Origin of the sequence: Parerythrobacter aestuarii (assembly GCF_030140925.1) — a bacterium.
Taxonomy (GTDB): Bacteria; Pseudomonadota; Alphaproteobacteria; order Sphingomonadales; family Sphingomonadaceae; genus Parerythrobacter; species Parerythrobacter aestuarii.
On the sequence record NZ_JARBWD010000001.1, the window covers coordinates 2,487,785 to 2,603,127 of the forward strand.

85 protein-coding genes (1 of these 85 cut by a window edge) are annotated in these 115,343 nt (G+C 61.7%); 20 read left to right on the plus strand and 65 right to left on the minus strand.

The annotated features are described in order from the left end of the window. From QPW08_RS12230 to QPW08_RS12255, 6 genes are all read left to right on the plus strand, one after another. Positions 1-81, plus strand: partial view of a helix-hairpin-helix domain-containing protein gene (locus tag QPW08_RS12230; RefSeq protein WP_284126090.1) — the end only. It extends 432 nt beyond the left edge of the window; only the last 81 of its 513 coding nucleotides appear in the window; its start codon lies beyond the left edge, outside the window; it ends in the stop codon at positions 79-81. Between the two features lie 79 nt (positions 82-160). Continuing rightward, entirely contained in the window at positions 161-520 is a 360-nt protein-coding gene (locus QPW08_RS12235; RefSeq protein WP_284126091.1) for a response regulator, read from the plus strand. Positions 521-605: 85 nt separating this feature from the next. After that, positions 606-1,781, plus strand: a complete 1,176-nt coding sequence (locus tag QPW08_RS12240; protein ID WP_407674568.1) for an acyl-CoA dehydrogenase — start codon at positions 606-608, stop codon at positions 1,779-1,781. A gap of 277 nt (positions 1,782-2,058) precedes the next feature. Beyond that, on the plus strand, positions 2,059-2,703 hold the full coding sequence (maiA, locus tag QPW08_RS12245) for a maleylacetoacetate isomerase (protein WP_284126093.1): 645 nt from the start codon (positions 2,059-2,061) through the stop codon (positions 2,701-2,703). Further along, complete coding sequence (locus QPW08_RS12250) at positions 2,700-3,710, plus strand: fumarylacetoacetate hydrolase family protein (RefSeq protein ID WP_284126094.1); 1,011 nt, start codon at positions 2,700-2,702, stop codon at positions 3,708-3,710. The genes maiA and QPW08_RS12250 overlap by 4 nt, the downstream gene beginning before the upstream one ends. Before the next feature lie 49 nt (positions 3,711-3,759). Further along, the gene (locus tag QPW08_RS12255) at positions 3,760-4,278 is read left to right on the plus strand and encodes a flavin reductase family protein (RefSeq protein ID WP_284126095.1); all 519 of its coding nucleotides are present in this window, start codon (positions 3,760-3,762) and stop codon (positions 4,276-4,278) included. Between the two features lie 62 nt (positions 4,279-4,340). Here the strand turns inward: QPW08_RS12255 and QPW08_RS12260 are convergent, their stop codons facing one another. From QPW08_RS12260 to QPW08_RS12355, 20 genes are all read right to left on the minus strand, one after another. After that, positions 4,341-5,768 carry an aldehyde dehydrogenase family protein gene (locus tag QPW08_RS12260; protein ID WP_284126096.1) on the minus strand — a complete coding sequence of 476 codons (1,428 nt, stop codon included), beginning with the start codon at positions 5,766-5,768 and terminating at the stop codon, positions 4,341-4,343. Between the two features lie 102 nt (positions 5,769-5,870). Beyond that, positions 5,871-6,389, minus strand: a complete 519-nt coding sequence (gene mobA, locus QPW08_RS12265; RefSeq protein WP_284126097.1) for a molybdenum cofactor guanylyltransferase — start codon at positions 6,387-6,389, stop codon at positions 5,871-5,873. Between the two features lie 3 nt (positions 6,390-6,392). Then, entirely contained in the window at positions 6,393-7,469 is a 1,077-nt protein-coding gene (locus tag QPW08_RS12270; RefSeq protein WP_284126098.1) for an acyl-CoA dehydrogenase family protein, read from the minus strand. 4 nt (positions 7,470-7,473) lie between these two features. Then, complete coding sequence (locus tag QPW08_RS12275) at positions 7,474-8,679, minus strand: acyl-CoA dehydrogenase family protein (protein ID WP_284126099.1); 1,206 nt, start codon at positions 8,677-8,679, stop codon at positions 7,474-7,476. Between the two features lie 22 nt (positions 8,680-8,701). Then, positions 8,702-9,673, minus strand: a complete 972-nt coding sequence (locus QPW08_RS12280) for a DUF2891 domain-containing protein (protein WP_284126100.1) — start codon at positions 9,671-9,673, stop codon at positions 8,702-8,704. Further along, complete coding sequence (locus QPW08_RS12285) at positions 9,664-10,614, minus strand: DUF979 domain-containing protein (protein ID WP_284126101.1); 951 nt, start codon at positions 10,612-10,614, stop codon at positions 9,664-9,666. Before QPW08_RS12285 ends, QPW08_RS12280 begins: the two co-directional genes overlap by 10 nt. Then, positions 10,611-11,282, minus strand: coding sequence for a DUF969 domain-containing protein (locus QPW08_RS12290; protein WP_284126102.1), 672 nt, complete (start codon positions 11,280-11,282; stop codon positions 10,611-10,613). Before QPW08_RS12290 ends, QPW08_RS12285 begins: the two co-directional genes overlap by 4 nt. Then, positions 11,279-14,827 (minus strand): hydantoinase B/oxoprolinase family protein, encoded by a 3,549-nt coding sequence (locus QPW08_RS12295; RefSeq protein WP_284126103.1) that lies wholly within the window; start codon positions 14,825-14,827, stop codon positions 11,279-11,281. Before QPW08_RS12295 ends, QPW08_RS12290 begins: the two co-directional genes overlap by 4 nt. A gap of 24 nt (positions 14,828-14,851) precedes the next feature. Further along, positions 14,852-14,974 carry a DUF2474 domain-containing protein gene (locus QPW08_RS12300; RefSeq protein ID WP_284126104.1) on the minus strand — a complete coding sequence of 41 codons (123 nt, stop codon included), beginning with the start codon at positions 14,972-14,974 and terminating at the stop codon, positions 14,852-14,854. Then, entirely contained in the window at positions 14,974-15,972 is a 999-nt protein-coding gene (gene cydB, locus QPW08_RS12305) for a cytochrome d ubiquinol oxidase subunit II (protein ID WP_284126105.1), read from the minus strand. Before cydB ends, QPW08_RS12300 begins: the two co-directional genes overlap by 1 nt. Further along, positions 15,969-17,393: a cytochrome ubiquinol oxidase subunit I gene (locus tag QPW08_RS12310; protein ID WP_284126106.1), complete on the minus strand. Its 1,425-nt coding sequence runs from the start codon at positions 17,391-17,393 to the stop codon at positions 15,969-15,971. The genes cydB and QPW08_RS12310 overlap by 4 nt, the downstream gene beginning before the upstream one ends. 82 nt (positions 17,394-17,475) lie before the next feature. Further along, positions 17,476-18,432 carry a dimethyl sulfoxide reductase anchor subunit family protein gene (locus QPW08_RS12315; RefSeq protein WP_284126107.1) on the minus strand — a complete coding sequence of 319 codons (957 nt, stop codon included), beginning with the start codon at positions 18,430-18,432 and terminating at the stop codon, positions 17,476-17,478. A gap of 11 nt (positions 18,433-18,443) precedes the next feature. Continuing rightward, positions 18,444-19,190: a 4Fe-4S dicluster domain-containing protein gene (locus QPW08_RS12320; protein ID WP_284126108.1), complete on the minus strand. Its 747-nt coding sequence runs from the start codon at positions 19,188-19,190 to the stop codon at positions 18,444-18,446. Then, positions 19,187-22,021: a molybdopterin oxidoreductase family protein gene (locus QPW08_RS12325; RefSeq protein WP_284126109.1), complete on the minus strand. Its 2,835-nt coding sequence runs from the start codon at positions 22,019-22,021 to the stop codon at positions 19,187-19,189. Before QPW08_RS12325 ends, QPW08_RS12320 begins: the two co-directional genes overlap by 4 nt. 99 nt (positions 22,022-22,120) lie before the next feature. Next, a complete protein-coding gene (locus QPW08_RS12330; protein ID WP_284126110.1) occupies positions 22,121-22,561 on the minus strand; it encodes a DoxX family protein in 441 nt (146 codons plus the stop codon). Further along, positions 22,558-24,330, minus strand: a complete 1,773-nt coding sequence (locus tag QPW08_RS12335; RefSeq protein WP_284126111.1) for a SulP family inorganic anion transporter — start codon at positions 24,328-24,330, stop codon at positions 22,558-22,560. Before QPW08_RS12335 ends, QPW08_RS12330 begins: the two co-directional genes overlap by 4 nt. A 21-nt stretch (positions 24,331-24,351) precedes the next feature. After that, positions 24,352-25,581 carry an NAD(P)/FAD-dependent oxidoreductase gene (locus QPW08_RS12340; RefSeq protein ID WP_284126112.1) on the minus strand — a complete coding sequence of 410 codons (1,230 nt, stop codon included), beginning with the start codon at positions 25,579-25,581 and terminating at the stop codon, positions 24,352-24,354. Positions 25,582-25,609: 28 nt separating this feature from the next. After that, positions 25,610-26,020, minus strand: coding sequence for a DUF6691 family protein (locus QPW08_RS12345; RefSeq protein WP_284126113.1), 411 nt, complete (start codon positions 26,018-26,020; stop codon positions 25,610-25,612). Continuing rightward, positions 26,017-26,463, minus strand: a complete 447-nt coding sequence (locus tag QPW08_RS12350; protein WP_284126114.1) for a YeeE/YedE family protein — start codon at positions 26,461-26,463, stop codon at positions 26,017-26,019. The genes QPW08_RS12345 and QPW08_RS12350 overlap by 4 nt, the downstream gene beginning before the upstream one ends. Next, positions 26,460-27,407: an MBL fold metallo-hydrolase gene (locus QPW08_RS12355; protein ID WP_407674559.1), complete on the minus strand. Its 948-nt coding sequence runs from the start codon at positions 27,405-27,407 to the stop codon at positions 26,460-26,462. The genes QPW08_RS12350 and QPW08_RS12355 overlap by 4 nt, the downstream gene beginning before the upstream one ends. A gap of 61 nt (positions 27,408-27,468) precedes the next feature. Here QPW08_RS12355 and QPW08_RS12360 point away from each other — a divergent pair, with 61 nt between their 5' ends. Continuing rightward, positions 27,469-28,110 (plus strand): peroxiredoxin, encoded by a 642-nt coding sequence (locus tag QPW08_RS12360; protein ID WP_284126116.1) that lies wholly within the window; start codon positions 27,469-27,471, stop codon positions 28,108-28,110. Beyond that, positions 28,107-28,463 carry an ArsR/SmtB family transcription factor gene (locus tag QPW08_RS12365; RefSeq protein WP_284126117.1) on the plus strand — a complete coding sequence of 119 codons (357 nt, stop codon included), beginning with the start codon at positions 28,107-28,109 and terminating at the stop codon, positions 28,461-28,463. The genes QPW08_RS12360 and QPW08_RS12365 overlap by 4 nt, the downstream gene beginning before the upstream one ends. A 9-nt stretch (positions 28,464-28,472) precedes the next feature. On the opposite strand, the gene QPW08_RS12370 is transcribed toward QPW08_RS12365, so the two are convergent. The 3 genes from QPW08_RS12370 to QPW08_RS12380 form a co-directional block, all read right to left on the minus strand. Then, positions 28,473-29,093: a hypothetical protein gene (locus tag QPW08_RS12370; RefSeq protein ID WP_284126118.1), complete on the minus strand. Its 621-nt coding sequence runs from the start codon at positions 29,091-29,093 to the stop codon at positions 28,473-28,475. 72 nt (positions 29,094-29,165) lie between these two features. Continuing rightward, positions 29,166-31,130 carry a sensor histidine kinase gene (locus tag QPW08_RS12375; RefSeq protein ID WP_284126119.1) on the minus strand — a complete coding sequence of 655 codons (1,965 nt, stop codon included), beginning with the start codon at positions 31,128-31,130 and terminating at the stop codon, positions 29,166-29,168. Between the two features lie 71 nt (positions 31,131-31,201). Next, positions 31,202-31,831, minus strand: coding sequence for a response regulator transcription factor (locus QPW08_RS12380; protein WP_284126120.1), 630 nt, complete (start codon positions 31,829-31,831; stop codon positions 31,202-31,204). A gap of 131 nt (positions 31,832-31,962) precedes the next feature. Between QPW08_RS12380 and QPW08_RS12385 the strand changes: the two genes are divergently transcribed. Then, positions 31,963-32,784, plus strand: coding sequence for a hypothetical protein (locus tag QPW08_RS12385; protein ID WP_284126121.1), 822 nt, complete (start codon positions 31,963-31,965; stop codon positions 32,782-32,784). Here QPW08_RS12385 and QPW08_RS12390 read toward each other — a convergent pair. The 14 genes from QPW08_RS12390 to QPW08_RS12455 form a co-directional block, all read right to left on the minus strand. After that, a complete protein-coding gene (locus QPW08_RS12390; protein ID WP_284126122.1) occupies positions 32,781-33,932 on the minus strand; it encodes an HlyD family efflux transporter periplasmic adaptor subunit in 1,152 nt (383 codons plus the stop codon). The two genes, QPW08_RS12385 and QPW08_RS12390, sit on opposite strands and share 4 nt — an antisense overlap. Next, complete coding sequence (locus QPW08_RS12395) at positions 33,929-36,070, minus strand: ATP-binding cassette domain-containing protein (protein WP_284126123.1); 2,142 nt, start codon at positions 36,068-36,070, stop codon at positions 33,929-33,931. The genes QPW08_RS12390 and QPW08_RS12395 overlap by 4 nt, the downstream gene beginning before the upstream one ends. After that, positions 36,067-37,428 (minus strand): TolC family protein, encoded by a 1,362-nt coding sequence (locus QPW08_RS12400; protein WP_284126124.1) that lies wholly within the window; start codon positions 37,426-37,428, stop codon positions 36,067-36,069. Before QPW08_RS12400 ends, QPW08_RS12395 begins: the two co-directional genes overlap by 4 nt. Positions 37,429-37,647: 219 nt before the next feature. Further along, a complete protein-coding gene (locus QPW08_RS12405; RefSeq protein ID WP_284126125.1) occupies positions 37,648-40,419 on the minus strand; it encodes a M10 family metallopeptidase C-terminal domain-containing protein in 2,772 nt (923 codons plus the stop codon). A 54-nt stretch (positions 40,420-40,473) separates the two neighbouring features. Then, complete coding sequence (locus QPW08_RS12410; protein WP_284126126.1) at positions 40,474-40,794, minus strand: hypothetical protein; 321 nt, start codon at positions 40,792-40,794, stop codon at positions 40,474-40,476. A gap of 163 nt (positions 40,795-40,957) precedes the next feature. Then, the gene (locus tag QPW08_RS12415; protein ID WP_284126127.1) at positions 40,958-43,615 is read right to left on the minus strand and encodes a hypothetical protein; all 2,658 of its coding nucleotides are present in this window, start codon (positions 43,613-43,615) and stop codon (positions 40,958-40,960) included. 195 nt (positions 43,616-43,810) lie between these two features. After that, positions 43,811-44,983: a polysaccharide biosynthesis/export family protein gene (locus tag QPW08_RS12420; RefSeq protein WP_284126128.1), complete on the minus strand. Its 1,173-nt coding sequence runs from the start codon at positions 44,981-44,983 to the stop codon at positions 43,811-43,813. Beyond that, the gene (locus QPW08_RS12425) at positions 44,983-46,320 is read right to left on the minus strand and encodes a glycosyltransferase family 4 protein (protein WP_284126129.1); all 1,338 of its coding nucleotides are present in this window, start codon (positions 46,318-46,320) and stop codon (positions 44,983-44,985) included. The genes QPW08_RS12420 and QPW08_RS12425 overlap by 1 nt, the downstream gene beginning before the upstream one ends. Before the next feature lie 2 nt (positions 46,321-46,322). Continuing rightward, a complete protein-coding gene (locus tag QPW08_RS14735; RefSeq protein WP_326521308.1) occupies positions 46,323-47,705 on the minus strand; it encodes an ATP-binding cassette domain-containing protein in 1,383 nt (460 codons plus the stop codon). Next, positions 47,702-48,505: an ABC transporter permease gene (locus QPW08_RS12435; protein WP_284126130.1), complete on the minus strand. Its 804-nt coding sequence runs from the start codon at positions 48,503-48,505 to the stop codon at positions 47,702-47,704. The genes QPW08_RS14735 and QPW08_RS12435 overlap by 4 nt, the downstream gene beginning before the upstream one ends. Beyond that, positions 48,505-49,620, minus strand: coding sequence for a hypothetical protein (locus tag QPW08_RS12440; RefSeq protein ID WP_284126131.1), 1,116 nt, complete (start codon positions 49,618-49,620; stop codon positions 48,505-48,507). The genes QPW08_RS12435 and QPW08_RS12440 overlap by 1 nt, the downstream gene beginning before the upstream one ends. Then, positions 49,617-50,840 (minus strand): glycosyltransferase, encoded by a 1,224-nt coding sequence (locus QPW08_RS12445; protein ID WP_284126132.1) that lies wholly within the window; start codon positions 50,838-50,840, stop codon positions 49,617-49,619. The genes QPW08_RS12440 and QPW08_RS12445 overlap by 4 nt, the downstream gene beginning before the upstream one ends. Then, positions 50,837-51,589 carry a phosphocholine cytidylyltransferase family protein gene (locus QPW08_RS12450; RefSeq protein ID WP_284126133.1) on the minus strand — a complete coding sequence of 251 codons (753 nt, stop codon included), beginning with the start codon at positions 51,587-51,589 and terminating at the stop codon, positions 50,837-50,839. The genes QPW08_RS12445 and QPW08_RS12450 overlap by 4 nt, the downstream gene beginning before the upstream one ends. A gap of 17 nt (positions 51,590-51,606) precedes the next feature. Beyond that, a complete protein-coding gene (locus QPW08_RS12455; RefSeq protein ID WP_284126134.1) occupies positions 51,607-52,707 on the minus strand; it encodes an inositol-3-phosphate synthase in 1,101 nt (366 codons plus the stop codon). A 372-nt stretch (positions 52,708-53,079) separates the two neighbouring features. Between QPW08_RS12455 and QPW08_RS12460 the strand changes: the two genes are divergently transcribed. Beyond that, positions 53,080-54,204, plus strand: coding sequence for a glycosyltransferase family 4 protein (locus QPW08_RS12460; RefSeq protein WP_284126135.1), 1,125 nt, complete (start codon positions 53,080-53,082; stop codon positions 54,202-54,204). Here the strand turns inward: QPW08_RS12460 and QPW08_RS12465 are convergent. Further along, on the minus strand, positions 54,201-55,037 hold the full coding sequence (locus tag QPW08_RS12465; protein ID WP_284126136.1) for a CDP-alcohol phosphatidyltransferase family protein: 837 nt from the start codon (positions 55,035-55,037) through the stop codon (positions 54,201-54,203). The genes QPW08_RS12460 and QPW08_RS12465 overlap by 4 nt on opposite strands. Before the next feature lie 122 nt (positions 55,038-55,159). On the opposite strand from QPW08_RS12465, the gene QPW08_RS12470 reads away from it, so the two are divergent. Together QPW08_RS12470 and QPW08_RS12475 are read left to right on the plus strand one after the other, a co-directional pair. Continuing rightward, positions 55,160-56,209 carry a CDP-alcohol phosphatidyltransferase family protein gene (locus QPW08_RS12470; protein ID WP_284126137.1) on the plus strand — a complete coding sequence of 350 codons (1,050 nt, stop codon included), beginning with the start codon at positions 55,160-55,162 and terminating at the stop codon, positions 56,207-56,209. Between the two features lie 94 nt (positions 56,210-56,303). Beyond that, positions 56,304-58,169, plus strand: a complete 1,866-nt coding sequence (locus QPW08_RS12475) for a calcium-binding protein (RefSeq protein WP_284126138.1) — start codon at positions 56,304-56,306, stop codon at positions 58,167-58,169. 423 nt (positions 58,170-58,592) lie between these two features. Here the strand turns inward: QPW08_RS12475 and QPW08_RS12480 are convergent, their stop codons facing one another. From QPW08_RS12480 to QPW08_RS12510, 7 genes are all read right to left on the minus strand, one after another. Next, entirely contained in the window at positions 58,593-62,402 is a 3,810-nt protein-coding gene (locus QPW08_RS12480; RefSeq protein ID WP_284126139.1) for an alpha/beta fold hydrolase, read from the minus strand. Then, positions 62,399-63,835, minus strand: coding sequence for a metallophosphoesterase (locus QPW08_RS12485; RefSeq protein ID WP_284126140.1), 1,437 nt, complete (start codon positions 63,833-63,835; stop codon positions 62,399-62,401). Before QPW08_RS12485 ends, QPW08_RS12480 begins: the two co-directional genes overlap by 4 nt. Next, the gene (locus QPW08_RS12490; RefSeq protein WP_284126141.1) at positions 63,832-65,082 is read right to left on the minus strand and encodes a serine hydrolase domain-containing protein; all 1,251 of its coding nucleotides are present in this window, start codon (positions 65,080-65,082) and stop codon (positions 63,832-63,834) included. Before QPW08_RS12490 ends, QPW08_RS12485 begins: the two co-directional genes overlap by 4 nt. Before the next feature lie 249 nt (positions 65,083-65,331). After that, complete coding sequence (locus QPW08_RS12495) at positions 65,332-66,894, minus strand: patatin-like phospholipase domain-containing protein (RefSeq protein WP_284126142.1); 1,563 nt, start codon at positions 66,892-66,894, stop codon at positions 65,332-65,334. A gap of 17 nt (positions 66,895-66,911) precedes the next feature. After that, positions 66,912-69,473, minus strand: coding sequence for a hypothetical protein (locus tag QPW08_RS12500; protein WP_284126143.1), 2,562 nt, complete (start codon positions 69,471-69,473; stop codon positions 66,912-66,914). A 225-nt stretch (positions 69,474-69,698) separates the two neighbouring features. Next, the gene (locus QPW08_RS12505) at positions 69,699-71,408 is read right to left on the minus strand and encodes a CHASE2 domain-containing protein (RefSeq protein WP_284126144.1); all 1,710 of its coding nucleotides are present in this window, start codon (positions 71,406-71,408) and stop codon (positions 69,699-69,701) included. 60 nt (positions 71,409-71,468) lie between these two features. Further along, a complete protein-coding gene (locus QPW08_RS12510) occupies positions 71,469-74,870 on the minus strand; it encodes a FecR domain-containing protein (protein ID WP_284126145.1) in 3,402 nt (1,133 codons plus the stop codon). 546 nt (positions 74,871-75,416) lie between these two features. On the opposite strand from QPW08_RS12510, the gene QPW08_RS12515 reads away from it, so the two are divergent. Both QPW08_RS12515 and QPW08_RS12520 read left to right on the plus strand, forming a co-directional pair. After that, a complete protein-coding gene (locus QPW08_RS12515; protein ID WP_284126146.1) occupies positions 75,417-75,755 on the plus strand; it encodes a hypothetical protein in 339 nt (112 codons plus the stop codon). A gap of 548 nt (positions 75,756-76,303) precedes the next feature. Then, positions 76,304-78,685 carry a TonB-dependent receptor gene (locus QPW08_RS12520; RefSeq protein WP_284126147.1) on the plus strand — a complete coding sequence of 794 codons (2,382 nt, stop codon included), beginning with the start codon at positions 76,304-76,306 and terminating at the stop codon, positions 78,683-78,685. A gap of 72 nt (positions 78,686-78,757) precedes the next feature. On the opposite strand, the gene QPW08_RS12525 is transcribed toward QPW08_RS12520, so the two are convergent. Next, positions 78,758-79,495 carry a helix-turn-helix domain-containing protein gene (locus tag QPW08_RS12525; protein WP_284126148.1) on the minus strand — a complete coding sequence of 246 codons (738 nt, stop codon included), beginning with the start codon at positions 79,493-79,495 and terminating at the stop codon, positions 78,758-78,760. A gap of 261 nt (positions 79,496-79,756) precedes the next feature. On the opposite strand from QPW08_RS12525, the gene pobA reads away from it, so the two are divergent. The 3 genes from pobA (at position 79,757) to QPW08_RS12540 (ending at position 83,740) form a co-directional block, all read left to right on the plus strand. Next, positions 79,757-80,929 carry a 4-hydroxybenzoate 3-monooxygenase gene (gene pobA / locus QPW08_RS12530; protein WP_284126149.1) on the plus strand — a complete coding sequence of 391 codons (1,173 nt, stop codon included), beginning with the start codon at positions 79,757-79,759 and terminating at the stop codon, positions 80,927-80,929. A 49-nt stretch (positions 80,930-80,978) separates the two neighbouring features. Next, a complete protein-coding gene (locus QPW08_RS12535) occupies positions 80,979-82,280 on the plus strand; it encodes an MFS transporter (protein WP_284126150.1) in 1,302 nt (433 codons plus the stop codon). 74 nt (positions 82,281-82,354) lie between these two features. Further along, positions 82,355-83,740: a methyl-accepting chemotaxis protein gene (locus QPW08_RS12540; RefSeq protein WP_284126151.1), complete on the plus strand. Its 1,386-nt coding sequence runs from the start codon at positions 82,355-82,357 to the stop codon at positions 83,738-83,740. A 159-nt stretch (positions 83,741-83,899) separates the two neighbouring features. Here the strand turns inward: QPW08_RS12540 and QPW08_RS12545 are convergent, their stop codons facing one another. The 10 genes from QPW08_RS12545 to QPW08_RS12590 form a co-directional block, all read right to left on the minus strand. Continuing rightward, positions 83,900-85,210, minus strand: coding sequence for a radical SAM protein (locus QPW08_RS12545; protein WP_284126152.1), 1,311 nt, complete (start codon positions 85,208-85,210; stop codon positions 83,900-83,902). Positions 85,211-85,316: 106 nt separating this feature from the next. Beyond that, positions 85,317-85,469, minus strand: a complete 153-nt coding sequence (ccoS, locus tag QPW08_RS12550; RefSeq protein WP_284126153.1) for a cbb3-type cytochrome oxidase assembly protein CcoS — start codon at positions 85,467-85,469, stop codon at positions 85,317-85,319. Beyond that, on the minus strand, positions 85,466-87,586 hold the full coding sequence (locus QPW08_RS12555) for a heavy metal translocating P-type ATPase (RefSeq protein WP_284126154.1): 2,121 nt from the start codon (positions 87,584-87,586) through the stop codon (positions 85,466-85,468). The genes ccoS and QPW08_RS12555 overlap by 4 nt, the downstream gene beginning before the upstream one ends. Then, a complete protein-coding gene (locus tag QPW08_RS12560) occupies positions 87,583-88,029 on the minus strand; it encodes a FixH family protein (RefSeq protein ID WP_284126155.1) in 447 nt (148 codons plus the stop codon). The genes QPW08_RS12555 and QPW08_RS12560 overlap by 4 nt, the downstream gene beginning before the upstream one ends. Position 88,030: 1 nt before the next feature. Then, positions 88,031-89,470, minus strand: a complete 1,440-nt coding sequence (gene ccoG / locus QPW08_RS12565) for a cytochrome c oxidase accessory protein CcoG (protein ID WP_284126156.1) — start codon at positions 89,468-89,470, stop codon at positions 88,031-88,033. Beyond that, positions 89,457-90,386 carry a cytochrome-c oxidase, cbb3-type subunit III gene (ccoP, locus tag QPW08_RS12570; protein WP_284126157.1) on the minus strand — a complete coding sequence of 310 codons (930 nt, stop codon included), beginning with the start codon at positions 90,384-90,386 and terminating at the stop codon, positions 89,457-89,459. Before ccoP ends, ccoG begins: the two co-directional genes overlap by 14 nt. Then, positions 90,376-90,540, minus strand: coding sequence for a cbb3-type cytochrome c oxidase subunit 3 (locus QPW08_RS12575; RefSeq protein ID WP_284126158.1), 165 nt, complete (start codon positions 90,538-90,540; stop codon positions 90,376-90,378). The genes ccoP and QPW08_RS12575 overlap by 11 nt, the downstream gene beginning before the upstream one ends. Next, the gene (gene ccoO, locus QPW08_RS12580; RefSeq protein WP_284126159.1) at positions 90,537-91,301 is read right to left on the minus strand and encodes a cytochrome-c oxidase, cbb3-type subunit II; all 765 of its coding nucleotides are present in this window, start codon (positions 91,299-91,301) and stop codon (positions 90,537-90,539) included. Before ccoO ends, QPW08_RS12575 begins: the two co-directional genes overlap by 4 nt. An 8-nt stretch (positions 91,302-91,309) precedes the next feature. Continuing rightward, a complete protein-coding gene (gene ccoN, locus QPW08_RS12585; RefSeq protein WP_284126160.1) occupies positions 91,310-92,974 on the minus strand; it encodes a cytochrome-c oxidase, cbb3-type subunit I in 1,665 nt (554 codons plus the stop codon). A 95-nt stretch (positions 92,975-93,069) separates the two neighbouring features. Then, entirely contained in the window at positions 93,070-93,783 is a 714-nt protein-coding gene (locus QPW08_RS12590; protein WP_284126161.1) for a Crp/Fnr family transcriptional regulator, read from the minus strand. A 131-nt stretch (positions 93,784-93,914) separates the two neighbouring features. Here QPW08_RS12590 and QPW08_RS12595 point away from each other — a divergent pair, with 131 nt between their 5' ends. Both QPW08_RS12595 and QPW08_RS12600 read left to right on the plus strand, forming a co-directional pair. Further along, positions 93,915-94,583: an OmpW/AlkL family protein gene (locus QPW08_RS12595; protein WP_284126162.1), complete on the plus strand. Its 669-nt coding sequence runs from the start codon at positions 93,915-93,917 to the stop codon at positions 94,581-94,583. Between the two features lie 222 nt (positions 94,584-94,805). After that, on the plus strand, positions 94,806-95,408 hold the full coding sequence (locus QPW08_RS12600) for a DUF2189 domain-containing protein (protein WP_284126163.1): 603 nt from the start codon (positions 94,806-94,808) through the stop codon (positions 95,406-95,408). Positions 95,409-95,423: 15 nt separating this feature from the next. Here the strand turns inward: QPW08_RS12600 and QPW08_RS12605 are convergent, their stop codons facing one another. From QPW08_RS12605 to QPW08_RS12645, 9 genes are all read right to left on the minus strand, one after another. Further along, on the minus strand, positions 95,424-97,394 hold the full coding sequence (locus QPW08_RS12605; protein ID WP_284126164.1) for a tetratricopeptide repeat-containing sulfotransferase family protein: 1,971 nt from the start codon (positions 97,392-97,394) through the stop codon (positions 95,424-95,426). 88 nt (positions 97,395-97,482) lie between these two features. After that, positions 97,483-100,137, minus strand: a complete 2,655-nt coding sequence (locus QPW08_RS12610; protein ID WP_284126165.1) for a TonB-dependent receptor — start codon at positions 100,135-100,137, stop codon at positions 97,483-97,485. A gap of 413 nt (positions 100,138-100,550) precedes the next feature. Continuing rightward, complete coding sequence (locus QPW08_RS12615; protein ID WP_284126166.1) at positions 100,551-102,260, minus strand: BCCT family transporter; 1,710 nt, start codon at positions 102,258-102,260, stop codon at positions 100,551-100,553. Between the two features lie 359 nt (positions 102,261-102,619). Continuing rightward, complete coding sequence (locus tag QPW08_RS12620; protein WP_284126167.1) at positions 102,620-104,107, minus strand: tryptophan halogenase family protein; 1,488 nt, start codon at positions 104,105-104,107, stop codon at positions 102,620-102,622. 48 nt (positions 104,108-104,155) lie between these two features. Then, entirely contained in the window at positions 104,156-106,189 is a 2,034-nt protein-coding gene (locus QPW08_RS12625) for a glycoside hydrolase family 97 protein (RefSeq protein WP_284126168.1), read from the minus strand. A 3-nt stretch (positions 106,190-106,192) separates the two neighbouring features. Next, positions 106,193-107,806, minus strand: a complete 1,614-nt coding sequence (locus tag QPW08_RS12630; RefSeq protein ID WP_407674560.1) for an alpha-amylase family glycosyl hydrolase — start codon at positions 107,804-107,806, stop codon at positions 106,193-106,195. 5 nt (positions 107,807-107,811) lie between these two features. After that, positions 107,812-109,641 carry an alpha-amylase family glycosyl hydrolase gene (locus tag QPW08_RS12635; RefSeq protein ID WP_284126169.1) on the minus strand — a complete coding sequence of 610 codons (1,830 nt, stop codon included), beginning with the start codon at positions 109,639-109,641 and terminating at the stop codon, positions 107,812-107,814. Next, positions 109,638-111,152 (minus strand): tryptophan halogenase family protein, encoded by a 1,515-nt coding sequence (locus QPW08_RS12640; RefSeq protein ID WP_284126351.1) that lies wholly within the window; start codon positions 111,150-111,152, stop codon positions 109,638-109,640. The genes QPW08_RS12635 and QPW08_RS12640 overlap by 4 nt, the downstream gene beginning before the upstream one ends. A 112-nt stretch (positions 111,153-111,264) precedes the next feature. After that, positions 111,265-113,976 carry a TonB-dependent receptor gene (locus QPW08_RS12645; protein ID WP_407674569.1) on the minus strand — a complete coding sequence of 904 codons (2,712 nt, stop codon included), beginning with the start codon at positions 113,974-113,976 and terminating at the stop codon, positions 111,265-111,267. Positions 113,977-114,296: 320 nt separating this feature from the next. Between QPW08_RS12645 and QPW08_RS12650 the strand changes: the two genes are divergently transcribed. Beyond that, complete coding sequence (locus QPW08_RS12650; protein ID WP_284126171.1) at positions 114,297-115,331, plus strand: LacI family DNA-binding transcriptional regulator; 1,035 nt, start codon at positions 114,297-114,299, stop codon at positions 115,329-115,331. Positions 115,332-115,343 lie beyond the last annotated feature (12 nt).

The following is a 115,343-nucleotide window of genomic DNA, read 5'->3' on the forward strand; positions in this document are numbered from 1 at the left end:
CGCGACGACTGGGTGACGCAGGCAAAGCTGCTAGCGGCCGACGATACGCAAGGCTACGAAGCTCAGTTCGGCAAGCTGTAAAGCGCCGCCGCGCAGGGGGAACCAATCCCCAATAGTGCCGTTGATTTCCCGCAGGGCCGTGATCTTGGGGGAGATAGCGATGGACATGCCGTTTGTTATGATCGCCGAAGACGAAGCCGTTATCGGTTTCGACTTGTGCGAAACCGTGGCCGAGGCCGGTTGCGAAGTCGAAGGTCCTCTCCCCGACATTTCTTCCGCCATGCTTTCATACCAGAAACGCAAGCCGGATATCGCCATCCTCGACATCAGCCTGGGATCCGAAAACGTCTTTCCACTGGCTGAGAAGCTGATGTCGGAGGATGTGAAGGTGATTTTCCACTCCGGTCACTATGAACAGGCGGATGTCGATACCCGTTTCCCAGGCGCAGTGCTGCTATCGAAGCCCTGCCCTCCGCAAACCTTGCTGGAGACAGTGCAGCGTTCGCTCACCAATCCATGATTGACGAGGCTTGATGCCCGGGCTCACTCCTGCGAAAGCCGCGAGCAAAGCGAACTAGCCTGATTCAGGAGCACACATGGCAGGTATGGCCCCCTTCAGCTGGGACGATCCGTTCCGGCTCGACGAGCAACTCACCGAAGAAGAGCGGATGATCCGCGATGCCGCGCATGGCTTCGCGCAAAACGAGCTCCAGCCGCGCGTAATCAAGGCCTTCGCCGACGAAATCGACGCCCCTGAACTGTTTCCGTTGATGGGCCAGGCCGGGCTGCTGGGCGCGACTGTGCCGGAGGAATATGGCGGCGCGGGCGCAAGCTACGTCGCCTATGGCCTGATCGCGCGCGAGATCGAACGGGTGGATTCGGGCTATCGGTCGATGGCCTCGGTGCAGTCGAGCCTCGTGATGTACCCGATCCATGCCTTCGGGTCGGAAGAACAGCGCCGCAAGTACCTGCCTGGCCTCGCTTCGGGCGAGCTGATCGGTTGCTTCGGTCTGACCGAACCCGATGCCGGTTCCGACCCTGCGGGCATGAAGACTGTCGCGAAGAAGAACGGTGACGGATACGTGATCTCAGGTTCCAAGACCTGGATTTCCAACGCGCCCTTTGCCGATGTCTTCGTGGTCTGGGCCAAGAGCGAAGCGCATGGCGGCGGCATTCGCGGCTTCATCCTGGAAAAGGGTATGGAGGGGCTTTCCGCGCCTAAGATCGAAGGCAAGATTTCGCTGCGCGCCAGCACCACCGGCATGATCGTGATGGACGAGGTAAAGGTCGGTGCCGATGCATTGCTGCCCGATGTGCAGGGGCTCAAAGGTCCGTTCTCGTGCCTCAACCGCGCCCGCTATGGCATCAGCTGGGGCGCGATGGGGGCGGCCGAGTTCTGCCTCCACGCGGCCCGCCAGTATGGCTTGGACCGGCACCAGTTCGGCGTACCGCTCGCATCCAAGCAGATCTTCCAGTTGAAACTCGCCAATGCGATGAGCGAGATCGCACTGGGCCTGCAAAGCAGCTTGCGCGTCGGCCGGATGATGGACGAAGGCACATTTGCGCCGGAGATGATCTCCATCGTCAAGCGCAACAATGTCGGCAAGGCGCTGGAGATCGCCCGCCACGCCCGCGACATGCACGGTGGCAACGGTATCAGCGAGGAATACCAGGTCATCCGCCACATGGTGAACCTCGAAACCGTCAACACCTACGAAGGCACGCATGATGTTCATGCGCTGATCCTGGGCCGGGCCATAACGGGGATCGCGGCGTTCTGATCGCGTTGCCAACGTCTGCGCTGTCCTACACGGCCCAGTCGTGGCACAAGCGGCTGATGGCTTCGTTTCGCGCGCTTCTCCAGGGTAACACTTCGATTTTGGCCCCGCCCTGTTTTTGTGCGCCAGGACAGTGGTCCATGCGGTCCATGTCTCTGGTCATGTCTCTGGCCATGTCTCCGGCCATGGCGCACAGGGTCGAGGCTGGGCTGGTCGGAACATCTGTTGCATCGATCCATTATTGGTTACAGATGAAACCAGTTGGAGGATTCGCCTACTCATGAAGCTGTTCGCCTATTTCCGCAGCTCGACGAGCTATCGCCTGCGCATTGCGCTGAACCTCAAGGGGTTGGAGTACGACATCGTCCCGGTGAATCTCGTGCAAGCAGAACAGAAGGGCGAGGCCTACACCGGGCGTAATCCGTTCGGATCGGTACCGCTGCTGGAAGCGGATGGGCGCGACCGTGCGCAGTCCATGGCCCAGCTCGAGTGGCTCGACGAAGCCTATCCCGAGCCGGGGCTGCTGCCGAAGGATATCGAAGACCGCTTCACTGCGCGCGAGCTGGCCTATTCCATCGCGACCGAAACCCATGCGGTGAACAACCTGCCGGTGCTCAAGTATCTCGCCGACCCGCTGGGCCATTCAAAGGACGAAATCGACACCTGGTATCGCCATTGGCTGAAGCGGACCTTCGATCCGGTTGAACAACGCCTGGCCCAGCTCGGTACCGGGGATTTCCTGTTCGACGCGCCCGGCCTGTTCGAAGTCGTACTGCTGCCGCAGGTCTATAACGCGCGCCGCTTCGACTATGACTTTGCGGCCTACCCCCACATCAGGCGGATCGAAGCGGCGTGCCTAGCACTGCCCGCATTCGACCGCGCCTACCCAGACAACCAGATAGACAGCCCGGAGTACAAGGGATGAAACTCGCCACCCTCAATGACGGAACCCGCGACGGCAAACTGGTCGTCGTTTCCAAGGACATCACTCGCTATTGCGCGGCCGACAATATCGCACCGACGATGCAGTACGCGCTCGACAACTGGGAGCAGGTCGCGCCGAAACTGCAGGCTCTCTATACCGATGTCGAACATCAGACCGTGCCGTGCGAGCGCTTCCACGAGCGCGAGGCGTACAGCCCGCTGCCGCGCGCCTATCAGTGGGCCGATGGCTCGGCCTATATCAACCACGTCGAACTGGTGCGGAAGGCGCGCGGCGCGGAAGTGCCGGAGAGCTTCTATCACGACCCGCTGATGTACCAGGGCGGCAGCGACGACTTCCTGCCGCCGCGGGCTTCGATCCCGCTCAAGGACACAGCCTGGGGCTGCGACATGGAAGGCGAAATTGCCTGCATCACAGATGATGTTCCGATGGGAACGACGCCGGAAGAGGCCGTCGATCACATCAAGCTGCTGATGCTGGTCAACGATGTCTCGCTGCGCGGGCTGATCCCCGGCGAGCTGGCCAAGGGCTTCGGCTTCTTCCAGTCCAAGCCCGCCACGGCCTTTTCCCCTGTCGCAGTCACACCTGACGAACTGGGCGACGCCTGGCAGGACAGCGTGATCCACTTGCCTTTGAATGTCGACTACAATGGCGCTCCTTTCGGCCGCGCCAACGTCGGCGTCGATGCAACGTTCAGCCTCGCCGACCTCGTCAGCCATGCAGCCAAGACCCGCAACCTTGGTGCCGGGGCGATCATCGGCTCAGGCACCATTTCAAATCGCGACGCCGATGGTGGTCCCGGCAAACCCTGCAGCGAAGGCGGCCTGGGTTACAGTTGCATTGCCGAGATCCGCATGATCGAAACCATCGCCGATGGCGAGCCCAGGACCCGCTTCATGGCCCCCGGCGACACGGTCAGGATCTGGATGGACGATGGGCACGGGCATTCGATCTTCGGTGCCATCGAACAGGAGGTGGTGCAGGCCTGATCGCTACTGCACTCTTCCCTTGTCCGCAGGCCATGCTAACCCTCGCGCTGTGAGCACGTCAGGCGACCCCGAAGTTTTCCGCGATGGTGGCGACACGCGCGGCCTGCGCGATGCCTTCGGCTGCTTTTCCACCGGGGTAACGATCGTTACCACTACAGCGGCAGATGGCGCTCCGGTGGGACTGACGGTCAACAGCTTCTCGTCGGTGAGTCTCGATCCACCCTTGTTGTTGGTGTGCCCGGCGCTCGAAGCCGGAAGTACGTCAGTGCTTGAAAAGGTCGAGCGTTTCGCCGTGAACGTTCTGGAAAGCAAAGACAAATCACTCTCGACGCGCTTTGCCCGCAAGGGAGCGGATCGTTTTGCCGAAGGCGATTGGGAGAGCTCCGAACATGGCCTGCCGGTGCTCAAGCGAGCCTTGGCTGTTTTCGAGTGCACCCGGGAAGCAGTCCACCCAGGCGGCGATCACCTCATCCTCATCGGCCGGATACTGAAGGCCACGTACCACTTGCACGATGACCCGCTGCTATACTTCCACGGGCGCTATCGCGGCATTCACATCGAGGACTGAGGACAACGAAAAAGGGCGGGAGCCCCAGCCCCCGCCCTCTTCTCAATCATTGCTTCCCAAAATCAGGCGACTTCGGCGTCCTTCTTGACCGTAATCACCTGCGAATAGGTGAACTCCTTGAGACCTTCGATGCCGTATTCAGCGCCGAAACCCGACTGTTTGTGGCCACCGAAAGGAGCCAGCGGCGACAAGTGCAGGAACTCGTTGATCCACACAGTGCCGGTTTCCAGCTGTTCGGCGATCTCGACACCCTTGTCGGGGTCGCCGGTCCACACTGCCCCGGCAAGGCCGTAGTCAGAAGCATTGGCGCGCTCGATGACTTCCTCGGTGGTCGAGAACTTCATCAGCGGCATGACCGGGCCGAACTGTTCCTCGGCCACGATCCGCGCATCTTCCGGCGGATTATCGAGGATGGTTATCGGAACGTAGTAGCCCGAACCCGACGGATCGACTTCGCCGCCGACGAGGAACTTGTAGCCATTGTCCTTGGCGTCCTCGATCAGTTCACACACGCGGTCGAACTGTTTCTTGTTCTGGATCGGACCGACCCCCGTGCCCTGCTCGGACCCGTCGCCGACAACCACACCCTTGGCATATTCGGCCAGGGCCGCGCTCAGCTCGTCATAGATATCCTCGTGGATATAGATGCGCTTGGCGGCAACGCAGATCTGGCCGGCGTTGGTGAAGCTCGACCAGAACAGCTGCTCGGCAACCTTCTTGGGATCGGCATCGGGCAGCACGATCGAGGCGTCATTGCCGCCCAGCTCGAGCGTGATGCGCTTGAGGTCGGCGCTGGCGCCTTCCATGATCTTCTTGCCCGTCGCGGTCGAGCCGGTGAAGGTGATCTTGTCGATGTCCGGATGCTGCGTGATCATCGGGCCGAGGCTGTCTTCACCGGTGATGATGTTGACGGTGCCGGCGGGCGCGATGTCCTTCCACAGCTCGGCGATGCGCAGTGTGGTCAGCGGAGTGAAGGGCGATGGCTTGAGCACGATGGTGCATCCCGAGAGCAGCGCCGGAGCAATCTTCTGCACTGCCATAAGCACCGGGAAGTTCCACGGTACGATACCGCCGACCACGCCGACCGGCACCCGTCGGGTGCGGCTGAGGCGGGTGTCGCTGTCTTCGTTGATGGTCTCTTCCAGCTCGAGCGTGGCCTGCGCCTTCATGATCGCCGGCGCGCCATGCATTTCGCCCTGCGCCTGCGCATGCGGCTTGCCCTGTTCTGCGGTGAGCAGGCGAAAGAGCTCGTCATGGTTAGCGGCAATGGCGTCGGCCATGGCGTTGATGACCTTGCGACGTTCCTCGACCGGGGTCTTGGACCATGTCTTAAACGCGCGACGGGCAGCGGCGACGGCGCGATCGAGCTCGTCTTTCCCGCAGGCCGGAACGCGGCCAATGACCTGCTCGTTGGCGGGATTGACGACGTCCATCCATTCGCCATTGGTGATCATCTCACCATCGATCAGGTTGCTGTATTCGGTTGCCATGAGTGTCTCCTCTCTTTGAGTCGTTTGTTAGCAGCACATACTATGTCTTGTCGCGCAAAAGTTTCTTTCCGCGACCGAATATTGGGCCTCGCAAGGCACGCTTCAACCCGCCCGGGGGAGGTCCTGAGGCGTGTTGATGTTGGCCAGCGGCGGAGCGACCGCTACCGCTCTTGCGCCTGCCAGGTCGGCAAATCCGAACAGTGCGCGACCTCCACCACACAAGTAACTGCCGAGCAGCGGTTGCAGCGAAGCCGGCCACAGGCCGACAACAGGCTGGTCTGCCGCATAAGCCGCTCCTTCACCGTCCAGCTGTGCGGCAAGGTCCGGTGGTAGATTGGGGATGTCGCAGCCAGAACTCAAAACCTGGTCGAACCCGTTGGCCTGTGCATGCAAGAGGGCCGCGTTGAGCCCCGCCAGTGGGCCGTGCCCACCCTCGGGCTGGTCGGGAATTGACGCAAGACCTGGTTCATCCCTCCCGCAAAAGACCACTGCTTCGCATTGCTTCGCCAGAGCATCGGCAACATGGTCGATCAGGCGCTTGCCATCCAGCAGCGCATGCGCCTTGTCGCTGCCGAAGCGGCGCGATTGCCCGCCGGCGAGGATCGCCCCGAGCAAGCGCACGGATCAGCCCGTCCCGACTTTGCGCAGGTGGTAAGCGTGCCCGCCGAACTGAGCGTCGAGCGCGAGCAGTCGCTTGTGATAGTGGCTGACGCTGAGCTCATCCGTCATGCCCACGCCGCCGTGGATCTGGATGGCGGACTCGCCGATCGACTGCCCAAGCTTGCCGGTCTGACCCTTGAGAATGGCGATATCACGCGCGGTCACCGCACCGGTTTCTGCCAATGCAGTCGTGTAAAGCAGCGTCGCCCGCGCCTTGGTGTGGGCGATCTTCATATCCGCAAGTCGATGAGCGATGGCCTGGAAAGATCCGATCGACACGCCGAACTGCTTGCGGGTCGCAGCATACTCTCCTGTGATCGCCAGCAATGCGCCCATCGCACCGACGGCCTCGGCGCATTGCACGTTCATGGCATGGGCGAGTATCCGCTCGAGCGTTTGCGCGTCATCGGAGAGCAATGTTGCTGGCACCCCGTCGAGGGTGATGTTTGCGGCGCTCCGCCCGTCAACAGTGGTGTAGCTGCGTGCCGAAAGGCCGTCCGCGCCTTGCTCAACCAAGAAGAGCGCAGGGATACCGCTATCACCCTTGGCGACCACGACGAGCACGTCGGCCTCGGCACCCGCCGTGACGAGACGCTTCTCTCCGGCCAGTGTGCCGTTTGTCGCAGCCATTGTGACGTGCTCGACTGAAGGTGTCCCGTGGCCTTCCTCATAGGCGAACGCGGCTATGGCTTCGCCTGACTGGACCTTCTCGAGCCATTCCTGTGCTTCCGGAGCATCGCTCGCCGCCAGTGCCGCAGCGCCGAGCAGGATCGAGGCGACATAGGGTTCGACCACGAGATGTCGCCCGAACAGTTCGGCCACCGCAACGCAATCGCTGATCGATCCACCAAGGCCGCCTTGTTCCTCGCTGAAGGGCAGTATCAGGAGGCCAAACTCGGCGAACTGCTGCCACGCTTCGGGCGACCACGGCGCATCCGAGCTCACCAGCTTTTGCCGCGTGTCGAAGTCGTAGCTTTTCTCGAGGAACTTGCCGACGCCATTGCGGAGCATTTCCTGCTCTTCAGTGTAGCTGAAATCCATCGCCTCAGCTCCCTACCGTACGCGCAATCAGGTCGCGCTGCACTTCATTGGAGCCAGCGTAGATCGTGGTCGCCCGGCTGTTGAGATAGAGTGGCATGGAGATCAGATCGAACTCGCTGCCAAGCGGCTCGACATTCGAGCCGACGCGCAAAGCTTCCAACTGCCGCGCCATGCCGTCGACGCCGGAGACCTGCATCATCATGGTGGAAGCGCGCTGGACGAGCTCCGAATTCATCGTCTTGTTCATCGACGGGAATGCCGGATCGCGGGCGATTTCATGGCCACTGATAGCGAGCTTTTCGAAATGGCTCATTGAGGCGATATCGGCTTCCAGGTCGCCGATCTCCTGCTGGAAGACCGGATCGTCCGCCAGCATACCACCCCATGGTGACGGTGTTTGCGCCGCCGCTTCGCGTGCCCGCTGGCAATAGCGCATCAATGTAGGGCTGGCCGCATTGCCGCCACCGCGTTCATGCTTGAGCAAGTGCTTGGCGACGCTCCAACCATCGTTTTCTTCACCGACCCGGCCGGACTGCGGGACGCGGCAATCCTCGAAGAAAACTTCGCATTGTTCGGGGAAGCCATCGAGGCCGATGATCGGGCGGATTTCCATGCCGGGATAGTCGACACGGTCGAGCAGCAGGAAGGTGATGCCCTGCTGCTTCTTGCCTTCATTGCTGGTGCGCACCAGCATGAACATGCGGTTGGCGTGGTGGGCGTAGGTGGTCCAGATCTTGGAGCCGTTGATGATGTAGTCATCACCATCTGCGTCCGCACGGCAGCTGAGCGAAGCGAGGTCGGAGCCGGAATTGGGCTCCGAATAGCCCTGCGCCCAGAAATCCTCGCCCTTGAGGATCGGCTCGAGATACTTGGCCTTCTGCTCCTCGGTGCCGAGGTCGATCAGCAGCGGCCCGACCATGCCGAGGCTCTGCGGCAGTAGCGGCGGCAGGTCGGCCTTGCGGTATTCCTCGGCAAAGATGAAGCGCTGCTCCACGCTCCACCCGGTCCCGCCATATTCCTTCGGCCAATGCGGCGCGGCCCAACCCTTGTCATAGAGGATCCTGTGCCACTGCATGCACTGCTCGAACGGCGCGAAGACGCTGGTGGTCTTGCGCCCGGCTTCGCGGATGGCGGGCGTCGGAGCAGTGGCGAAGAACTCCGCCACTTCAGCGCGAAACGCCTCCAGCTCGGGCGCGAAATCGATCTTCATTGCTATCCTCTCCCTTGCCCCTCTACCTGTCACTCGGTGGCGCTGCGAGCAAGGCGAGAAGTGCGAAACTCGCAAGCCAATGTTCGCCCATGTAGTCGCCGGTGACATGGGGCAGCGCGGCGTCGAGATGGCACAAAGCTGGCTCTTGGAAACCAAGTTCGCGCCATGCCCACGCACGACTCAAACATAGACCATCGAGATGCGCAATTTTGCCGTCGCTCCGGTCACTGACTCTTGCCGGCGTGAACAAGGTAGCTGGCTCAGCCCATTCGAGCCTTGGAAAGAAGGCAGAGAACCAGGGCCGAAAATCCTCTGGCGTCATCACTCGTTTCATCAATAGGGCTTCGCTCAACGAAGGCGAAAGGAACTCATCTCCTCCAGGTTCCCATGCCTGACAGCCCCAGTCCCCTTTGAACCAACGCTTGGACGTCGAGCGGATCAAATTCCCAAGATCATCATCGTAGGCGCTCGCCCATTCCAGCGAGAGAGTTAAAGCGAAGGCTGAATTAAAATGCGTGCCGGTACGGATCGGATAGGTCAGTACGCTCAGATAACTCTTGAACATCGTCGCAAAGTGCCGCGCCAGTGGCTCAATTCGGTCGGCCCAAGGCGCTTCATGTCTTGCCGCTTCAAGATGGAGGTAAAGCAGCCAAGCCCAGCCGTAGGGACGTTCAAAACCCTTGGATTCTGGGCGTCGGGCGTAGGCCAGTTCCACCAAGAGCTTTTCCTCGGTGAAAGTGGCGTCCGCAAGTTCAGCAATCGCCGCAGCCTCCGGCATATCCGGATAGAGTCGTCGCAGCGTCAGCAAAGTCCACCAGCCGTGGACGCAACTGTGCCAGTCATAGCTGCCGAAAAAACACGGATGCAGCTGGCGCGGGGTCTGCGCATCACCGTCGCCCGCCATCACATGGTCGAGCTTGTTGGGATATTCGCGCGCGACATGGCCCAGCGCGGCCTGCGCAAAGCGGCGAGCGATCTCCAGCGTCATTTCCATAGCAGGAACGCCCCGATGTAGATGATCGCGACATTGCAGACCCACAGCGGGATCGCAGTGCCGATCTGCTGCTTGATCACGCCGTTCTGGTCCTTCAGTTCGAGCAAGGCCGCTGGCACGATGTTGAAGTTGGCCGCCATCGGCGTCATCAGCGTACCGCAAAAGCCCGCCAGCATCCCGACCGCGCCGATCACCGCCGGATTGCCGCCATAGCCTTCGACCAGCAGCGGAATGCCGATCGCTGCCGCCATCACCGGGAAAGCGGCAAAGGCATTGCCCATGATGATCGTGAACAGCGCCATGCCCAGCGCAAACACCACCACGGTCAGGAATATGCTGCCCTCGGGGATCACCTGCTGCGCTGCGCCGCCGATGATGTCCCCTACCCCAGCCAGCGCGAACACGGCACCGAGCGCTGCCAGCATCTGCGGCAGGATCGCTGCCCACCCGATCGAGTCGAGCAGCCGCCGCCCCTCCTGCATCGGGGCAAGTGCGGGCGGCTTGAGCCATGCCATCGCATAGGTCAGCGCCAGCAGCACCCCGATGGCGAACAGCAGCAAGGTCTCGCGGCGTTCCTCGAACAGCCCGGTCTCCTTGAGCGGGGTGTAGTTGTAGAGCAGCGTCCCGGCGACCGCCGTGACCGGCACGATCAGCGCGGGTACGAACAGCTTGTTGCCCAGCAAGCTGGAGAAGTTGGAACGCTCCTCCGCGGTGGTCGTCTCAGGATCGCTACGCTTGAGTCCGCCGAAACCGGCAATGCCGACCAGCGCCAGCACCATCAGCCCGTTGGCGAAATCGCTGACATGGCTGCCGAGGAAGAAACTCGCCGACAGCACACCCCAGAAGGCGGCATTGCCCCACCGCCCGTCACGCAGGCTGAGCAACGACCAGACAGCGAAGAAAATCCCGGTCAGGACGTAGAGCCATTCGTATGTGATCATGGCCGTACCCTCCCCAGTCGCCGGTCGAGCGCGGTGATACGCCAGCCGTGGATCAGGAAAGCACAGATCGCGGTCGGGATAGCCCAGACCGAAAGCTGCAGCGGTGTGAGCGGATAGCCAGCGCTTTCGAATACGCCCTGGATCAGCAGGATCGAGGCGATGGCAAAGAAGATATCCTCGCCGAAGAACAGGCCGACATTGTCGGTCGCAGCGGACATGGCGAGCACCTTCTGCCGGTCATCCTCCGCCAGCTCGCCGTGCGACTTGGTGGCGGCGGCCTCGGCCATCGGAGCCACCAGCGGCCGCACGGCCTGCGGGTGTCCGCCGATATCCTTCATCCCCAACGCGGCGGTGATCTGGCGAAACAACAAGTAGATCACCAGCAGCTTGCCCATGGTCGCGCCGCGCACGCTTTCGATCACCGCCCGCGCGCGTTGCTGCAGGCCGTATCGTTCGAGCAGGCCGATAACCGGCAGGATGATCCATGTGACAGAGATATAGCGGTTGTCGTTGAACGCCTTGCCCAGCGCCTCCACCACGGCGACGAAATCCAGCCCGGCCAGCAGCCCGGTCGCCACGGCAGCACTGACCACCACCAGAAGCGGATTGAACCGCAAGGCAAAGCCGATAACGACGATGGCGATGCCCAGCAATGGCCAGTAGTTCATGCGGCACTCCCCCCAAATCCACCACCACCCGGGGTTAGGATCACAAATGTGTCGCCCGGCTGCATCTGCGCCGAGGCGGTTGCGGTCAATTCCTCTTTCGAACCATCGACCCGCTCCACCCAGTTGCAGCCGGGGAGAGCATCGCCGCCTCCGGCAATCCCGCTAGGCGCGATTGTGCGACGATTGGCAAGCATGTTGGCGCGCATCGGGTCGAGGAAAGTGATCCGGCGCTCGACGCCGTCTCCGCCCCGATGGATGCCCTCACCGCCTGATCCTAGCCGGATAGCGAAGCGATCGAGCCGCACCGGCAGGCGGGTTTCCAAGATCTCGGGATCGGTCAGGCGGCTGTTGGTCATATGCGTCTGCACCGCGCTGGTGCCGTCATGATCGGGCCCCGCACCCGAGCCGCCGGCGATGGTCTCGTAATACTGGTGACGCTCATTGCCAAAGGTGAAGTTGTTCATCGTCCCCTGGCTCGGCGCGAGCTTGCCGGTGGCGGCGAACAGCGCATCGGTGATGACCTGGCTGGTCTCGACATTGCCCGCCACGACGGCAGCGGGCGGTGCAGGGTTGAGCATCGAGCCTTCGGGCACCACCAGCGTGACCGGACGTAGGCAGCCGTCGTTCATCGGGATCGCATCGTCGATCAGCGTGCGCAGGACATAGAGCGATGCAGCCCGAGCAATCGAGCGCGGAGCGTTGAAATTGTTGGGCTGCTGGGCGCTGGTGCCGGTGAAATCGAACACTGCCGAGCGGCTGTCGCGGTCGATGCGGATGGCCACGGTGACCTGTGCGCCATTGTCCATTGTGCAAGTGGATTGCCCGTCGTCCAGCCGATCTAACAGGCGGCGCACGCTCTCCTCGGCATTGGCGAGGACATGGCGCATATAGGCAGCGATCACATCGGCTCCGTTGTCGCTGGCGGCCTGGGTCAGCAATTCCGCGCCTCTTGTGCACGCGGCAACCTGCGCGCGCAGGTCGGAGAGATTGCGATCCGGATTGCGTGCAGGCCACTCGCCGGAAGCCAGCGCGGCGCGGATATCAGCCTCGCGGAACATGCCTTCATCGACCAGCAGCAGGTTGTCGAGCAGCACGCCTTCCTCGTCGATGGTGGCGCTTTCGGGCGGCATCGAGCCAGGGGCGATCCCGCCAATATCGGCATGGTGCCCGCGCGCTGCGACGAAAGCATCGGGAGCCTCGTTTGCGTCAGAATAGAAAACCGGCACGATTACGGTGATATCGGGCAAGTGCGTCCCGCCGCGATAGGGATCGTTGAGCACATAAGCATCGCCGCGCCTGATCCCGCGCCCGTCGGCGGCATCTCCGCGTGCTTCGAGAATGCGGCGGATACTGTCGGCCATGCTGCCGAGATGCACCGGGATATGCGGCGCATTGGCGATCAGCGCGCCGCCGGCATCGAACAGCGCACACGAGAAATCGAGCCGCTCCTTGATGTTCACCGAGGTCGCCGTCGATTGCAGCACCACCCCCATTTCCTCGGCAATCGCCATGAAGAGGTTGTTGAAGATCTCGAGCCGAACGGGATCGACTGCAGTCCCCTCGGCATAGGCGCGCTCAAGCTCTTTGGTGCGGGTCAGGACCAGTGTGGCGTCATCTGCCAGCGTGGCTGACCAGCCCGGTTCGATCACCGTGGTCGAGCCGGGATCGGTGACAAGCGCAGGCCCCGAAACGGAGCCACTTATCTGCCCGCGATTGAACACTGGCCAGTCACCTGAGCCGTCAACCGCGGTATCATCCAGCACCAAGGCTTCAGCATCGAACCCGCCCGGCAAGCCGCTTGCCTCGACGCTCAGCGCTTCGACTATGATCTGCCCCTCGACATCGGAATAGCCGAAGCGGCGGCGGTGTTCGGACTGGAACTGCTCGGCAAGCGCCCTGTCGTCTGCGAGGTCGAGCGTCATAGTGCTGTCGCTCCCTGCGAAGCGTAGCCGGACACGGCGGGCGAGATCGACCTGTGACGCATCGAGACCATGCCCCTCCATCGCCTCCAGCACCTGCTCTTCAAGAGCCTCGAGAGCTTGAGAAAAGTCCTCGCCCAGGGGTTGCAGCACGCTCTGCTCGCGGATCGCCTTCACCGGCGCGATACCGATGCCATAGGCGCTCAGCATCCCCGCCAGCGGGTGCACCAGCACCGTCGTCATTCCCAGCGCATCGGCCACGCGGCAGGCATGCTGTCCGCCCGCGCCGCCAAAGCAGGCCAGCGCATATTGGGTGACATCGTGCCCGCGCGCGACGCTGATCTTGCGGATCGCATTGGCCATGTTGTCGACCGCGATGGCGAGGAAGCCTTCGGCAATCTCCTCAAGAGTCATGGAGTTGGGTAGCGAGTCTGCCACCTGTTCGAGCCGCGCCTTCGACGCCGCTGCGTCAAGACGCTGGTCTCCATCAGGCCCGAACACCGCCGGGAACAATGCCGGATCGATGCGGCCGAGGAACAGGTTGCAGTCGGTCACCGTCAGCGGCCCGCCCTTGCGATAGCAGGCCGGCCCCGGATCGGCCCCGGCGCTCTCCGGCCCGACGCGGAAGCGCGTCCCGTCAAAGCGGCAGATCGAACCGCCCCCCGCCGCGACGGTGTGGATCTGCATCATCGGCGCGGCGACGCGCACACCCGCAACGACGCTGTCGCCGGTCAGCTCGTACTCTCCGGCGTAATGCGCGACATCGGTGCTGGTCCCGCCCATGTCGAAACCGATCAGCTTGTGATGGCCGAGCGGTTCGCTGGCAGCGACCATGCCGACCACGCCGCCCGCCGGGCCTGACAGGATCGCATCTTTGCCGCGAAACGATCCGGCATGGGCGAGCCCGCCATTGGACTGCATGAAGAAAAGCCGGTCGTGGCTCGGCAGGTTCGCTTCAAGACCCGCGACGTAGCGCCCCAGCACCGGCGATAGATAGCCATCGACCACTGTCGTATCTCCACGCGGCACCAGCCGGATCAGCGGCGCGACCTCGTGGCTGACGCTGACCTGCGCAAAGCCGAGTTCGCGCGCCATTTTCGCCAGGCGCTCCTCGTGCGCGGTGTGGTGCCAGCCGTGCATCAGCACGATGGCGATGGCGTCGAAACCCTCGCTCCGCAGCGCCGCGAATTGCGTCCGTGCGGTGTTTTCGTCGAGCGGGGTAAGCACCTCGCCATCGACTGCCACCCGCTCGGCAATTTCCACCACCTTTTCAGGCAGCTGTTCGGGCAGGATGATATGCCGTGCGAAGATCTCCGGCCGCGCCTGCGTGCCGATCCGCAGCGCATCGCCGAACCCTCGCGTGATCGCCAGTGCCAGCCGCTCGCCCTTGCGCTCCAGTAGCGCATTGGTGGCGACAGTGGTCCCGATCCGCAGCTCGGCAATCGGGCCTTCGCCATGTTCGGCCATCAGGCGGCGAACCGCCTCGCTGGCAGCGTCAGCATATTGACCGGGATTTTCCGACAGCAGCTTGTCGGTGACAAGCGCGCCGCCGGGCGTCACTGCGACAATGTCGGTAAAGGTCCCCCCGCGATCGATCGCGAACCGCCAGTGCCCCAAGCTCTCCATGCCGGTTGCCTAGAGCCTGTCAGCTCAGGGGGCTAGCCACAACCGCAGGATATATCCGACCGCGCCCAGCGTGGTGACGCTCATCGCCCAGATTGCGGCCATCCACGCGAGGCGCTTCCAGAGGGGTGCGGAGGATTGTTCGACCATCAATGGTAGCCCTCGGCCCCGACCTTGCCACGGAACACCCAGTAACTCCACGTGGTGTAGCCGAGGATCAGCGGCAAGGTCAGCCCGACGCCCACTAGCATGAAGATCTGGCTGCGATGCGGCGCGGCGGCATCCCAGATGGTGACGCTATCCGGCACGACGTGCGGCCACATGCTGACCCCAAGCCCCGCCATGCCGAGCAGGAAGATCGCCAGGCTCATCAGGAACGGCATGACGTCCTGCTGCTTTACGAGGCCCCGGAAAAGGAAAGTGCTGGCGATGGCAGTCAGCAGCGGGACCTGGCTGGCGAACAGTATGTTCGGCATGGCGAACCAACGCTCGTAATAGGCCGTATCAAGCATTGGCGTGTAAAGGCTCACCGCACCGAGCAAGGCGAGCGTGGCGATGGCGGCGCGGATGGCCAGCTTGCGCGCGTGCGCCTGCCCTTCGCCGTCGAGCTTCCACACCAGCCAGGTGCTGCCCAAAAGCGCGTAGCCTGCGACCGTACCAAGGCCCGTCAGCAGCGTGTAGGGCGTCAGCCAGTCCCACCAGCTGCCGGCATAGGCGCGATCGACGACTTCAATGCCCTGCAGCAGCGCGCCCAGCGTCATCCCCTGCGCCATCGCGGCAATGAAGGACCCGGCGGTGAAGGCGAAGTCCCAGAACTTGCGATGCGCCGGGTCGCGCCAGCGGAACTCGAACGCCACGCCGCGGAACACCAGCCCCAGCAGCATGGCGATGATCAGCGGATAGGTCGCAGGCAGGATGATGGCATAGGCCAGCGGGAAGGCAGCGAAGAGACCACCCCCGCCCAGCACCAGCCAGGTCTCGTTGCCGTCCCACACCGGCGCTATCGAGTTCATCGCCTTGTCGCGCTCGGGCCCTACATCGAAGGTCGGGAACAGGATCCCGATGCCGAGGTCAAACCCGTCCATCACCACATAGGCGAAGACCGCAAAGGCGATGATGAAGGCCCAGATGACAGTGAGGTCGATCATTGTGCGTCTCCCTCGCTGAGCTGCTCCTTGGCGAGGCCGGCGGTGATCCCGGCGGTGCGCACCGGGCCGCTCTCGGTCCGCGCGACGCCTTTCTCTCCAGCCTCGGGAGCCTTCTTCATCAGCCGCAGGATGTACCAGGTGCCGACCCCGAAGACCGCGAAGTAGACCACCACGAAGGCCAGCAACGAGGCACCCACCGCCGGCGCATCGAGCGGGCTTGCAGCATCGGCGGTGCGCAGCAAGCCGTAGATCACCCACGGCTGGCGTCCTACCTCAGTGGTGATCCAGCCGGCGATGACTGCGACGAAGCCCGATGGCCCCATGGCAATCGCTGCGCGGTGGAGCCAGCTCCAGTCGTAGAGCTTGCCCCGGAACCGTGCGAGCAGGCTCCACAGACCGATACCGAGCATGGCGAAGCCGATGCCGACCATAACGCGGAAGGCCCAGAACACGATGCCGACCGGCGGCTCTTCATCGTCGGGAATGGTGTCCAGACCCGCCAGCGGGGCGTTCGGATCATGCTTGAGGATCAGCGAGGAAGCCTTTGGAATCTCGACGGCATATCTAACGGTCTTTTCCTCGCTGTCGGGGATGCCGAACAGGATCAGCGGCGCGCCATCGGGGTGGCTCTGGTAGTGACCCTCCATCGCCATGACCTTCGCCGGCTGGTGCTCCAGCGTGTTGAGCCCATGCATGTCCCCGGCGAAAATCTGGATCGGGGCGACCAGCGCGGCCATCCACATCGCCATGGAGAACATCTTGCGCGCATGCAGGTTGGCGCGGTCCTTCAGCAAGTGCCACGCGCCGACGGCACCAACCACAAAAGCGGTGGTGAGGTAAGCGGCAGTGACAGTGTGCACCAGCCGATACGGGAAGCTCGGGTTGAAGACGATATCCCACCAGCTCTCGCCCGGCAGGAACTGGCCGTTCGCGCCTATCTCGAACCCGGTCGGGGTCTGCATCCAGCTGTTGACCGAGAGGATCCAGAAGGCGCTGACGAAGGTCCCGCCAGCGACCATCAGCGTGGCCATGAAGTGCAGCCTCGGCCCGACCTTGTTCATCCCGAACAGCATCACGCCAAGGAACCCCGCCTCCAGGAAGAAGGCGGTCAGCACCTCATAGGCCATCAGCGGCCCGATCACCGGCCCCGCCTTGTCGGAGAACACCGACCAGTTGGTGCCGAACTGGTAGGACATGACGATGCCCGAGACTACGCCCATGGCAAAGGCGATGGCGAAGATCTTCAGCCAGTATTTGAACAGGTCGAGATAGAGCTGCTTGCCGGTACGCAACCACAGCCCCTCCAGCACCGCGAGATAGCTCGCCAGCCCGATCGAGAAGGCCGGGAAGATGAAATGGAAGCTCACCGTAAAGGCGAACTGGATCCGGGCGAGCACGAGCGCGTCGGCTTGGTCGAACATGGTCAGTCCTTAGGCTCTTCCAGGGAAAACGTTGATCGCGAATAAGGTCACATGTCTTCGACGCGGTGCACTTGCCGACCGGTCAGACCGCCTGCTCGCCATAATAGAGCGTCACCACGTGTTTCGCCTCGGCGAAGAACAGCCAGCGCTCGACGGTGATGCCCGCTTGGCAGGATAGCCAGCAGCCAATCAGCAGTATGAAATTGACGGTCGGATTGATATTGATGAAGGTCCAGGCAAGCCCCGCGACGGGCAACAGGAAGGCCAGCGCCAGCGCGATCAGGCGCAGCTTCTCGGCGTGCTTGCGGGCGATGCGGAAGCCCATCTCGCGAAGCAGGTAGTTGTCGATGTCGTGCGGGCTCGCGGTCATTTCGACCGTTCCTAGATGGCCGAGGCCGGTGGCGGAACCGGCTGTGCTTGTGGCTGGCGTGGACTGGATATGCCGCCAGTACATGAGCTTGATCACGACGGCAGCGGCAAGGAAAGCAAGCGCCGCGTCTCGCATGAACTGCGTCGCCGCTTCGAGACTGAAAGCGAACACCAGCAGCAACGCGATGAGCGCTCCGTTCATTGGCCCGAGGACGACATAACCCATAACCGTGTAGCCGTTGCTCCATGCCGGGATAGTCTTGAGCGAAGCGTAGATCATCGAGGTGGTGAAGATGGTCAGCAGGCTCATTGCGGCCCCAACCAGACCGATTGCTGCAGCAGGGCCTGAGTTCTGCCCCAGAACGACCCACGATAGCGCGAACAGCCCGAGAGGGACGAAGGTCAGGATCGCCGCCACCCCTTCGCGCGACAGCCAGCTCGATCGCCATTGCGACAGCGCGCGCCAAGCTCTCTCAGGGCGACCCAAATGGAAGGTGGAGGACAGCAGACCGCTAATGATCAGTACAAGGCCGAGGCCCAGTCCGATCGAACCCAGCACGGGTTCTGCCGGAACCAGTCCAAGCGCGGCCAGCACCGCCAGCCAGATCATCAAGCCATAGCCCGCGCCGCTGGCAGTGGTGAAGAAGATGACGGATTTGGCAGGGTGCATCGCTCAGCGCCTCACGACAGGATCTTGTCGACCCAGCGCGCGATCAGGCCGGCGCTGTCGGTGGCTTGGTCGGAATCGGTGAGCATTCGCGGCGCCTTTTCGTCGTCACCCCTTTGTCGCGGCCTCGGCGGCAGGTATTTGTTGGTTGGCATGGTCCCCTGCTCGGGCATCAGGCCATAGCCTCCCCGTTCGGCCACAAGTTTCGACACATCGCTTTCGGGATCCGCAAAATCGCCGAAGTGCCGCGCGCCCGCCGGACAGGTCGAGACGCAAGCCGGGACGCGGCTCTTTTCCGGCAAGTTCTCGTTGTAGATCTTGTCGACGCACAACGTGCATTTCTTCATCACGCCTTCGGCTTCGTCATATTCGCGCGCGCCATAGGGGCAGGCCCAGCTGCACAGCTTGCAGCCGATGCAGATATCCTCGTTGACGAGCACGATGCCGTCTTCCGTTCGCTTGTAGCTCGCGCCGGTGGGGCAGACAGTGACGCAGGGCGCATCCTCGCAATGCAGGCAACTGCGCGGGAAGTGCACGGTCTGGCCATTGCCCGCTGCGTCGCTGGTCTCGAAGGTATGGATGCGGTTGAACCACACGCCGTCCGGCTTCTTGCCGTAGGGATCGTAGTCGGTCAGCGGCGCGCTCTTGCCCTGGTCGTTCCATTCCTTGCAGTTGACCGCGCAGGCGTGGCAGCCGACGCAGATGTCGAGATCGACGACGAGGCCAAGCTTCTTTTCGGTGCTGTCGGGCAGGCTGGTCATGCGGTCACCCTGTAGTCTGCGCCCGCACCAAGCGGCTCGAACATGGGCTCGGTCTCGCCGGCCTCATGCGGAGCGCATTTCTGCAGGCGCACCCGCAAGTCGTACCATGCTGCCTGACCGGTGACGGGATCGGAGTTGGAGTACACCTTATCTCCCTTCTGCGGCAGCAGCGTCTCAGTGATGATGTGATTGAGCAGGAAGCCCTTCGTGGTCTCCGGGCTGTCCGGGTGGAGCCCCCAGGCCCCCTTGCGCTTGCCGATAGCGTTCCAGGTCCACACAACGTTCTCATTGACGCCGGTGACGAGCTTGACCTGCGCCTTCACCCGCCCGCGCGGGTTCTCGATCCACACCCAGTCATCGTCTTCCAGCCCATGCTTCGTTGCCAGCTTGCGGTGCAGGTGCAGCTTGTTGGCACTGGTGATCTGCCGCAGCCAGGCGTTCTGGCTGCCCCAGCTGTGATACATGTGCATGGGCCGCTGGCTGAGCGCGTGGACGGGAAACTCCTCTCCGCCCTCCTGCTCTTCGAGGAAAGGCTGGTACCAGATCGGCAGCGGGTCGAAATAGGTCTCGATCCGCTCGCGGTGCTGCTCGGGCGGCTGGATCGCGCCATGGCCCTGCGCGGCCAGCCGGAACTTCTGCAGGTCCTCGTTGTAGAGCTGGAACACGATCGGGTCGGCATGGCCGATCCAGGCCATTTTCTCGGCGTATTCGAGATATTTGCGGTTGGCGAACTTGAAGTACTCGGCTCCTTCGGGAAGATCTTCGTACCAGAAGCAGCCGTTTTCAATGTACCGTTCGAGCTGGTTCGGGTTGACCTCGCCCACGCCCGATTTCTCGCCATCTTTGCCGCGCCAGCCCGACAGCGGGCCGACACCCGGCGCACGCTCGTGGTTGACGATGTAGTCTTCATAGCCGCCCGGAAACTTGGGCGAACCGTCTTCATTGGTCATGCCCGGCAGGCCCAGCCGCGCGCCAAGGTCGAGCAGCACAGTCTGGAACGGGCGCACATCACGGTCGAGCGCGACCACCGGCTGGCGAATGCTGTCCCCGCCGCCATGGGCCGAGCTGATCGGGCGATCGAGCATGGAGATGCAGTCGAAGCGCTCGAGATAGGTTGTGTCGGGCAGGATCAGGTCACAGTAAGGCACCGTCTCCGACCAGAAGGCATCGGAATAGATGATCTTCGGGATCACATATTCGCCATCTTCGCGCTTCTTGGTGAAATACCCCAACGTCTCGGGGATGTTCATTGAGCTGTTCCAGGCCATGTTGGCCATGAACATGAACAGCACGTCGATGCCGTAGGGGTCTTCGGTGGCCGCATTGTGCAGCACCATGTGCATCAGCCCGTGGAGCGCGAGCGGATGCTCCCAGCTGTAGGCCTTGTCGATCCGCAGCGGTTCGCCATGGTGGTCGACGATCAGGTCGGCGGGCGACTTGGGGAAGCCCAGCGGCGGGCCTGACAGCGGAGTCGCAGCCTCGGGTTTGGGCCAGGCCGGCTTGATGCCGGGCGGGATCGGCTTGGGAAACGGCGCCTTGTAGCGCCAGCCACCGGGGCAATCGACACTGCCCAGCAGCGCCTGCAGGATATGGATCGCCCGGCAGGTGTGGAAGCCGTTGGAATGCGCCGAGATGCCGCGCATGGCGTGGAAGCTGACCGGGCGGCCGATCATCTTGTCGTGCATGCGGCCCCAGCTGTCGGTCCACGGCTGGTCGATGGTAATCTCTTCCTCGAACGCCACCTGCGCGAGCTCGGCAGCGATCCGCTGCATGGTTGCAGCCGGGACACCCGTGGTCTCCGCCACTGCCTCGGGCGCATATTGCGGGTCGAGATAGCGCTCAGCAAGGATCTGGAAGCTCGGCACAACCTTGCGGCCATTGACCACGCGCTCGCCGGCAAAGGCGGGGGTACGGTGGACAGCATTGGCGCGGCGGGCGCGCTTTTCCTCTAGGCACCAGACCAGCGGCTGGCCATCCTCGTGGCGCAGGAACAGGCCGTCATCCTCCGCGCCCGGCTCGCGGATCACCAGCCATGGCGCGTTGGAATAACGCGCGAGATAGGGGAAATCGATCTTCTCCGCCCGCAGCAGCTCGTGGATGATCGCGAACAGGAACAGCCCGTCGGTGCCGGGGCGGATGCCGATCCATTCATCGGCAATCGCGCTGTAGCCGGTGCGGACCGGGTTGACGGAGACGAACTTGGTCCCCTCGCGGGTCTTGAGCTTGCCCAACCCCATCTTGATCGGGTTGGAGTCGTGATCGTCGGCCACGCCCAACATGACGTGGTATTTGGTCAGCTCCCAGTCGGGCTCGCCGAATTCCCAGAACGCCCCGCCCAGCGTGTAGAGCCCGGCGGCGGCCATGTTGACCGAGCAGAAGCCGCCATGGGCAGCGAAATTGTGGGTGCCGAACTGCGTCGCCCACCAGCCGGTCAGCGATTGCGACTGGTCGCGCCCGGTGAAGAAGGCGAGCTTGCCGGGATCGCGCGCGCGCACCTCGCCGAGCCATTTGGTGGCCAGGCTGAGCGCCTCGTCCCACTCGATTTCCCTGAACTCGCCCGAACCTCGCTCGCCGGTGCGCAACAAAGGCTTGGTGAGCTTGGCTGGTGAGGACTGGTGCTTGATCCCCGCAGAACCCTTGGCGCATAGCACGCCCTTGTTGACCGGATGGTCGGGATTGCCCTCGATATAGCGGATCGAGCCGTCCTTCAGATGCACTCTGATTCCGCAACGGCAAGCACACATGTAGCAGGTCGAGGTCTTAACCTCATCGGAAATCTCCGGCGAGAGATCGATCTCTTCCCGGACAGTTTCGAATGGATTCAGGCCCATAGTCTCCCCCACCGGTTGCCAGACCAGCTTTGCGACACAGGTGCAAGCCTGCTGCGAACTTCAAAGTGGAGAATGCCGCAATTCATCCTCACAGATCGCTTACTGTCCCCACCTGTTGTCGAGCGAATAGGCCCCGCCCCCGCGTGCGATGAGCAACAGCAACGCGCCCATTATGGCGATGTTCTTGAAAAGCGGACCAACGTGGCCGGGGGCGATGTGGACGGAAATGGTGATCGGTATCAGCGTCACCAGGATGAGCAGGGCCGAGAGCCGGGTCATCCAGCCCAGTGCCAGGGCAATACCAAAGACCACGAAGACAATGCCGCTGAGCCACAGCAGCAATGAGGGATCGCCAATCGCAACCACCAGATCATGCCATGGAGAATCGGCAATACGATCGAGCATCATCCGATGCTCGCCAAAGTGCCCAAGGCCGCCGATGATGAAGATCAGGCTGGTCAGGATACGAAACACGGCATCGGCCAGCGCTGACATCTTTGGCCCGGGTGTGAGACGCCGATCTATGGATTGCAGGATCATCTACCAGTTTCCCTACTTTCAGGAGTGATGTCAGGCTTCGACAGATAGCCATTGACGCCCGCTTCGGGCGCAAGCGCTTCGAAGGCGTCATTTTGCGAGAGGAATATCTCGCCAGTTAGCTCCTTGAGCAAATGCGTGCGCCGCAGGCGGTCCATCACCGGGCCCTTCACTTCGGACAGGTGCATGGTGACGCCAGCATCGGCCAACCGGCGATTGAGTGTCTCGAGTACTTCGAGCCCTGATGCATCAACCCCGTTGACGGCCGAGAACATCAGCACCAGGTGCTCAACCTCGGGATTGCTGGCGATATCGCCCAGCACAGTCTTCTCCAGCCAGCGCGAGTTGAGATAAGTCAGCGCTTCATCGACACGGATGGTCATCACGTTGGGCGCGCAGATCACCGCATGGCGACGGACATTGCGGAAATGCTCGGTGCCGGGAACCTGCCCGACGATCGCGGCATGCGGACGCGATGCGTGGAAGACGAACAATGCAAGGCTGAGCGAAACGCCCGTCAGCACGCCGGTTTCAATGCCGTCGACCAAGGTGAGGATGATCGTCGCCATGATGGCGATGAAATCACGCTTTGAGTATTGCCACAATTCGACCGGCTTCTTCAGGTCCACCAGCGTCAATACCGCCACGATGATGGTCGCCGACAGCGTCGCCAGCGGCAGGTAGTAGAGAAGCGGGGTCAGGAACAGCGAGGCCAGCGCGATCCCCACCGCTGTGAAGGCCCCGGCGGCAGGCGTCGCGGCACCGGCATCGAAATTGACCACCGAGCGCGAGAAACCGCCGGTCACCGGGAACCCGCCGGAAAAGGACGAAGCAAGATTTGATGCTCCGAGCGCAACCAGTTCCTGGTCCGGATCTATCCCTTGCCGCCGCTTGGCCGCCAGCGTCTGCGCGACAGAGACCGATTCCACGAAACCGATCACGGAAATGAACAGCGCGCCAACCAGCAGTTCTCGCCACAGCCCCAGATCAAAATCGGGCAGTGCGAAGGGCGGCAGGCCGACGGGAATTTCTCCAACCGTGCGGACACCCTGCTTGTCCCAGCCCAGCCCGGCAACGATGGCGGTGGTCGCGACGATCGCCAGCACCGGTCCGGCCTTGGTGGCGAAGTCGGCTGCGGTGGGGCCAAGCCCGATGCGGCGCAGCAGGGGTTTGAGCCCGTTGCGCACCCAAACGAGAAAACCCAGAGCCCCCAGCCCGATGGCGAGCGTATTGGGATTGGTCTCCGAGACATTCGCGGCCAGCGCCTCGACAATCTCAACCAGCGATTCCCCGCTCGCGCTGATACCGAGCAGATGCTTGAGCTGGCTGGCAGCGATAATGATCCCGCTGGCGGTAATGAATCCGCTGACGACCGGGTGCGACAACAGGTTGGCGAGGAAACCGAGCCGGAATATCCCCATGGTCACCAGCATCAGGCCGGAGATCGCCGCCAGCGCAATCGCTGCGGCAAGATACTCGGGCGTCCCGCTCTCAGCGATATTGGCAGCTGCGGCGGCCGTCATCAACGAGACGACCGCGACCGGACCGACCGAGAGCGTACGACTGGTCCCAAACAGGGCATAGGCCATCAATGGCAGGATCGAGGCATAAAGCCCGACTACCGGTGGCAGGCCAGCAAGCAAGGCATAGGCGAGGCTTTGCGGGATCAGCATGATAGTGACGATCACCGCCGCCATCATGTCGTTGGAGAGCGCCGCCCCATCATAGCTGCGGCCCCAGTCGAGGATCGGAAGATAACGGGACAGCTTCACCAGACGTTCTTTCCGCCTGCCTTAATGTGAGACCAGATTGGCAGGGCCTGCAAGCCATTCGCGGCCCTTGAGCATGCCGTTCCAGTAGATCCACGGCAGCACATCGGCCTTGAGCATCCACGACAGGCGCTGCGGCTTGGTGCCGTCGATCAGCCACGTCGGGAAGCTCGGCTGCAACTGCCCGCCATAGCCGAATTCAGCGAGCACGATCTTGCCCCGCTCCACTGTCAGCGGACACGAACCATAGCCGTCATAGCCAGCCTTCGGACCATGACCATCAAGCTGCTGGAGCGCATTGACGGCAACAACCGGAGCCTGCTTGCGCGCTGCCGCCGCAGTCTTGGCATTGGGCATCGAGCCGGCATCGCCAAGGCCGAAGACATTGGGATAGCGGACGTGCTGCAAGGTGTTCTGGTCGACGTCGCAGAACCCGCTTTCCGCAGCCAGCGGGCTGTCAGCGAGGAATTGCGGCGCGACTTGCGGCGGCACGACATGGATCGTGTCGAATTCGTGGTTCACTTCGCCGTCTTCGCTCCTGAAGGTCGCCAGCTGGGCCGGACCGTCGATGGCGATGAGGTTGCTGCCCAACTGCAGACCGATATGATACTTCTCGACATAGTCCATCAGCGCAGGGACATAGTCATGCACTCCGAACAGCACCCCTCCGGCGTTGCGGAATTCCACCTCGATATCGCCCAGAACACCGGCACGCAGCCAGTGGTCGCAGCTCAGATACATCGCCTTCTGCGGCGCGCCGGCGCATTTGATCGGCATGGGTGGCTGCGTGAAGATTGCCCGGCCCGATTTCAGCCGCTGGACGAGGTCCCAGGTGTATGGCGCGAGATCGTAGCGGTAATTGGACGTGACGCCGTTCTTGCCCAGCGTCGCCTCCAGCCCGGAGATCTTTTCCCAGGCCAGCCGGATTCCCGGAGCCACGATCAGCAGGTCGTACGTGACGACAGTGCCATCGGCGAGCGTGACTTCATTGTTGTCAGGCTGGAAGCTGGCGGCAGCCTGCCGGATCCAGGTCGCCGCCTGTGGCATGACGCTCGCCATCGAGCGGCGCGTGACAGGAGCATCGAAGATGCCGCCGCCCACCATGGTCCAGCCAGGCTGGTAGAAATGCTCGTTGGCCGGCTCGACGATAGCGATATCGAGCGTCGGGCGGCGCTTGAGCAATGATGACGCCGTAGCGATCCCCGCTGCGCCTCCCCCGATAATGACGACTTCGTGTTTGATGGCAGAGGTCATGATCCTACTCCTTACGACACTATCGCGTTCAGGCGACACGGTCGGCAATCACCATCCCTGCCAGCAGCGCGATCACGAAAATGGCAGCGCCGACCGGCTCGATCACGAGCGCGGCAATGCCCGGCCCGGGGCACAGGCCGGCGATGCCCCAGCCGATCCCAAACAGGGCAGCGCCGCCAATCAGCTGCGGGGTCAGGTCGCGCCGGTCGGGGATGGCGAATTTTTCTGCGAACAGCGGCTTGAGCATGCGCGGCTGAATCAGCCAGGCGACCGCCATGACGATCACCGCTCCGCCCATTACGAAAGCGAGTGTGGGGTCCCACGCGCCGAAAATGTCGAGGAAACCGCGCACCCGGGCCGGATCGGTCATCCCGCCCAGCGCCAAGCCGGCACCGAACAGCGTGCCCGACACCAACGAAGGAACCAGCGCCTTGCTCATGGCAGCACCTCCAGCTCCAGCGCATTCATCACAGCGACTGTAGCAATACCGCAAGTCATGAACGTGGCCGTAGCAACGATCGACCGGGGCGAGAGGCGGCTCATCCCGCATACCCCGTGGCCACTGGTACACCCGCTTCCGAGACGTGTGCCGAAGCCGACCACCAGCCCGGCAATCGCCAGCGGGATCGGCCCGGCGAAGCTGGCATCGAGGCCACCTTGCGCCAGTGCGACAATGGCCGCCCCGGCGGGCAAGCCGAGGAGGAAAGCCCATGCCTGGATCCCGGGCATGCCACCGCCGAGCCCGATGGCCCGGCTGGCGATGCCCGAAACACCGGCAATCCGTCCAGCAAGCAGCAGCATCACTGCCGCCGCAAGGCCTATGAGAATTCCGCCGCCAAGACCGGCCAGCGGCGTTGCGTCAGGATAACCGGGCGGAATCATACCGCGTTGACCGGAATCTTGATGTAGCTGACACCATTGGCTTCGGGCTCGGGCAGGTGTCCGCCACGGATATTCACCTGGACGCTCGGCATGATGAGGTCGGGCATGGCGAGCGTTTGGTCGCGCGCGGTGCGCATCTCGACAAACTCGTCTTCGGTCACACCGTCACGTACATGGACGTTGCCGGTGCGCTGCAAGCCGACCGTGGTTTCCCACGCGTAGTCATCGCGGCCCGGCGCCTTGTAGTCGTGGCACAGGAAGAGGCGGGTATCCTCGGGCAGAGACAGCAGCCGCCGGATCGACCGGAACAGCTGCCGCGCATCGCCGCCCGGGAAGTCCGCACGTGCAGTCCCGAAATCGGGCATGAAGATAGTGTCGCCGACAAAGGCCGCATCACCAATGATGAAAGCCATATCCGCCGGCGTGTGCCCGGGAACATGCAGCGCGATGCCTTGCAGCTCGCCGAGTTTGAAAGTCTCGCCATCGGTGAAGAGCTTATCGAACTGCGAGCCATCGCGCTGGAATTCGGTCCCGGCGTTGAACAGTTTGCCGAAAACGTCCTGCACGCGAATGATATCGGCTCCGATCGCCAGCTTGCCGCCCAGCTTCTCCTGCAAATAGGGCGCAGCCGAGATATGATCGGCATGAGCATGAGTCTCGATCAGCCATATCACTTTCAAATTATTCGAAGTGACGTATTCGACTATCCGGTCTGCCGACCCGTGCGATGTCCGCCCCGAGGCCGCTTCATAGTCCAGCACCGAGTCAATGACAGCTGCTTCACCCGTCGCTTCGTCATGCACGACATAGCTGATCGTATTCGTTGATTGATCGAAAAAGCCCGCGATCGTGGGGCGCAGCGATTCGTTGACCCGCGCCTGCTCGACCTGCTTCGACGCCGCAGCGAGGGGGAGATCTTCCTTGCTCACCTGAGTTCTCCACATAAATTACACATTTTATGTATATGTGTTGATTTTGGAGAGTCAAGCGGTATATCTTGGGGCAATGGATACAAACACGACCCATCACACATCGCCTGCCTTGCGGATCGGCGATCACTTGCCGGATTTCGAAGCCCGCAGCACCGTCGGACCGGTCAGGTTGTCAGACTTTCGCGGGCGCTGGCTGGTGTTATTTTCGCACCCGGCCGATTTCACACCGGTTTGCACCACCGAGTTTGTCGAACTGGCCCGCAACGCCGGCGAATTCGAACGGCGCGACTGCGCCCTGATGGCGATTTCCATCGACAGCCTGTTTTCGCACTTTGCCTGGTTGCGGATGATCCGGGACCGGTTCGATATCGAAGTCCGGTTTCCGATTGTCGAAGACCCGACCATGGTGATCGGTCGCGCGTTCGGCATGGTCGGGCCGCAGGATCATGACAGTGCCGCAGTGCGGACGACCTTCTTTGTCGATCCCGATGGCGTGATCCGGGCGATGACAAGCTATCCGGCCAATGTCGGTCGCTCGATCCCGGAAATGCTTCGCACCCTTGATGCTCTGCAGGCTGTTGATCGTGGAGAAGGGCTGGCCCCTGCCAACTGGCAGCAGGGGGGCACACTTCTCAAAGTGCCGACGACGAGCCTCGACGATGTCTTTGCCGCCAAGGACGGAACTTCGTGGTTCCTGCAGGAGAACAGCAAATGAGCAGGACCATCCCCGATCCCGACCTCGACATGATCGAACAGCTGAAAGCGGCCGCGCATCCGCTGCGCTACCGCATTATCGCGGCCTTGCAGGGCGGCGAACTGAATGTCGGCGAGCTGGAAGAGGTTACCGGCATCGGCCAGCCCGGCCTGTCTCAACAGCTTGGGGTCCTGCGGAAGGCTTCGCTTGTCCGCAATCGCAAGGAAGCCAAGCTGGTTTTCTATTCACTCGATACCGAAGCCATGGGCCGCCTTGGAGCGTGCTTCGACAAGCTGGCAGGACGCGATGCCCAAGCGACAAACAGGCCGCGCCGGCCAGCGCCAGGCGCGGCCAATTTCGCCCGCATGTCATGACCTGGATTATTATCTCGAAACTTCGAGGTACTGCGTCAGTGCCAACATCGACAGCGGCTCGGTAAACGCTTCGACAGGATCGTCGAGCGGCTCTGTGCCCGCTTCGAGCATGTCCTCGGACGCCCATTGGAATCTGACCACGGACACGCCTTCGCCGTCGGCTGTTTGTTCGGCATCGTAGCTTTCCGTCAGCTTGTTCCAGTTGCCATTGTCCATCCATTCGAGCGTAAGGACTGTGAAGCGGGGGCGCGTGTATTGCGTCATTTCGATGAACCCACCGCATTCAGTAGCCAGGCATTGGACGACCGTTCCACCGCCCTCCCCTTCGGAGCGGATCGCTATGGTGGCCGGGGCATCGCGTTCACCCGGCGAGGCACAGACGGACAGGCCGAGCCCGAAGTCGTCCAGCACATTGCCACTGAACAATAGCTGCTCTCCAGCCTGGCACAGAGACGATGGAGCAGGATCGGCAGCGGTCAAGAACATGGCTGGGGGTGCTTTGGCTGGCACCTCTTCGGCCGGCGGATCGGCGGGCACATTATCCTGTGCCAGTGCCGGATGTACGGACACCAATGCGGCGGCGGCAGCGACACCGAGGACAGGTGCGAGGCGCGTGGCGGGATGGATCATGGTCTGTCTCCTTGTTGCCTGCTCACCCTAGGCAAGCGAGGAAGCACTCGGCATGGGGCGGATACCCCATCGTCAACCGCCTCTCGGTACTGTCAGGACAAAGCGGCAACCTTCACCCACCTTCGAAGTAATCGCGAGATCGTATCCCGGCTGGGCGGCAAAGGCCCGTACGAGCGCGAGCCCCAGGCCGTGCCCTTCGCTGCCCTCGCCCTTCGCGTAGGGCTGCAACGCCTCCTGCAACACCTGCGCATCCATTCCGCAGCCGTCATCCTCCACCTGGATAGTGACGCCCCTGTCGCCCTCCTCCGCCGACAGGCTGATATTCGAGGCCTGTGCATGCTTCAGGGCGTTTGACACGAGGTTGCTCACGGCTCGCATCAACGCGACCGGCTCGGCCCGAACCAGCGCATCGCTGGGCTGAACTTCCAGCGCAACTCCTGCCGCCTTGGCCTCACCGCGGAACATGGCCCGGCAATTGTCAAGGACCACGCCGACCGGGAAGCTCTCTGCGCCTTCATCGGGCTTTTCCCCGGCAAGGCTGTCATCGGGCGAAGCATCCGCCAGCCCGCTCTCCGTCACGCCTTCGAGGTAATCGAGTGCCGCGGCGAGTTTCCCGGCTGCGGCTTCGTCTCGCGCAGCAATGTCGCGCAAGCCTTGCCGCAACGACAGCAAGGGCTGCTGCAAGTCATGTGACGTCGATGCGAGCTTGCTACGCAGGCTCTCTGCCCGGTCGCGTGCAGCATCGTAGCGATCACGGCTTTGCTTCAGCGCATCGGCCAGCGCCAGCTTTTCCCTTGTTGTGGCGACCTCTGCCGCCAGAGAGCGGTTCAACTCGGCCTGCATCGCCAGCATGCGCACCATGATGGCGACGAAGAACGCCAGTGCTTCGAACAGCAGCGTGGCGTGGAAATAGTCGAGCGCGACCGTCATCGGGAATTGCCCCGGCGCAAGCAACACGCCTGCCATTACCGCGACTGTAAACAGGATCGCCAGCGAGCCCGCCATGAATGGCACCGCCCCCAGAACCCGGTGCCGCCACGCCAGCCACGCAATGCCGAAATAGGCCATTGCCACCACCGGCACGAGCGCGAAGACAAGCCACCGCAGCGCATCACTGGTCCAGAACACGGCACTTGCCGCCGTCACCACCAGCAACGCACCTTGTAGCACCTTGATCCACCGGTTCGCTTGCGGACTGGTGTCAGGCAGGTTCGAGAACAGCCGCGCGAACTGCAGCACCGCGATCATCATTCCTGCGAGCAGGATGAGGTTCGCCGGTTCATAAGCCCACATCGCGCCAGGCCATAGGAAACGGTGCAGATAACCTTCGTTGTTGGCGACAAACAGCGTGCTGAGACCAACGTAAGCGACGAAGGCCAGAGCCAGCTTCCAACCTACCAGCCGCGCCACTATCAAGGCGACCAGCGCCAGCGCCAGGATCGCGCCGTTGATCGCCCAGTTCGTGCGTGCTTCCTGCATATGGGCAGTGCGCATCCGCTCAGGCGTAGCGATGGTTATCGGCATCCAGCTTCCGGTGGTTGACCGCAGGCCCACCAGGATCTCTGCTGTCTCTCCTGCCGCCATCGACAAGGGGGCGACTAGGTACTGGCTGACAACCGGGCGCTCGTCAAAGCGGGTCGTCCTGTCGACTGCCAACAACGTCTCTAACGCACCATCCGCCGCGACCTTATCGACCTGCAGCTGCTCGACGAAAGGACGCTGGATATCGAGCATCCATTCGCCGGTCTCGCCGGTTCCATTGTGCACCGTGAAGAGCACCCACACCGCCCCTTCCTGGTCGCCGAAATCGATCCAGGGCGAAGTCACCGGAGCAAATTCAGCCTGCCGTGCCAGCGCCGCAGCCGGATCGAGTGGTCCAGCGTCGGCTATGAGGTAGCGCATGCTCTCAAATGGCTGCGCGTGGCTATTGCCAGTGGGCAGCTCAACCGGTTGCGAAGTCTGAGCTTGAGCCACAATCGGAACCAGCAGCAGCGCGGCGGCAAGGACGGCGAGGAAACGGGCGACGGTCTTTTTCATGGCTGTCAGATTAACGGAGGCGCTGAGCTGGTGGGATGGGGTCGATTCCCCATCTGACGCCACGTGCAGTCTCACAGTTGGGTATGCTCGTCGAGCAAGCCCTCGCGCAGGGCATGGACCAGCAGTGCCGAAACCGAGTTCACGCCCAGCTTCGCCATCAGGCTGGCGCGGTGTTTTTCCACCGTCTTGGGGCTGATGAAGAGCTTCTCACCGATGGCTACATTCTGGTGGCCGGCAGCAATCAGCGCCAGCACTTCACGTTCGCGATCGGTCAGCTGCTCGCGCTCCGGCTCGGCCGCCAGCTTGTCGGAGACCCCCTGCGCCACATATTTCCCGCCGGCGAGGATTTGGCGAAAGCCCTCACGCATCTCTTCTGGCGCGGCACTCTTGAGGAACAGGCCGTCGACCCCGGCGGCCATCCAGTCCGCCAACATGCCGGTGGACGTAAATCCGGTGACCACGGCCACCTTGGTCTCGGGCGACCAGCGCCGCGCTTCGCCATAGACCTGCACACCCCTTGCCAGCGGCATGGCCGCATCGAGCAGCAACAGGTCGGGCTGGTGCTCCTTGACCAGGGCGATGGTTTCAAGGCCGTTATCGGCCTCCGCCACGATCTCGACATTGCCCAGTTCAGCCAGGATGTCCGCCAACGAGCGGCGCACAATGGCGTGATCGTCGGCAATGATGGCGCGATAGCCCATGACCCTCCCCTGTCTCTGCGAACGCACCTTAGGGTCGCATCCTGCGGAAAAGCAATGATGGGGTATCGGCCCCATGGAGCCAGCCGGGGTTCACTGACACTGTGCAGGGATCACAAACACGGAGGATCACCATGAAAGCCGCATTCATCAAGACATCGTTCGCCAGCATCGCCACCGCCTTGGCGCTGCAAGCCGGAGCCGCGCAGGCCCGTGTCCAGTATATCTGCCCCGAACTCGACACCGCCAGCAACACGCTGTCGGTTAGCGTCAAGAGCGGCTGCATGAGCAGTTCCACTAGCTATGTCGGAAATGATCTTTCGATAGCAGTCGACCAGCAACGCGCGCATATTGCCATAACCGGCGATATCGAGTTTGGCGGCGGCGGGCAGGTCGTGACGGCCGACTGCATGGGGGCAAAGTCGATCGCGCTGACCGCCGAGGGGATCGAGGCCCGGCGCTATACCGTCTCTTATGGCGACGGCTACATCGGCCTCGCCAACCTGCTTGACGATCCGGCGCCAAAGGAATGTTTGCAGACTGCCCAGGCCAAGCTCCCGTACCGCTATCCAACCGTTCACAAGACGGAATTCCTCGGCTGGTCGACAGACCGGTTCCCGGGCCGCGAGGAATGGCGCTCTGCCACGCCGATGGAACTCGTCTCGAACGTGTTGGGCACCTATCCCGAGACCGACGAAGGCAATTTCGACATGGAGCTGAGCTTCAAGAAGATGATGTGGGCTGGCTGGCCCGCCCAACGCACAATGCCTCCGCATGAACCGTTCCTCGCAGTCCGGATCGAGCGCCACGGGCTGCTGGACGATTCGGTCTCCGGCGACCGCTATTTCATCGCCATGCGCTTCGACGGCGAATGGAAGGTCGAGGAACTATGGGGCCAATCGATGTGCAGTCGGGGCGAGAATGCCGGACAATGGACCGGAAAGCCTTGCCTCTAGCGCTCCTGCAAGGACTGCCGCGTCGTCTTGAGGATCGGCTTGGTGATGTATTCCCACACAGTCTGCGAGCCGGTGAGGATCTCCACACTCGCTGTCATCCCCGGCTGCAGGTCAATCGAGCGATTGTCCTCGCGCGGGGTCATGGGAGACGTATCGACCTCAAGATTGACCCGGTAGTAGGTTTCTACCGAACCGTCATCGCGTTCCTGTGACAGTGTATCGGGGCTGATGTAGACCACATCGCCATCGCCTGATCCATAGATCGCGCTGTCGTAAGCATCGAAGTTGACTCTCGCGCGCTGGCCGATCTCGACAAACGCGATATCGCGGGGTGGCACCTGCGCTTCAACGATCAGGCGTTCGCCGGTGGGCACGATCTGCAGCACTTCGTCGCCGGGCCGCAGCACGCCGCCAACCGTGGTAAGGCGGACGTATTTGACGATCCCGTCGGTTGGCGCGACCAGTTTTGCCCCTCGCAGGCTGTCCTCGCGCTGGGTAAGGACCTGCTCAGCCCCGACCAATTCTTCCTCGGTCTTGGCGAATTCAGCCTGTAGCTCGCGGACATAATCCGAACGGATGTTACTGATCTGCCCTTCTGTCTCGACAATGGCGCGCTGCATCCGGATCACTTCCGAACGCGCGACATCGCCGGTCTCCACCAACGGCAGGTTGAGGTTGAGTTCCTGCTGTTGCAGTTCCACCGTTCGCTGCAGCGAGCGGATCTGCGAGGCCAGCGCCGCCTTGCGCCGCGCGAACAGCTGGCGCTGGTTGGCGGTAAATTCGGGATAGCCTGAAAGGCTGGCAGGGAAACTCAGTGGCTTGTCGAACAGCTCGGCATCGATCCGTGCCATGCGGCTCCGCAGTGCAGCGACACGGGCCCGCGCTTCCTCCACCGTGGCAGCCAATTGCACGGTGTCGAGTTCGACCAGCAGCTGCCCTGCCGTCACCCGGTCCCCTTCACGCACGTAGATCTGGCTAATCGCACCGCCTTCCTCGCTTTGCACCACTTGGACGCGGGCGAAAGGCACAACACGCCCTTGCGCCCGAGTGACCTGGTCGAGTTCGGCCCAGTTGGCCCATCCGACAAAGCCGACCAGAGCGAGGCTGATCGCGATAATGATCCAGTGCGAAGTCCTGATCCGGTTCATTGAGACGCTTTCCTTGGGCCGCGTGTCGTCACAATGGTGTCCAAGGGTATCTTGCCGCCTGGCTCCGGCCCCTTAGGAGCGCCGGGAGGTGCCTTGGGCAGGAGATCGCGCAGTACTTCGGCAGTCGGACCATCGCGTACGATCTTGCCGCCGGCCATGGCAATGACCCGATGGAAGCGGGTCAGCAGCGGCAGCTTGTGCGTCACCATCAACAGGATCGCGTCATCGTCCAGCCGGGCATGGATGGCGTCGAGCGCGGCGTTTTCCGTGTTTTGGTCGAGCGAAGCGGTCGGCTCGTCGAGCAGCCATACCTTGGGCTGCGACAGCAACAGGCGATTGATGCCGACAAGGCTGCGCTGCCCGCCCGAAAGCCCGCGCCCGCCTTCCTGGATCGGTAACGCCAAGCCTTCTTCACGCGATGCGATCATGGTCTTGAGCCGGGTTTCTTCAGCCAGAACCATGATTTCGTCGTCGGAAATATCGCCGACGCCCATTGCCAGGTTGTCACGCAAGGTGCCGTTCACAAGCCGGGCGTCCTGCGCGATATAGCCGACATGACGACGGGCAATGTCTTCCGCCACTTGCCCCAGGTCGAGCCCTCCAAGTGTCACACTGCCCTGATGTGGGGCGTAGAGGCCGGAAAGCAGCTTGAGCAGGGTCGACTTGCCTGACCCGATGCCTCCGACGATAGCGATGCGCTCACCCGGCTGGATCGAGAGTCGGGCAACGTCCAGCGCGGGTTCGGTCGCCTTGGGATACACGAACAGGACATCTTTCAGTTCATAGCCGCCATCGATGGCTTGCGGGCGCAGTGCCCCCGCCCCCGACGCCGGATCGAGCGGTAGCTGAATGATTGCATCAAGCGCCTTGAGCGAGGAGCGGGCATAACCCCACTGGACGATCAGGTTGGGCAACTGCGCCACCAGCGGGCCATTGATCCGCCCCGAGATGATCGAGCAGGCCAGCAACGCACCGGTGGTGATCTGTCCGGTGGCCGCCAGATAGGCACCCCAGCCCATGATCGCGACATAGGACACCTGCTGGATGGTCGAGAACAGCGAGCCGGCCACAGCCTGCGCTTTCTTGACCGGCAACTCGTAGTGATTGACTTCACGTACCAGGCGGTTCCAGCGGCCCATCATGAACCAGCCGCCGCGATTGGCCTTCACTGTCTCGGCCGCATCGAGCGATTCTACCAGCATGCCGTTCTTGCGGTTGCCGCTGACTTGCGCCCGGTCTGTGCCGGTGCGGATAATCTTCGACAGGGCCAAGGCAAAGAGCAACGCGATCGGCAGGCTGACGATCGGCACGAGCGCCAGCTTGCCGCCAATCATGGCAATCACGATGATGAAGAAGATGGCAAACGGCAGGTCGGCCAGCATGAACAACGAACCGGAAGACAGCACCTGCCGGATCTGTTCCTGCCCGCGCAATTGCGCCGCCATCGTACCAATCCCCGGTGGCCTGGCATCAAGCCGGATGGCCTGCGTGCGGGCGAAAAAGAACTCGCTGACCTCGGCATCAATGTCCTGTGCCTCGCGCTCGATCAGCAAGGCCCGCAACGAGCGCAGGCTAAGGTCCAGCACCAGCGCGAATGCGACCCCGGCAGTGAGCACGAAAAGCGTGTCGAAACTCGCCAGCGGGATCACCCGGTCATAGAGCTGCATGGAATAAAGCGACGTGGCCAGTGTCAGCATATTGGCGAAAATCGTCGCCAGTCCGGCCATCACCAAGGCATGCTTGCGGCGCTTGATCGCGCGCCAGAATACCGCCATCGCTCCCCCGCCTGAGCTGGCGAGCGGATCGGGCAGCTCAAGCGCGAAGAACTCCTGCTCTTCGTTGAACTCCAGGGTATCGCGCGAGCCGGCGAGCTGCATCGCGTGTTCGCTGTCCCATTGCCGCGCGACCGCCCAGCCATGCACCGGATCATGTACGAGCAGCGGGAACTGGAACGCCCGCGGCTTGCCATTGACCTGCCGGGCCGGCTCCCAACCAAGCACTGCAGTGAGGCCCGCGAGTGCATCAGCACCGTCAGGCAAGGTCGCCTCCCGCAGATCCGCACGCCATTGCGGTGCCAGAGGTGTGCCTGTCAGCCGGGCATAATGCTCAATCGCCCGTTCAATCGTGCCGTCGGTCATCGTCCGGCCTCCGTCGCTACGGGCTGCCAGCGACAGGTCCGGGCAAGGATCCTGGCCGTGCCCTGCGCAATCAGGACCCGTGCATCGCCTTCGGAAATGCGTGCACCGGCAGCTTCGCGTACCGCATTCATCACATCGAGCCAGCTGCGCCGCCCGGCAATGAACTGGCGCTGGTAGCTCGCGACAATCGCGTCGGCGGCATCGGCAGCGAGCTCGCCTGTCGCGATGCGCGCGCGTGCCGAACGCACCTGGACATAGTCTCGCCGCATGTCTTCGCGCACCTGTCGCTCTGCCTCCGCATACCGGGCCAATGCCTGCCGGACGCGGGCATCGGCGCTATCGATAGCAGAAAATTGCGCGCCGCCATTGCCCAGTTGCATACGCAGGACAATCGCCGCACGCGATCCGGTGATCTCGTTCTGCGACAATTGCAGCAGCACTTGCGGCAGCAGCTGTGCCCGCGCAAAGTCGCCGTCCGCTTCGGCGGCGGCTACCAGGCTCGTCAGTGCCGCAAGGCTGGGATCGCAGCCCATGGCTTCGGCAACCGCCATGTCTTCAGGAGGCAAGAGGTCCGCCACACTCGGGAGCGGCAACCCCGGCTGGATTGCCATGCCGCCAGTCAGCTCGACCAGTCGCAATTGCGCGCTGTCGCGATTCTCGCGCGTCGAAGCAATGTCGAGCTCGACCTGCGCCGTGCGCGACCGGCCCAGCGTCAGGTCGGCCAATGGCGAAACCTCCTGTTGCACGCGCCGTCCGATCGAGGCCAGCAGTTCGTTGTGCTGGTCGAGGCTGTCTTCCAGCACCGCCAGCCGCTGGTCCGCTAGGACGATTTGGTAGTACGCCTGCACAACATCCAGCACGATCTGGCGGCGCGCCAGTTCCACGCGGTCTTCCCCCGCGCGCAAGGAGGCTTTGGCCCGCTGGATCTCGCTGCTGATCCGCCCACCTAGCCAGATCGGCTGTTCGAGCGCAGCATTGAGGGCAATTCCGTCCTGATCGGCAATGGTCGAACCGCGCGTCGAGCTTAGCACTTCGACCGACAGGCTAGGGAAGCGTCGCCACTTCGCCCCTCGGTATTCGGCCGCGAGGGCCTCCGCTTCGGCCTCTGCACCATCTACCGCCGGATGCGTCTGCGCTGCCGAGGCAGCGGCAAGATCGAGCGGCTGCGGGATAGCGATAGGCGTCGCCGGGCGGACAACCGTCGCATCTTCAGACGGCGGGCCGTAGACGGGAGGAGCCTCTGAACCGGTCGCAGTCGGCATGCTTGCCGCCGTTTCGCTCTCCCTATCCTGCGGACGCAGCACAGCAGGGTTGACCGTGAAACACGCCAGCATCGCCACGCAGGCTGCATGACGCATTGCTGGGGCCGGAACGGGGCTGCGGGAAAGGATCATCGACCTGCGATCTGCGTGTACCAAGGAGCCGGTCGTCAGGCGTCCAAACCCTTGCTTCTGCTGTGCTTAAAGGCAAGAATTAGGCCGGAAGAGCCATTTTGACAATGTGTCGTCGTGGAAGGCACCGGACCGGGGCAGGCCTCCGACCCACCCCGGCAACCGGTCGCTTCCTGCCGAATTGCGTCAGGCAAAGCTCTCAACAGGCTGGACATGGGCCATTTCGAGCAGGTTTGCCTGGAAGAAGCTACCGCTTAGAGGCGCTTGATCGGCGAGCTCTTGCCAGGGATCGAATGCACCCACGGCAGCAAAGTCGAGTCCCTGGAAGGCCTGGCTTTCCTGCGATGCCTGATCCGCACCCTTGTCCACTGGCTCTTCCTGCGTGGAGGGGAACCAGTCGGCCCAGGTGCTGGCGTCGTAGCCATTGGCGGTGAGGTAATCGATCACCTGCTGCTGCGACTGGTAGTTGGCATAGCGGATGTTGCCGTCGGCATGCATGTACATGTGCAGATAGGCCGTGCCGTCAGTCAGTGCGAGGTACACCTCCTGCAACCCGTCGCCGTCATAGTCGTCAGCCCCCAGCACGCGGTTGATGTTCTCGATCTGCAGATCGTTCTGGAACCGCCGCTGGCTGTCCTGGTCGCTGCCTGCGACGACGTCGCCGCTTTCGACGAGCGGGTCGATATAGATGCCGACCACGCGGGTTTCACCGGCCCAGCTGTAGTCGTCGAAGTAGGAAAGCCCATCGGCATTGCCGCCAACCGTCGCAAACCGCCCGATGGCATCGTTGACGAGGATCTGGTCGATATCGCCATCCCCATCGACATCGGCGCTGCCGATCCGCAGCCACGAGCCATTCCCGCCCAACGCATTGCCGTCGAAGTCGCGAATGTTGTTCATCGCCGCCTGGTAGACCGAGGGATCGGCGGTCTCGAAGTTCACTGAAACCCCGGTGCCGGGCAACAGGCGGATGGTGGTGTTGTCGAACTGGAGATACTCGACGCCGGTCAGCGTGTCAGTGCCGTCAGCCCCGACGATCTGGAAGACCCCCGTCAAGGTCTGCGTGATCGTATAGGCCGATCGGTTACCTGAAACGACCGCAGTATCGATATTGCTGCCACCGTCGATGCTGTCGTTACCGAGACCACCGGTGAGAACATTCGCGACATCGTTCCCGATCAGATCGTCATTACCCGAACCGCCGACGGCATTCTCGATCACGGTGCCGCGGGCGATCGTCATGTTACCGATGCTCCCGCCGACGCTGGAGAACACTTCCTGGTTGAGGTTGATGACCTGGTCGGCAGAGAAGCTGGAATAGTTCAGCGTGTCCACTCCACCGTGATCGACGATGGTAAAGGACAACAAGTTGCCTGCGGCATTGGTCGCATTTCCGCCGACACCGTAGATGGCGCGACCGGTATCGTTGCCAACGCCATATGTATTGTCGCCGGTCCGCGTGCTGGTGGCTACCCCGTAGAGTTGCTGGATGGCTACGATGTCTGCCACGCGCGGCGATACGGCGAACACGCGGCTGAACCCCTGATCGGAGAAGAAGGTGTTCTCCGACTGGTCGAAATACGACATGACAGTCGTCGCCCAAGAATCGTTCAGGTAATTGGCATCCTGCGTATAATTCGCCGACGAATTGTAGTTTCCGGCATGACCCAGGCCGAGGGCATGACCGATTTCGTGCAGGTAAGTCTGGAACGAATAGCTGTCGATTGTCGTGCCTGAATTGGTGAGCCAGGTCTCCGACACATTGACCTGGGACTCTGTGATAAACCCGCCGGACCTCGTGGAGGTCGAAAATGCCCCATCTTCATCGTCGGTGAAGGTGATCTGCGCCGCGCCGGTCACCTCTACAAAGCGAATGCCTGAAACATCGCTCCACAAACGCAAGGCCTGGCGGGCCAGGAATTGGCCGTCGGTCGTCAACGCGGTGATATCGACAGTCAATGAGTCGCCCGGAGAGACATCGAAACGGCGCGAAGCTCCTGCGCCGCCCCAATAACCATTGACCAGCTGGTCGGCGATCTGGTCATTGCTGTACTCCTGCAGCGGTTCAGCAACAACGGCCTGCAACTGGTAGGCCCCGGCTTCGGAATCGGCCCAGCCGCCCAGATCGATATAATACGTCCCGCTGGTCGTCGCCTGGAACCGGATCCGCGAATACGTGCCCGAACTGTCGTCATTGTAGGCGAGGACCCCGCCCGAGGAATCGCGCAAGGTCAGCGTGGTATCGGCATCACCGGTGGCGCCGGTGGCAAAGGTCGTGAACTCATAGGTCTCGCCCGCCTCGAGAGTGACTGCAAACCAGTCGTGATCCCCGGTCTCGTCGAGCGTACTGCTGATGACCGGCCCACCAATCGTCAGCGTGCCGGCACTGCCTGCATCATCGCCATAATTGTCAGCCACCGGGCGCGAGCTGGACAGGAAATATTGCCCGGTCGCGGTCGAATAGCCCGTAACATCGAGATAATAGGTCCCACTCGTGGGTGCGGTGAAGATGATCTCGGAATAATATAGCCCTGCCGCCGTATTGGCGTCGTCGTTGGTGGTGATCTGAGCGCCGGTGGAATCGCGCAGGGTCAGGATACTGTCAGGCAGCCCACCAGCAGGCAGATAGACCGTGAAGGTATAGGTCTCGCCGGCCTGGAGGGTGATGCTGAACCAATCGCTGTCGCCCGAAGTATCGATCGCGCTGGTCTGGAAGCTACCCGGTGAAAGCGTGGCGGTAGTCGCCGTCGATCCCGGGATGGTGTCTTCTGCCGCCGTGGCACCATTGCCCGGCTGGAATTCCTTGCCGTCGTCTTCATGCGCCAGGCAGGCGGGGCAGTTGCAGCCGCCGATATAGAATGAATCCTTTTCCGGACCGGCATGTTCGACCACAAAATCAAGATTGCGGCTGAACCAATTGTCGCCAATCAGCGATCCACGTTCCAGAAACAGTCCCATTTTCTTCACTTCCAGTTCGTGGCCTAACCTTGATCCAGGCGGCCTGGTTTCAGACTAAGTGTCCATCAACATCTTCGCCACGGCATCCGCCAGTCTGTCGAGATCACGCATGGCAAGTGATCTATCTACCACATCGATGGCGATCGGCGGATAGGCCTTGTCACCGTTCGTCGCGACAATACTCGCTTCCATCGTTCCCCGCTTTTGGAACCGGAGTGTTACGGAAAGGTTGTCTGCCTTCGCGCTGGCATCACCCTGTTGGAGAGCCTCGCTCACACGGCGTTCGAATGCCGCACACACGCTCGCTTCCGTGGCTTCGGAAGAAAGATACTGCACACCTTCGGCCGAACAGTTCGCCAAACCACCGTTACTCACACAAGCCACCAGCAGCGGCGCAGTCAGGATCGAAAACGCTGGGCGCAAGGGGATAGGCACTCGATAGGACACGCTGCATCAATCCTCCTCCTGTGCGATCTGCCCCGGGGCAGGGCTCCGGGGCACGATAACGCAAGGCTGGTATTTTGTCGCGTCAGCCTAGTCAGGCAAAGCTGTCTGCAAGCTGGACAAAAGGCAGTTCGATCTGGTTGGCTTGCAGGAAGCTCGGGTTGGGCAAACCTTCGCCAGCCGCCTGGTGCCAAGGATCGAAGCCGAACACTGCCGCCGGATCGAGACCCAGATCGGCCCCTGAACCAATTTCGCCGTTCTCAGCCGCCTTGTCACCTGATCCTTCCTGAGTGCTCGGGAACCAGCCGGCCCAGGTGCTGGCGTCGTAGCCATTGGCGGTGAGGTAATCGATCACCTGCTGCTCCGACTGGTAGTTGGCGTACTGGATATTGCCATCGGCGTGCATATAGGCGTGAAGGTATGCCGTACCGTCAGTGAGCGCGAAATACACTTCCTGCAAACCGTCGCCATCGTAGTCGTCAGCGCCAAGGATCTGGTTGATGTTGCCGATCTCAAGGTCGTTCTGGAAACGCCGCTGACTGTCTTCATCGCTTCCGGCAACGACATCCCCGCTTTGCACCAGCGGATCGACATAGATCCCGGCAATGCGGGTTTCGCCGGCCCAGCCATAGTCGTCGAAATAGATCATGCCGTCTTCAGCCGTCCCGACTGTGGCGAAACGCCCAATGTCGCGATTGACCAGGATCTGGTCGAGATCGCCATCCCCGTTGACGTCCGCCTCGCCGAGCCACACCCACGCACCGGCCCCGCCCAGATCGTTGCCGTCGAAGTCACGGATGCTTTCCATAAACGACTGGAAATCAGCGCTGAAGTCGACGGTGACGCCTTCACCCGGCATCAAGCGGATCGTCGCATCGTCGAACTGGAGATATTCGATCGCCGTCAATGTGTCGGTACCATCAGGTCCACTCACTTCGAACACGCCGGTCGAAGTCTGGGTCACCGTGTAGTCGGCCTGGTTGCCGTTCACGACCGCAGTATCGACATTTGCACCACCATCGAGCGTGTCGTCGCCGCCGAGGCCGGTGAGAATATTGGCTTGATCCGAACCAATCAGCGTATTGGCAGCGAAGTTGCCGGTGGCATTGTAAGCACCTTCCATGATGACCAGTGTCTCAACGGCCGAAGCAATCGTCGCATTGAAACCATAGACCCGCATGGTGTCGTTACCGCCACTGGCGGTTTCAATGATCTGGTCACCTTCGTTGTCGACGATATAAATGTCGTCGCCATTGCCGCCTTCCAGCCGGTCAGCGCCGACCCCGCCATCGAGCAAGTCGTTGCCGTTTCCGCCGAACAACCAGTCGACACCCCAGCCACCGTACAGCTCGTCATTGCCGCCTTCACCATAGAGGTCGTCGTCGCCTTCACGCCCGCGGATGATATCATTGCCGCTGAAGCCGAAGATGAGGTTGCTGCCAGCATCGCCAGTCAGGCGGTCATCGTAACCGGAGCCGTGGAGCCCCTCGATGGAATTCAGCGTATCGCTGCCCGCCCCGCCGGTTGCCTGCGAGCCGGTCGTCGAAAGGTTGACGACGACGCCGGAATCGGAGGTCTCGTAGCTGGCAATATCGAAACCCACGCCGCCAAAGAGCCGGTCGTTGTCAGGACCGCCAATCAGCCAATCGTTCCCTTCGTAGCCATAGATGACATCAGCACCGGCCATGCCGTCGATAATGTCATCACCAGAAGTACCGCGCAGGATATCGTCGCCGTCGGTGCCGAGGTCAGGCAGGTCGATCGATACATAGGCAATGCCGCTTGAAGTATTGTAATAAATACCCTCGCCATCGTCAGCGATGATCAGCTCTTCGCCCAGCTGCAGCGTTTCGAAATTCACGCCCGGAAGCTCGGCCGTGCCAACCAGCGAAAAATTGTAGGCATCAATGACGACGATTGTCTGGTTCTGCGTGTCCATGAAGAACATACGCTGACCGTCCGGGCTGAAAGCCACACCGCGTGAATTGCCCAGAGTAGGATAGTAGTTGGTGAGGGTATCGATGTATTGCATCGTCCCGTCGTAGACGTGCACATCGCCACCTGTGACGATCACGATCCGGTCGTCCTCGGTCACGCCCGATGCCGCTTCGATACCCTCGGCATAGCCATAGACGCCGTTGTCGTAGATACCATTGCTGGTAATCGAAGTGCCATCCGGAGAGATGAGAAAATATTCAGCCGACGAGAGGCCCAGCTGGCCGAGCAGGACAGTGTCGGACCGCGGAATTGTAAGCAGCGAGGCGGCACTGCCGAGACCGGCGTAGTAGCTGCCATTCTGGGTAATCTCACCACTGATCAGCTCAAACGTGCTCAGCGGCGCCCATCCGCTCCATCCCGGCAGGATGTTCTGCGAGATTTGCAGCGTGTCCTCGTCGCTCCAGGTGATGTCGGCAAAGGTGTAGTCACTTCCTGTGACCGTAAACACATATTCATCCGCACCGAATGTGCTCAGGTCGACAATGTAGAAGCTGACATCCGCCGTGTTGCTGGTCCACGAGTTGGATTGGCTCACATTCGCCGCAACTTCTTCGACGATTGCCAGCTGTGTACCGTCAGGTGAAAGCGAGAGCGCCCCGAGATCGTGGCCCACCTCGACTTCGTAAAGCAGATCGCCGCTCTGCGCATCGTAGACCCGCAGGAAGCCATCATTACCGGCGACATAAATTACCGTACCATCGGGACTCAATACCCAGTTCTCATCACCATCGGTGGCGATCAGGACGTCGACCATTCGCAAACTCCATGAATGGCGCTGCCGCGCGCAATGTGGTTGAATTTTTCAGGATGCGACCCTGCTCTGTCTTTAGGGAAAGGGCTAACACAAAAAAGCCTGTGGTCAATCCAGATAATTCAATGAATTATGAACAATTCACAACAAGCCGAAACCGCGGTTTCTTGCCGCTGGCGCTGGACTATCTTCGCAAACCTACAGCGAATTCTTGATCGCGATAGTCGACAGCGCGACATTCGAAAGCGTGGACAGGAACTTTTGCAGGTCAGCCCCCGGCGCGCTGGACACATAGAGCACATCGTCATCGCGAATGGCAAAATCCTGCGCTGCAAAGAAGCCAGCGGCATCGGACAAGTCCAGGCGATAGACCACCGGAATCCTGCCTTCCTGTGTCGCTTGCGCCGAGGCCGCCACCGCCGGATCGAGCGCGCCGGCTTCTTCGAAGCGGAACACGAACACACCGCGAATATCAGCACGATCATCGCGCAAGCCGCCAATGCGGCCGAGCGCCTGCGCCAGCGAAAGGCCGGAGCCTTCAAACGGCACCTCGGCATTGCGCGCCACCGCACCCAACGCGATGAAGCTGTAGGGCTGGTGGATCACCGTCAGCACGTCATTGGCCCGCAAGGTGACGTTCTGGGCAGGATCGAGGATCACGGCATCCAGCGCCATGGTCGCAGCCTTGGCACCGCGGGTCAGGCGCACGGTCGTCTTCTCGACATCCTCGGTTGGGCCGCCGGCTTCGGCCAGCACATCGAGCAGCCTCTCACCGCGCGCGGTCAGCGGCACGCGCTGGCTAGTGGCAACCTTCCCAAGCACAGTCACGGTACTGGCTTCATTGTCGACCACACGGACGATTGCCTGCGGATCGTGGGCTTTGCCCCGCAGGCGACCGACGATGGCGTCCTGCACCTGCGACGGAGTGCGGCCTGCCACTGCAACCTTGCCTGCAAAGGGTACCGCGATGGTGCCGTCTTCATCGACCCGCTGGTCAGGAAGGACCTCCGCTTCTGCCACCGTGCCGCCTGCGCTTGCCCGTGGGTCCGCTGCAGCGCCGAACAGGACCGCCGGCGGCGCTTCCCACAAGGTCACGCTGACGACATCGCCGCGTTCGATGAGCGGCGCGCCAACCCCGGCATCACCAAAAACTTCGGCAAAGCTGGTCGCACGCGAAAAAGCGGTGATACGGCTGGTCGTTGCCCGGTCAAGCTCGACCACAGCGATGTCGGTTCCGGCGTAGCTTTCCTGCCCGGCGTTGCTGATTGTATCCGTCCCCGGCCCTGCCGCACCGAAAGACGAGCAACCCGCCATCAGGGCAGCGCTACCGGCCAGCAGGGCAAGGCGGAGCGATTGAGCGGTGTTTTCCATCACAGGAACCTCGAATAGACCGCGCTGAGACGATCGCGATACTTGTCGGGACTATAGCGCTCCGCCTGGGCAATGCCACGTTCGACCAGCTCGGCGCGCAGGTCCGCATCGGCGTCAAGCTCGCGGATCGCGGCGGTGATGGCCTGCGTATCATAGGGGTCGACCATCCGTGCGGCATCGCCGGCGACTTCGGGGAGCGAGCTGGTGTTCGAACAGATTACCGGGGTCTGGAGCAGCATCGCTTCCAGCGCAGGCAGGCCGAATCCTTCGTAGAGCGAAGGAAACAGCGCCCCCTTGGCACCGCGAATGAGGCTGACCAGCAGGCTGAACGGCGCATAATCCAGTCGGATGATTCGCTTGCGCGCGCCGCGGCGACGCTCGACATTGCTGGACGCAACAAAGGTATCCTGTTCCCACTTGCCTTCATTCAGCAGCGCAAGTTCCTTTTCCGCCTTCCAAGCCTGCGCGCCGATAATCACAAGCGGCGTTTTCACTTCGCTCGCCATGTAGGCTTCGATCATGCGGCCGATGTTCTTCTTGGGCTCAAGCGAGCCCCAAAACAGGAAATAGCCCTTATAGCCAAAACCCGTGATCCCCTCGACTTCGCGGGCGACCTGCTCTTCGGGCTTGTCGCGATACTTGGCGGGGATCTGCACCGACTGGTAGGTGTTGGTGATCCGCTCTTCAGGGATACCGACCAGCTCGACCAGGTCGCGCTTCGAATTTTCCGAGACTGTCACGACGTGCTCGGCCCGCTCGCCGATCAGCTTCATCAAGCGCAAGTACCGCCGCTTGTTGTCGAGCGTGGTGTAAGGCAGCTTCAGCGGCACGAGGTCGTGCATGGTGTAGATATTGGGCACCTTGGGCACCCGCACCGGCAGCGGATAGGTCCAGTGCGCAAGATCGGGCCGCTGGGGCAGGTTGACGTTGAGCAGCTTCTTCCACAGCCAGAATACCGCCTGCCCGTTCTGGAATACCTCGCTGGCGTTGTAGATGGCATCGAAATAGGGCAATCGCGCGCTGAAGGTGCGGCTGACGACGCGCCCGGTGATCGGCACTTGCTTGGCCTTGTAGCTCAGCGGGAAGCGCAGGGCCTGCTTGGCCCGTTCCAGCAGTTCGAAGATGCGCGCCTGTTCGACCGGCCCATCGAAAAACGAGATTTCGTGCAGCAGATCATCGCGCACATGGGTCCCGCGATTGCCATAGAGCACTGCGACCTGATGACCGAGGGCGTTGAGTTCGTAGCTTAGATTGCGGGCATAGGTGGCAACCCCGGTGCCCTTCTCGAGCCCGAGGTTATAGCCGTCGATGAGAATGGTCTTTCTAGTGTCCGGCATAGTCAGTGAACCAAGGCGCTGCCCGCCCCTGTCCGTTGGGGAGCGATTTCGAGGGCGGCTACGGTCTTTGGCCAGTCAGCGAACGCACCGGCACTTCTGAGCCTGTGCAAGAGCTCTGCCGGGGTATCTTGGTCGAGCACTGGCTGCGCAAAGATGCAGCAGACGCGGCGGGCCATTGCTTCGGACGGTTGTGCAACCGCTCTGCGAGTGTTCGGCCCGGCAGCGAGAATAGCGCCGAGCGCGTCCAGTGTATCGCACGCGCGCATGACCTCCAGAGAGCCCACCGGGGCTGCCTGGAACAGCCACCCTAGCGCCTGGACATCCGGCATTGCCGGTGGCTGCAATGATGCCTTGCCGGCCAGCGGCCCGCGCAGCGGTGCCGCCTCGGCATCGCCCAGCCGCTCCATCACGAACACCGCGTGCTCTTCCACATCGGCCAATGGCTCGCCCAGCGCGATCGCAGTGCGATAGGCGGTCTCTGCCTCGGCAAAGTGGCCTTGCTCCTTCTCCATGTGGCCAAGCTGGGTCCAGTAGCTGCGCTGATACGGATAGAGCGCCAGCGCGCGGGTGTAGTCCTCGGCCGCCTCGGCCCACTTGCGTTCATCGCGGGCCCAGTCGCCCTGCTGCACCAGCGCCCGGAACCGCTCGTCGCTGAGCGCCGAATGCTGCGAGGAATCGATCATCCGCGCTCGGTTCGATGTGTCGACGGGCACTGGATCAGCCTCTGTATCGGCCCCGATCAGTTCCTTGTAAGTGGCATAAGCCTGCTCGAAATCGCCGAACTGCTGCAACCTGCCTTCGTGCAGGATCGCCCAGCGGTTGCAGTGTTCTCGCAAGTATCCGGCATCGTGCGAGATGATGATCATCGCCCGGTCGCTGCGCACCTCGAAAAGCTCGCGATTGCAGCGATCATGGAAGCGCGCGTCACCGACGGCCCCGATTTCGTCGATGAGGAAACAGTCGAACTCGATGATCATGGAAATGGCAAACGCCAGCCTCGCGCGCATGCCGGACGAATAAGTCCGCACCGGTTCGCGCAGATAGGGCCCCAGTTCGGCGAAATCCTCGACGAAGGCGAGGTTGCGTGCGAAATCCTGGTCGTAGACCGAGGTGATGAAACGGACGTTGTCGATACCGGTAAGCTGCGGCTGGAATGCACCGCCGAAGGCCAGCGGCCACGAGACCGACATGCTGCGTTCGATTGAACCCGAAGTTGGCTTTTCCGCTCCGCTGACCAGCCGGATTAGAGTCGACTTGCCCGCGCCGTTGCGACCGAGGATGCCTAACCGTTCACCCTTTGCCAGCTCGAAGTCGATCCCTTCGAGCACGCGCTTCTGGCCGAACCGGGTCGGATAACTCTTATGGAGGTCGCGGACACGGATCATTCGGGCACCACCCGGCGAGCAACCCAGCGTTCTGTCAGCAAGGCTGCCACCGACAGCGTGAGGTTGACGCTGACGAGATAGCCGATGTCGTAGATCGCCCGCGCCTGCGATCCGAACCAGCCTTCACGTACCAGCTCGACGCCGTGCACCGTCGGGATCCACAGCACGATTTCCTGCGCAAACACAGGCAGTGCATCGACCAGGAAGGCCGCCCCGGAAAGCGGGAAAAGCAGGTAGGAAAACGGGTGCCACAGCTTGTCCACCAGCTCGCTCTCATGCGAAAGCGCGCCAAGGAAAGTCGCCAGAGCGGAGCCAAACCATGCCAGCAGCAACCAACCGCCAGCAACAGTCAGGAAGTCCTCCGGCGGGGTCAACATCCCGACGGACATAAGAACGAGCGCAAGCACCGCGAAGGAAATGGTCGCTCCGCCGAATTCCAGCAGCAGCCGCGCAAAGTAGACGTCCAGCACCTTGATGTTGCGGTGGTACATCAGCGACAGGTTCGCCCACAGCGCGCCGATGCAGCGGCCCGGCATGTTCCGCCACAGCAGCACACTGGAATAGCCGGTCAACGCGAAGGCGACGATCGGCAGGTCGCTGCCGTGGACGGATTTGGTCGCAGTCCACAACGCAGTGACACCGAGCGTGAACAGCATGGGTTCCACGAACAGCCACAGGAAGCCGATGTTGTGCCGGCCGTAGCGCGTGAGCATCTCGCGTACGAGCAACGCACCGATAATGCGCTTGTTGCTTCGCAGGCTATCGACCAGCGTGGCCGGGCGAGGTGCGCTGCTCGCCATCAGTCGCGGTGCTCGCGAATACCCACCAGCAACATGGACAGCACGCCCCAGGCCAGCAGGCCCAGCAGCAAGGTAGCGAAGATATTACGCCAGCGGCGGGGATAGGTGGCGTAGTCAGGCAGCGAGGGGTTGGCGATCCGTTCGACATAGGCCTGCTTGCGCCGCGCCTCGGCTTGGGCATCCTGCAGAGAGGCCAGCGCTATGGCGAGCTGCTGTTCGGCAAATTGCGAGGCCAGCGTCAGCTCCTGATAACGCGCGGCATTGGCGGAGAGCGAACCCGATCCGCCGGCGATACGCTTGGTCTGCCGCGCAATTTCGCGCTCCAACTCAGCGACCTGGGTCTTGAGGAAGGGAATTTGCGATGCGCGCGGGGTGTAGGTCCGCATCTGCAGCAACTGGGTGCGGGTCGCGATCAGCTCTTCCTGGAGTTGGGAGATAGTTTGCAGGCCCACTTTGGCCTGCATTTCAGGGTCGATAACGCCTTGCCGATCACGAAATGTGGCCAGAGCCAACGAAGCGCTCTTCGCTTCCCTGCGGGCGTCGATCACCTCCAGCTCCGAGAAGCTGATAGCGTCGGTCCGCGCCCGCTCAGAAAGCAAGTTGACCAGCGCTTCGGATCGCCGCAGCAAACGCTCATTGATCTCCTTGGCGGCCTGCGGATCGAAGGCTTCGACCCGCAGCCGCAGAACCAGCACGCTCTGGCCATCCTCGATCGCCAGCTTCTCGCCGAAATATTCGTACAGCTCTTCGAAGCTGTCACCACCGAGGCCGCCGAAGCGATCGACGAAGAAGATGTCGCCCTTGCCATATGCATTGCGGACAAAGCCGTCCTTGTCGATCTCCTCCAGCGCTGCGCGCGAGCGGAGGAATTCGCGCACGGCGTTGCTTTCCTCTGTCGCCCCGGTGATCGCACTGGCGCCGAAGACAGAGCCGAGTGGCGAGGTATCGGGCTTCGACGGGCTACGCACGATGATGCGCGATTCGGAGACATAGATGTCCTCCGCCAGTGCACCGAAATAGACCACCGCCAACAAGGTCGGCAGCGCTACCACCGCCAGGAATAGCGGGCTGATGGATTTTAACCTGTCCAGCACTGTGATTCTCGACCCCGTCATCCCGCCCACAAGGTGACTTTGTAGGGGCGATTGCGGTCAGGGGCAAAACCCTTCGCTTCGATTCCGCTTTGCAGACCTTCCAGCCAGGCGTCGAGGCTCGTGAAGTGCTCCGACCAGCTCGGAGGATGGAACTGCGCCATCAGTCCCATTTGCCGTTTGCGTCCAGGGCCGTCCTCGCAAAACTCCGCAATCGCATCGGTCCAGCCATCGACATCATGGGAAGCGAGCAGCCTGGGTATCCCTTGTCCGATTTCGCGAAAGCTCGGCAAGTCGCTGGCAATCACCGGAACCCGCAGCTTGAGCGCTTCAACCATCGGCAGGCCGAAACCCTCGGCCATGGTCGGCAACAAGGCTGCGCGCGCGCTGACCAAAAGCCGCGCGAGTTCGCCGTCGTCAAGGTTGGTCCTGACTTCCACAACCCGGCGCAGGCGCAGGTCCGTCGCCAACTTGGCGCGCACCTCGCCCGATCCGATCCCCCAATTCCCGGCGAGGACCAGCTTCGGAGCATGATTGCCCATTCTGGCAACAAGCTGCGACCATACCTTGAGCAACAAGTGATGGTTCTTGCGCCTTTCGATCGTGCCAATGGCAACGAAAGTCGGAATGCGACTTGGCGAAGACCGCAGCGGCACTGGCAACCGCGCCCCGGCAATGGGTGCTGCCAGCATCGGTGGCAGCGACAAACCTTCGCGGGTAGCAAAGCCCCTGACTTCGGCCGCAGTGGCGTTGGAATTGACGATTATCCCGGCCGCTTCCTGCAAGGCGCGAACCACCCTTCCTCGATGGCGCGCGGTCTTGTGCGGCGTTGTCACGTGCGGATGAGTGACCGGAATCAAGTCGTGCAGCAGGTAGATCGGACGAAGACCTCGACGCTCCACCCAACGCCAATGGGCGTCGAGATCGAAATCGGAGTGCCCGACGTTGAGATAGAGTGAGCCGCGTGTAAGCTCCCGATCGACCGGGCGAGCCAGCTGCCGCAGGTGCAACGCCGCGAATGTACGGCGGAATTGGCTCGTTGGGGCATCCAGCGCTGCAAAGAGGCGGATGGAGGCTGCGCGATCAAACACGATCGGGCGTCCGCGCACTTGCAACACTGCCAAGGCTTCGCCTGCAAAATGTGCGGCATAGGCATCGCACACGCGATCGATACCACTGGGTGTGCGCCCGCTCCACCGGCGCCCTGCCGAACGGGTCAGATCAAGGAGCAGCGGGGCCGTCATGACACCGCCGCCTCCGCAGCGAAAATCTCCGGCAACTCGGCTCGGACCTGCGATGTCGCCATCTCCAGCATCGGCGGATCATCGATATCAATCCACCACGCTTCGCCAATATCGACACTCGCAGCCTGACCCCTATCAGCGAGCCGCTGCATACCGTCCGACAATGACCCCGGCATTCCGTCATGGATCGCCGACTGGATGGCCTCCGGCAGCGCCTGCGAAGCGCGGAACACCCCGCAGTCGACAGCATCATAAGTTGTCAGGTGTTTGCCGATCCGGTCGATCGTGCCGTCAATACGGGTTGCCACCCAGGTCGCATCGTCGGGATCGATCAATGGCGAGGTCAAGCGGCGATCGATGGCCAGCAACGCGCGATCCTCCACCGGCCCAGCTGCCATCATCTTCGCCAGGATCGAGCGAGCAAAGACGTGATCTGCCATTTGCAGCAGGAATTCGCCCTTGAAATCCGCAGCACCGGCAATGACCGAATAGCCATTGGGCCTGCCATGGTCGGCGACCCGTCGCGCCTCCACTGCGATACCCGACCTGCGCGCTATGGCAGGTAGCTCCGCTTCGATCTCCTCGGCGTGGTAGCCGGTGGCGACGACGACCCGCTTAACTCCGACACTCGCCAGCTGGCGCACGCCGATCTCCAGCAAGGACAATCCATGCAGCTGCGTGAGCGGCTTGCAAGGCTCGACCCGCCTGAGGCGGCTGCCAAGTCCGGCGGCGAGGATCAGCGCGTCCATGTTTCGCCAGGCCTCGCCTATTCAGCCGCCTGGACGTGACGCGCGACATATTCGTCTAGCATGCGGCCTGCGGTATCTTCGTCAATCTGCTGCGGCGGGTGCTTGCAGTAATAGGCGCTCGGCGCGATCAGTGCGCCGCTATCGCCATTGTCGAGCGCAAACTTGCAGAAGCGGATCGCATCCATCACGCAAGCTGCGGCATTGGGGCTGTCCTCAACCGCGAGCCGCAACTCCAGCTCAACCGGGACATCGCCCCACTGCGTGCCCTCCAGCCGCAGGAAACACAGCTTGTTGTCCTTCTGCCACGGGACATACTCGGACGGGCCGATCTGGATATTCTCGTCGGCAAGGCGTTGAGCGAGCGCTGCCTGCACAGCCTCGGTCTTCGATTCCTTCTTACTCGTCAGCCGCTGGCGATCGAGCATGTTCATGAAATCGGTATTGCCGCCGGTATTGAGCTGGTAGGTCCGTTCCACTGTCACACCGCGAGTGGTGAAGAGGCTGGACAGTGTTCGGTGGACGATAGTGGCCCCGATCTGGGCCTTGATATCGTCACCCACGATCGGGAGTCCGCGTTCGCGGAACCGTGCTTCCCATTCCGGGTCACTGGCAACGAAGACCGGGATGCAGTTAACCACCGCAACACCGGCTTCGAGCGCGCATTCCATGTAGAATTCGCTCGCATCTTGCGAGCCGACCGGGAGGAAATTCAAAAGGATTTCGGCTTTCGTATCCCGTAGGGCCGCGACCATTTCGGCTTGCGTCGCATCGGGACCGTCGGCGATCATGAAACCACGCTCACCGGCCTCGGTCATGTGGTCCGCGACGCCATCGAGCACACGTCCACGGATAACTCTAGCTCCGGTCTTGGGCACGTCGCTACAAAAGACCTTGGTGTTGTTGGGTGCAGCAAAGATCGCTTCGGCAATGTCCTTGCCGACCTTGCGGGCATCAACGTCGACACCAAGCACAAATGCCACGTCGCCGGCGGAATAGCCGCCGATATAATCGTGTATCAGACCCTGGGTCGAAGTGCCGCGCGCATAATGCGCTGCACCCTGCACAAGCGAACTTGCGCAGTTGCCGATGCCGACAATGGCAACCCGAATTGCTGTCATAGACCCAAAAACCTCAACTCAATTCACAGCGAAGCATGCTCGCCAAAAGGCGCTGACAGACGCATAACGTCCAACCCCGGTTTTTCTTTCGTCAGCCCCGTATTTCCTGCGGGTGCCGCGATGCGACCTTTTGCCACTAGTCGAAAATCATTTGGCGAAGGGACCGTTCCGTTAGCCATGAATCACCCAATCGCCAATGCCTTCATAGCGCCTGGAACGCGTTTCAACTCGACTATGGCGCAAATTCGGCCCGGTCAGTCTTCTTCACCGCCGGATACTCCGACAGCCGCGAATGTCTGCCGACTATTGCATGAGCGGACGATGAATTGCCACTTGCGCCTGCTTCGCCGAGCCGCGATGGCTGCGTGTTGCATGCCGTCCGTCTGCCTCGACTGCCGCTATATCAGACCCCGCCCCAGCGGGATTGGAGCCGTTGTGCAGGCGCTGGTCGAATATTTGCCGGACCTGGCACCGGACTGGCACTTTACTTTCCTACGCCATTCCTCGCACGGTGCACGATTGTCGCTCGCACCGAATGTCAGCGAGATTGAGCTAAGGGCCGGGGCCAACAGCCCGACAACCATGTGGTGGCTTCCACGGATGGTCGAATTTGATCGGTTCGACCTGTTCCACGGCCCTGCCAACATTCTCCCGCGCGGGGTACCGATCCCGTGCGTTACAACGATCCACGATATCATGTGGCTGGATGACCCGGCCTTGTGCAAACCCGGTCTGAAGAGACGCATCCAGGGGGCATTCTATCGCCATGGTATCCGCCGGGCGCTGGATCACTCGGCCGCCTTGGTGACTGTCAGTGAAGCTACTCGCCGCGCGATCCTCGCCCACCGTCCGGAGTTGGCGGAGCGCATTTTCACGGCCCCACCGGGCGTGTCCAATCGCTTTCGCCCGCACACCAGCTGTTCAGACAGGCTGCCCAACGTCGGCACCCCGATCTCTGATTATGTTCTCACAGTGGGTCAGTCTGCACCCTACAAGAACCACGTCGGTGCTGTGCGCGGTTTCGCCGCAGCCTTTGCGGACAGACCGGAGATACATCTCATTATTGTCCAGCGGCAGGGAGCAGGCGCGAGCCAATTGACCAGTCTTGCTCACGATCTTGGCGTTGGCGGTCGGGTCCATTGCCTCTCACCACAGGATGATGACGCTCTTGCGGCCTTGTATGCCGGGGCGCTTGCCCTGCTGCACCCTTCGCTCTGCGAAGGATTTGGCATGCCACTGGCCGAAGCCATGGCGAGCGGGTGCCCGATAGTGACCAGCAATGTCTCCGCCATGCCGGAAGTGACCGCCGGAGCCGCCCTGCTTGTCGATCCCCGCGACCCTGCAACCATCGGAGCCGCTCTGCGCAGGATCCTCGACGAACCGGGATTGGCTGTATCGCTTCGGGAAAGAGGGCTCGTTCGGGCCAGACAGATGGACCGACGCAAGTTCGCGCAAGCCAATCTGGAAATCTATCGCCGTATCCTTGCCGGGAGTTAGAGCATTGCGCGCAGGCTCGAGAGTATCTTGCGAGATCGAACCACAGTCGCAAGCAGGAGCAGGTTGAGCACCACCAACTCGAAGGCAAAATACCACAGGGGCGAGCCGGCGAACATGGAGAGCCCCAGCGCGATCGTACGGTAATTCGACCCCAGCAGCGTGCTTCCTGAGAGTGGTTCCGGCCCCAGCTCAAGTATCCTCGCGCGCAGCGCCTCGCCGCGGACGGGGTCGGTCAAGGCGGCTTCAACCTCCTGGTCGTACGGCGCAAACCAGCCGGACACCACGAGGTAGGCCCGACCCAACCTGCCAAGGCCTTTCCCCGCAGCGCTTTCGCCCGTGGAGCCCAGCCAAGGCACGCCGTGGATCCAGTTCAAATAGCGCCGCCGCTGCGACTGATGGAAGCTGGCCTGCAATATGTGGCTAACCCCTCCACCCAGCATCAGCGCCCACGCTAGCCACCCGGCGTCCTGCGCGGCCATGCTGCCCAACATCAGGTATAGGACGAGGTGCCCGCTATAATCGCACAAACCGTCGACGATCTCCCCGGTGGGGCTGGCCTTTCCCGTCAGCCGCGCAAGATCGCCGTCGGCCCCGTCCAGTACATGCCAAGACATATGCAGCACCAACCCCAGCAGTGCCGTCCAGGGCCAGCCAGGCTGCACATAGGCAATACCCGCCAGGACAATCGCCATCCCTCCTCCGACCGACACCATGTTGGGTGTCACGGGTGTGCGCGCCAGCAGGCGCGCCAGCCGGGCCGCAAGCGGATGGTAAAGCGCCCGGTCGAGCGGGTTCTGCAGCGCCTTCACGCGGGTCTGAAGAGCTGTCGTCATCATGCAGTTGGTTCGCAGTACCCTTGCGGCCTGTCCGGCTTGCGCTTGGCAGCCTCGCCTGTAGATGGCGATGCAACCGCCAACGCGAATTTGCAAGCTGCTTGAAAGGCCAGCTCAAGGCCATGTCCGCAACCGCCCCTTTATGCATTCTGTTCGCGAGCGAGCGAGCGGCCAACAGCCTTGTTGCCGGTATTCCAGCGGCTGCAAGGGGCATGATGCAGTTGCACAAGTCCAATGCCAAGCACCCCGTCGTCATCGCTGTTCCGGGCGGCTGGGAACCCAGCAGCCTCTGCCGCAGCGAGTTGGAGCGGCTCGCACCTGGCACTGTCCTCCATCCGACCGATAGCGACATTGTGGAGGCGGCAGGATGGATTGGCGGCGCTGCAGTGCAGAGCATGACGGACGACGAAATGCGCAACATCGCCGACAGTTGGACCGACGTTGTCGCCGCTGATGTCGCCGGGCTCAATCAGGCTGCCCACCGGATCGTAGCATCGACCGGGAAGCCAGGCGACGGGATCGTCTCGCGGCATCTCAACCGCCCGATTTCGCAGGCCATCACCCGGATCGTCCTGCGCTGGCCGGGTGCCCGCCCCTGGCACGCGACCTTGGCAGCTGGGCTGGTCGGCCTGATCATGCTGGCATGCCTGCTGTTTGGCGGAGCAGCCGGGCTGCTGGCCGGTGCCGCGCTATTCCAGCTGGCTTCGATCATCGACGGTGTCGATGGGGAGATGGCCCGGGCTACATTCCGCAGCTCGGCCCGAGGCGCGATGATGGACAGCCTGACCGACGCCGCAACCAATCTCGGGTTCGTCGGCGGTGTCAGCTACAATGTCTACATGAACGGTGACCAGTCGGCAGGTTTGGCAGGCGCACTGGCCTGCCTCATCCTTGCCAATGGCAGCGCCATGCTCGGCTGGCAATCGCGCCGCGATGACGCCAACTTCACCTTCGATGGCCTCAAGCATCGGTTCGGGGCACGGCCATCGCGGATCCGGCAATGGCTCACATGGATCGCCATGCGCGACTTCTATGCCTTTGCCGCGTTTGTCATGATCATGCTGGGAGGTGCGACCTTGCTGCTTTATGCCTTCGCCATAATTACTGCCGGCTGGTTCGCGGTGCTGTGTGCATTCCTTCCGAATTGGAAGAAACCGGGCGAGAGTTCATAGCAGGCGCAAGTATATCCCAACCTCCCGGCAGTCCCGCGTTGCCACCGGAGAGTTTTCGACTTAGCGCGGGCGAAGCTATTCATGGGGGTCGCCGGTGGCGCTAAATCCAACCTATTTCATTATCAACCGCGCTGGCATCTCGCAGGACATCATCGACCTGCTACTGGCACTCGCAGATGAAGCGTTCCGCCTGTGGGGTGCCGTGCTGGCCGGCGACGCCGATGTGGCAGTGCGGGTCGAGCTGCTCGACACGACTTCCAGCGGACGCGCACAGGGCGGCTGGGGCAATGGCACAAATATCGGACAGCTCGACGGTGTGAACGTCATCATTGGCGCCCCGGCCCACGAGCTGCAGACAGGCCAGAACGTCAGCAACGGCGGCCATGACATTATCCTTCAGTTCTCGCGCGATTACCTGCTCAACGAACTGTTCCTCGACCCAACCCCGCAAACGCGCGACGATATTCCGTCCGACCGCACCGACGGTCTCAGTGTGTTGTTGCATGAAATCGGGCACGCCTTGGGCTTCATCGGTTACTACAACACCGACACCAATTCGCAGGGAAATTTCGCGACAGTCTATGACCTTCGCCGACTGGATATCGCCGGGGAGGATTACTTTCGCGGTCCCAATGTCGAGGCTTTGCTGGGCGGCGATCTCGAGCTGACGGTCGGCAACTACACCCACTATGGCAACAGCAATGCTTTCCCGGGCAACACCGACGATCCATTGACCGGGCTCATGAACGGTGTGGTGTTCTATCGCGGCTTTGCCTATTCAATCGGCGATCTCGACCTCGCGGTTCTGGCCGACACAGGGCTAGGCACGATCCTCGACGACATTCTCGAGAACCCTCTTCAGACGCATTTCCGCGGCGGGCTCGGCAATGACCGGATCACAGGGAGCGAAATCGATAACTTCCTGTTCGGGGACCAGGGCAACGACACACTCCGTGGGCTCGGCGGTAGCGACGAGCTATACGGCGGGGCAGGTGCCGACACCCTCGACGGTGGCGACGGGCAGGACCTGCTCAATGGCGGGCGCGGTACCGACACGATCGAAGGCGGATCAAACATCGATACCGCTGTCGTGAGCGGCAACAGCGCGAATTACACCGTGACTCAGACGTCCACGGGCGTGTTCGAAGTATCGGGGCCCGACGGCACCGATACGCTGACGGGGGTCGAATATCTGAGATTCGGCAATACGACTGTGCGGCTGCTCCCCGGCACTGGCGTATCGGTGAATTTCGAGACAGCCGATCCTTCAGTCTACCAGGGTGCCATGAACGCCATTCGCGATTTCGACGGCAATGCCCTAGGCGGCAACGGATCCTGGCTGCGGATCGGCGCGGCCGACGTCAATGGCGATGGCGATATCGACCAGATCCTCGTCAATGACGCTATCGGCCGCTTCGCCACGGTTGGCACAGCGCCCGACGGACTGGTTTATTTCGACGATTACAGCTGGGCCGGCGAGACGCGGGTAGCAGGTATCTATGTAGATCCACTGGTGGAGAGTGGCGATGTCGTTGCCGGCAGCGACGATGACAGCCAGCAGCGTTTCCAGAACGACCTCGCGATCGAGAATATCAACCGCGTGCTGGGTGCCGACGACTATGACGGCGATGGCTTGCAGGAGGTCTATTTCGCGCTCACCGACGGCACAGCCTACCTCCACGCCTATATGCATGCCGACGGCAATATCCGTTATGCCAATTACCAGTCGCAGCAGCAGGTCATCGATTTCCTCACCGCCAATGGCTACGACGAAAACACCTGGGCAGGCTGGTTCCCGAGCACACAGGAAGAACCGGGCGCGGACAAGGCGGAAGACGATGCCGCAATCCTCCGCCCTCAGATCGTTGCCCTCACATCCTTCGATTTCTGGGATGCCACGCCATTCATGGCCGAGCAGGTCGAATTGCCGCAGATCCAGCCGGTAGAAACCTTCGCCTGATCCGCGCAGCGGATTCGAGGTTCGAAACACAAATCCGCGCAGCCGGAGTATGTAACCGCCAGGCAAGCGACCACCAATAGTATGGCCGCTGAGCGATACGGCCCTGGCCAGCTTGGCAACTTCCTTGCCCAGGCCACAGCCTAGGAGACGGCTGGTATGATCACTCGCACCACTGCCTTTGGGTTCTAGCATCGCCCAGCACCGGCACCCCCGGGGAGAAGCTCCTTGCCCGGCCTGCTTGGAGCCTTCGCACCGGCGACGGCTGGAAGCGGCTAGTCGCTTCTGCAGTCGCCAACCAATATCTCGAGTTGAAAAGAAGGGGTGCGCGGCTGCACATCGTCACCGTGCGGTTCGAGGCCATCGGCAGCGAGATTCGTGAGGAAAGCTGAAGCAGGGGCAAGGGCCGGTAAGCCGACCCTCGGTTCAACCCGCCTCGCGCCCTTCGCCAGCACCTGCTTGTCGGTCCAGCCACTCCAGCTCTTCCAGCAACGTCGGTGTTACTTCACGATGCGCGTTGCGTCCGATGAACAGGTCCATGTGGCCGTAGCCGGGAATGATCCGCTGACGATAGAGTTCATTGCCATTGTGCTGTGACAACCAGGCGCGCGTGCGCTGCCCGCTCTCGGGATAGAAAATCTGGTTGGTCGCGCCTGAGAGGAAACTGATCGGCAGTGCAAGGCGACGTGCCGAATCTTCATCCGTGTAGATTGGCTTGCCATCGACATCGACGACCAGACCCTTGTGCATGATCGCCGCCAATTGTTCGAACGGGGTGAGCGATACCCGGCTGAACATGCTGCCAAGCGCCAGGTGCGTGTCATGGCCGAGCTGGCGATGGTCCCAGCTAGGGCCGAAGGTTCCGAAAACCCGGCGGCAGGTCGGGTTCTTGCACGCCTGCCCCTCCGGAACCGGGATCTGGTACGCAACCGCGTCGATCTCGTAATCCTGTTCACTGCCCTGGCTGACGAAATCCATGTGGCCGTCGAGCAGCGATATCTGCCCCAGCACACCGGCGACACCGAGATCGGCCTTCATGTAGTTGAGCCAGTCGGTAACGGGATGGAGGGTCAGCTGCGAACTGATGAGCGAGCGAACATGGCTGACCCAGCCCTTGCCGATCCCCATCAGCAGACTCATGGAACCAACGCAGTGCGCCAGTGCCTGGACGCTGTCTGCGCCAGTAACTTCGCGGATTTTTGCGATTGCAGCGGGCCAATCGTGCCTGGCAATATCATCGATGGTGAACTCCGGCGGAGTTTCAGTGTCATTGCCGGAATCCGCACTGGCGCGATAGTCGAACAGCCAAACGTCATAGCCTTGGGCCACAAGGCTCTCAGCCAGGTTCTCATCCACAGTGGGCGTAGCGAAGCTGGAAGCGCGCACGGAGAACCCGGGTGCCAACACCAGCGGGCCACGCGCTCCGCCGCGATAGCGGGTGAGACCGATGTTCACGCCGTCACCTGACGGCACGATGTAGCGCTCAGCTGGCGGCAGCCTCAGGTCGCGCAGCTTAAGCGCCTCCGCATCCTTGCTCGCGAAGTCGTTCAACGTCGCCAGCATCCCGCCATACGAGCGGAACACGGTCATCGCGAAGAATCCCGCGTATTTCGCCATGAAGTAGGTCTCGATGGCCTTCTTCGCGCGCGGGATCAGCTCAACGACATGGCCCACGAGCGTCCCTGCATCATGGACCGTGATAGTGGTCAGCTGTCGCATGAACTCCGCAATGCCGAGCTTGAGCACGCCGCGGCCGATCAAATCTCCGGCCCCATCCTCGCCATGGCGTAGCGTGACGAACAGTGTAGTGAGATCGGTCCACGGATCGGACGCAGCCTTGCCTTGCGCGCGCTGCTCGAGCGTCTTGAAGCCATGGAAATGGATCGGACCGTCGGGGCCCTCCAGCACCATGTCGTAGAGCATCTTCCAGCTTTCCGCCTTGTCAGGATTGGCGACCAGCAAGCGGAAGGTGCCTTCGCGTACGGGCATTGGTTCGGGCGCAATCGCGCTGACTAGCACCTCGCCGGTGATCTGCGAGCGGTGCTCGGGATCGTCGACCATGCGGTGGATATTGTCGGTCGCAACCGTCAGCCTGAAGCTGCAAGCGCTTTCTTCGGCCTGCCCCCATGCCGCACCATTGACGAAGTCATCGCGGATGCGCTCAACATGACCGCAAGGGCGATGGTGACAGCCGGTGGCGCTGATGTGGCCGGCCATGGTCTCAGTGAACGCCATGCCCGGGCTCATGGCTTCGGGATGATCCTTCACCAGCTGGCGAATAGCCGCCTTGCCTTTATCGATTGCCCCGGTTTCAAAATGCCGTGCCGCGTTGGTCACCGCGTCCGCAACAGGCTCGATGGCATGCCCACCGACCCATTTGGCGATTGCCAGTTTCAGGGTCTCGCGATGGGGAAGCGGTTGCGGTTCCTCAGCCGCCTGCTCGTCTGCGGGCATTTCCTGCGGCAGCGGCGCTTCCTCACCGAGCGTGTAGTCGATGCTCCAGCCTTCGCGGTGGGCCAGTTTCTCGACAGCACGTTCTGCGACAGCTGTGATCGTCAGCAGCGGGTTGACGCCGACTGCACCGGGCAGCGCCGCGCCGTCGCAGACATAGAGGCCCGGATGCACATCGGTGCCGCTAGTGCCGGCAAAGACCCGGCAGCTGTCATCGACCACGCCGGACGATGCGTCATCGCCCATCCCGCAGCCGCCGATCGGGTGAACGGTGATCAGCTTTTTGCCCATGGAATCCGACCACAGCGGGTCTGAGAAATACTGTGCCTCGATCGCCTCCGCCGCTGCGCGCATCTTGTCGTCGTCGCGGCGGAAAGTACGCTGTTCGCCCGCACGCGCCCAGTGAATTGCGAGCCGGTCATCCTCGAGTGCCAACAGGCCGCCCGAGTCGTCGACACTCATGACAAGGTAAGTCTGCGTGCGCGCCATCGGGCCTTTGTAAGCCCACTCGGCAATGCTGCCGGGATCGGTCTGAACGGCTTCGCCCATCGCCTTGGCATCGAGCAACCGCGGCTTGACCTGATCGAAACCGAAGCGGGTGAAGCCGTCGGCCATCGCCTCCCCGAAGAAGAATGCCGGACCGAGACCGGCAGCGATAATGCCAGGTGCCACGCCTTCCTCGATCACCAGCCCCTTGGTCGGGTCCGCGTCATCGCGCATGTCGATGACGCCGGTGATGCAGGGGCCGGGATAGGCCTCCCCGGCAACATCGTTTGCGCCGACACCGACGGCATAGATCGGGCCAGCGGTGACATCGTCGCCGTTCTTAGCCGCCTTGAAGTAGCTGTCATAGGCGAAACCGAGCGCATCGCCATTGCCGGAGAATTGCGTGCCCAGCCGGTCGGACAGCAGCAGGCCCTTCTCGCGCGAACGCAGCAGGATTTCCGTCGAACCGAGCGCGCCTGCACCCAGCACGACGTGATCGGCAGTAATGGCGACCGGCGCACTGTCTGCGTCTGCCGCATTGTGCTGGACGTGAACACGCCAGACATCACCAGCCCGCTCGACCCACAGCACCTTGGCCTGCGTGAAGATCTCAGCGCCATGGTTGGCCGCGTCGGGCAGGTAATTCATGAGCGTAGTGTTCTTCGCGCCGACATTGCAGCCCGAGGTACAGTCACCGCAATTGGTGCAGGCCGGTTGCGGGACGCCGAACTTGTTGGTCTTGTCCTCGAAGGTGACGTTGATCGGGGTCTTGTAGAAGCGCTTGCCCATCGCGTTCGCCGAATGCTCGAGCGCTTCGAGCTTGCCGAGCGACGGGTAGCTGTCGGGATAGGGATTGGGCGCAAGCATCTCTCGCGCGCGCTCGTAATAGGTGTCGATGGCGTGCGGATCGTCGCGGAAGGCGGCTGGCCAATGGGCCTGGTCGAGCAGGCGCTTGTCGAGCTCCAGCGCGACGTTGGCGTTGATCAGCGAGGTCCCGCCCAGTCCGCAGCCGACCAGTGCCCACTGATCGTCGTTCACATGCACTTCGAACAGCGCGTCTGGCGCACCAATCCGTCCGCCTTTGACATTGAACTGCATCGCGCCCTGCGCATCGGCGAGCTTGTTGGGATATTCGCCAGGGAGGATTTCCTTGCCGCGTTCAAGCACGCATACATCCTGCCCTGCCCGCGCCAGCCGTGAAGCCGCTACGCCGGCACCATACCCAGAACCGACGACGAGCACGGTGTAATGCGGTTTCACCTCATCGAGGTTGCGGGCAATCCGTCTCTGTAAAGTCATTCTGCTGCCTCCCGCAGCTCTGCATCGGAGCGTTCGAGCTCTTCGCGGACACGCTTGTTGGCTTCTTCGAGGATGCGGCCATGGACGATGCGCGAGAAATCGGCCCAATGGTGCGACGCGTGCTCCACCGCCTCGGCCGTCTCATCGACCAGCCGGTTCACACGGCCGCTGCCCTCGACGCGGACCGGGGACATGGTGCCATCGGTCGGATCGTTGAACAGCCGCAGCGAGGCGACTTCCAATTCCTCGGAAACGAGCATGGCGGCGCACCCTTGCACCGGCATCAGGGTTGGTTCGTCCAGCACCCAGCCGCCAGTGTTGAAGATGCCAACCGGGACTCGGTAGCCATCAACCAGAAGTTCGTCCTGGAACGGCTTGTGGGTGTGTCCGAAGATGAATGACAGCTCGCGCGGCATGTCAGCCAGCTCGCGCTGCAACTCTTTCGCAAGTGGCATGCCAAGATACCAGCCCAGGTCCTCGATCTCCGCTTCGCCCAGCACGTGGCCATAACCATCGCGTTGACGCTCCGCCGCGCGGCCGGCAGTCAGGTCGACGGCGGCGCGGATGAGGTTGTCGAGCGTGACCCCGTATTTGAGCTCCATCTTCGGATTGATGCCGAGTTTTGAGCGCAGCCCACCGGTGACCCGGCGTGCGATGCTTTCGGCAAAGTCATGACTTGCGCCGGCGCTCAGCATCACTTCGTAAAGCGAGCCGGCCTCGCCGCCGATCTCGCCGGCACTGCCGAGGTCCGACCACAGGAAATCGATCCATGGCCCGTTCTCCTGCTCGAGTTGGCGCATGGTTGCAGGCATGGCGTCACCATCGCCAAGGAAGCCGCGCATGTTCGACAACGCGCGGTACGTGCCATCGAGGTAGTGACCGTGGTGCATGACCACGGCACGGCCTGATGACGCGTCAGAGAGACCCCAGTTCGGGTAAGCAATCCGCACCATTGCGCCCTGCAGGTGCGGCCTGTGCGCAATCAGCGATTCCATCAAACGGCAGCGATGCGACGGCGTACCGAAAATGGGAGTGACCGCTTCGAGGTCTTTTGGGAGCTCCCCGCTCTCCAGCGCCAGGACAAAGCAATGGTCCTGCGCCATGCGCCACAGGTGATGATCATGATTGCCCGCGACATAGATGATTTCCCGATCGAACAGGTCCTCGCCGCCAGCAGGGAAGAAAGCGTCCAGCAGCTGCAGGAAGCTCTTCGAAACGTCTCCGAAAGGCGACAGGCCAAGGTCCAGCGCATCGCCCAGCAGCACCAGCTGCGGTTTGTGCTGGTCACGGAGAGTCTCACGCAGACCATTGGCAAAGGCTGCCAGCACTTCGGACGGCCCTTCGGCGATGGCACCATCGCCATGGACATGGGTCAGCAGGCTGTCGCGTGCGCCGAGATGGAGGTCCGACAAGACGACGTGGCGAATGCTCATGAGAAATCCTCCAGGCATGCATAGAAGGCATCGCGAACCAATTTTTCGCGCGGATCGTCCCACTTTCCGGTGCCGAGTTTGTTTGTGATCCAGGCGTAGGCGACGCTGTCTTGCGGGTCGCAAAAGGCCAGCGATCCGCCGACGGCGAAGCTACCGAACGCACTGGAGGTGCGGGCGTATTCCCACTCGCTGAAAGGCTTCTCGAAGCCGTACGAGTAATACATGTTTGCAGTCAGGACCTGGTCCTTCAGTCCCTTGCGCGGGTAGCGGTGACCTTGCGTGAGCAAGGACATGACTTCAGGCGTGACCCCAAGTTTCTCGCCTCCCTCGGCAAAGGCATTGTAAAGTGCCGCCAGCCCGCGTGCCGAAGCCATACCGCCTGCCGCACCCTGTCCGATGCGCCAGAACTCGTCGCAATCGAGCGCACCCGGCCCTTCCAGGATCAGCGGATTATTGAGCGTGCGGAAAGCGAGCGTGCCAGGGAGGCACATCTCGAATGTCAGGGGCCACGGCATGGTTGTATGGTGGATGAAAAGATCCTGCATTCCGAACCCATCGATCCGCGCGATCCGGTCGCGTTCGAAAGTGTCAGGCAAGCCGAGATATACGTCGACACCCAACGGACCGGCGATTTCTTCGGCAAAGAATTGCGGCAAGCGCCGTCCATACGGGTCGCGGCGATGGATCAACTCGCTTGCGATCCAGCCAAGGGTATAGGCGTGGTTGCCCGAGTGGTCGCCCGGAACCCAGTTCGGCTTCTGCCGGGCAATGGCTGCGCAGATCGCCTTTTCATCGCCCAAGGTCTCAAGAGAGAGCTTGAAGTCAATCGCCGCAAGACCGGCCTGCTCAGACAGCGCCTCACCAACCGTGACGGAACCTTTTCCGTGTGCAGCAAATTCGGGCCAGATATCGGCCACCGGCTCGTCATAGGCGAAAAGCCCGCGCGAAACGGCAACTGCGGATGCTATCCCGGTCAGGCCCTTCGTCAACGAATAGACCAACGTGATATCGTCGGCCGCCCACGCGGACTCGTGCGAACGGTCTTTCCAACCACCGTGCAGGTCGACCACCGTCTCGCCCCGATGCATGATCGTACATGCCGCGCCGAGTGCTGCGCCGGATTGGATGGCTGCTGAAAACGCATGCGCAACCGGTTCGAAGCCTTCGGCAACGGCCCCCCTGGTCCAAGAGCCTCGATCGACCGTTTGGCGCACCGCCGGTTGGCCCGAACTCTTCGATGGCTGCATGGTTTGACCCCTTCCTGCGCGCCGACAAGCCACGCGCTTTCCCGGAGGAAGGACTACGCAAGAATGGTTAATTGCCAGTTAGGCTTCAAAGAAAGGGGTAGGATATTCTTCCCGGAGGGAGACCAAGATGCCCATTTTTACTTAGGGTCTCGAGCTGAATAGTACTTTTGCGTCAGCCGAGCCGGGATCGGACCGGCAGGAATGGCCATGGGAACTCGCGCAGCGGAAAGGTCTCGCAACCCGGAAAAATCAGGCTGTAGTTCTAGGCGGCAAGTGTGCCCGAAATGCGTCTGCTTCCTGTTTGATTGCCCACGCATACATGTCGGCGAGAAGAGCCGCCTGCGGCTTTGACAGGTCGATCGTCAGGAGGTGGTTCTCGTCGGCGGTCAGATAGTTCGGGAAATGGGCCAGCGGTTCGTGCCCATCGATACCTTCATAAACCTTCTGCTGCATGTCACCGCTGAGTTGGTCGATCCAATTGGTAACCGGGGCCGTATAGACCCAAAGAATCTCAACGTCCCAGCCGCCATCGATACCGAACCAGCCATTTTTCTGCACCGCCAGCTTCTGCGCAAACATCGCCAGGCCTCGCCCGCGCTGGGCCTCTATCCAGCCCCTGAGCAATGGCTTGTATTCCGAACTCTTGAAGACCTGGTTGTTGGGCATTCCCTTGTTTTTCAGCCCGAACAGCGGCGTGACGTCGGAATTGTCCATCACGATGTCCCAGCTATCCGGCAGCGGATCCTCGGAATCTACGAACACGACGATCTTTTCGACTTTCCGCTGGAGCATTGCCATCAGCCCGAAGTTCTCCAGGTTTCCGCCATCGGTGAAGCGTAACTGCCTGGACTTGGCTGCGCTTTGTGCTGCGTCACTGACGGCCCAATATTCTTCTTTGGGGATCACCGATGCCACATCATATTTGGCTGCATCATAGCCGAATGCGGCACTGCTGATGCCGCTTGCATGCCAGATTGCAAACGGTCTTTCCGGCGCTGGCATGGGCAGCCAAGAACCGGCTGCGGCATTGGGTCCGGTCGATCCGAAAGCGAAGCTGTCGAGAAAGCCTCCGCCGGTATTCTGTCTCAGCTTCTTGCACAGGACTCTGGTCGTCAGCTGGAGAGGCCACGCATTACCGACATAGCCCGGGGTGAACTGGACCAGCACCCGTTGGACCTTGTGCAAGACGCGAACCGGCCATTCGAGAGTTCCGTTCACGACGAGATAGGGGCGCCCGGGCCGCGGAGTATGAAAATCGTCCTCGGACAGCTGGCCATTGTGCGCCAGAATCCCGGCCACCGCTGATGGACTTGCAGCCATGAATTTCTCTTCGCCGAGGCCGAAAGGTTCGTAGAAGACTTCGCGCACCGTGCTGATCCAAGCCATGTCTGCAGGACCGCATTCTACATTCTTCCAGAATACATCGGCAAAACTGACGGATGCACGGTGCACCAGCTGTTTGTCGTCGAGTGTATCGCCCCACTCGTCGATGGAGAGGTCCCCACGTTCGGAATCGCTGACATGTGGCCCAAGGAATTCATCATCGGATCGGTCACCAGGCAGGAAAGTGTAGGCTCCAGACGCCCAGGACCCGCCGGAGACGCATGAAATGTAACGGGCGTTGTTGACCAGACCGAGCTGCGTCAGCGCGCGAAGCTGGCCCGCGGTTGATGCCAGTGCACGATTCCCACCTCCCGAGAAGCAGATGGCGCAGTTGGCCCGACCGGCGATGTCAGGGTCCCGTTGTTCAGGAAAGGTCGGGTCGGATGCGGGGGTTGCATGGACATTCGCCTTGATCGCTGTGCCAGTCATCCGACCCTCCTCTAGCTTCAATAGCCCGGCCCGGTGTGCAGGTCGCTCGGCAAGGCTCGGAAGCAATCGTAATTGTATCGACGATCATCTTCCGTCTCCGTCCATTTCGCGTTGAGCGCATGGAGATCGGCCTGAAGCATTTCAAATGCCTCGCGCATCTTGTGGACGTAACGCTCATCCACCCCGTCAATGAGATAGTCGAAATCCTGCAAGAGCAGGGTGAACCGCGCTGCACCGGTGGCAAGCGCGACACAGGCAAGCGATCGCCATTCGTCCACGCCTGGCGCGTTTCCGTCGCGCGGAACCTGCGTGCTGCTGATCCGAGGATCGAGCGCAGCGCGCACACCCGTGGTGCCATAAACCTGATGGCGGATCACCAGATGGTGAATGGTATCGGAAAGGAACCGCGCCGCGCCACCTTTCGTCTCAAGCCGGTGATAGCGTTCTGGCAATCCCTTCGGAATGAGCGCTTCCAGCTGGCGATAAAACTGCTGCAAATAGATATCGCCCCGTACCGCCCCGTCATCTGCATAGACGGCATCGACGATGCGTTTGGCATAGCTGGTCCAGATACGGTTATAGTCGAGCTCCCATTCGACGCAGGTTCCCTTCAGTAAAATTTCCTCGCCGCTTTCGTCGCGATAGGACATTGCCGCCTTGCGGGCGTCGAAGTCTTCGTCCTCGCCATAGTCGAAATCGCGATAAACCTCGTTCAAGTGATCGATCAGGCTGTCTTGGGTCGTGGCGAAGATCTGGTCGAAAACGGCCCCTTCCTGGACAAGGTGCTCGGTGGTCAGCTCTTCGGCAAGCTCATGCGCGAAGAGGTGCAGGTAGAGCACGGTTCGGAAGGGGTGGTTCCACTGCCCCTCTGCATCGAACGCATTGTGCAAGGAGGTCTCGACCAGATTGTAGGTCATGTGGATCTCGCCGAGATGTTTCCCGCAGATCACAGCATAGTACATCGAGGCGAGTATTCGGCTCTCGGCCAGCCGGAAGACCGGATCACCCGGATCGGGCGGGAGCTGCTCGCTGGTTGCCGGCGCAACAACCGATATCAACTTGAGCATGCCGGACCGGGGATCGGCCTGGAAGAACGCTTTCCCGCCATAACGATGGTAGTCCGGCTTGGTCTCGAATTTTTCCAGATAGGTAAAATCGGAAACCAAGACGCCCTCACCCATGCCGCTGGCGGGCTTGGCGAAGGGCGAAGCGACCCCGAATTGTGTGAGATAGGCCAGTAGCTGGCCTTCTTTGTAAGCTGCGACTGCCGGCTCGGGAGTCCTGAGCAGGTTCTTCTGCGGCAGTTGCGCCCCGAAGATGGTCCATTTGAACATCCCCGGCCAGAACTCGGCACCATCGCTCCAGGGCTGGAGCCGCGGCTTTTGCGCCAATGGAACGGTCACGTCAGCCTGCGGGTAGACATGATCGAGCACCGCGATCATGGCAAAAGCGCCTTTGACCCGCTTCAGTACCTTCTTGAAGATCGTCACATTGCCTTCGAGCGATTCCGGCGAGGGAATGCTCAACGGTTCCGACAGGTCTTGCGGGTGCTGCAGGAAATAGGGGCGATATTTGAGCTTCTTCGGCGCGCCCTCACGACCGTAGAGCTCGCTTAGGTTCCGTGGGTTGGCGAAGCGAGGCTGGCTGACCAGCAGGAAATAGATTGGCGACCAGATCAGGTTGCTCACCACCGAGCGCATCACGGCATAGCTGGCCGGGAACGCCCGTGCTGCTGCCATCAGCCCGAAGAGGAAAGTCGCGACCAGTGCCCATTTGATCAGCGATCCGGCCGGCACTGCGATCGCCACTGAGTCCGAAAAGCCCGGCTGGACGTCGGTCACGTTCCGGATAGCGAAGTATAGCATCAGGCCAGACAACGTCGCGAGCACATGGAAGCCGGTGCTGCGCAGCGGAGTGGCCGTACCGATTGTCAGCGCTGCCAGCTGAAGCACGCCCTGCCCGATCAGGAACAGCGCCACATGCGGTGCCGGGACAACCACGCCCATAACCAGGACAATGACGATCTGTATGACCTGCAACCCCAGCAGCATGAGCGGAACCTGCGGGGCGCTGCCGAAGAAGAGGCCATAGGCCAGCACCGCCATCATCAGCACTGCCACGAACAGTAGGCCTGCACGCAGGCTGGGGTCGGGAATGGCCATGCAGACGATGAAGAAGAAGATGGTCGACACCACTGGAGCGAGGTTTAGCAAGCGGATGCTGACTACAAAGCGGGTCAGCTTGGTCCGGGCTTGCTGAAACGGTGTGCCGGCCAGAAGAAGTCCCAGTTCGAACAGGAATCCCAGCCCTGCCCCGAAAATCGTGAAGGCAAAGGGCAACCATGTCCACACTGCAAGACTTCCCGAAGCCTCGGGCGGGCGCAGGAAATCCCACGAAACCAGTATCGTCGACGGATCTCGCAGATGCTGCATCAGAACATAGGAAAGTACCGTCATGAACGCCAGGCTTGCTATCGATAGCAAGGATCCCAGGATCGAATAATCGGGCGCGACAGGCGGATCGAACTTTCGTTCGAATGCATATTCAATATCGACGACTCCGTCCCTGCCTTCGTCCATGATCTACCCCCTATTCCCCGGGCCGAAACTCTACTGTTCGACTCTTGGGGATGATGTAAACTGTAGTGACGCAGAAGTATTTGCCAATAGGGCAAAGATTTTATCGGATCACACTCCCGGAATATTTCCGGATTTCAATGCGAAGATGCCTTGTTCAGAGCACGCATACAGGAACCGGTCCCACAGTGAGGGGCTTCACCTGGACAGGAGTCGGCATGGCAGCCTTCAGAGCGTGTACGTCGGCTCTACTTCAGAGCGCCCCTTAACCTGGATGTCCGCCAACTTGCGGAAATCGAGGGAAGGCACCGCGGCCACCGTTGCTTGGCCGACCAGCATGTCGACAGCATGATCCTTGCATTGTCCCTCGAGACGCGAGGCAAGGTTTACTGCATCGCCAAGCACGGAGTAATCGAACCTGCGGTCAGATCCCATATTGCCGACTACGCAGGTGCCGGTGTTGATGCCGATGCCAATCCGGATCGCTGGAATGGCTACCCCTTGCGGTGCCAGGGCCTGGATATTGCGGTTGATCCCGTTCATCGCGGCCTGCATTTCCTGCGCCGCTTTGACCGCATGCAAGGCGTGGTCGGGATCGTCGAGCGGCGCGTTCCAGAATGCCATCACGCAATCACCCATATATTTGTCAATCGTCCCGCCGTGCTTGAGGATGATGTTGGAAAGCGGGGTCAGGACCGCATTGATCATCCGCGTAAGGGCTTGCGGATCGTCCTGCATCGTTTCCGAAATCGCCGTGAAGCCGCGAATGTCGGAGAACAGGATGGTCAGTTCGCGGCTCTCGCCGCCAAGATTCAGCAGCGCCGGATTGTCAGCGATTTTCTGGACCATCTCAGGAGCCAGGTATTGCCCGAAGGCTTGCTGGACTTCGCGGCGGCGGCGTTGTTCCGCTGCAAAATCGCGAATGGCAATGGCTACCACGCCCAGCGTGAGCGCCACAGCCGGCGCGAGTGGCGCGATCCAAATCCTTCCATAGCGAAGCGCGAGCCAACTCCCGGCAGCAAAGCCCATGAGCGCGACAATCAGCAAGGCCGTTTTTCGCGCCGGTGAGGTCGGCCTGGAGATGGCCATGGCCAATGCTCCGCTCAGCACTATCAGCAGCAATGTCGCCCAGTGCTCTATCGGTGAGATCGGCAACCCAGTCCTCAAGTTGTCGTAGATGGTAGCCTGCACTTCGACGCCTGGTGACAACTGCCCCGTCCGCAGGGTGTAGGCCGTTTCAAATGCATCCACCCCACCCGCTGAGACATCGGCATTGGCCTGCAAGGCGAAGCCGACCAGCACGACCTGGTCCTCGAAATAGCCCGGCGGCAGGTAACCTTGGGCATCGAGCGCCTGATAGTAAGAGACGGTTGGATAGCTGCCCGCTGGCCCGAAGTACTGGATCAGCTGCTGCGTTTCAGCGACAGCTACTTTCTCGCCGCGGGTGACCTCCAGCAATCGCGCCATGAAACTGTCTGGATAGCGCGGCATGGTTCGCAGCACGCCGTCGCTGCCCAGCGACAGGCTCGCAACGCCTGCCTTTGCCCCGCCCGCGAGCAATTCAGGCATTGGCTCGGTCCGTACCAACATACTGCCGTAGGGGCGATCGATCAGACTTTCGTCAGCCGCAAGCACCACGTCCTGCCCCATCGCCGCAACCAGTGCGGCATCCTCATCAGCATCGGTCGGCTCGGCAAACAGCACATCGAAAGCGACGGCCTTGGCACCGGCGGCACGCAGGTTTTCTGCCAGCTCGGCATGGACCGACCTGGGCCAAGGCCACTGCAGCCCTATGACATCCATGCTTGGTTCGTCGATCACCACCAATGTAACACCTGGCTCGTCGGGTATCGCCGGGGCCACAGTTGAGAGGAAGTCAAAGCTCCTGCCATCGAAGTCGCGCAGCAGTGCAGTCTGACCGAGAAGGCCAGCCAGCAAAGCAGCGGCTACGGCCAGTACCAGGGCCGAGAGGCCACCTCTGCTCGCCGGGCCGGGCACCTAGAACCGAACTCCGGCACCGGCGAGCACCGTTATCCCGGGCGCCGCCACGCCAGTGGCAGAGTTATACCGCTTGTCGAGCAAGTTGAGCAGCGACAGGCTCAGCACAAATCGGCGATCCATCGGCTCCCATTCCAGCTGGGCATCGACCAACGCCACATCCTCCAGCGGCGCCCGTAAGTCGTCGGTCTGGTCGCCAATGTAGCTGCCTGACAGCGTCACCTTGAGCCGCGTCGGAGCCGGCAAGCTCCAGACCAGCGAAGCGCGACCGAAATGCCCAGGAACGAACGGCAATTGGTCTCCCCGCTGGTAGCGGCACAGGAATGTCGGATCGAGGTCCGGGGTGGAACAACCGAAGGACGGACCGATCGCCTGGCTGACGTTCGCGCCCGAGATGAAGCTCCCATCAATGCTGCTGTCAGTATAGGCATAGGAAAAGCGCAACCCGACATTACCGCCCAGCCAAACATTGGCCTGCGCGCTGATCCGGCGCAGCGATACGGGAAACCCTTCGACGTCCACCGGCAGGTCAGGCAACTGATAGAACACCGCTTCCAGGTCCAGGTCCTGATACTCGACGCTGGTGAAGAGGCGCCCCGACCATTCGGCGTCCCACCGCAGGATCACTGCATCGACACTGGACTGGCGATAGGAAGGCACCGACAGTGGCTGCAGGCCTACCGCTGCCACCGGGCGGAAGCTGAAATCGAACAAGCCACGGCGCTGGCGGATCACGCTGGCGCGTAGCCATTGCCCCGCTGCTGGTTCCCACGACACGCCCATCCGCCAGTTGAAGGGATAGTCGGTTACCCCGATGATGGTGCGGGCGATGATTTCGGCCTGTCCTTGCAGCACCACCGCCTCAACCGGCTGGTAACGCAAATCGAGATAGGCGCGACCTTCGGAGGCATTGTCTTCAAAATCCCATAGCGCGGGGCGGACCGGATCGATTTGTCCGGACGCATAGTCATACCGGTTCGCCTGCAACCGGCTGCGCACATCGCTCCACTCCACGCCGATGCGAAGATCCAGTGTGTCGCCGATGCCCTTGGCGTAGCCCAGCCCGAGGTAAGTGAAAGCATCGCGTTGGCGGGCAAGTCGGTCAGCGAACAACTGCAAGCTGCTGATGTCGATTGTGTCGGTTCGCGAGCTGGCCTTGCCGATTCCGCCTGACACCGTGAGCATGTCGCGATAGCCCAACTCGTGGGTGTAGAGACCGAACAGGAAATTGTCGTCGCGCCTGCCGGTCTGCTCGAGCTCGAACGGATCATTCGCCAGTGCCAGCATGTCGCTTTCCGACAAGTTGGTGCGACGGTTCCATTCGCCACTGAAGACCAGGCTATCGGCCGGGGTCAGCTCCACCCCGAGATAGCCGGCAATTGACCAATCTTCGCCTCCGCGCCTCCGGGAGAACGGGCTCAGGTCCGGGCGGCGACGATGATCGGTGTAGTCCCTGTAGTTGCCCCGGAGCCAGATTGCGGTCGGCACCGGCGCATCGAAAATTGTGTCCAGCCCGCCTTTGACGGTGCGCTCGTCGCGCAGGTCTTCCTTCAGCCACGACACACCAAGGTTGGGCTCGAAGAAATTGCCGTTGTCGAACCGCAGGCGGCGGCCTGAACTGGCTACGCTGAGCGGATCGAGCGCAACGCCTTGCAGGAAGCTAGACTCCCGATCGAAATTGCGCGCCCGCTGGGCGTCGAAGCTGCCGTCCGGATTCCGGATCAGGAACGGCCCCGGCGTCTGGTTCAAGGCCTGGTCGAAATAGCTCGACGGCGTGAAACTGTCGAACACGCGGTCGGCATAATATCGGCCCCATCCTTCGAGGTCGAGGAAACGGAAAGCCTGCGAAACAAGACTGCCGGTTTGGCGGTTTTCCGACAGGTTGACATACTCGCCGCCCCGCGCGCGATAGCGGGCCAGCGCCTCGCGAGCATTGGTAATCGCGGCGTCACCATCGAAGTCTTGCAGGGCCACCGCAGTCCGGGCGAGCGGCATGGCGGGGTTGGCCGGATCGAGCCGGTCGGCCGTGTCGAACTGCTGCTCGGCAATGCCGGTCTCGCCGAGCTCATATTGCACCTGCGCCAGGGACAGGAAGCCTGCGCCATAGTCAGGGTTGCGAGCCGACGCAGCCAGCGAGGCTTGCAGCGCCAATTCCAGCACGTCCTTGCGCGCCCAATACTGGGCCAATGCCGCTCCGGCCAGCGGGTTGCCCGGGTCGATTTCCAGCGCGGTTTCGATGGCTATCTTGGCATCTTCCAGCCGGTTTTGAGCCAGCAGCACCTGCGCGCGCAGGCTGACGAGCTCGGCGTCGTCGGGGCGGACGGCCAGACCGTGCTCGACCAGCCGCGCAGCCTCCAATGTACCGCCGATCGCGATCCAGTTTCTTGCCTGCGCTGTCAGCGCGCTAACATTGTCCGGGTCAGCTTCAAGGATTGGAGACAGCCGGTCACGCGCAGCCTTGGGACTGCCGCGATAGTCGCGCAGGAGGTCGGCTGAGAGAATGGCAAGGCCGGTGTTGTCGGGAAACAGGCGTAGCCCGGCATCGACGGTCGCCAACGCAGCATCGGGTTCGCCCAGCAGGGCTTCGATCTGAGCCTTTGCCTGATAAAGCGATGGCGCTTCGGGGAAAGCCGCCTGCCCTCTTGCGGCCAGCTCCAGCGCACTGCGCAGGTCACCGTCATATGCAGCAACCAGGGCCTGCGCGACATAGCCAGCGGCCCCGTCGGTGCTGTGAAGTCGATCCGGTGCCTCACCATGCTGCACCAGCGCAACATAACGACCGTACTGCCCGGCGGCGCGGTCTTGCGGGTCACTCGACGCGGCAAGCCTTGCGAAGGCCTGTTCAGCGCCAACCCAGTCGCGCCGGGCCAGCAATGCCCGGCCTTCGGCGAAGGCGGGCGCGTCGCTGGCGAGAATGTCCAGTCCGTCGCCTACGTCGACGAAGTAGAGCATTTGTTCGCGCCCTGCAGGGTTGGCTAGCACAGTCCTCGTGGGTGCCTGCCCGCGCCGGGCCGTGGCTGCCTGCCCCGCTTCGACCAGCAAGGAGCCAGCGTCGTTGGCAAATTCGACCGCGCCGGAAAATACCTGCAACCGGCTAAGGTCCTCGCCCGCCTCGATCGCCCATTCGGTGCCCCTGATGGCTGCGGTCGCGGAGGGAGTTTCGACCGACAGCTTGGTGCGGCTGCGAGGGCTCCGGCCCCATGCCTTGCCACGTTGCAGGGAAACTGCGGAGGGACCGCCTTTCGCAACACGCTTCACCACCAACGTCGAATTGCGCCCGAGCCTGATCTGAGTACCGTCGGCAAAGACGATCGCCAAAGTTCCTGACGCATTGGTGCGCAGGACATCGCCAGCCTTCAGGTCCTGGCTGGCAACAGCCCTTTGCCATGTTCGGCGAGGCACAAGGGTGGCCTGTTCCCCGCCCTTGGCAGCGGTTATCTCGCCTGAGATTTCGCCACTTCGCTGCAGAACTTGCGCGCCCGCCGGCGCGTAAGGAAAGGCTTGTGTCAGCGCGCACAAGAGCAAGATGCCTCTAAGTCGGGCCAGTTTGATCCTCCCCCTTGGCTGGCGCACCCTTCCCATCCGCCTTGGATCGATAGCACAGCAAATGCAACGGCGACCTGTGGAGCCAATGTGCACCAAACAGGCCTCTGGAATGACAACCGATGACCCGCTGCACGGGTGGATGGACAGCAGGTTTCGGTGTTGCGCTGGCGCACGCTGCCAGATCGGGAACCTGCTTGAGCGGCTCGGCAGACGTCGCCGGGACTTCGTTATGTAATAAGTCTTTATCTATATTTTTCCGTGGCTTACTTTGACACCGTCGTCGACATTGACGAGCGGTAGGAAAAAATTCACTTCTGAATAGGGAGAATAATGTCGAGTCATTCTTGGCTCGAGCACACAGGAGGGCAGGCTGTGTCTAGGTACCATTCAATCGACCCCTACGTGAAGAAGGCAGAGGATGCGCAGCGCTTGTTGCGCACTCTCTCAACCGAGATGCCGGAGGGCTGGAAGAAGGATTATGCGGGCGTCCGCAACGAGTATCGCCAGGCGATGGAAGATGCTGCGCGACAGGCGGCCCTGGAAATCAACCAGACCGATCCCGAGGTGATCGAGCAGTTCAAGAAGCTTCGCGACGACCTGTTTTCATCGCTGTCGAACCATCAGGCCCGTTGGCCGGTGCTTCTGCTAAGCGAACAACGTTCGGTTGAGTATCGCCAGTCGGTGCAAGCCTTTGAAGCGAAACACTCGGAATTTGTCCGCTTCATGCGGCAGAGCACCTGAGCTACTGCGGCAGCTTGCGACCACATGTGTCGCAGCCTGTCGTGATCGAAAGTGCAACCGGCATTGACAGCACAAGCGGGCTGAAGAGTGCAATAAATACCCGCTTATCGGGGTGTTTGAGGGGGTTTTCCGCGTTTCACCCCTGGTACCGAACTCCCCTCTTGGTTAATTCCATCCTGCCAACTCCCGTTCGATTGTCCAAGTCGAATGTTGACATTGCCATTACGCGATTCAGCGGAACGAGTCATTTTCACCAAAGTAGGGGGACGCTGCCCAGACCAGCCCCGCACGTAAATGTGTGGAGTTGCAGTCGCGACGGCTTGCGAGGTCCGTGTCGCATGCGCAGGCACGGCTCCGGCAAGCATCACGGTTTGCCAGGCAGTCGAAGCGGAGCCTCCCTGCCGCGTGGGGGATGATGGGGCCGCAGAGCCTCCTTCCTGCCACAGGAATTGGAATTGCACTCAAGGTTCGATTTGAGGGAGTGGATTATGAATCGAGTAGGGATTTTGTCGCGAGCGACTGCGGGTTGCGCGCTTGCGGCTCTGGCCATGGGTTTGTCGAGCCAGGCGTCCGCCCAGGACGCCGGCGCGAGCGAAGGCGATGGCGCTCGCGCCAATGACAACGTCATCGTGGTGACGGCCAACAAGCGAGAGCAGAACCTGCAGGATGTATCGGCCGCCATCAGCGCTGTTGGCGCGGAATCGCTGGCCGATAACCAGATTACCACGCTGGAAGATCTCCAGGTGGCGGTCCCGTCGCTGACGATCGGCAATGATTTCGCCTTTGCCAAGCTCTACATCCGCGGCATCGGCCTCAACTCCTCGCTGCCCGGCCTCGATCCCTCTGTAGCGTTGCATGTCGACGGTGCCGTCGTTGCCCAGCCCACCCAGCAGTTCGCCTCGCTGTATGACCTTGAGCGGGTCGAAGTGCTGCGCGGCCCGCAAGGCACGCTCTACGGTCGCAACGCCACGGGCGGTTCGATCAACCTGATCACCGCCAAGCCGACGACCTCTTTCGAAGGCTTTACGCGCCTCACCGTTGGCGGCGATGATCTCAACTTCATTGCCGAAGGCGCAATCTCGGGTCCGTTGACCAACAACATCCAGGCCCGTTTCGCCTTCCGCCACCAGAACCGTGACGGCTTCGGGGTCCATACCGCCAGTGGCGAGGACGTCGACGATGCCAACAAGTTCGGCATCCGCGGGCAAATCAATGTCGATTTCTCCGACCGTGTCTCCAACCTGATCTCGGTCGAGTACTACAAGGAAAACGAGCGGTCCAAGGCCGTCAAGTTCCTCGGCCGCAGCTTCTCCGCGCAAACCATCGCTGCGCTTCCGGCGCAGATCGCCGCGCTGGGTCTTGGCGATTCCAACAACAATGGCATCAACGACGGCGATGAACTGCTGGCCCAGATTCCCAACCTCGTGTCGCTGGCCGGTCCGGATGCCCTTATCAATTCGCGCAATGTGGGCGGCGATGTGCCACCGGTTGGCGATCTCAAGACGCTGAGCGTGACCAACACCTTCCAGGCTGAACTCAGCAGCGTGCTGACCTTCCGCTCGATTACCAACTATCGCGAGGGTGAGAGTTACCTGCTGCAGGACTTCGATGTTTCGAACCTGCGCAACGGCATCGTCAATGCCAATCCGTCAACTGTGCAGGTGCAGTATGTCGACAACAGCCAGTTTTCTCAGGAACTACAGCTGGTGGTCGACGGCAGCCGTCTGCGCGGCCTGATCGGGGGGTTCTATTTCGAGGACGATGTCTTTGCGATCGTACCGATTGGTACAGATCCGGCTGCAGCGTTCAGCCGTCGCAGCGAACTGGCCTCCGTGCTCGCTACTCCCAATCCGGGTCCAGCACCGGCAGTCGTCCCGTCGATTGCATCGTTCTTCCCCGATGCGCGCGTCATCATCCCGGGCAACATGGATATCGAAGCCTGGGCGCTGTTCGCCAACTTCACTTTCGATGTGACGGACAATTTCCGCATCAAGGCCGGGGCGCGCTATTCGCATGAAAGCCGCTCGGTCGTGGTAGACCAGCTGCTGCCGGGCGCAGGGCCGGGCTTGCAGCTCGCCACCGGTGCCGACAGCCGCAGCTTCTCCGACTTCACGCCGGAGATCGGGGTCGAGCTCGATATCGGCGATACGCTTCTCTACGCGACCTATTCCGAAGGCTTCAAATCGGGGTCGGCAGCGCTGGTTGACGGAACGCCGTTCATTACGGAGCCGGAAACCATCTCAAACTGGGAAGCGGGTTTCAAGGGCACCTATTTCAATGGTGCGCTCGACTTCGCGCTGGCGGCCTTCATCTACCAGGTCGATGGCGCGCAGTTTGACCGTACCCGCCTCATTTCCGGTGGCCCGCGCTTCAGCACCAGCGTCGAGAACGCCGCTGTCACCAACGGCAAGGGGCTTGAGTTCGAAGGCACGGCCTATCTCACCGACGAGTTCCGGTTCGCCTTCAACGGCACCTGGTACGACATCGAGTTCGATACGTTCGAAACGGACAACCCGCTCGATCCGTTGGGCGCGCTGGAAGGCCTCGCCGGCTTCACGCCGCGCACGGTGGACCTGTCGGGCAACCGTCCGCGCAACACGCCGGAGTACTCGCTGGCCGGGCGCTTCACCTATGACAAGGACCTGGCGAGCGGCGGTAACATCCTTGCCTCGATTGCCTATGCCCTCACCGGCAACCAGTTCTACACCGAGTTCAACGATCCGCGCATGGCGGCTGGTTCCTACGGGATCCTGGATGCCAATCTGAAGTACACCTTCCCGGACGAGAACCTGAGTGTGAACATCTGGGGCAAGAACCTGACCAACGAGTTTGTCGTGTCCGGGGCCTTCGCGGTCTCCACTAGCCGTACGATCACGGGGACGTACCTGCCGCCGCGCCAGTATGGTGTGACGGTAGCCTACGAATTCTGATCACGGTCCCAGACAGGGCGCGACCCCCGGCGAGCTGATCTCCCAACTCGCCGGGGGTTTTCTATTGTGCCGTCAGGCTGCCTGCTGTTTCGAGTGGCGTAGCGATCGCCGCCAGCTGTCCGGCGACTGGCCGCACTTGCGAGAGAAGAAACGACTGAAATAGGCCGGGTCCGGAATGCCGATCGCTTCGCCGATTTCAGCGATGGTTTCAGCCGAATAGGCCAGCAGTCTTTGTGCTTCGAGAATGGCGCGCTGATCGCGAATTTCCGTCGGCGTATGGCCCGCTGCCGCGCAAGCCTCGCGCAGGGTCGTCACACTTACCGCCAGCTCCCTGGCATAGGCTTCGATCGGCTCACGCAAGCGGAAGCGTTGCTCTATCAACTGGCGATAGCGCGCGACGAGCCCAAGCTGGCGCATGGATTGCGGTTCCTGTTGGGTCAGATGATGGACCTGCCGGGTAGCGTGGACCAAGACCATCAGCAATGCCGCCTCTACTGCGGCGGATTGTCCAACTCCTGCCCAGGAAAGCTCTTCGAGCATCGACCCCATGACTTCAGCCATTTCCGCACAATCGGCAGGGGCCAGCCTGATCGATCGTGGTTCGTCGAACAGTGTCTGGAATTCCGGATAGCGCGCGACCAGTTGGAGCAAATGGACATCGGCGATGGTCATCACCATGCCATCGGAATTGGCCAGCCAGTCAAAGCCATGGACTACGCGTGCCGGTACGAGCAGCAAGCGTGGTGCACGAAATTCGATCAGTTCACTTTCATAACGGATGGTGCCGCCGCCCTCAGTGATGAGAATCACATGGTTGAGATCTGCATGCTTGTGCGGGGAAATGCTCCACCCGCTCGGCTTCGACCTGCACGCCAGGCTCTCGATATGAACGAAGTCCGGGTCCGCTGATTTAAGCGGTTCCCCATACAGGAAGAAAATTGGCAGAGGGCTTTCAGACATGGTTATAGCCTGACTAAGACCGTTGAAAAATACAAGTCAATTGTTGGGATGACCATTTCGGCACAAAACTGATGTGGCCTAAATGTACCGGAAGATAGGGAGAGAACTTCCATGAAAACGCAGGTCGCCATCATCGGTGCGGGACCTTCCGGACTGCTGCTTGGGCATCTCCTCCGTGCCGCCGGAATCGATGTGGTCATTATCGAACGTGTCAGCGCAGACTACGTGCTGGGGCGCATTCGCGCGGGTGTGCTGGAACGGACCACAGTCGAACTGGTCGAACGCCTCGGCCTAGACTGGCGGCTGAAGTCCGAAGGACTGGAGCACGGCGGCTTCAACCTTGCCGATGGCGAGCGCCTCATTCGGATAGATTTGCAGGATCTCGTCGGCACGACGGTGACAGTCTATGGCCAGACGGAGCTGACCCGCGACCTGATGGAAGCTGCGCCAGAGCGCGGCCTGGAAATCATCTACGAAGCCAGCGATGTCGCGATCCACGATCACAACAGCGATACCCCCAGCGTCACATTTAGCACCGGGGATGGTACCGAGCAGAAGATCGAAGCCGAAATCGTTTGCGGTTGCGACGGATTCCACGGGCCATCGCGGCGCTCGATCAGCGCCGGGGCAGGTAAGACTTACGAACGGGTCTATCCCTTTGGCTGGCTCGGCATCCTGTCGGATGTACCGCCCTGCCATGAGGAATTGATCTACGCCAACCACGAAAATGGCTTTGCGCTGGCATCCATGCGCTCCGAGACCCGCAGCCGCTACTACATCCAGGTTCCGGTGGACGAGGACATCAACGATTGGTCGGATGATCGCTTCTGGGATGAGCTGGCGCTGCGCCTTGGGCCCGGCCCGGCAGAAACACTGGTGCGCGGTCCATCAATCGAGAAATCCATCGCACCGCTTCGCTCGTTCGTGTTCGAGCCGATGCGCGAGGGGCGCTTGCTGCTTGTCGGTGACAGTGCCCATATCGTCCCGCCCACGGGTGCCAAAGGCCTGAACCTCGCGGCGAGCGACGTGCACTACGCTTCGGCCGCGTTGGTTGCCTATTTCAACAAGGGCGACAATGACGCCATCGCGGGCTATTCTGCCAAGGCCCTGGCGCGCGTCTGGAAGGCTGAACGCTTCAGCTGGTCGCTGACCAAGCTCATGCACCGCTTCCCCGATGACAGCCCGTTCGAACGCGAGATGCAGCGGGCCGAACTGGACTACATCGCCAACAGCCGAGCGGCACAGATGTCCATTGCCGAAAACTATATCGGCCTGCCGGTATGACGCGCACAACGGCCGCAATCGCTCGCCGCATCTATAGGGATGGCCGGTCATGAGCGTCGCCGGCAACCCGTTGGAACAGCGCCCGATGACCGGGCGACAATGGGTCATCGTGGCCATCATGGTCAGCCTGCTGGCGCTCGACGGTTTTGATGTCCTCTCGATCAGCTTCGCCTCGCCAGGCATTGCCGCAGACTGGGGTATCGACCGGGCTGCACTGGGCTTCATCCTGTCCATGGAGCTCGTCGGGATGGCATTCGGTTCGATCCTGTTCGGCAGGATCGCTGACCGGATTGGGCGCCGCGCAACGATCCTCGCCTGCCTCGCTGTCATGGCCGGCGGCATGTTCGGGGCATCGTCTGCAACGGGCCCGACGGTTTTGTCTGGGTGGAGGGTGTTCACGGGCCTCGGGCTCGGCGGCATGCTCGCCGCGACGAACGCAGCCACTGCGGAAATTGCCAACGCCCGATATCGCGCGTTCTGCGTGGTCCTGATGGCCGGGGGCTATCCGCTCGGCAATATCGTCGGCGGCTCGGTTTCGGCATGGCTGTTGACGGAATTTTCGTGGCACGCCATTTTCATCTTCGGCGGTGCGATTGCCCTGCTCTTCATCCCCATTGTCTGGTTCATGGTTCCGGAGTCGATCTCCTTCCTTGCTTCGCGGGGAGGTGCCGAAACGCTGGGCCGGGTGAACCGGGTCCTGCACCGGCTCGGACAACCGGCAGTCGATAATATTGCGGCTGCTCCGCAAGCAAAGGCAAGCATGGGAGCACTCCTGTCGTCAGAATACTGGCGACGAACGATCCTGCTGACAGTCGCATACTTCGCACATTTCATGACCTTCTACTTCATCCTCAAATGGATCCCGAAGATCGTGGCCGACATGGGCTTTGAGCCCTCGATGGCAGCCGGGGTTCTCGTTTCAGCAAGTGTAGGCGGAGCGCTCGGTTGCGGTGTGATCGGCTTGCTCAGTTTGCGGTTGCGCGTCGGTTGGCTCACCATAGGCACGATGCTGCTTTCGGCTGTCGCAGTGTTTATCTTCGGTCGCAGCAACAGCCACCTGCAAACGCTGTCGATGATCGCAGCGGCAGCGGGCTTCTTCACCAATGCAGGAGTTGTCGGTCTCTACGCCATTGTTGCGCAATCCTTCCCTACCCGCTTGCGGGCCACGGCCACAGGGTTCGTGATCGGATTCGGACGCGGGGGATCCGCCTTGGCCCCGTTCCTGGCCGGAGTCCTGTTCGCAGCTGGCTTTGCCCTGGGCACCGTTGCACTTCTCATGGCGCTTGGCTCGCTCCTGGCTGCAGCTGCACTGTTGTTTTCCGGACGCTTGTCAGGAGGCGCGGAGGTGTGACCACGCTCATTTTGCCGACATAACCATTACGGGTCGCACCGATCGCAAATGACTTGTTTTGGGAGGATCAGTCGATGGTAAAAGGGGATGAGGACAAGTTCCTCAGGCAGCTGCCGGACAGCTGCGCAGAGGTATCGCTGGGGGCATCGAATATCGGCGGGGTCATCAAGGATGTCCTCGATTCCAGCCGGAAACTGAGGGCCGAGCACGACGCTATCCTTGACACGGTCAAGGCGCTGGATGTTGACCAGCAACGCTCGGTCCAGGCCAACGAAGAGGCGCGCGAGATTTCACAGAGCGCCATTGACCGGCTGAACGAGGGCAAACGACAGATTATCGTTTCCCTGTCCGAGATCACCGAATTGCTGGCCGTGGTCGAGGCTCTTGCAGCGCATGTGACCGGTTTCTCTGCCGCCATGGCACAAGTCGGCAAGAGTGCCGCCGATATCGAGGATATTGCCGAAACAACCAACATCCTCGCTCTCAATGCCACCATCGAAGCACAACACGCCGGAGAGCATGGCCGGGCATTTGCCGTAGTGGCAGACGAAGTGAAAGCCCTGTCCGGCGAAACCCGATCGGCAACGGACCAGATCCGGCAAACCCTGGACGCGTTGAAGGGTGAAGCAGACGCCGTTGTCGCCCGCATCGAGGAAGGAAACCGGGCCAGCGAAGCGGCCAAGAATTCCGTCGACCGGATCGAAGAGACGATCAGCAATGTCAGCGCTCTGGTAGGTGAAGTGAACGAACAAAACCGCCAGATCGGTTCCGTCAATGACATGATTTCGTCGCACATTGGTGAAGTCGTCGATGTGCTCGGACATTTTGCAGAAGCGACCGTTGCCAGCGATGCAGAACTGTCGAGCGCGCAAGACCAGGTTGAAGCGCTGGAACTGACGGCGTGTGACATGTTCGATGTGCTGGTAAAGGCAGGCCTCTCTCCATCGGACAGCGAAATGGCCACGCAGGCCAGGCACGCCTGCGCCGAAATTGTCAGCGTGACAGAAGCCGCATTGGCCGATGGCACGCTCACAGAGAGTGAACTGTTTGATGAAACCTACATCCCGGTAGAGGGAAGCAATCCGCCGAGGTTCACGACCAAGCTGATGCCTTGGGCGCAGACGGCATGGCGCCCGATGCTGGATCGGGTGTGCGATTCGGACGCTCGCGTCGTTGCAGCGGTTTGCCTCGACAAGAACGGTTTCTTGCCTACGCACATGACGGAATCCTCGCGTGAACCGACAGGGGACCCAGGCCATGACGGCAAATATTGTCGTCACGGGCGACTCTATGAAACCCCCCTCAATGCGAAAGCAGCGCAAAGCACCGATGATTATATGATGGCAGTCTACAGGTTCGAAGGCAGAGGCTCTGCCTACAGCGTCGTCAGAAGCGTCTACTGCCCAATCGTCATCGCCGGTAAACGGTGGGGGGGGTTCAGGATTTCCTATGCATCGTGACTAAGGCCTGACCGCCTTCCGTGAACGGGGATCGCAATCCGATCGACGCACTCATGAGGAGCTGCCGATTATCACCATTGGCGGTTTTGCCGACGAATGCGCGCCCCTGTTCGGACATCAATATCGCCCTTCGAGCATCGCCGAAATCTTCCCCGGCGATCATACGGCAGCACTGAATCGCCGCTCCGCAGGATCGCGGTAGCTATCGATCAGAGCAGCGATCGTCCGTGTGTAGGGCAGTCCTTCCGCTGCAATTGTCAGCACGTCGCCCTCCAGCCTGGCGAGCCCACGAGCTATGAAGGGAGCCAAAGGGCAGGCGATGCTACCGGCGATGTGTGCCGGAAGGCGAACGCTACCAAAGCATAGAAGGTCTTCGATTGCCTTGCCTCGCTCACGATCATCGATGGAACGATGAAGCCCTGCGGATGTTGCGAATGCCCCCCGTGAGGTCTTCATGCGATAACGACCGCTGTTTTTCTCGTTCTGCGCCAACAGCGCTGGAAAGCTGCTGATCGCCGAACTGCCAAGACCGATCAGGTTAACCGCCGTGTCGTCAGTAAAGCCCTGGAAATTGCGGTGGAGCGTACCCTGCACCACCGATTGGGCCAGCGGGTCATCAAGGCGCGCAAAATGGTCGAAGCCAACTGGCTGGTAGCCCTGGCCGGCGAAAAAGTCATAGCCCAGCTCCGCCATGGCGAAGCGCTCATGCTGGTCGGGCAGAGCTGTGGTATCGATCACGCGCTGGCGCGGAACGATATGCGGTACATGCGCATAGCCGAACAGTGCGACGCGATCTGCACCGAGCGCCAAGGTCCGCACAAGGGTGTCCAGCAGGTCGATCCGCTCTTGCCCGGGCAGGCCATACATCAGGTCGAAATTGATCGAGCTCACCCCCGCGCTGCGCAGCCAGGCGGTGGTCTGTGCGATCAGCTGCTCAGGTTGTTCGCGTCCAATGGCGGACTGGCACTGTGGAGCGAAGGTCTGAACCCCCATACTGGCGCGCTGTACTCCCACTTCGCCGAGTGCATCTGCCCAACCTGCAGTCATCGTGCGCGGATCGAGTTCGATCGACCAGACCGGGTCATCCAGCTCGAAACGGCGAAAGATCTGCGCTACCAGTGCGCGGAAATCATCAGGGGTAATCGCATTCGGACTGCCTCCGCCAAATGACACGCGACGCACCTTCGTGCCGTGCGGCAGCGAAGCCGCGACGGATGCAATCTCCATGGTGAGTGACGCGAGATAACTTTCCAGGCGAGCGCGACGGTTGGCCTTGCCCGTGTTGCACCCGCAGTAGAAACAGATTTTCTCGCAAAAAGGGATATGGAGGTAGAGCGAGACTTCGCCCTCGACGCTTTCCAGGGCCGAGCGATAGCTAGCCGCTGGGAGCTCGCCGAATTCGGCGGCGGTGGGATAGCTGGTATAGCGCGGAACAGGCTTTGCCAGCAGGTCTGGATAGTAATGCCACATGCCGTTTCATCTCGCAGTCAGGGCGCATGCCGTCCTTGATATCGATCAATCTGCACGTGAAAGTTTGCAGGGTGGCATGCCGTGGAGCTTGCAGGGCGCCCCCTCCTCACGTCCCTTCATCCTCGTCATCGATCAGGATCCGCCGAGCAGCTCCGTCGAGATCTTCGAACTGGCCGTTTCGCATCGCCCAGAAGAAGAATGCAAGACCCAGCGCCCCCATGCCAAGCGCGATCGGGATCAGGAAAGCCAGGATGCTCACTGCGTAAACCGCGCGAGGCGCAACGAATTGGCAACCACCACCACTGAACTGAGCGACATGGCGATGGCAGCGATCATGGGAGTGACGAACCCTGCCAGCGCCAACGGCACGGCGAGGGCGTTGTAAACGACCGCAAAAGCGAAGTTCTGGCGTACGATCTGCATGGTGCGGCGCGACACGGCCACCGCCATCGCGACCGGCGCAAGGTGAGCGCTGACAAAGACCGCGTCTGCAGCCTGTTGGCTCGCGTCACTGGCGGATCCCGGCGCAATCGAAGCATGCGCCGAAGCCAGGGCGGGGCCGTCGTTGAGCCCATCACCCACCATTAGCGGGAAATGCCCCTGCGCCTTGAGCCGGTCGAGAACAGCGAGCTTGTCAGCCGGATGCAGGCCCCCGCTCCCGGTGACGCCGAGATCCCGTGCCATGCGGGCCACGGCCTGCTCGCTATCGCCGGAGAGGATCGACGAATCCAAGCCCATCTCGCGCAGTTTGGCGAACACCGATGCAGCGTCTTCGCGAAGCGGATCGCAAAAGCGAATTGTCTTGGCAGTGCCGTCAATCAGCAGGTCGACTGCCATGCTCTCTTCTTGCTGGTCAGGCCGTTTCAACGCGACAGGGCGGTCGCCCAAGGTCGCCCTGATGCCTGAGCCGCCTATTTCGCGCACGTCCTCGAGCCGGGCTGGAGTGACCGATGCGCCAAGTGTCTTGGCCAGACCGACGCTGAGCGGGTGGCGGCTCGTTTGCGCAAGACCCAGTGCGATGGATTTCTCATCCGTGCTTAGACTGCTGGCATCGGCCCGTGGTTCGCCCAATGTCAACGTTCCCGTCTTGTCGAACAGCGCGACATCGACTTCGGCGAGCCGCTCAAGCGCTGTGCCATCCTTCACCAGCAAGCCATGCCGCAGCAAGGTATTGCTCGCCACCACCTGAGCGGCCGGCACAGCCAGCCCCATGGCGCAAGGGCACGTGATGATCAGGACAGCAATCGCGATGACCAACGACTGGTGCCAGCCCGCCCCCGCGATCATCCAGCCGAAAAAGGCCAGGGCCGCCAGCGAATGGACCGCTGGGGCATAGAGCCGCGAAGCACGGTCGGCGATGCGGACATAGCGACTACGTGATTGCCCGGCCTCATCCATGAGCCGCGCAATCTCGGCGATGGCGGTATCCTGCGCCACAGCAGTAATCCGCACCTGCAGCGGGGCCAGCATGTTGATGGTTCCAGCATGGACCGTGCTGCCGACGGTGACCGGTTCTGGTATGCCTTCGCCGGTCAACATGGCGTTGTCGATGGCGCTGTGGCCCTGCTCGACCATGCCGTCGGCAGCAAGCGATTCTCCTGCCGCCACCAGCATCATGTTGCCGGTTTGCAGGTCTTCGGCTTTGACCCTGGCTGTTGATCCGTCAGGCTGGAGAACGCTAGCGCTGCGGCCCATTCGGCCCAGCAAGGCACCGATCCCGGCGCGTGTCTTGCCCCGCATGGCGGCATCGAGTGCACGACCCGCGAGCAAGAAAAACAGCAGCATCACCGCACCGTCGAAATAGGCGTGCTCCCCACCGGTCATCGTCTCGTAGACGCTCAGCCCGGTCGCAAGCAGCACGCCGATCGAGATCGGCACATCCATGTTGGTGCGGCGATACCGCAGTGCCATCCACGCCGAGGAGAAGAACGGCCGTCCCGAGTAGAACACAACGGGCAAGGCAATCACTGCCGAAAGCCAGTGAAACAGGTCTTTGGTTACGCCGCCCGCCCCGGACCAGACGCTGACAGAGAGCAGCATGATGTTCATCATGCCGAAACCGGCAACGGCCAGCGCCCGTAACAGCAGTTGGGATTCCCCCTCGTCCTCGGCCAAGGGGTTAGCAGCCACGGGCTGTGCTTCGAAACCAAGACGCTCGAGTGCGGAAACCAGCGCTTCGTCAGAAACCATTTGATTGTGGCGTACGGCGACCCGTTTGGCGGAAAAATTGACCCGTGCCGCCTCGACCCCTTCGATCAGGCCAAGCCCGCGCTCAATCTTCGCAATGCAGCCCGCACAGCGAATACCCGGCACAGTGAAGCGGCTGTCCTGCAGCCCTGGCGCTTCGAACGACTTGTGGGTCGGCTGCGCAGTCATCCCACGGGCCTCTCCATGCGCAGGCTATCGGCACCATGCGACAAGGTGAGCCGGACCAGCCAGCGACCTTCGGGGAGTGCTCTTTGGCTCAAGTACCTCCCGTTGCCAGCCGAGGTCAGCGGGAACGCCAACGTCTCGTCTCGGCCAAGGGGATGGCGCAATTCGACAGTCGCTTTAGCGCCTTTGGGCGTACCTTCAGTCACCACTTCCAGCCGGCCATCGCCGCTGCGGGCCACCCGGGCATTCCATCCCAGTGCATTCTCACGCTCGGCCTGTTCCAACCAGCGATTGAAGTTCTGGCTGGCGACGTAGGAATTCTCCACCACCACTCCGCCGAAGCTGCCTATCGCCAACGTCGCCATCAGGATGTTGACCGCCACCACGATGCTGAACCCGCCGACAAGGATGGCGGTCATGTGCCAGCCGGTGAATCGCTTGGTCATGTCATTGCTCCGGTGCTGCAAAGCGAGTGGTGCCGGTATCGCTTTCCGGCTGTTCGTCGGCCGTCGCGAGCACGAAGGTGAATTCCTGTTCCTTCGAACCGCGCGGGGCGGCGACATAGGCGCGTAGGGTGCGGGTCTGGTCGGCTGGTACGGTGTAGGTCTGGCTGCGGGCGGCCTTGTCACGCGCGATGGTGTCGCTCCACATGCTGGCCCCTTCGAGCCCCTGCAGCGACAGCACCATCTCGCGCGGCGCGCTGGTCATGTTGCGCAGCTTCAGCGTGTAGGAATTGCGGACCGAGCCGTCGCTCATCAACATGAAGGGCGGGTTCCGGTCGGGCGAGACCGTCAAGTCGACATGGGTCCGCGTGCCTAGCGCAAACAACAGGCCGAAGCCGATAGCGGACCAGATCCCGAGATAGGCCAGGGCGCGCGGGCGCAGCAACGCCTTCCATGCCGGGCGCGGATCGCCTCCTGCCTTCTCGCGCTCGCAGTCTTCCAGCGTGGCATAGTCGATCAACCCGCGCGGGCGACCGACCTCTTTCATCACCCGGTCGCAGGCATCGATGCATAGCGCGCAGGTGATGCAGGAAATGTCCGGACCCTTGCGGATATCCCAGCCGGTGGGGCAGACGGCAACGCATTGGTGGCAGTCGATGCAGTCGCCCACCTGGCCGGGATTCTTTTGCGCCTTCTTCAGGCTGCCGCGCGGTTCGCCGCGCCAGTCCTTGTAGGTAACCAGCAGCGATTTCTCGTCCATCATCGCGGTCTGGATGCGCGGCCAGGGGCACATGTAGATGCACACCTCCTCTCGCATGAAGCCGCCGAGCGTGACGGTGGTGAGCGTCAGCACGGCGACGGTGATGTAAGCGATCGGGGCTGCCTCGCCCGCCCAGAAATCGCGGGTCAGCGTCGGCGCATCGGCGAAGTACATGATCCAAGCGCCGCCGGTCCAGAACCCAATGAACAGGTAGATGCTCCACTTGAAAGCGCGACGGAATACCTTGCCCCAGGTCCATGGCGCTGCATCGAGCCGCAGGCGAGCGTTGCGATCTCCATCGACGAAGCGATCGACGTGCTGGAACAGGTCGGTCCACACGGTTTGCGGGCAGGAGTATCCGCACCACGCCCGCCCGACCGCGCTGGTGACGACGAACAGCCCGATCCCCGCCATGATCAGCAGTCCCGCCACGAAATAGAATTCATGCGGCCAGATCTCGATGCCGAACATGTAGAAGCGGCGATTGGCGAGATCGACAAGCACTGCCTGATCGGGCGCATAGGGCCCGCGATCCCAACGGATCCACGGCGTCACGTAGTAGATCGCCAGCGTGACGGCCATGACCAGCCACTTGAAGCGGCGGAACGGGCCGTCGATGCGCTGGTTGTGGACCTGCTTGCGCGCGGCGTAGAGCTGTTCCGGCTGCGGGCTAGCGCTGGCCATCGGTGTCGCTCGCGGGTTCCGGGCTTGCGGGCTCTGGCGTTTCTTCCACTACCGCTGCTTCGCCTCCCCCGAGCGAATGGACGTAGGCCGCCAGCATCCTGACAGTGACCGGATCGAGCCGCTCGCCCCAGGCCGGCATGGCACCCATTTTCGGATTCAGGATCTGCGCCTTGATCGCTGCCGCACTGCTGCCGCGCAGCCAGATGGCATCATTGAGGCGCGGTGCTCCGATAGTCCGGTCGCCCTCGCCGCCAGCACCGTGGCAGGCCGCGCAATTGTCGGCATAGGTCTGCACCCCGGCAGCATTGGGCTGGGCCAGCCCGCTCAGCCAGCGAACGTGCTGGACCAGCGCTTCGAGCTGCGCGCCTTCGATTGCCCCTGCAAACGGAGGCATTACGCCCTGCCGCAGTTCTGCGCCTTCTTGCCGGATGCCATGCTTGATCGAATATTCGATTGCGGCAAGGTCGCCGCCCCAAAGCCAGTCGTCATCGTTGAGATTGGGATAGCCGAGTTCGTGACTGCCCCCTGCACCGGAGCCGTGGCACTGGCTGCAATTGACCTTGAATGCTGCCGCACCGCCGGCCCGGGCCTGTTGCATCAGGCCTTCGTCCGCGGCGAGAGTCGCGAGGTCTACCGCTGCAATGCGTTGAGCAACCTCGGCCCGCTGGCGTTCGGCGGCACCGAGTTCCTTGGCCAGCGCGCCCCGGCTGGACCAGCCCAGCATGCCCTCGGTGGCTTTGGAAAGCATGGGAATCGCCGGATAGGCAACGACATATCCGATCGAGAACACGATCGTGAGGTAGAAAGTCCACAGCCACCAGCGCGGCAGCGGTGTGTTGAGTTCCTCGATTCCGTCCCACTCATGACCGACGAATTCAGTGCCGGTCGGCTGGTCGACGCGCTTGTCATTCGCCATCGTCTTGGTCCTCGAAAATCATGGTGGCAGCAGCCCTGTTGCGGTCGGTCGAACCAGGGCGGAAAGGCCACAGGCACAGGATCAGGAAGAGCCCGACCATCACCGCCAGCCCGTAGCTATCGGCAAAGTGGCGCAGCGATTCATAGGTGTTCATCGACCGCTCTCCGTCGCCAGTTCTTCCTGGGCGGCGGCACTGTTCACATCGACCAGCGTGCCGAGCATTTGCAGGTAAGCCAGCAGCGCATCCATTTCCGTGATCCGTGTCGGGTCACCGTCGAAATCGCGGACCTGCACCTTGGGATAGCGGGTGGCGAGATCGCCAGGATCGACGTCGGGATCGGCCTGGGCGATGAGGTCATCTGCGGCCTTGGCGATATCGTCGTCGGAGTAAGGGACACCTACACGGCGCAAGGCTGTGAGGTTGGCGGCGATATCCGCCACGTCGAGCGGGGTCTCGGCCAGAAAGCCGTATTGCGGCATGACGCTTTCCGGAACGACAGCCTGCGGGTTCTTCAGGTGCTGGACGTGCCATTCGTCGGAATAGCGCCCGCCCACCCGCGCCAGGTCAGGCCCTGTCCTCTTCGAGCCCCACTGGAACGGGTGGTCGTACATGCTTTCTGCGGCGAGGCTGTAGTGGCCGTAGCGCTCGACCTCGTCGCGGAACGGGCGGATCATCTGGCTGTGGCAGACATAGCAGCCTTCGCGGATGTAGATATCGCGTCCGGCCAGCTCCAGCGGGCTGTAGGGTCGCATGCCTTCGACTTCCTCGATCGTGTTGTCGATCCAGAACAGCGGGGCGATCTCGACGATGCCGCCGATGGCCACGGCAACCAGCGTGGCGAGCCCCATCAGCGTGACATTGCGTTCAAGCCGGGCGTGTCCGGTAACCTTTTCCGGGGTGGATTGATCGTTCATCTCGGATCTCACTCTGCAGGGACTGCGGTGGGAGGAAGCGGGCGGTCAGCGGCTTCATCGTAGGGAGTCTCCGTCATCGGAGCTTCCTCGCGGACTTTGCCGGCGATGGTCTGCCACACGTTGAAGAGCATGATGCCGAACCCGCCGAGATAGAGCAGGCCGCCGAGCGCGCGCATGATGTACATCGGGTGCAGCGCAGCAACGGTGTCGGCGAAGCTGTTCACCAGGTAGCCGTCGGCACCGTATTCGCGCCACATCAGGCCTTGGGTGATCCCGGCCACCCACATGCTGGCGGCGTAGAAAACGATGCCGACAGTCGCGAGCCAGAAGTGCCAATTGATCATCCGCAGCGAATACATCCGCTCGCGCTTCCACAGCCGCGGGACGAGGTAATAGAGGCAGGCGAAAGTGATCATGCCGTTCCACCCCAGCGCGCCGGAATGGACGTGGCCGATGGTCCAGTCGGTATAATGGCTGAGGCTGTTGACCGACTTGATGCTCATCATCGGCCCTTCGAAGGTGCTCATGCCGTAGAAGGCCAGTGCCATCACCATCATGCGGATGATGGGATCGGTGCGGATCTTGTCCCACGCGCCGTTGAGCGTCATCAGGCCGTTGATCATGCCGCCCCAGCTGGGCATCCACAGCATGATCGAGAACACCATCCCCAGCGTCTGCGCCCAGTCCGGCAGTGCGGTGTAGTGCAAGTGGTGCGGCCCGGCCCAGATATAGAGGAAGATCAGCGACCAGAAGTGGATGATCGACAGGCGGTAGGAATAGACAGGTCGCTCGGCCTGCTTTGGGACGAAGTAGTACATCATCGCCAGGAACCCGGCGGTGAGGAAGAAGCCGACGGCGTTATGGCCATACCACCACTGCGTCAGCGCATCCTGCACCCCGGCAAAGGCGCTGTAACTGCGCGATCCGAACAGGCTGACCGGCATCGCCAGATTGTTGACCACATGCAGCATCGCAACGGTGACAATGAAGGCGAGGAAGAACCAGTTGGCGACGTAGATGTGCGGCTCACGTCGCTTCAGGATAGTACCGACGAAAACTACCAGGTACGCCACCCACACGATCGTCAGCCATAAGTCGATATACCATTCCGGCTCGGCATATTCCTTCGACTGCGTGATGCCGAGCAGGTAGCCGGTCGCGGCCAGCACGATGAACATCTGGTAACCCCAGAATACGAAGCGTGCGAGGCCGGGCAAGGCCAGCTGTGCGCGGCAAGTACGCTGCACGACATAAAAACTCGTTGCGATCAGCGCATTGCCGCCGAAGGCAAAAACGACCGCGCTGGTATGCAATGGCCGCAACCTGCCGAAGTTGAGGTAGGGCTCGAAATTGAGGGCCGGAAACGCCAGCTGCAACGCAATGAAGAGCCCCGCGGCAAAACCGGCCGTGCCCCAGAACAAGGTGGCGATCGCGCCCCAGCGGATCGGGTCGTCGTCATAGCGGCTCGCGCCCTCCGGGCCGCGCAGGGGCGGTGCCAGCGCGCTGGGGTCAAACCGGGCTGCAGAGACCAGGATCATGACAAAGGCGGCGATGGCAACAATCACGGCATGTGTGGCGAAGCCAGCGTCCTGTGCAGCGACGACAGCTCCGAGAGCCAGCAGGAAGATGACAAACCACAGCCCTGCGCGGGCGAGAGAGGATTCGGCAGTCATGGAAATCTCCGTCCGTTTGATGCGTGCCTAGCCCCGCGATCCGGGAGCGACTTTGATCCAGCGCAAATTTGCAAAAACATTGCCGCGTGCGGCCACTAGCCGGACGAGCGATAGTAACCGGCCCCTTCGCGCAGGGCCGGCAGGTCGAGGATGCGAACCAACGAACGGCCGGAGGTTTCAATGATTTCCGCTCGCCGCAGCAGGGTAAGCTGGCGGCTGACTGTTTCTATGGTCACACCCAGGCTGTCAGCGATATCGCGGCGCGACATTGGCAGGCGAACAGCGATCGACTTGCCATCGGGCTGGCCGATCCGGTCAGCCATGCCGACAAGAAAACTCGCGATCCGTTCCGGGGCGGTCTTGCGGCCCAGTGCAATCGATTTCTCCCGACACCGGTCCAGCGCGAGGCGGGTGGCGCGCAGGATGTCCTTGAGGATCGCGGCATTGTCACCCGCCAGCTCGATCACCTTGTCATAGGAGAACGCCAGCAGCAGCGAGCGGTCGAGTGCGAACAAATGATAAGCGTGCGCCGTCCGTGACGGTACACACACCACATCGCCGGCAAAATGAAATGCGATGACCTGCTCACGACCTTCAGAGGCGAGCGCGACGAGCTTGGTCGCCCCTTGCGCAAGGAAGACCAACTGGTCGCAGCTGTCGTCGAGCCGGACGGGCGTGTCCGGCTCTACCTCCAGAATGCGACCGGCAGCTTCGAATTGGAGGACGCTTGCATCCGAAAGCGGATGATCACCGGAAAACCGGTCCGAAAACCGCCTGAAGCTTTCGTGGTGAGCCAGCATTGGCGTCATCTGCAGCAATTGTGCGCAACTGCCTTTGACCTGGATCAATGATCCGGATCGGCACTGCGGGCACTTGCTGTGGTGCGCAGCAACAACCCTGGGCCGCATCGGGCGGCCACTGCTACGCCAGGAATTCGAATATGAAGACTACCTACGCGGCCGCCCTTGCCGGTCTCGCTATGCTGGCTGCTCCGGCCTCGGCGAAGGCTGAGGAAGGCAGGCTCCAGGTCAAGGTTCTCGGCACGGCTGTGTTACCCGACGGAAAAATCGACCGCGTTAATGTCGATCTCGTCGGCCTGCCTGCCAGTACGCAGACAGAGGCCAACGACAACTTCGTGCCGACCGTGGCGATAGAGTATTTCTTCACCGACAATGTCTCAGTCGAAACGATCTGCTGCGTGACCCAGCATGACGTCGATGGCACGACGGGCCTGCCAGGTGCCGAGCTCGTCTCCAATGCGCAACTCATTCCGGCGACCTTCACTGCCAAATACCACTTCGATCTTGGCAGCGCGAAACCCTACATCGGTGCCGGGGCAACCTATTTCCTCTGGATCAAGGACGATCCGGGTGCCGCGACCATCCCACTGGGCGTGACCGATACCGATCTCTCGGACGAATTCGGTTTCGTGCTCCAGGCCGGGATGGACATTCCGGTTGGCGACAAGGGCTTTGGAGTTTCACTCGATGCCAAGAAGTATTTCGTCGACACCACGGCACGCTGGTATGTCGGCAACACACTGGCGATCGAAACCGAGCACAAGCTCGACCCTTGGGTCCTGAGCGCTGGCGTGAGTTATCGGTTCTAGATCGTGATTGACTGAAGCTTGAACGGTCTTGCACCTCCTCCATCCGCTTCCTTCAAGGTCACAGCGAAGCTCGAACTCGCGGACCTTGGGGGTGCTCTGCGGTCTGGCTGGGGGGATTTTGTCTCGGTTCCCAAATACGGCCTGCTTTTCGGAATCCTCGTCGCGATCGCTGGTATCGCGGTCAGCTATGCCATCATCGCTCGAGGAGAGGTTTCCTGGCTCATGGCGACAGCGGCAGGATTCCCGCTTTTGGCTCCTTTTACTGCCGTCGGCCTCTACGAAGTCAGCCGAAGGCGCGAAGCGGGCATCCCCATTGCCTGGAGCGACATCTTTGGGGCGGTCAGGGGGCGCGGTGACGACCAGATATTGAGCATGGGCGTCATTCTTTTTGTGGCCTTCAGTGTCTGGGTCATCATCGCCCACCTGATATTCTCTGTGTTTGTTGCCGAAGCCGGCGCGGGTTCGGAATCCCTGGAATTCCTTGTTTCACCACTGGGATTGGCGATGTTGCTCGTCGGCAGTGTCATCGGCGGCACGATTGCGCTTGGCCTCTATGCCATGACACTGGTCAGCCTCCCCATGTTGGTCGAGCATGAGATCGACTTTGTCACTGCGGTCGTTTTCAGCTTTAGAGCTTTTCGCGGCAACGCCGCAGTCTTGCTCGCCTGGGCTGCGTTCATCGCGCTATCGCTCGTCATAGCCATATTGCCCGCATTCCTGGGCCTGATTGTTGTCGTGCCGGTCCTTGGACACGCAACATGGCATCTCTACCGACGCATGATTTCCCGGGCGAACAGTGGTGGCAGCGTCCACGGATGTTCGTAGGTCACCAGCCGCCGATCACCGGACGAAGTTTGGCCCCAGTGCTTCCTTGAGCGGGTCGAGCCAACGCTCATAGGGCTCCCATGCCCCTTGCCCCGACCGGTTGATGGGGCGCCGGACCTGTTCGGAGCTGGCAGTACGTACGGCGCGACTGTTCTTGTGGAAGTCGAGGCAAGCCTGTTCGAACGGAAGCTCGCAGTAGTCCAGCATGCGCCGCACCTGGCCTTCGAGATCGTCGAGCACATCCTCATGCTGCACCCGCAGGACCCGGCCCGGCAGCACCGCGTCCCAGTGCTCCATCAGGTCGACATAGTCCGCATAATACTGCCCGACTTCGTGCAGGCCGTATGTGAACTCCTGCCCTTCAGCAAACAACTGCTTGAAGCCGGAGAAACAGCAATCCATCGGGTCGCGGCGAGCGTCGATGATCTTCGCGTTGGGCAGGATCAGGTGAACGAGCCCGATATGGCGGAAATTGTTCGGCATCTTGTCGATGAAGAACGGTGCGCCCGCGCGGTGGATGCTCGTGTTGGCAACGAACTCCTCGCCGAACTTCGCCAGCTGTTCGCCAGCGAGATCGTGGAGAATCTCAGGATAGCGCGATTGGCCCGCCTTCTTCCCCCGCAGCCTGTGCGCCAGCGCCAGGATGTTGGGTAGCTCCATCGTGCCATCGACCTGGCTGTGGCTGGCCAGGATCTGTTCGAGCAAGGTCGATCCAGCGCGCGGCAGCCCGAGGATGAAGATCGGAGCGGGCGCATCGTGGCCCGCGCCGGCGTGCTTCTCGAACAGCTCCGGCGTGCAGAACTGTTTCTGCCGCGCCAGCTCTTCGGTCATCGTCTCCGCCTTGTAGCGGGTTTGCGCGCGTTTCAGCGCATTGCCCTGCTCGTAAAAGCGGAAGCTGTCTTCGTATTCCTTCCGATCCTCATGCGCCTTGCCCAGCGCGAAGGAGAGGTGGACCCGGTCCATGAAGGCTAGGTCCGGTCGCTCGACCTGCTCGCGCATCGCCGCCAGCTCGGCATCGGTGAAGCGATAGGTCTTGAGATTGGCGAGCGCATAATAGGCATCGCCATGGTCAGGCTTGCTGGCGAAAGCCGCGCGATAGCTGGCGACCGCCTGTTCCTGCTCACCGGTGGTCTTGAGCGCATGGCCGCGGCTGGTTAGCGTCGCCGCATCGCCGGGCACTTTCTCCAGCACCAGCTCGAACAGCTCGAACGCGCGGTCGTAATTGCCTGTCTGCATGCTTTCGATGGCGAGATGCGACTGGAACAGCGGATTGTCCGGGTCGCGTGCGTGCAGCGTTTCGGCCTGTTCGCGTGATTGCTCGAACTTCTGCCGCCTTCGCAGCGCGTCCATATAATCGAGCCGCAGCTGGACGTTGTCCGGATCGAATTCGACCGCGCTTTCCAGCAGGAATTCGGCATCGTCGAGCACGCCCAGCTTGATCCCGATCTGCGCCAGCAGCCGCATGCCCTCCACATTGCGCGGGTTCTGACGCAGGTAGGCGCGGCAGATTTCCTCGGCCTTGAGCAAACGACCTTCATGGAGATGGTTTGTGACGGCCAGCAAAGCCGTCGGCAGCTGCTTGAGGCGCTGACACTGAGCCCGCGCAGCCTGCGCCTCCACGCTACGTCCCGCCGCCTCCAGCAATTGCGCTTGCGCGGCCCAGCTGGCCTCCAGTGCCGGGTTGAATTGCACCGCCCGGCCATAGGCTGCGATCGCCGCTTCAGTATCGCCCGCATCACGCGCCAAATGCCCGGCCTCCTGCCAAGCACGCCCGTATTCCGGCGAAGCCCCATGGAGCCGCTGAAGCGTTATACGAGCATCGTCGAAACGCTTGAGGAAGCGCAGCGCGACTGCCTGCATGTAGAGGGCTTCGCTATCATCGGGCGTATCTGCCAGCACTTGCCCGGCCAGCGCCTCGCCCTTTGCGAAGTCGCCCGATTGCAGCGCCTGCTGGGCCTGCCGAAGGAGAGTGTCGTGCTCGCTCATTGCTGCTGCGCCATGCCGTAAAAGGAAAGCGGCGAGCAAGCCCCGAGGCCAGCCCGCCGCATCCTCTCCCCTGCAGGGGATCAGTGAATCAGTAGTCCCAGCCGACGCGGACACCCACCGTCAGCGGACGGTTGGTGGTGATCCGCGCGCGGTCATTGATGAAGTTACCGGCGATCTCAGCCCGCGTGTCGGAGAGGTTTTCACCGAACAGCTCGACCGACCAGCCATCCTTCTTCAGCCCCATGGAAAGGTCGAAGGTGGTGTAGCTGTCCAGCTTGAGGCGGTTGATCGTGATGATGTCGGTGAACTTCGAAGCCGAATGCACGATCTGCGGCTGGATGTGGAAGGTCAGCGGACCCGAATCCCACTCGTAACGAGCACGGATATTGCCCTGGAAGCTCGGCGCATAGGCCAGCTCGTCGCCCACGATCACATCGGTCGTCGGCGTCAGGACAGCGGTAATCTCCGTGTCGAGGAAGCTGAATGCACCTGCGACCGTGAGGCCCGGGAGGGAGTACGGCGCGATGGTGAACTCGCCTTCGATGCCCTTGATCTCTGCGTCAGCCGCATTGTCCGAGAAGAACAGGTTGGTGATGCTGGGATCGAAGATGGTCGTCTGCAAACGGCTGATGTCGACGAAGAACGCGCTGCCGTTGAAACGCAACTGACCGTCGATCAGGTCGAGCTTCCAGCCGATTTCGTAGTTCTTGACCTCATCGGTCTCCAGCTCGAACGGAACGGTGAAACCGGCCCCATTGGTCGCGCCACCCGGACGGTTAAGCAAGCCCGGACGGAAGCCTTCCGAATAGGTTGCATAGAACAGCAGGTCTTCGGTCGGGGTGAAGGTCGCAGTACCCTTGAAGATGGTACCGGTCGCCTTCGCGACGTCGGGTGCCTGCAGCGCGTTGAACACCTGTGTAGCCTGGCCGAGGCTCAGACCGGCAGCCTGGATGTCGGCAATCGACTGACCCTGAGTGAAGGTCTGGCGCAGCGCCGGGTTACAGCTGCCGATGAAGGTGTACTGGCCGTCACCGTCGTACAGGTCGTTGAGATCGGTCCCGAAGGCGTCCTGGTCCGTCGCGCTGAACGAGTTACAGAACGAGCCGTTGGCCGAGCCTTCGAAATCGACTTCGATGTCGTAGTAGCGCGCACCGGCGGTCAGCGTCAGCACATCGGGCACGATGTCGAAGCTGAACTCGCCGAAGATGCCCCACTGCTTGTCGGTGCGGCGGATATCGTTGCGGAAGATGGTGTCAGCCGGGAACGGGCCCGGATCTGTGGTGAAACCATCCTGCGGGAAGTTCGGTTTGAACGGGCCGAAGGGCTGCGCGATGACATTACCCGGATAGGAGAAGTCGTTGCGTTCCTTCAGCTCAAGGTCGGAGTAGAACCCGCCTGCGGTAATCCGCCAGCGGTTTTCCTGCGGCGTGTTGAAACGCAGTTCCTGCGTGAACACTGTCGTGTCGGTAACCGACGCAACATAGAGGTTCGGTGCCTGGCAGGTCCCGGTCGGTCCAGCTGCACCCGGATAGGTCACCGACCCATCACAGATGTAGTAAGGCAGGTACTGGCCGACGAAGAGATAGTCGGTGTAGTCGACCCGCTGCTCGGTCTCGCGATCGGTGTAGGCACCGGTGTAGACCACATCGAGCATCGCGATCCGGCCTTCGACGGTCCAGCTGGTGTTGCTGTAATCGTCTTCCAGCCGGTCGTCTTCAAAGCGCTGGATTTCCAGATCGTCCAAGTCAAGGGCGGGATCGGCGAAGAACACACCATCGCTTTCGACGCTCTGGCGACCATGGGTGACGGTCAGGCGCCAGTCGGGCGTGAACTCATACAATGCAGAAACACGGAAACCGGCATACTGCGTGTCGTTGAAGTCTTCCTCTACGAGCCCGCCATTGTCCGCGGCGAGGAAGGTTACGTTCGACAGGTCGGCACCGGCCTGGAAGCCGCCGCGCAGGGCGTTGACGGGTACGCCATTGTCGCGGATCGTCCCCGCCGGGCGGAAGCGGGCGCTTTCACGTGCCGTGCGGGTGCCCTGCACATTGTCGATATAGCCGCCCTGGTCGTCGAGATATATGACGCCGCGCAGAGCGAAATTGTCGCTCACCGGGACGTTGATCATCGCTTCACCCTTGTAGGAGGTCTCGCCTCCCTTGGTGAAGCTGGTCTCGAGATCGAAGCCGGCATCGAACCCGGCAAGGCTCGGCTTGTTGGTAATCAGGCGGACAACGCCGGCCTGCGAGCTGGCGCCGAACAGAGTGCCCTGCGGCCCGGCAAGGACCTCGATCCGCTCAAGGTCGGCGGCATAGACGTCGAGGTTCCGACCTGGCTGTGCCAGTGGCTGCTCGTCGAGATACAGCGCGACGTTCGGCGCGAGGCCGGCAACACCAGCCGTCGTCAGGTTCGGTGTCGTCGAGGCGAGGCCGCGCACGTAGATGGTGCTCTGCCCAGGCCCGGAACCGCCAGCCGTCACGTTCGGCAGCTGGACAAGGTAATCATCGAAGGTGGAAATACCGAGCTCGTCGAGCGCTTCCTCGCCGATGGCATTCACGGAAATGGCGACGTCCTGCAGGTCCTCGCTCCGCTTCGTTGCGGTGACGACGATAGTGCCGACACCACCTTGGCGTGCCGGTGCCTGGGCTTCTTGCTGTGCTGGCTGCTGGGCCTGTGCCGTTGCCGGCACGGCGATGGCTGCTGCCAGCACCCCTAGCGAGGCGCCGTTGCGAAGAGTTTTCATGGTGATGTTCCCCTTGGGCCGATTAGCTCTGCGGTTTCCGAGTAGCTTGTGAAATGAGATTTCAGTCGAGTCTGTTCCGAAAAAGAACGAATCGATTGAAGAATCTGCTTCAGAAGTCGGAGTCGCTAACGGTCATAAGAGAGAGATTCCACCAGGAATTATTCCAATTCCCCGGTGAAAGGATCGCGTTGTAATATTGCAACAGATTCTAATGGCGAGAATATACAAGGACGCATGGATTTTATACTTATTGCATTTCCCACTATAAAAAAAGAATAGGGTAAATATATGGCTGAGGCGCTCAAGTTTCAGGCAAGAATCAAGAATCTTTACTTGTCGAGCACTTGGATCGATCGAAGTGCCCGCTCAAGTGCTGCGCATGTAATGCGCCGGGAGCGCAAGTAGCGGCGGGATCAGCCTGCCTTGCTCGCAGCATCCGCCAGGATATCCGGGCAATGCGTCTCGACCCCCTGCCGCTTTCGTATCACATCCCAGGTAATCGCCTTGCAGATGCTGATCGCCATCAGCAGGACCACCACAGAAAATGGCAGCGCGCCGATGATCATGGTTACACGGATGGCATCGATCCCCCCAAGGATGAGCATGCTGCCCACCACCAGCGCGAGGGCAGCCCCCCAGAAAATGATGTGGCGCTGGCGGCCACCTTCATCCTCGCCTGCACCATTGATCGTGTTGACGATCAGGATAGCGCTGTCAGCCGACGTGATAAGGTATGTCATCAATAGGATGACGACGAGGCCGGATAACACGTAGGCCATGCCCGGGTTGGTCAGCGCCGTGATGGTGGCATAGATTTGGTCCGAAATGCCCGCCGCCAGGATCGCCCCCTGTGCTGTCCCGTCAAGTTCCAGCTGGATCGCTGTCCCGCCGGCAAGTGCCATCCAGATAAAGCACATCAGCGAAGGGACGAGGATCACGCCAAAGACGTATTCCCGCACGGTCCGCCCGCGCGAAATCCGGGCGATGAACATCCCGACAAAGGGCGCAAATGCAATCCACCAGGCCCAATAGAACACCGACCAGTCGAGCTGCCATTGCGCCAGAGCATCGCCAATCGCGGTCCCGTCGGACGTCCACAGGGTCACTGTCATTTGCGGCAAGTTGACGATGTAATCCCACAGGCCGTTAAACAGCAGTTCCAATCCATAGAGGCCCGCACCAAAAAACAGGAACACGGCCAGCAAGAGGAACGACAACCCCATGTTGAGGTTGGAAAGCCACTTGATACCCCGCCCCACACCGGACAGCGCCGAGAGCGTCGATGCCCCGACCAGCAACAGCAACGCCACGACAATCGCTGCGGTCGAAGATGTACCATTCCGGTTGAGAAGCCACTCACCAAAACCCAGGCGGTAGAGCCCGGCCACGAATTGCTCCACCCCGAGGCCCATCGTCACCGCTACGCCCAGGATGGTCGCCACGACCGCTACAATGTCGACAATATGCCCGGCGCTCCCCGACATACGAAGTCCGAACAAGGGCGCGAGGCTGGACCTTATCGTCAAGGGCAGGCTCCTGCGATAAGCGACATAACCGACACCCAGTCCGACCAGCGCATAGGTCGCCCAGGCCCCAAGCCCCCAGTGCAAGAAGGTATATTCGTAGGCCGACGGAACCGCTGCAATGCTGGCCGGTTCGACCAGCCCCCGGATAGTGTCCGGATTGCTCTGGAAATGGGCCAGCGGTTCACCGGTCGAATAGGTCAGCATGCCAATGCCGATGCCGGCACCAAACAGCATGGAGAACCATGAAAAGCGCGAGAATTCCGGGCGCTCTCCGGGCGCGCCGAGCCGCAATGTGCCTGATTGCGGAACCATCGCCAGCAGCAGCGAAACCACCACCAGGAAGGCCACCAGGAACACGTACCAGCCGGCAAATTCGCGAATGATGGTCTCATTGGCCAGCGCGAGTGTCTCGCTGGCGTGGGTCGGGAAAACGATAGCCCAGACAATGAGGATGCTGACAATAATCTTTGCGGGAATGGCAACGTGTGTGCTGAAGCCGTCATAAAATCCGGATTCTGCAGTCGAGATCGGTAGTTCGCGAAGAGGAGGCTCAATACTGCCAGTGCTGCCTGCGGTTTCGCTCTGCTCAGATGTCACGAGATTTCCTTTTCGACCAGCGCCCGCGCTGCCGAAATGGGCAACCAGCTAGATCACGGCCCCTTGGGGGAGCGGACTGCATTGAGTTGTATGCGAAGCATGCCAAATGGCTGCAGGGGCCGCAACCCCACCCCCGGAATAGGTTGGACCCGAGGCTTCCTGGTCCGTCCCGGGCTCCTGCTTTCGCAGGCAAACCAAATTTCGGCGCAGCGTGGGAAGCTACCAGACGGCAAGTGTCTTCATTCTACCCCACCAGCAAACACCACACGATGGTTGGCGGCGTCGGGAAGCCCTTCGCAAAGGGCGCTCTGTCGATCAGACCACGGTCGGAGTCGCTCGGTCCAATTGCCCGGGCAAGGTTAGTTCATGGCGTTCGATGGAAAATTCCTGATCGAAGCTTCGAGAATGCGCGAAACCTCGCGCAAACTTTCCTCGGGGTCTGTCGCCGCATCAGGGAGCGGTTGCTTCTTTTCGGGGAATGTACCGTACCCTGCAAAGAGGCAGTGCCAACTGAGGTTGGGGTAGGCCTGGCCAATCCGCAACTCACTGATCGCTTCGGCCATATTGCGTTGCCTGAACCACGCAGTCATGATTCCCTTGAGAGGATCCGACAATTTTTCGTTGGCGGCATTGTCGCGCCAGAAGGCGGTGTCGTTCCTGCGATTGAGGCGGTAATGCGCTACGATGTAATCCCGTATGCTTTCGTAGCGTGCAGCGATCGATGCATTGAAGGCATCGCGATTCTGCGAACCGTATCCCCCTGCTTCGAACGCGTTCGCGAACTCCACCGCAGTAGCGATGACGATGTGCAGCGCAGTGGCTTCGAGTGGTTCGATGAAACCTTGCGAAAGGCCGACGGCAAGACAGTTACGGTGCCAGCTGTCATACACTCGCCCGACCTTCATCTTCAAAAGCCGTGCATCTCCCTCCGGATCGCCGAGAGCGGCCCGCAGTTCTGCCTCTGCATCCTCGTCCGAGATGTAGCGCGACGCGTAGACGTAGCCGTTCCCGACCCGGGTTGTCAGCGGGATCGACCAGCGCCAACCCGCCGCCATGGCGATTGCTTCGGTCTGCGGTTTGAACCGTTCCTCATGCGGCGTAGGAACGACAACCGCCCGGTCGCAGAACAGGTTCTCATCGAAAGGCAGGAATTCAACACCAAGTGCTTCCTGGGCGATCATTGAGCGGAAGCCGGAGCAATCGATGAAGAAGTCGCCTTCCACGCGCTCGCCATTGGAGCAGATCAATGCGCTGACATCACCGCCATCGTTGAGCTCAACCTCCTCGACCTTGCGATCCATATGAACCAGTCCGCGCGCGGTGGCCCATTCGCGCAAGAAACCACCGAGGCTGTGAGCATCGAAATGGTAGCCATAACTGGGCGCGAAGGGGAAATTCGCCTCTGGGTGCGGTGACTTGCCGGCTGCGGCCAGGGCCGCGGCCAGAAACCAGTCATCAGGATGTGCGGGCACCTCGAAGCCACGCCTGGCGAGTGCACAACTGTGAATGAATGCAGGCTCTGTATGGAGGTCGACAGGGCCGGGAAATGGATGGAAATAGCTCTCGAAACCCGACAGTTCGCTCCAGCCACTAAAGCGTATCCCGAGCTTGTAGGTAGCGTTGCACGCCGACATCCACTCGGCCTCCTCGATACCGAGCATGTCGAAGAAGGCCTTGAGCTGCGGCGTCGAGCCTTCCCCGACACCGATGATGCCGATATCCGTGCTTTCAACCACTGTGACCGAGCCACCTTTTCCGGCCCAGCGCTGGTGCAGGAGACAGGCAGTAATCCACCCAGCGCTGCCGCCGCCCAGAATGACTACCTTGGGTGCGGGGCCTTCGCTCATTTCTGGTACACTAGCGCTATCGGACTGCGGCACAAGGACACGTAGCCGTCACTCTTGCGGCTTGAGCTGTATTGCCAGCCCGCCACCTGGTGCCAGGCGCACCTGGTAACTGTCACCTTTCTTCAGGGTCAGGGTTTCATAGGCGATGTCGTGACGCTTCTCGGTCAGATAGGTCGCCTCGGGGCCATCCTTCCACACCGTGACTGTGTACCTTGTCCCCTCCTCGAGGAAGTCGAAGTCTAGCGTCAGTGTGCGCTCGGTCGCGTCGTTGACCCCTCCGACATACCAGTCCTCGGAACTACGATCTTTCCGCGCGAAGATGGCATAATCGCCGACTGCGCCTTCGATCAGATGGCTCTCCGCCCAGTCGGCCGGGACGGCCTTGATGAACTCGAGCTCCTTCGGATGCGCCTCAAGGCTTTCGACGAAGTCTGCCGCCATCTGGATCGGCGAATAAATCGCCAGGTAAAGCCCCAGCTGCTTCGCCAGCGTCGAAGCTATAGGATAGTCATTGTCACCCACCAACCCCAAGACACCCGGTGTATAGTCCATCGGGCCGGACAACATGCGGGTATAGACCAGCGTCGGCTCGTGGTCGGGACCGTTGGAGAATGCGCCCCAGGCATTGTATTCCTGGCCCCGCGCGCCTTCACGGGCCACCCAGTTGGGATAGGTGCGGCGCAGGCCGGTGTCCTTGACCGGCTCGTGCGGGTTGATCGCGATGCCACGCTTGGCGGCTTCCTTCACCACGTGCAAATGGTGCTGCACCTGGCGCTGGCCGTCATGCCACTCGAAAACCTCGCCTGCGCAAGGATCGGCCTCGTCGGCATTGCAGGAGATAATTCCGCCTGCATCGGCGACATAGCCGGTCTTGATCACATCGACCCCATGAGCCGCATAGAGATCGAGGCCTGCGGCGAGTTGCTTCTCGTAAACGTCTATATTTCCGCCGGTTTCGTGGTGGCCGATCAGGCGAACACCCTTGGACTTGGCATAGGCCGTGACCGCTTCGAAATCGAAATCGGGATAGCTTTGCGTGAAGCTGTAGTCGCGGCCATTGCCGAACCAGTTGCCATCCCAACCAACGTTCCAGCCCTCGATCAGCACGCCGCGGAAGCCATGCTCGGCGGCGAAATCGATATACTGCTTGGCCCGCTCGGTCGTCGCGCCGTGCCGATCGCCCTGCGCCCAGGTCCAGCGGTTGGAGATCATGCCCCACCAGATGCCGATATATTTGGCGGGTTCGAAATAGCTGACATCACCGAGCGCATTGGGTTCGTTGAGATTGAGCTCGAGATTGCTTTCGACCAGCCCGGCGGCATCGTCGCTGATGCGGATGGTGCGCCACGGCGTGTTGAATGCACCCTTGCGAACCACTTTCGCGCCCCGGCTCGACGGCGCGAGCTGGGCGCGGAAACGCTGCCCTTCCTGCCGCAGCAGCCACATCCCGGCATAGTCGACCAGCGCGGCTTCATGGAACGACAGATGCGTGCCATCCTCCAGCCGCACTGTCATCGGCGTATGGGCAACGGAGACACCGTCGATCGGAGTCTGGTTGTAGAGATATTCGTAGCGGTTGAATGCACCGCCGGGAATCCACCATGCCGTGCCTTTAGGCGCGATGACGAATTCAGTGAGCTCCTCGGCGATCCGTGTCTCGCCATCTTCAGGTTCGCTGAATTCGTAGCGAAAACCGATCCCGTCATCGAACACCCGCATCCGCACCGAGAGTACCCGCTCGCTGGTGTCGCGGGTCTCCTCGAAAGTGACGAACAGCTCATTGTGATAGTCGCGCACATAGCGTCGCTCGCCCCAGGGCTGTTCCCACGTCGTGTCGGAGCCGGTCACGCTTTCGCCGACCACAACGAAATTGCGCCGCATCGGCTCTTCGTCGGTGAACAGGAAGCCCAAGTCGCTTTCAGCGATCAGTTCCTTGCCGTCGCGTTCGACCCGATAGAAGGGCACGCCATCGCCATCGACATCCATTTCAACGGTGATGCGCCCATCGGGCGAAGAGACCTCGGCTGCAGCCAGCGGGGTCGCAAGCGCGAGCGAGGAAGCGGCAGCGAACAGCATACGCATGGGTCAAGTCTCCAGGATCAGCACGCCGTAGGGCGGCAGGGTATCGGGGGTCGCGCTGTTGCCAGCGAACAGGGTCTTCCCGCTGGCGTCGGAAAGTGAAATCGCTTCCGGCCCCATGTTCAGCAAGCACCGTACGCGCTGCCCATCTGCCTCACGGATGAGGTCAAGCAGGGTGCCATATGCACTGCAGCCGCTGACTGCGCCGTGATGGAGGGCCGGATTGGCGTTGCGCAGAGCGATCGCGTGGCGAGTGAAGGCCAGCAGCGAAGTATCCTCGTGCTCCTGCCTGTCGACTGCCTTTGAGGCATTTTCCGCTCCCACGGGAAGCCAAGGCTGGGCTGAGCCGAAACCCGAGCATGCGGCCCCGGCTTCCCACGGCATCGGCGTGCGGGCACCGTCTCGCGACAAGGTCATCGGCCAATTGGCGAGAGCTTCCGGATCATGCAGCTGCTCGAACGGGATATCGACCTGCGTCAGCCCCAGCTCTTCGCCGTAATAAATGATGGCATTGCCGCGCAGACACATCAGCAGCACCATCTTCATCCGTGCAAAGGCGTCACGATGTTCCGGTGCACACCAGCGCGACAGAGCGCGCGGTGCATCATGGTTCTCGAATGCCCAACTGGGCCAGCCGACATCTTTATCAGCAGGCCATTGCGCCAGCGCCGAGCAAACGAGACCCGGGGTCAGGCGGTCGGCATAAAGGAAGTTGAAGCCGTAGGCGGAGTTCAGGTGGTCCTCGCCCGCGGTGAAAGCCTTCATCTCCGCTTCGGCCTCGTCGCCACCGACTTCGGCGACGGTGAATACCGCATCATAGCTGTCGGTCAGCGCGCGGATCCGAGCGATGAATTCGGGGATCGCCGGGTGCGACATATTGTGCTGCTTGAGCTGGAAATCGAACGGTCGGCTGCGTGGCTTGTCGCTTGGCGGGGCGGCCGGATTATCGCGCAGCTCAGGATCATGCATCATGAAGTTGAGCGCATCGATGCGGAAGCCGTCCACTCCCCGATCGAGCCAAAATCTCGCAACCCCAAGCAAGGCATCCTGCACATCCGGGTTGTGCCCGTTGATTTGGGGCTGCCCGCTCAGGAAATTGTGCATGTAATATTGGCCGCGGCGCGCATCCCAGGTCCACGCCGGGCCGCCGAATACGCTTTGCCAGTTGGAAGGAGGCGACCCGTCGGGCTTGGCATCGGCCCACACATACCAGTCCGCCTTGGCGTTGTGCCTGTTCTGGCGGCTTTCCACGAACCATGGGTGTTCGTCGGATGTGTGGGAGTAGACCTGGTCGATCAGGACCTTGAGGCCCAGTGCATGAGCGCGCTCGACCAGCGCATCGAAATCCACCAGCGTTCCGAACAGCGGATCGACATCACAGTAATCGGCGACATCGTAGCCGAAGTCCTTCATCGGCGATGTGAAAAACGGGCTGATCCAGATTGCATCGACGCCCAGCGCGGCAACATGATCGAGCCGCTGAGTGATGCCGGGTAGGTCCCCAACGCCATCGCCGTTGGAATCCATGAAGCTGCGCGGATAGATCTGATAGATCACCGCACCTTTCCACCAAGGCAAATCAGGCACGGGCTGAACTGAAGGCTCGTTCGCGGTCGCCATGGCGATCAGTTCCCCTCCCCCACGATGAGTTCGCAGGCAGCGAAACCGAAAGCGGGCAGCGCTACCGTAACAGCACCGGGTGCCGCGATGCTGCCCGGGCAATTGCCGAGCAGAACTTCGATGCCCTCAGCGCGATAGTCGATCTCGATGTTGCGCGTTACCGGCTCACCTGAGGTGTTGAAGGCCACCAGCACCCGTCGTCCGCTGTCGGCATCGCGCCGCTCGACCGCAAGCAGGCCCGGCCCCTCATGGTCGAAGGCGCGGATGGTGGAAAGCCCACGTGTCAGCGCCGGGTTGCCCAGTCGGACAGCCGCGAGATCAGCGATCAGGCGATAGAGCGGATGACTGGCGTTGAAATTGTCGTCCGCCGTGGTCTTGTCGGTGCCTAGCAGGTCGTTGTCATTGTAGAAATCGACTCGGCTCGGGAACATGTCCTCCCGCGCCAGCTGGTCGTTGCCGTCGGAAATGAAGCCCTGCTCGTCACCGTAATAGATCGTCGGTACGCCGCGCAGCAGGAACATCATCGCGTGGCCGAGTTTGACCCGCTCGAGCAGTTCTTCCTGCGAGGCACCAGACGCACCCTGCCGCACGAACATCGAGAAGCGGCCGAAATCGTGGTTGCCAAGGAAAGTCGGGAGCCCCGTCGCGGTCGCCGGTCCGCCGGGATAGATCGAATCCTGCTCGAGGAATTCCGCCATCACCCGTGGCGGCTGTGCCCCGCTGGCAACCAGCTGCGCGGCTTTGGCGAAGCCCATGTCGAGCGCATAGGGCAGTCCGCTGTCGGCCATCACCCGGGCGGAAGTGACCGCGTCGGGGCTCTCGTAGGCAATCTCGCCGAAGATGTGGAAGTTGGGGATACCTTTGGCCTCTGCGCGTTCCAGCATGGCCGGCACGAAGGCTTGCCAGAACTGCGGATTGACATGCTTTGCCGTGTCGATGCGGAAGCCGTCGATGCCGAAGCGGTCGATCCAGCTGCCGAAGATCTCAATCATGCCTGCGACCACGCGCGGATGCTCGGTGGCAAGGTCGTCCAGCCCGACGAAGTCGCCATAGACACTGCTTTCACCAATCCAGAAGCTGTCGCCGCGATTGTGGTAATAGATCGGATTGTTGAGCCAGGCCGGGACCTTCACGTCCTTCTCGGCCTCGGGGACTACCGGCGTGTAGGCGAAGCCGGGATCGGTCAGCCGCGCCCAGTTGGCCTCGCTCGGGTCGCCATCGCCGGCGAAGCCTTGGTTGATCCGATCGCCATCGGGCCCGCCGCGGGTGGAGTAAGGGTAATCGCCCTTGTTGCGATACTGGTACTGGTCCTCGGCATAGCGGATTACATCGGCGGTGTGGTTGGTGATGATGTCCATATAAACCTTCATCCCGCGCGCGTGCGCGGCGTCGACGAAGGCCTTGAAATCGTCATTGCTGCCGAAATGCGGATCGACCTGCGTGAAATCGGTCACCCAGTAGCCGTGATAGCCCGCGCTCTCGTCGCCCTTCGGCCCCTGCACCGGCTTGTTCTTGAAGATCGGCGCGAACCAGATCGCGGTCACGCCCATGCCCTGGATATAGTCGAGCTTCTCCGTCAGCCCCTTGAGGTCGCCACCGTGATAGAAGCCCTTGTGGGTCGGATCGTAGCCGGAGACGAGGCGGTCATCCTCGTAGCCGCCCAGGTCGTTCGCGGCATCGCCATTGGCGAAGCGATCTGGCAGGACGAAGTAGATCACCTCGTCGGTCACCGGCCGCGCGCGCAGGTCCGCAGTCGCTTGCGGCACGGCTTCCTGCGCTGTCAGCGAGCAGGCCGCAAGCATCGTGGCGAGCGCAATGGGGAGCGTGCGGATCATGCCGTCTTCCTTGTCTGGTTCGGATCGATATAGGCGCGCAGGAACGGCGCGTGGGCCGGCATGGCGTGGACCAGCTTCCGCTGGCTATCGGCGATCCGCGCCAGCATCGCGGCCAGTTCCGCTTCCGGCATGGCATCTGCGATGGGGTTGTAGCTTTCGGGCATGACCCCTTGCCCGATCAACACCTGCAACCAGCCCTGCTCGGTGAAGAGTTCTTCATGCTCGCGGTGGATGAACCCGCTGGCGCGAAAGGCCTCGATCTTCGCCGTGAGTGTTTCCGGAATCTCCATGGCCCGGCAGCGATCCCAGAAGGGCTCGCCGTCGCGGCCATTGGCCCAATAATGCAGGATGAGGAAATCGCGGATACGGCTCCATTCGAAAATGGCCTGCCGGTTGAACTCGTCGCGCATCGCGGGGGCAACGGCTTCGCCCGGCAACATTTGCAGCAGCCGCGCAATGGAGGACTGGATCAAGTGGATGCTGGTCGACTCCAGCGGCTCCATGAAGCCACTTGCGAGCCCCAGCGCGAGGCAATTGTGCGACCATTGCCGGGACCGCATCCCGGTCTTGAATTTCAGCACGCGCGGCTCGTCGGTGGGTTCGCCGTCAAGGTTGGCGAGCAAGATGGCAGTCGCCTCGTCCTCACCCATGAATTCGGAACTGTAGACATGTCCATTGCCAATGCGGTGCTGCAGCGGGATACGCCATTGCCAGCCTGCCTTGCGGGCAATCGAGCGGGTGTAAGGCGTGAAGTGACCTTTCGCTTCGCAAGGAACCGCAACGGCCTGGTCGCAAGGCAGCCAGTGGCTCCAGTCATCGAACCCGACGCCCAGCGTGTCGCCAAGCAAAAGCGAACGGAAGCCAGTGCAGTCGATGAAGAACCCGCCCTCTACGCTGCGATCACCGTCCAGCACCAGCGCGGAGATATCGCCGCTCTCGGCATCGCGTTCGACTTTGGAAATGTTGCCTTCGATCCGCTCGACCCCGTGCGCTTCCGCATAGCGCCGAAGATACCCGGCGTAGAGAGAGGCATCGAAATGATAGGCCCACGGCATATCCGGTGCAGCCTGCCCGGCTTGCGGGGGCCACATCTGCATCTTGCCCGCCCGCGCGGCGCGGTCGTTAAGGCAGTAGTCCGACAGAGACCCGGCCATGCCGACCTGTCTTGCCCGTAACCAGTAATGCTGGAACGGCAGTATGCCTGCGCCGTGGCCGACATTACCAAATGCATGGAGATAACTGCTGCCCTCTCCGCTCCAGCCAGCGAATTCGATCGCCAGTTTGAAGGTACCACGCGTCTCGCGCAGGAATTCGGCTTCGTCGATACCGAGCGCGGCATTGAACAGCCGGATCTGCGGAATCGTCGCCTCGCCAACGCCAACCGTGCCGATCGCATCGGATTCGACCAGCACAACCTTACGGCCAGCGAAGCGGCCCAGCGTGGCTGCAGCCATCCAGCCGGCGGTGCCGCCACCGGCGATCACGATTGGGGAGGAGACGTCCTGGTTCATGAGCAACAACCACCCAGATGCACCGATCCATGTGTCGGCCAAACCAGCTTAACAGGTTGTGCGAACAGGCGGGAGCAAGCGGTCATGCCGTTCGCCCCCGCCCGTGCAGCTCTTACCGGAAGCGGTAAGTGAAGCCTGCGAGGAAGCGACGACCGTAAGACTGGTAGTCGACGACCTGCAGCGGGTTGCCGTTGCCGTTGATCGAGACGAACGGCTCGTCGGTCAGGTTCTGGCCTTGGACATAGATCGACAAACCATCGAGTGGTCCGCCGTCGAAGTCATAGCCGAGCTGCGCGTCGATGATCGTTTCGCTCAGTGCGTTGCGACGGGTCGGCGAACCACCGAACCCGGTGAAGTCACCGAGGAAGCCCGAACGGTGACGAACGCTGCTGCGTGCGTTGAAGCCGTCCTTCTCGAAATACAGCGTACCGTTGGCAACCCACTCGGAGTAGCCCGGAATCTGATCGACATTGCCGAAGGCGTCTTCAATCTTCGTTTCCGTCCAGCCGAGGCCACCGGTGAAACCGAAGCCTTCGAGCGCCGGAGTGACCATGTCGAACGGGAAAGTCAGGGCCAGCTCGGCACCGTAGAAATCGCCCCCGCCGGTATTGGTCGGAGCGTCGAGCAGGCCGATCGTGCTCGGCGGAACCGGACCAGCAGGAAGCGGCAGGCCCGCATAGTCGAAGACGAAGCGGTTCTGGTCGATATAGCTGACGATGTCCTTGTAGAAGAACTGCGCCGCGATCACGCCGCTGGTACCGAAGTATTTCTCGAAGGTCAGGTCGACCGCATTGGCACGGTACGGACGCAGGTAGGGGTTGCCGCCACCGCCATTGATGAACGGAGCCGTCCCGGTCGGGCTCGCGCCCTGGTTGAAGTCAAGACCATAGCCAATCGCAGCACGCATCGAGTCGAGACGCGGACGCTGGATCTGACGGCTGGCGCCGAGACGGATCACGAAGTCGCTGTCGAAGCGCAACGAGAGGTTGAGGCTCGGCAGGACATCCCAGTAGCTATCGCCCAGCGAGACATTCGTCTGCACACCACCCGGGAAGGCGATGCCCGACGACTGCTGGTCGGTGTTGATGGCCTGGACGCCGATGTTGCCGGTCAGGTCGGCATTTCCAAGGCGCACATCGATGTCGGCCTGGACATAAATCGTCATCAGGTCCTCGGCGATCTGGTACGCCTTGGCCGGGATGTCGTTCGACAGATTCGGGTCAAGGACATAAGTGCCGTTGGCGATCAACGCGCGCGGATCGTAGCTGACCATCGGGCCGAGGCCGAGATAGGTCAGGTCGGTCGGATCCAGCAGCAGGTCAGCCGGGATCGGCGCCTCCAGCGCGCCGCCGGCAAGCCGGATGAAATACTCGTCCGGCACCAGCGACTTGTCGCGGTTGGTGTAATTCATGCCGGCCTTGATGGCGCTGATGAAACCGCCTTCGATCGCTTTCTCGACGTGGAAACGGAACTGCAGCAGTTCGTCATCGACGATACGGTCGTTGAAGTAACCGGCCTGGGTGCCACCACCCCAGCCGAGCGGGTCGGTCAGGACAATGATGTTCGGGTCGGCATAGTTCAGCGTCGAGGTAAACGAGGTGCCGGTCGGTCCGGTCACGAAGGTGATGTTGTCGGTCGCCCCATTGAGCGCACCCACGCCGGTACCGGCATAGGATTCAAAGCTCAGCTCGCGCCGATCGGTACGTGAATAGCCAAAGTCGAAGTAACCGCTCCAGCCGTTGTCGCCATCATATTCGATGTTGAGGCCGCCTGAGAGCAGTTCGGCTTCCTTGTTGAAGATGTCGTTGCGAACGACACCTTCGACGGTCGGGAAGTTACCGGCAACAACGGTGTCATTGTCGTACTGGAACGAGGCCGGATCAGCGGTCGCGCCAAAGCAGAACGCCGAATTGCGGTTGAGCGGATCGCCCGGGTTGACGCAGAAGCCAAGCGGCAGCTCGACGCCGCGCTTGATCTGGTCATCTTCGAAGTCCGAGTAGAAAACATCGCCGGTCACGGACCAGTCCGGGGCCGGAGCCCACTGCACGGTCCCGCTAATGCCGAATCGCTTGAGCTGGGTTGACGTCACGAAGCTCTTCGATCCGCCGATCAGGGCAGAGTTGTTCGGCCCGCCGGCATAGCCCCAGGCGTTGAATTCCTGCAGCTGGTAGGATTCGTCGACATAGGATGCCGATATGGCGACGCCGAAGGTATCGTCGGCAAAGGTGTCGGCAAAGGTCGCGTTGACGCGGTATCCGAGTTCCTTCGAACCGGCGTTCAGCGCACCAAGATCGGTCAGCGAGCCGCGTGCACCGATGGCGAAGATCGGTTCCTTGATGTCGAGCGGACGCAGCGTACGGATATCGATGGTCCCGACGAGACCCTGGCCCACCAGCTCAGCGGTCGGAGTCTTGTAGACCACCACCTGCTGCACGACCTCCGACGGATACTGGTCGAACTCGACCGCGCGGGCATCACCGAGCGAAGTCTGCTCGCGACCGTTAAGGAGCGTCTGCGAGAAGTCCTGCCCGAAGCCGCGAATGGCGATGACGTTGGCGCGACCCGAAAGGCGCTGAGATGTCACACCCGGCAGGCGCGCAATCGATTCACCGATCGAGTTGTCTGGCAGCTTGCCGATGTCCTCGGCCGTCACCGATTCGAGAATTTGGTCGTTGAGTTTCTTCTCCGCGACGGCACTCTCCAGCGACGCTCGGAAGCCCGAAACGATGATGACATTGCCGTCACCGGTTTCATCGGCGGCGGCCTCTTCGCTGCTGTCGGCGTCCTGCGCCATCGCGGCCTGCGGAGCGAGCGTAAGCGCCATGGCGAGCCCGCTGATGCCGGCGGCCCAATACTTGCGGTCAATCACGATGTACTCTCCCATTTCCGCCTGGGTGGCGGCAGTCCAAGAATTTGGGTTTGGTTGTCCGGCGCACGCCCCCCGCACGCCTCTGAGAGCCGCGTTTAGGCCGCGAAAAAGGCTCGCGCATAGACGGTATACGTATGTTTGTGCAGTGCAGCATGGGCCGGTGTCACCGATCTGCAACAAGGATTTCAAACCATCGCGCGAGGCGCGGTCCAGCCAAAAACTCTGGTTTTTCGGTGCTGCCGCGCCCATAGAATCTTCTCCTTGAGGAGAGGAATTTGGGGCGCGCGCCAACCGGGAAGCCGACGAGCTTCGACATTGCCTATCTGGCCGGGGTGTCACAGCCGACCGTCAGCCGTGCCTTGCGCGGCGATAAATCCGTCAGCCAGGCAACTCGCGAGAAGATCGAGAAGATCGCCCGCGAGCTCAACTACACCGTCGACAAGAACGCGTCTTCGCTGCGCACCCAGCGGTCGAACACCATCGCCCTGCTGTTTTTCGAGGATCCCACCTCGGATGAGAGCATGATCAATCCGTTCTTCCTCGCCATGCTGGGATCGATTACCCGCGCGGCAGGGCGCAGGGGTCTCGACCTGCTGATCTCGTTCCAGCAGATGGAGGACGACTGGCACACCCAGTACCAGGACAGTCACCGCGCCGACGGGCTTATCCTGCTAGGGTACGGGGACTACACGCTGTACGAGGAACGCCTGCAGCAACTGGCCCGGCAAGGCACGCATTTCGTGCGTTGGGGTTCAGTGCGCGACGACAACATCGGGGCCACTATCGGCTCGGACAATTTCGGCGCCGGACGAATGGCCGGCGAGCACTTGCTCGAGCGAGGCCGCAAGCGGATCGCTTTTCTCGGCCAGGCCGACGAGCACTATCCCGAGTTCGCCGGTCGCTATGCCGGGCTTTGCGCCGCGCTGGGCTCAGCAGGTATCGAACCGGACCCTGCCTTGCAGGCCAATGCCCTGACCGGTGAGGAGGAAGGCCACACCGCAATGCGCGCACTGATTGACGCAGGGGCCAGGTTCGACGCCGTATTCGCCGCGAGCGACCTCATAGCCATGGGTGCGATGCGCGCGCTGGCAGAAAGTGGGCGCATCGTGCCGGACGAGGTAGCAGTCGTCGGTTTCGACAATATCCCAGCCGCCGCGCTCACTACCCCACCACTCACTACTGTGATGCAGGACACCCGCGGTGCCGGCGATGCCTTGCTGGAAGCCCTTGTCGAACAGATCGATGGCAAGGACGCGGCTTCGCGCACCCTCCCGGCAAAACTGGTCACACGCGCAAGCACCGGTAACTAGCCTCGTCCCCTC

Excerpts from the sequence above, each read along its gene's own strand:
- QPW08_RS12315 (WP_284126107.1), bottom strand. The coding sequence starts at position 18,432 with ATGCACCCTGCCAAATCCGTCATCTTCTTCACCACTGCCAGCGGCGCG.
- QPW08_RS12595 (WP_284126162.1), top strand. The coding sequence starts at position 93,915 with ATGAAGACTACCTACGCGGCCGCCCTTGCCGGTCTCGCTATGCTGGCT.
- QPW08_RS12590 (WP_284126161.1), bottom strand. The coding sequence starts at position 93,783 with ATGACGCCAATGCTGGCTCACCACGAAAGCTTCAGGCGGTTTTCGGAC.
- QPW08_RS12495 (WP_284126142.1), bottom strand. The coding sequence starts at position 66,894 with ATGACTGGCACAGCGATCAAGGCGAATGTCCATGCAACCCCCGCATCC.
- QPW08_RS12380 (WP_284126120.1), bottom strand. The coding sequence starts at position 31,831 with ATGGGCTATCGCGCCATCATTGCCGACGATCACGCCATTGTGCGCCGC.
- QPW08_RS12425 (WP_284126129.1), bottom strand. The coding sequence starts at position 46,320 with ATGCCGGACACTAGAAAGACCATTCTCATCGACGGCTATAACCTCGGG.
- maiA (WP_284126093.1), top strand. The coding sequence starts at position 2,059 with ATGAAGCTGTTCGCCTATTTCCGCAGCTCGACGAGCTATCGCCTGCGC.
- QPW08_RS12470 (WP_284126137.1), top strand. The coding sequence starts at position 55,160 with ATGTCCGCAACCGCCCCTTTATGCATTCTGTTCGCGAGCGAGCGAGCG.
- QPW08_RS12540 (WP_284126151.1), top strand. The coding sequence starts at position 82,355 with ATGGTAAAAGGGGATGAGGACAAGTTCCTCAGGCAGCTGCCGGACAGC.
- QPW08_RS12375 (WP_284126119.1), bottom strand. The coding sequence starts at position 31,130 with ATGAAAAAGACCGTCGCCCGTTTCCTCGCCGTCCTTGCCGCCGCGCTG.
- QPW08_RS12295 (WP_284126103.1), bottom strand. The coding sequence starts at position 14,827 with ATGGAGAGCTTGGGGCACTGGCGGTTCGCGATCGATCGCGGGGGGACC.
- pobA (WP_284126149.1), top strand. The coding sequence starts at position 79,757 with ATGAAAACGCAGGTCGCCATCATCGGTGCGGGACCTTCCGGACTGCTG.
- QPW08_RS12485 (WP_284126140.1), bottom strand. The coding sequence starts at position 63,835 with ATGAGCATTCGCCACGTCGTCTTGTCGGACCTCCATCTCGGCGCACGC.
- QPW08_RS12330 (WP_284126110.1), bottom strand. The coding sequence starts at position 22,561 with ATGATCCTGCAATCCATAGATCGGCGTCTCACACCCGGGCCAAAGATG.
- QPW08_RS12250 (WP_284126094.1), top strand. The coding sequence starts at position 2,700 with ATGAAACTCGCCACCCTCAATGACGGAACCCGCGACGGCAAACTGGTC.
- QPW08_RS12290 (WP_284126102.1), bottom strand. The coding sequence starts at position 11,282 with ATGAACTACTGGCCATTGCTGGGCATCGCCATCGTCGTTATCGGCTTT.
- QPW08_RS12545 (WP_284126152.1), bottom strand. The coding sequence starts at position 85,210 with ATGTGGCATTACTATCCAGACCTGCTGGCAAAGCCTGTTCCGCGCTAT.
- QPW08_RS12635 (WP_284126169.1), bottom strand. The coding sequence starts at position 109,641 with ATGATCCGCACGCTCCCCATTGCGCTCGCCACGATGCTTGCGGCCTGC.
- QPW08_RS12465 (WP_284126136.1), bottom strand. The coding sequence starts at position 55,037 with ATGACGACAGCTCTTCAGACCCGCGTGAAGGCGCTGCAGAACCCGCTC.
- QPW08_RS12610 (WP_284126165.1), bottom strand. The coding sequence starts at position 100,137 with ATGAAAACTCTTCGCAACGGCGCCTCGCTAGGGGTGCTGGCAGCAGCC.
- QPW08_RS12560 (WP_284126155.1), bottom strand. The coding sequence starts at position 88,029 with ATGACCAAGCGATTCACCGGCTGGCACATGACCGCCATCCTTGTCGGC.
- QPW08_RS12455 (WP_284126134.1), bottom strand. The coding sequence starts at position 52,707 with ATGACAGCAATTCGGGTTGCCATTGTCGGCATCGGCAACTGCGCAAGT.
- QPW08_RS12395 (WP_284126123.1), bottom strand. The coding sequence starts at position 36,070 with ATGACCGACGGCACGATTGAACGGGCGATTGAGCATTATGCCCGGCTG.
- QPW08_RS12270 (WP_284126098.1), bottom strand. The coding sequence starts at position 7,469 with ATGGATTTCAGCTACACTGAAGAGCAGGAAATGCTCCGCAATGGCGTC.
- QPW08_RS12350 (WP_284126114.1), bottom strand. The coding sequence starts at position 26,463 with ATGATTCCGCCCGGTTATCCTGACGCAACGCCGCTGGCCGGTCTTGGC.
- QPW08_RS12300 (WP_284126104.1), bottom strand. The coding sequence starts at position 14,974 with ATGGTCGAACAATCCTCCGCACCCCTCTGGAAGCGCCTCGCGTGGATG.
- QPW08_RS12260 (WP_284126096.1), bottom strand. The coding sequence starts at position 5,768 with ATGGCAACCGAATACAGCAACCTGATCGATGGTGAGATGATCACCAAT.
- QPW08_RS12435 (WP_284126130.1), bottom strand. The coding sequence starts at position 48,505 with ATGGCGAGCAGCGCACCTCGCCCGGCCACGCTGGTCGATAGCCTGCGA.
- QPW08_RS12400 (WP_284126124.1), bottom strand. The coding sequence starts at position 37,428 with ATGCGTCATGCAGCCTGCGTGGCGATGCTGGCGTGTTTCACGGTCAAC.
- QPW08_RS12645 (WP_407674569.1), bottom strand. The coding sequence starts at position 113,976 with ATGGCGCTTACGCTCGCTCCGCAGGCCGCGATGGCGCAGGACGCCGAC.
- QPW08_RS12630 (WP_407674560.1), bottom strand. The coding sequence starts at position 107,806 with ATGGCGACCGCGAACGAGCCTTCAGTTCAGCCCGTGCCTGATTTGCCT.
- QPW08_RS12340 (WP_284126112.1), bottom strand. The coding sequence starts at position 25,581 with ATGACCTCTGCCATCAAACACGAAGTCGTCATTATCGGGGGAGGCGCA.
- QPW08_RS12440 (WP_284126131.1), bottom strand. The coding sequence starts at position 49,620 with ATGACGGGGTCGAGAATCACAGTGCTGGACAGGTTAAAATCCATCAGC.
- QPW08_RS12445 (WP_284126132.1), bottom strand. The coding sequence starts at position 50,840 with ATGACGGCCCCGCTGCTCCTTGATCTGACCCGTTCGGCAGGGCGCCGG.
- QPW08_RS12370 (WP_284126118.1), bottom strand. The coding sequence starts at position 29,093 with ATGATCCATCCCGCCACGCGCCTCGCACCTGTCCTCGGTGTCGCTGCC.
- QPW08_RS12415 (WP_284126127.1), bottom strand. The coding sequence starts at position 43,615 with ATGGTCGACGTCCTGATCGCCACCGATGGTGATGAGAACTGGGTATTG.
- QPW08_RS12420 (WP_284126128.1), bottom strand. The coding sequence starts at position 44,983 with ATGGAAAACACCGCTCAATCGCTCCGCCTTGCCCTGCTGGCCGGTAGC.
- QPW08_RS12620 (WP_284126167.1), bottom strand. The coding sequence starts at position 104,107 with ATGAGCGAAGGCCCCGCACCCAAGGTAGTCATTCTGGGCGGCGGCAGC.
- cydB (WP_284126105.1), bottom strand. The coding sequence starts at position 15,972 with ATGATCGACCTCACTGTCATCTGGGCCTTCATCATCGCCTTTGCGGTC.
- ccoO (WP_284126159.1), bottom strand. The coding sequence starts at position 91,301 with ATGAACGATCAATCCACCCCGGAAAAGGTTACCGGACACGCCCGGCTT.
- QPW08_RS12535 (WP_284126150.1), top strand. The coding sequence starts at position 80,979 with ATGAGCGTCGCCGGCAACCCGTTGGAACAGCGCCCGATGACCGGGCGA.
- QPW08_RS12320 (WP_284126108.1), bottom strand. The coding sequence starts at position 19,190 with ATGACCAGCCTGCCCGACAGCACCGAAAAGAAGCTTGGCCTCGTCGTC.
- QPW08_RS12325 (WP_284126109.1), bottom strand. The coding sequence starts at position 22,021 with ATGGGCCTGAATCCATTCGAAACTGTCCGGGAAGAGATCGATCTCTCG.
- ccoN (WP_284126160.1), bottom strand. The coding sequence starts at position 92,974 with ATGACTGCCGAATCCTCTCTCGCCCGCGCAGGGCTGTGGTTTGTCATC.
- QPW08_RS12640 (WP_284126351.1), bottom strand. The coding sequence starts at position 111,152 with ATGAACCAGGACGTCTCCTCCCCAATCGTGATCGCCGGTGGCGGCACC.
- QPW08_RS12355 (WP_407674559.1), bottom strand. The coding sequence starts at position 27,407 with ATGTGGAGAACTCAGGTGAGCAAGGAAGATCTCCCCCTCGCTGCGGCG.
- ccoG (WP_284126156.1), bottom strand. The coding sequence starts at position 89,470 with ATGGCCAGCGCTAGCCCGCAGCCGGAACAGCTCTACGCCGCGCGCAAG.
- QPW08_RS12285 (WP_284126101.1), bottom strand. The coding sequence starts at position 10,614 with ATGATCACATACGAATGGCTCTACGTCCTGACCGGGATTTTCTTCGCT.
- QPW08_RS12405 (WP_284126125.1), bottom strand. The coding sequence starts at position 40,419 with ATGGGACTGTTTCTGGAACGTGGATCGCTGATTGGCGACAATTGGTTC.
- QPW08_RS14735 (WP_326521308.1), bottom strand. The coding sequence starts at position 47,705 with ATGATCCGTGTCCGCGACCTCCATAAGAGTTATCCGACCCGGTTCGGC.
- QPW08_RS12460 (WP_284126135.1), top strand. The coding sequence starts at position 53,080 with ATGCCGTCCGTCTGCCTCGACTGCCGCTATATCAGACCCCGCCCCAGC.
- QPW08_RS12280 (WP_284126100.1), bottom strand. The coding sequence starts at position 9,673 with ATGGAAATGACGCTGGAGATCGCTCGCCGCTTTGCGCAGGCCGCGCTG.
- QPW08_RS12480 (WP_284126139.1), bottom strand. The coding sequence starts at position 62,402 with ATGACTTTACAGAGACGGATTGCCCGCAACCTCGATGAGGTGAAACCG.
- QPW08_RS12490 (WP_284126141.1), bottom strand. The coding sequence starts at position 65,082 with ATGCAGCCATCGAAGAGTTCGGGCCAACCGGCGGTGCGCCAAACGGTC.
- QPW08_RS12385 (WP_284126121.1), top strand. The coding sequence starts at position 31,963 with ATGAAAGCCGCATTCATCAAGACATCGTTCGCCAGCATCGCCACCGCC.
- ccoP (WP_284126157.1), bottom strand. The coding sequence starts at position 90,386 with ATGGCGAATGACAAGCGCGTCGACCAGCCGACCGGCACTGAATTCGTC.
- QPW08_RS12575 (WP_284126158.1), bottom strand. The coding sequence starts at position 90,540 with ATGAACACCTATGAATCGCTGCGCCACTTTGCCGATAGCTACGGGCTG.
- QPW08_RS12275 (WP_284126099.1), bottom strand. The coding sequence starts at position 8,679 with ATGAAGATCGATTTCGCGCCCGAGCTGGAGGCGTTTCGCGCTGAAGTG.
- QPW08_RS12450 (WP_284126133.1), bottom strand. The coding sequence starts at position 51,589 with ATGGACGCGCTGATCCTCGCCGCCGGACTTGGCAGCCGCCTCAGGCGG.
- QPW08_RS12555 (WP_284126154.1), bottom strand. The coding sequence starts at position 87,586 with ATGACTGCGCAGCCGACCCACAAGTCGTTCGAAGCGCCAGGGCTGCAG.
- QPW08_RS12600 (WP_284126163.1), top strand. The coding sequence starts at position 94,806 with ATGGCGACAGCGGCAGGATTCCCGCTTTTGGCTCCTTTTACTGCCGTC.
- QPW08_RS12500 (WP_284126143.1), bottom strand. The coding sequence starts at position 69,473 with ATGGACGAAGGCAGGGACGGAGTCGTCGATATTGAATATGCATTCGAA.
- QPW08_RS12310 (WP_284126106.1), bottom strand. The coding sequence starts at position 17,393 with ATGTTCGACCAAGCCGACGCGCTCGTGCTCGCCCGGATCCAGTTCGCC.
- QPW08_RS12235 (WP_284126091.1), top strand. The coding sequence starts at position 161 with ATGGACATGCCGTTTGTTATGATCGCCGAAGACGAAGCCGTTATCGGT.
- QPW08_RS12365 (WP_284126117.1), top strand. The coding sequence starts at position 28,107 with ATGAGCAGGACCATCCCCGATCCCGACCTCGACATGATCGAACAGCTG.
- QPW08_RS12625 (WP_284126168.1), bottom strand. The coding sequence starts at position 106,189 with ATGCGTATGCTGTTCGCTGCCGCTTCCTCGCTCGCGCTTGCGACCCCG.
- QPW08_RS12240 (WP_407674568.1), top strand. The coding sequence starts at position 606 with ATGGCCCCCTTCAGCTGGGACGATCCGTTCCGGCTCGACGAGCAACTC.
- QPW08_RS12605 (WP_284126164.1), bottom strand. The coding sequence starts at position 97,394 with ATGAGCGAGCACGACACTCTCCTTCGGCAGGCCCAGCAGGCGCTGCAA.
- QPW08_RS12520 (WP_284126147.1), top strand. The coding sequence starts at position 76,304 with ATGGGTTTGTCGAGCCAGGCGTCCGCCCAGGACGCCGGCGCGAGCGAA.
- QPW08_RS12345 (WP_284126113.1), bottom strand. The coding sequence starts at position 26,020 with ATGAGCAAGGCGCTGGTTCCTTCGTTGGTGTCGGGCACGCTGTTCGGT.
- QPW08_RS12390 (WP_284126122.1), bottom strand. The coding sequence starts at position 33,932 with ATGAACCGGATCAGGACTTCGCACTGGATCATTATCGCGATCAGCCTC.
- QPW08_RS12360 (WP_284126116.1), top strand. The coding sequence starts at position 27,469 with ATGGATACAAACACGACCCATCACACATCGCCTGCCTTGCGGATCGGC.